The sequence below is a fragment of the Candidatus Nitrosocosmicus agrestis genome (assembly GCF_008389435.1).
Taxonomy (GTDB): Archaea; Thermoproteota; Nitrososphaeria; order Nitrososphaerales; family Nitrososphaeraceae; genus Nitrosocosmicus; species Nitrosocosmicus agrestis.
Genome location: NZ_VUYS01000007.1, coordinates 1 through 115,343, shown reverse-complemented (window position 1 = coordinate 115,343; position 115,343 = coordinate 1). Strand labels below are relative to the sequence as shown.

Below are 115,343 nucleotides of genomic sequence, written 5' to 3'. Positions count from 1 at the left end.
GTTCTGATTCTTCAGATGGTACACTAACATGTCAATGGACACAGACAAGTGGATTTGCTGTTTCTCTAAGCAATTCAACTTCGGTAAATCCAATATTCACTGCACCTAATATACACGTACAAAGTATTATAATCTCTTAACTAATTGTTACCAACGAATTATAAATAAGAAGCGAACCTGATAGTGTAACAATAACAGTTATTCCATCTAATCCTCTACCATCCCCGCCATCGTTTGAAGGAATATTAGGCTCAAGTAATTACATTAACTGCCAGGTACAAGAGAATTCCAGAAACAATATAGGGGGCCATACGGAAATGGTCAAATGTATTCCGATGATTATATATATTAAAGATAATCTACAGACCAAGATAGTAGTTTAGTATCTTGATAATCGTCATTATCGGAAACAAATTGTAAAGAGTAATTAATAATTGTTCTCAATCACTCTATCCGGAGAGCATAAAACAATTGACAAGTGTTAGTTGATATTTTGTTCAACGACAAAATATCCAAAACTTGATAAATCTCCAAAGTTAGTAAATAGCAGATGAATCGAAAGTGAAATTATACCTTATATTTTATTTACTCATACCATAGGAAGTTTGTTATTTAAAACCATATCATATAATCTTGGAATCATACTTAAAAGAATTTTTACCGTAATCTCTACTTTTGCCAACAATCTTTACTGTGGAGAGGATGAAACTTGTTTACATATCAAGCAGTCGTAAGGTGATACCAGAGTATAAAAAAATATAATTGTATTTTTGAATTGATTGGGATCAGGCATGATGGGCTTCAGGAAGTTATCAGACCTTTAATGTGGATTCTGAATCATATCTTGTTAATGGATTTTAACTTTGATTAATATCTTATCAGAAAAAAATTAGATTTTGAAGGTTAATGTCTGCACTGTATTAGGGTGAACTTGTATATTGTTCATAACTCTAAAGTTGCCATCCGGGAGGAAAGCAATTATTATATATTTTCCAGGTTTCAAATCTTCAAAAATATATTTTCCATCTGGTCCTAATGCGGTACTTACTGTCGTAAAGTGATCACTTTGAGCTGCTGCAACCATAATTGTTCCGAGAGTAGATTCACCAGCTGCTGCAACTATATATCCATTGATGGCTCCAGCACCGTTCTTATAAACTGGTAAGGGATCAAAAATAGATCCCAAACTAATATTGGGTAGTGAAATACTTCCTGTCACACAGGTTATCACTAACAATAAGGAAGATAGTGCTATCACTATGCCAATTGTTCTTCTATGTGAATTGTCATTGCTTAGAATAGATGATTGCCTTTGATATTCAAATCCATAGTCTTTGTGATTTATTGTAATTAATTGCATATTAATCACAATATCTAAGATTTAATATTACTTAAGGTTTTATGTTATGCAGAAAAAATACTTACAGTCCTTTTATTTTTTTAAAATAATTCTACGTTTTGACATTTTTATATTAAATTTTATATAAGAATTCTCACACCACGACAAAAATATTATCAAATGTATTCGTTCTATTATGATAATATTAGATACAATTTTTGTTTGTTTATTAATAAATTTGGTCATATGAGATTTGAATCCCTTTCTTGCATTCACATCATTATACTATGATAGATAAGACAACATTAGTCCTTCAATTTAACCGCCAGTTATAGGACCAAAGCCCAGTCATTAAAACACAATAAATCTTTCTATGTTATATCGCTAAACAATGCATTCACTCAATTTGTCAATTAAAATGGTGGAGAAGTAAATGAAAAAAGATAGAACGAAAAATCGATACTAAATCATAAAACATTCTCCCTAGGCACATGTAGAACGAACTTACTAACTCATGATATAACAGGCTCATAAAATCTTTATAAGACATAAAAAGAAGGTTGAGAACTATCTTTGTATAAGTACATTTCTTTCTTTTCTTTACTATGATTTAGAGAAAATTAATTTTGGAATATTCTCGCAAAATTAACTAGGATGATTTTATCTTAAAAGGTTATATAGAACAGCATTATACCCGTGATTATGTTTAAGTCAATGACAATAATTTGCATTTTATTAATTTCTTTTCTAAGTATGACAAATTTAACAAGTTCCATGGCTTTAGCAACAGATAATTCGACAAAAGTAGGAGATCAATCAAATTTGCTACAGTTGTTAGGAACCACCAACGAACCTCATGATAATACATCTGCAGCAAACGAAACGATCCTAAATAACAATGAGACGAATAATTTGATATCATCATCCTCGGTATATAGATATTTTCTACCTCTTGGGGACAATATAGCTCGTGGCTATTTTGGGCTTGGAGATTGGGAACAAAGTGTTGATATATCCAGTAGCTCGGATTTTCAGACTTGCATATGGGCTAGAAATGTTGAAGTATTTCATGGCGGTGTTCAAATAATAACACCTGCAAGTCAGTTTCAGGGCAGAGGATCAGAAGGACATCCGATGGATGGATTGGTTCTTGATGTCCCTGAGCAAACCGGTATGGACTTGGGATGTATTGGTGCTGATGCTGGAGAAACTCTTTCTATCTCAAATGCTTTTGGAGCCAGAGTTACAGTATTTGTAACAGTAATAACAGCACCAGGTGCAACCGTAAACATGGTCGGCGTGCCTTATCCGTAACACAACAGATCTCGTCTCACATACCTGACTTAAAATCCTGTATAATCAGCGGAAATTACTCCATACCGTACAGTCATGGAGTCGAAAAGAATATCATAATTCATGAAATAAACAAAGGTCTTTCTAGAATAATTACATATGACATCATATTCATTCTTACCAAATAAGGTGAAAGAATCTGATTTGACTATATATAATTATTTTACTTTTGTTAGTAACATACTATTATCTAATTTGCAATAATTATAAAGAGTAGTCAAAGTTATCCCCAATATCGAACTATATAACAAGGCCAGAGTTTTGTGAAACAATTTTGAGATGAATAATAGATACTAATTTTTCTTATCGATTAATAATAATGGAGGAGATGGAATGGGATTTGTTCACATATAAGGTAGTCATGGCTTCATCTTTTTAATCGATGACATAGCCATCAAAATATTCATTCAAATATAATAACCTCTCTAGTGATCTGGTTATCATACTAATATTGGGTTTATATTGTTACCTTTTTCTATTGCAATTTCATTTTCCTTTTCATTAAGATCTAAAATAAAATGCTAAAAGGTTATTCGTCAGAATATATAAGAATATTGATTGAATCCACAAGTTAAGCGCCGGAGGTGGGACTCGAAACCATACCGTATAATCGTGAATTCTCCGATATAAGTCAATTCATCCTTTTTAACTTCTTATTAATTGCAAGGTTGAGGTTTGAAATTGTTTTCTGTATCCTTGTGTATTGACAAGAATTTGCATATTATTCTTCTATTACTTAGTTAGACCAAATATACATAGAATACTTTCAATTAAGAGTGAAGATGTATTTCAATTATTTCTCCACTTGGAGTAGACAAACCAGTAAGCGATTCGGTTATAGAATTGAATATGCCAAATTTTGGACTATGAACCCATTAATTACTCAAACTCTTAGTTTCACAGCGTTAGAAATAAGATCAGATGGTGTTGAGAAATATACCCCAACAGGTTGCACTTATAGCATTTCAAAATCTAATATTAACAATATTGGATGTATGGAATCCATTATCAATCATGTTAAGGAAAAATCTATTGAATATGTGTCAAAATCCTAGTTCGTTGAATCCGTAGAAGTAATTGAAGACATTTCCACTGCTAAATACAATATTGATGGAAACAAAGAGGGATCATATACACTTTTTTCAAGATATAATAAAAATTGTAAAAAGATGGAGGTCGAGTTGCGATAAGTGAGATTGTCTATTCTGAAAATAATAACGATTACATGTTTCAATTCATCGAATTAAAAGAATTTTTCGATACTATTGAAGGCAAAGGAATTGGATCCCATATGTATTAATTAACCGGGTGGAAAGAAGTTGAGTTTGACGGCACTCCAATATCAAAGGTAAATGAAATAGTAGACTTCATATGGGGTTTAACAAGGGAGATCTAATACTATTCGTTTCTGGATCGGCAAAATTTACATCACCACATAAAAAATTTATAAATACCCTATAAGTCTATTAAGTATTGAAATATAAACACATTATTTTTCATTTGATTCCAATACTTAGTTTAACGTTATTAATTTCTGTTACAACTGTCATTTTTGTTAACGCCCAGCCAGTAATTCTTCTGGATGAATACGGCGAACCAGTACCCACCCGTCATAATAATGAGATTATTCCAAAAAAAGTGATGTACTTCAACGATACGCTATCGAATACTTACAACGGAACATTAATCGACGAATCTATAGAAGAATCATATGTTTCAAGACCCATCCCGGTAGTAGATACTAATTATTCTCTTCCAACCGATGAGATTGTTATCCCTAATGGCACCGTATTGGACAAGTCAAAAACTTTGTTAGCAAATGTGACCTCTTTTCTGGATTGTAAGGCCTGCTATAAAAAATTTGTTTTGATTAATGCTACTTTATTGAATAATTCTGATTCAAACTCTGCTAGTTTTCTAGAAGGTGTGACAAATACTAGTATGTACCAGAATACAACAATACCCATTGTTCTTACAAATGAAGGTTCTATTCCAATTGTAAATTCATCGGATGGCACTCCTGTTAATATGACAGAAATCCCCAATCCTTTAAAAGAAAATTCTTATGATATCAGTGCAGACAAAATAGAATTTTCTTCTCTAAATAGTACTTATAAATCACTAGTTGCTGAACCAAGCATTGCAAAAAAGAACAATACGTTGATTTTTATAAATAATTATTATTTAGCAAGATCCCTTGATAATGGTGACACTTGGTCATTGTTGGATATGCGAAATGATCCTGATATCGACATTTGTTGTGATAACCGCATTATCTATGACAAAGATCATGATATATTCGTCTGGTATGCTCAGGGCACTGAAAATGAAACGCAGAATAATAACGTAAATAGATTGGGAGTGTCAAAGGATGGGCTATATTGGATAATGTATTATTTTGATCAACAAGATATTTGGCCATCTAGGACCAGTTTTGTTTTTGATTTCCCTCATTTGGTAGCTGGTAATAAATACTTGTATCTTTTTACTTCTGTTGTACAGAAAAAAACTGACAATATCCACCAAATTGTAATTAGGATCCCTCTGGATCAGTTGAGTAAATGTGACCCCCGGTCTATTAATACAGTTGATTTGAAAGAATGTAAATTTTCTTACGATTATTATTTAAGTAAGAAAAAATTCAACTTTACCCCTATTTATAATGTGGATGACTCCCTTTACTGGGCTACTTTTTTGACAAATAATTTCATGAGAATTTATCAATGGGATGAAAATTCCACTTCTATTGGTGACATACAAATCTACAATAGAGCAATACCAACATTTTCTGTCCTTACCAAAAATAACACAGTCTGCGATCCTCAAAAGGAGGGATTTGAGACTAACTGGTGTCTCAGAACTGATAGCCGGATCCTTACTGGTTGGAAACACGACAATCAGTTGGGATTCTTTTGGAATGCTGATTCTAAAGAACGAAATGTCTATGGTGATAAATTTCAATTTCCTTATATCGATGGTGTAACCTTTAAAATTGAAAACGATACTTTGAAAAAAATTGGAAGACCATATATTTATAATAACGGTACGCCTTTTCTGTATCCGGCTGTAAGCGTTAACTCAAATGGTGAAATAGGCTTGTTAGCATATTACGGAGAAGATGTATTAAAGCCATCTATTATTTTTGGAACAAGCAAAAATATATCCACAAATATGCCATGGGACATTCAAGTTATAAAGAAAAGTACCGATATACCTCGAACTGATGTGGAAGATAAAGATATACTGGCTTGGGGAGATTTTATAACTTTGCAATCAGTTGGCGATTCATGGTACGGAACAGCAGTTGTGGTGGAGGGCGGAAATACAAGTGAGTTTGTTCAACCTTATTACATTCAGATAAAAAAATAGCTCATCATTCTATTTTAAAACGAAAGTTTTTAATATTTCTAATATATACCAAACATATGCAAAGCATTCAAAAAATATCAATTGTATTAGCATTTTCTTTTATCTTATCCTCTGGATTAGTAATGAATACGACTTATGGTACTACAGCATCAGCAAGTTCAAACTTTACTCAACCTAAGATATCGGAGATCGAGATACCTGGCTTATTAAATATGGAGTTCGATAAAAATACATCCTCAAACATTATGAATATTAGTTATACCTCAGATGGTGATGAAAAATATCTTTTGATAAATATAACTAAACTGACTACGAACGAACTTGATCCAGACAACAATTGTATTGAAGTAAATCAGAATGAAACAGGGGAAACCCTGTATAGTTGCTTTTCGTCAGAAGTACCAGGGACAAGTTCAGCGTTCTGTAATAGTTCAGATGAATGTGTTCAAGCAGGCGGACGTCCCAGATAACCATTTTTTTAAATTTTGCAATCTTTAAGAACCCATAAGGAAAGTTTAACTCCTTTAAGGATTGCTGTTGTATGCCTATTTGTATTAATTGCTATCGAATTAACTGATATCATTGTTGGAAATATTTCCGACTTCCAATACGATGAGACATATTCTTTCTTAACATTTTTTCTCTCATCCGAGACTGCAAATTTATTTTATGTCTCCCTTATCACACTTTTTCTCATATTTCAAAATCTGTTCCTTTACTATACTAAATTAAATAACAAAAAAGAAAACAAGACGAATCGACTGTTGTATGTTATCTCGGTAGGTTTTCAATATTTACTAATCGCTATAATCTTGACAGTTGTATTCAATATGATGGGTTATCATAGTTATCCATTTGTTTTACTAAAAATTGCTGTAGGAATTTCCTTTACCATGGCTAGTATAATATTTATTACTTTGGCTAATAAATTCCTAAATTGGTATAAAAATAGCCCAAACAAGATTTTGCTTATATTTTTAATTTCATTTCTGTTTTTATCTTTTACTAAGTTAAACTTTGAATTCGGAATCTTTTCGGTGACGTCTTATAGTGACGAGATTATTACAGCAAGCACAACCGTAGTGTTTCCAGATATGACCGAAAATTCTATCTTGACCTTTATTTTCCGAGATCTGTATTGGGCATTTGCAATGGTTTCTTATATCGGCCTATGGTTAGGCACAATTTTGCTTGTTAACAAGTATAGGGAAGTAATAGGATTAAGAAAATACTATACTATTATTATCATGTCCATAGTCTTATTCATCCCGACACCGTTTGGATATTATTTAAGTGTATCGGAAATTGGTAACTTAATTGATCCTGTTTTGTTTTTTAGTCTTACTTCAATCAACTCAACTATAGGTGCTGTATTATTCTTTGTTACTTTCTGGGTGTTTTCCAAAAGTGTTAATCACAAGGAACTGAGTAAATACTTATTAATAACTGGAATTGGGATGTTCTTATATTTTGTATCTGATCAAGCGACTATTGAACAACATGCCTATCCGCCATATGGTTTAATATCTATAACCATGTTAGGTTATTCTGCATTTCTGATCTATAAAGGATTACTATCTTCTGCAATACTACTTTCGAAGGATGATCAATTACGAAAATATGTTTATTCTCAATTGAATGAAAAATTCTTGTATAATATTTCGCTTGGAGAATTGTATGGCACAAAGGAAAGAATAGTTGCTGATAAAGTTCTGAGAAAAAATATTGATTTGATAACCCCAGCACTTTCTATAGAACATATGGATACAGAAAAAGTGACTAGTGATATAATTACAAGTATAATGGAAATCAAGGAAGAAATGGATTTGGAAAAAGGGTTTTTCTTATTACTACTTAATTGCATCAAGTGTCACAAAGCATACCAGATCGAAGTTACACAGGATGCAATAGTTGAATCAGATAAAAATGCTTTATTATATCCTAAATCGGAAGAATTTTCCTGCAATAAATGTGGAAATATAATCCCATTATGGAATACAAAGCAAAAAATTTTCTAATCTAAATATAGCAGGCACAACAATACTGTAAATTCCCCAATACGTTTAGAGAGCGAGATCCACATCTATGGAATTCGAATCCATACCGCATAATCGCGGATTCAAGTATAATAGATTTTTAACTTGGTTTTTTCTATCATCTATAATTAATATCAGGAAAGTTTCAATTTCATACTCGATAGTCGGAGACATCATTTAAATTGGAATTATTGATTATAGATTTTGGCTTTTCTATTTTAGTTTGCTCGCTAAAATGTTTGAGCCTGATGAAATTGTATCAAAAAAGTTGTTCAATCGTGACTAATAACAAATTCTCCACTCTGTTTATAAACCAATGCTTCAAATTACTATCTGCTCGCAATCCTGCCTTATCTTCAAAACACTAAATAATGTAAGATAAATTGACTCATTTGTTACTCCCATAGATATACTCAAACACACTTCGTTGAATATCTTCAGTCAGAATGCTTTTTATCTTATAAAATTTGACAAATTGCTGTTAAAGATTGCCATAATGATACTATTAAAGAACAATCAAAAATTTTGTATTTAAATTGACTCCTAATTAACTAACTTCAATACGATGATCAATTCAATGATAGGATAGGATTAAAATCTTTTAGGTTATACTGAGAATTAAATATGATATCTATTTCATTACATATGTTTTATAAATGATTTGAGTTCGCTATTAATTAGTTGAATATGAGATGAAAAGATATATTATTAATATGTCTTTGTTCCATTGATTAAGACCTTTCTATGAGAAAACAATTTAGTCGAACTGATCAGATTGGAGCATGTTGTCGATCTTTCTGTGGTAATAAAATTTTTTTACTGCTTAGTTAATTTTGTTTGTATTTATTTAGCCATATTTATGAAAGGTGGGTTTAGCAATGCTTTAGTAAAGCACTCCTTAATTAGGAAAGTCATAGCCTACTGCTAAAGAATTTGATTAAGTTACTAGTTGAATTTCATTTATCCTAAAGTTTTCAATATCTGCGTCATCAATACCCTTAAATTCAACACCGACTACAGGACCGCCCCACGTTAATATCTGGTCCGGTTTGCCATTACAGTGGTCACCTAGGGTGCCCCAATTTCCGTCATCAACTTTTTCATCCATTTTTATCCATATTCCATTTCGGTTGCTTCTATCAACGTAGTGTTCTATTTTTACAGTTTCCTTACCTTCTTGATTTTGATTATAAACTATCGTCTTTAACCCGATCCATTCACCTTTTATATTTCCAATATTGGTAGATTCAGATGTAACCTTATGCGGATGATATTGTTCTTTGCTTAGTTGCAAATTTCCGTCCACAGATAAGTTCGTATTGTATGAAGTACCTACACATTCATTTCCAGCCGTGTGTTTATCACCTCTTACATCGATTTCTACCTTTGGATTCATTCCTGTAATTTCATTTATCTTCATATACGCGGTAATTTCAATATTTTTCCAATCATTGATGTTAAATATATATCCACGTTTAGCAAATTCTGTTTGGTCTCTTTCTTGAACTTGTGAACGTTCGTTTGCATAATCATTCGTGTAGATATAGTAATGCATTCCACGCCTATCGTCCTTAGACGATGATGTAATTTTCCAACTTCCATCCGGGTTCTTTTTGAATTCCCCGTCATTCAAAACTGTTCTATTATCTTTGAAGTTATCGTTACTCATTTTCCAATTTTCGCCGTTAACTTTAATGGGATAAATATCAGATTTGAAGTCTGATTGAAGGTTATCCATAGACATAGCCGATACTTTGTTATATTCTGATGTAAGGTCGTAAGGACTATAGTCCAATAGTTGAAAATGACCGTTATTTTGAGGAGAGGACACAATATTAACCTGAATATCTTTTTTCACTATAAAAAATACTGAATTATATCCTAGAATTTTCCCATTTGAGTCCTTAATATAAAAACCAACAACAACCCTTGTATCTGTATTTACATCCGGCATAGTCCTTATCAGGAACAATTGGCTACTATCCTCAGCACCATTCGATTCTATTAATTCCTGCGGACCCATATAGAATTTCCATTCGTATTGATATTCGTCTTGATATGGGAGATAACTTTTGCTTCCATCAAATCTTAAAATATCTCCACTTTTTACAACTAACTCCTGGTTAGTCCAGTTATTTAGTTCCACTTTGTTAATTTCATTTACAATAGAGATTTTAGGACTAGGAGGCTCTGGTAAGTTTCTAATTTTTATTGTCTCAGTAGTTGAGTCCGAATTCTTGGCACTATCGGTTATTTTTAATTGAAATGTTGTGGTTTCATCTCTGTCAACATGTGGAGATTGAAAATCAACTTCTTCCCCGTATTTAATATGTTCATCGTCAGGGGGGACACCGCTTACATATCTCCACGTATACTCAACTATCCCTGATGTACTCTGACTGCCCATTCCATTTAAGTGAATAGATGAACCTTCATTGACCTGAGACCATTGTTTACCGATGAACGCCTTAAGCGTGATTGTGGGTGGATCGGGCCATATATCTTTAATGGTGTCAAGATTATTAATAAGTGCAAGCGTAAGTGGAATAATTATGGCTGTGGCTATTCCTAATGTGATACCATTCTGCTTTGAAATCTTTTTTCGTCTGTTATTGTGTGATTCTGCCAATGCTTTTCATATTAGTAAAATAACATATTGTATATATGCATATTGTTGTTTATTTACAAAATCTTGATTTAACTCAAACAAAGGTGTCAACCTCATTGAAGGAAATTGTAACAAAAGGCTAGGGAGTGGGATTCGAAACCATACCGTATAATCGCGAGTCCACACTTAAAAGATTTGCACTATAATCTCAGCGGAAATAATCTTTACTGTGGAGAGATAAGATTTGTTTACATGTCAGGTATAGGAAATTAAATAATACATGTTCAACCGCAACAGATATTATTTCTGTAGATATTTAAACGCAATTGTAATATATTGGTAATAAATAACAAAATCCTTATGAGTATGAATGAATTATAATATCCTATGGTACAAATTACTTCACAGATACATTCCATAGATGGATTGGATCATCCAATACCAACTGTAGGGATGGTGTCATATCTAATTGAAGAGAATCCAAGAGATTATACACTTATTGATACATGTTTTACTTGTAGCATTCCAGCGTTCGAATCTTATTTGTCAAAATCAGATATTGATATTAAGGATATTAATCGAATTGTTCTAACACATCTACATCCTGACCATGTGGAGGCCGCCAATGAAATAAGGAGAAAGACAGGTGCCAAAGTCTATTCACATTGGATAGACGCTATATACTTGTCACATGAGCTACAGTACAACGGTCCCCCAGATAAGGATGCCTTTGAACATGTTTTGAAGGTAATGGGGACTAACATTGAAAATATATCAAAAAAGTTTGGAAAAATAATTGTTGGACCAATTGTAATTGATAGGTTATTAAAAGACGGTGATACTATCGGACATACTTTGCAAGTTATTCATACTCCAGGACATACTCCGGGCCACATTTCCCTTTATGATAGAGAACATCGGATTGTCATAGGTGGAGATATTCTTTTTAATTCTATTTTAAATATTGTGGGACCATTTATTCCTCCACCTGCAGTAACAAAGGATTGGGAAACCTCCATTATATCGGCAAGGAGACTTTTAAATCTCAAGTTTGAAAAACTCTTGTTAGCGCATCAGTCAACTCCCATACTTGAGAATGCTCATCAGATGATAGAAAAAGCAGTGGCTGTAGCCATTGCACAAAAGAACTCGACAATAAAATAATGAATTGGTTCATACTGCTGTTACTGGTAGATATGATTTATTCCCCAAATATGCCTTTGATAGAATCAGTTGACAACAAAATAACTACTTGAATCTCAATCAGACAAAGTTTGGGACGAAACCATACCGTATAATCGTGGAGTCATCAAATAAAGATTTTCATCTAAACGAGACGATGAGGACTTTAGCCTGCTTCTTATTTACGGAACTTATATATTGATGGTTGATAAAGTTATGATTCAATTGTAGTCTATAGTGACGCTTCTCAATTGGCCCTGCACATACTAGCATGTCAATACCAGTAGTATCTCCTATATTCAATCATTTTTTGGCCACGAGAACTTATCTATTTGACTTCGTGGCTTTTTATCATAAATAACCGCACTATCTTTTTCCCACGGTATGTATTCCCATTTCCATAGTTTGTGATTCGTGTCATGAACAGACATTGCATGGTTTGCTGTATTGATGAAAATAATTGGATGCATATCTTCATTAAAGTAATATTTTATATCGTGTATGGGGGTCTTTCCACAATGGGGTTTATCTCCATGTATGTTGTCGTACTCAACAGTGAATTCACAGCTGAAAATTCCCTTGAATTGAAGACTAGTTGGCTTTTCTTTATCTACAAATATTTTAAAACTTTCAATATCGGTGACTCTTCCGTATCTGAAAAATCTAAATAATCTGTAGAGTATGTCTAACTTACCATGTTTTCGTAAATGTTCATTCTCAAATAGTAAAGTGACCTCATATTCATTTTCGCTAACTTTATGACAGTGTACTTCTCTTACAAAATTTTTCCAAGAATCGATTGCTGGCTGGTAAATCACAGGTATGATTCTATTATCGTTCGGTACGTTTTCTACCAGAAAAATATTCTTTTTAGTAGGTAATGCTGTCTTTTCTATCGATTTCATTATTGCTTTGTAAATTTTAAAAACTTCGCTATTTTCTATGGACTGGCCGTTTTCATTTAGCGACCACTGCCAAATATAATAATCCTTGCTCATTTTAATTACCCAGCGTTCTCTTAACTGACCATACTTCTTTTCCTTGTTCTCTATGGGCTCCCTGTATTTTTCCACTTGAGGATACTCTATATTATCGACAGTTACATCAAAGCCATACATGTATTTTATTTTGACCTCTTTTTTTCTAGACTCGCTATAAACCATCTTAGAGCTTCTTACTACTACTCTCAATTCCTTTTCTGATCTTTTTACCCATGTTATCCTGCAATTATCCCAGTCCCACATTTGAGAGTCTTCTGTCCAATGAAAAGATTTTTTCTGAGACAATTTTAATTCTGCATCATATATATTTTCAATATGTGAAAACCATATAATTGAGAATTCCGTTATTGGTAGGTTCATGATCAAATCCTCGATACTATAAATAGACAGAGTATGGTTTGTTCTGCATTTGATGACATCCTAATTCAGTTTGCATATCTCGGTTTGTTGGGCGATTATGTAGTCAACAATTGTTTTTGCATTAATCGGGTTGGCTTTCAGAAGGTCTTTAAGTATTTTATTATAATAAGGTCGGGAAAGAGTCTTTGTAATTGAATCTATTTTTCTTTCCAGATCAACTAGTGATTCTGTTGGATTCTCACATGATTGATTGGTGTTACCGGAAGGATTCAACAAATAAAATTTTGCTCTTTTAATATATAACAATATAGCCAGAACCCACGTTTGAAGCGCCGGAGGTGAGACTCATGCCTTGGCATAATAACAGAAAATCTACTTTACGATAGAATTTGTTAAACCAAAGAAACCGAATAAGATTCAATTTTTGGTTAATCAAAAAAATGGATTAGCAATGGTGAAGAATTATCTATACTCAGAAAAACCTTATATATTTTCAGATAATCCATCTAGCATTGTACTTTAAATCACACTTTTTCCCTTTTTTGATTACATTCGTAGTTGCCTTGGTGATTGTATGTCTTTTGACATTCTCTATGGGAGACGTGCAAAATGTTAATGCACTGTGCGCTACAGATTTGTCAGGCGTATGGCAAGGAAATGATGGTGGAACCTATTACATTCAACAAAATAAAGAGAAAAATTACCTTGGACAAGATATAGAGAAAATATGGTGGGCTGGAGGAAGTAGTTTTGAGAAAGGTCTAGGGTTTTCCAATGTTTTTGACGGCCAACGAACAGGCGATAACATTCAAGGAAGTTGGGCAGATGTACCCTTAGGAGTTAATAGAGCTAATGGGGACTTAACCTTACAATGTAATCAGGATGCGAACAACGATATTTTAACCAGAACATCTGCAACAGGCGGATTCGGTGGAAGTGAATGGCTAAAACCAAAAGACATATTGAAGAAGAGCTTTTCTTGGGGTAATTTGAATATGGGTGACTGTCATTTGACTGCAGCGTATCTGAACCTTTTTTCAAATGGTAGAGGAAATTGGCATGCAGATATAACTAGTGAGTCAGATGATGATTCATGGGTAGTTAGTAAAATAACAATAACTGATATCAATGGAAATCCAGTATTCACAATTCCTAAATTCTTCAGTCCCACCTTGACACAAGGACCATTACCATTTGCCTATGGATCTAAATTGGAAGAAGATAAAATTAGATGGTGGAATTACGAAAACATTCAATTTCCGTTTGAATCCTTTGATAAGATAGCTCATGTCTCATTAATTAGTAGTTGTTAGAAATCTAAATCTACTAATTACATTAAATTTGCAGTCATCGTCTAGTTTAATTACTAATATTTAAGGTAGAAACGGAACAAAAAGTCAAGTTCGATCTTGTTAAATAGAAAGTTTTTGACAATCAGTGTTAATCCAGTTATACAGATAAGCGAAATGATAATTGTTAACAACCACAAAAGCCTATATATTTGCAAGCTCAATGGTTCACATGAAAGATAGACTAAAGAATGACTTTATACTTATTAGTTTTTCAACCTTTGCTTTTATCATGTTCGCTATTAGTCTTTTGTACTCTTCTGGATATCATTATTCAAAAAGTGTATATGCTCTGAGTGAGAAGTATCAGATACCAAATTTCCAATTTGTTACTGGGCAAAATCCACCACAACAGTCTTCTTGTTTTGATGATCTTACAGGAAGATGGCAAGGAAACGATGGTGGGATTTATTACATAAGAGAAATAGGTGCTGAGATATGGTGGCTTGGGTCTAATACTTTTAAAGTTGGAGAAGGGTTCACCAACGTAATGCATGGATTTAAGAATGAGACCAAAAATCCTCAACCAATCTGGGGTCAATGGTCTGATGTTCCTATGGGACAAACCAAAGCATCTGGATATATTGGCCTAGTTGTAGATCCTACTGGCACTAAATTAACAAAGTACAATTCACTAGGTGATTTCTTTGGTGGATCAGAATGGACAAGAATCGATTTTGAAGATCCTCAGTGTATGGGAGTGCTTCCAGGCACTTCAACCGGTTCAGGTGGCGGCTTTATACAAATGTTTCCTATTCCGCATAAGTAACAGGAATTGGAGTGATACTAATCTCTTTGATGCTGTTTAGAGAGATCAATCAATCTCATACATCATCGGTAGTGTTGATATTGTCCTTAAGGTTCAACGATGTATTATTACTGAAGAGAAATAAAAAGGACAAACGACAAATATAGTTCTTAATAAAAATCTAAATTATATATTATCATCAAGGTAAGATTAGCGATGAGTTTACGGACGCAGGTCAAGTAGATCGGAGTGGTAAAGTGTTTTATGATGACTTCACAATATGTATGAAGTTATAAGGTATTAATGATTGTCATATATGCAATAATCAACAATCTATATTTCTCTTCTCCTCTTATTTATGATAGTTGTGAATATTGCGAAAAAGTGAAAATATTAATAAATAACCTTTGTGAGCGGTCTTCATGAGCAATGCTCCTGGTGAATCTGGTCCACCAAACCCAACTAATCCGACAATTCCGGGTCCAAAAATTGATGGAATAGAAATAACTCAAGGTATACAATACTACAAGTCTGATATGCATCTGACTGATCCTTCAGATCAAAAAAATGATAATTCTGTCATGCTAGTCGCTAGCAAACCGGCATGGGTAAGAGTGTATGTTAGTGATTTTTCTGGATCTGGGGGAATAACTGTTACAGGAGAGCTCATTGTAGAGAGAAACTCGCAAATTCCGCCAATCTGGAAAAGAGTTGATGATGTAATGGGACCATTACCATCGGAAACAATTTCTGTATCCTCAGTTTTTGACTATGCCACGGTGAGATCAGATATCTCTTCTACTCTAAATTTCATTATCCCACAAAGATACTTGTCATATAATCTTAGACTTAGAGCGAATATATGGCAGGTGGACGGGGGAAATAAAAATAATCCAGACGCCACATATTCTAGTCCACTTTTTTTTGTCATGCTTCGACAGACATTGCGACTAAGAGGAATAATGATTAGTTATTCTGGGATAGATCCTAATTCTGGTCCTCCTCCAACTACCATGAATCTGGATGCTCCAACTACTGAAGATTTGCAAACCACCGCCGCTTGGACATTGACAGCAAATCCCGTTCAATCTCAAGGTAGCTTCTCAAGTGCAGGAACGATGGACTGGAGTACTCCCTTAACTGGGATTGCGACCGCACCAGGGGGATGTTCAACCGAATGGATTAACCTAACTGCTGCTGTTGCTCAGGTAAAAACTAATGATGGAAATCGTACCGATGTGATTTATTTTGGTCTCTTACCAATCGGGACTCCAATTCAAAATGTCGGTGGTTGTGCATTAAATGGTGTTAGTATAGGACTTAATCGTGATCAAGTTACGATGGCTCATGAAATTGGGCATGCGGCTGGCCTTCAACATGCTCCATGTAATGTTCCTGGAGATACCAACTATCCTGCATACGAGCCTTATGATGTTAAAGATACCCCTAATGCTTCTCTAGGTGAGTATGGATTGGATATTAATAACGGTAATATTCATTTACCGAGCGCAAAAGACTACATGGGATATTGTTTCCCTCAAGAATGGATTTCGCTATATCATCAGAAGAAATTAACGGATAATAAAAACTTCGGTAGGGAACAACTCGAACTATCTGTATCTCCTATCCCGGGTTTGCCTGATCCATTTGTTTGGCCGGAGTATTTTCAAGATCCGTCTTCGGAAGAACCTAATCCTGGAGATATTAAAATAAAACCTCAAAACATAATCTCTATTATTGGAATCTACAATAAAAATGGTCAAATAGAAATACAAAGTATTATGCGAATCTTTACACTTCCAAAAATAACCGGGGCTGTGGAAACTAGTTTTGAAGCTAGATTGTTGGGCAGTAAAGAAGAGATCCTATCTAAAGGTCCATTAATGCGTTTAGAGACCTTTGGTCACGAATGTGATTGTGAAAAAGAAAAGAACTCGAAAAACAGTGAAGGACCATTCGCATTTCAAGTAATAATGCCAGATGTCGAATCAGGTAATTCACTGAACATAGTTGATACACTAACAGGCAATGATGGTGGACAAATTGTCAACGAAATATGGACTCGTTCAGCTACTAAAAGCCCTCCAAAAATCGGATCCTTTTCAGTTGAGGTCAGTAGGGATAAAGGACTTGCAAAGTGGGAAGGGGAATTTTCATCTCCATATGGCATAAAATTTTCATTGCAGTTTTCTAAGGATAAAGGTAGATCATGGAACAGTCTTGCTGTTGAATTAGAGAAGAACGAACATCAATTTAATATTAATGAGATACCCGTAGGAGATTTGGTTTTCCGACTTTTAGTGCACGACGGATTTTTGACAAGTTATAAAGATACTCAGACTGTCATCCCAAAGCATCCACCGATAATAAGCATTTTGAATCCTAACGATTCACAAAAATTGATTTCTGGAAGACCAATGAGATTATACGCCATTATAAACACTGCAACTACTCCTAACCTAAAGACAATTAATTTCCATATATGGCAAATAGATGGAAGGCAAGTCGGAGATGGAGGCGAAGGTCTCACTAATGATCCTCTTGAAACTTGGGTTGCTGCTCCTGGAACAGGTGATCATGAATGTACTTTGATAATTGGTTATGAAGATGGTAAATCGATAGTAACATCAAAATTTACAACAATTGATTACAATAGATAGTTACATTTACTGAGCGGTAGTCTAATATGTAAAGAGGAAGTTAGAACATTATAAGAATCGACTAAATTTATTTATGATTGTGATCGTATCATTATGAAGATCACCTAAATAATTTGACCAGACGAAGTTTGGGACTCGAAACCATACCGTATAATCGTGGTTTCAATCTTAAAAGATTTACACGATAATCCTGCCTCTGCAATAATCTTTGGTATGGAGGGGATGGGATTTGAACCCGTTTCTTGCATTTGCGGGTTTATACTTTGATCGATAAAGAGACTATTTGGCCTTCGATACCGAAAACTCCGGCAGGTATTTGAAATGCGGGCTCATTCTCTCGTTGAGAGTATTTACAACAACAAAAAATCTAGAACAACGACCATAATTCAGTAAGCCCATATTAACAGAATTTAAAGAAAATTTGAACGAATAATATATAGAAAAATATCTATTAGATAATGTTCAAAATTTGATGCTATTTGATATAGCCTTATAAATAAACATAATAATAGAAGTTAATCATGAGCAAAGCCTCACAGATCGCTGTTGTTACAGGAAGTTCCACTGGGATAGGATTTGAGACTTCTCTGGCATTAGCAAGGAACGGGTTTCACACTTACGCTACAATGCGAAACTTGGATAAATCCGGTAAGATAATGGAAATAGCCAGCAATGAAAATTTACCCTTGGACGTTTTACGTCTGGATGTTACTGATGATAAATCAATTAAAGAAGCTATTGGTCAAGTATATGATAAAAATAAGAGAATTGACGTATTGATAAATAACGCAGGCTATGCATTAGCCGGGCCGCTTGAGGAAACCTCAACTGAGGAAATCAAAACTCAATTTGAAACAAACTTTTTTGGAGCAATAAAAACTATGCAATCAGTTATACCAATAATGAGAAACCAAAAGAATGGAAAAATAGTAAATATAACGTCTATGGGTGGCAGGATAGCCATTCCCCTAGATCCCATTTATCATGGTACAAAATTTGCCCTAGAAGGACTTTCCGAATGCATACGTTATGAATTAGGTTTATTTAATATCAAGATAATACTTATAGAACCTGGTGCAGTAGGTTCAAACTTTTGGAACAATATCAAAATGGCAAATAAATCAGAAAACTCCATCTCACCTTATCGAAATGTTGTAGATACAGTTTCAGAAACGTTCTCTAAGATGTCAGAAAATGTTATTTCTCCTTCAGAAGTTGCTAATGTTATTGTTGAAGCGGTCACTACCGATACTCCTGAATTTAGATATGTGGTTGGAGAAGATGCAAAAATGATTATGGAAAAAAACAAAACCCTGCCTGATAGGGAATTTGAAAATTTTATCAAAGAACAGTTTAACTTAAAATATTGACGCAAAATATTGTTTCATACATCGGCATGAACAAGTTGCAAAAATAGATAGCAATGAAAATCAATTAAATATACGAATTTTGTAAGATAACTGAGAGATATTTTGAGTTTGGTGAAATTTATTTTTTCCTGTATGATGATATAATCTTGATCATATAATAATTTAGAATAATCAATATTTTATAAAATTTTCAGATTATATTTCATTTTAGTTCTAACAACTGGATTACTTCTTTATCATTATTTACCCATTGCCTTATCACAGTGCGTTGATAATCCAAGTTTAAATTTTGAATCATTAGTTGATGGTCTAAATCCTCCTACCAGTATGATATATATAAGTAGTAACAATATAAAGGTTTTAGGAAAAGATGATCTAATAAGGTTAGTTTCAAATGGCCAATTACAATCTTAACCTATTGTGGAAATTCCTGTAGATACCCAAAGTGATTGAAGTTTACTTGGTATTGCAATAGAGAAGAATATGAGCTTTGGTGGCGACTCTGATCCCGCTGATAACGGAAGAGATATTTTCTTTATTATGCGGAATCTGCAAGAGATGAAGGTGAAGGCGAATTAAAAAATAGAATATACAAATACACTTGGAATGGCCAGACATTGGAAAATCCAACTCTAATCTTAGATGCCCCAGCAAGGCCCGGTCCCACTCATGATGGTGGAAAATTGACAATTGGACCTGATAATTATCTTTATGAAGTTATAGAAGATCTGAATCATGATGGTATGCTACAAAACTTTTCTGATGGCCCCTCTCTTGATGATACAGGTGTGTTATTTAGAATAAATCCGCTTGATGGAACACCAGCACTTCATAATCTATTCTCGACCGATCTTACTGATCATCAAGCAAGTATTTCGCATATGGTATTAGAAATTCCTGTGGTATTACTTTCGATCCTTTCTCTAATGTTCTTTGGGATACATCAAATGGTACCGCTTAAAATGACGAAATCAATATGATAAGATGGATTTAATAGTGGTTGGCAAACAATAATGGATCCTATTTCATCTTCTGGTAATAATGAAGATGATTTAGTTAACTTTGAGGCTTCTCATTATGCTAATCCAATTCTAACATGGCTAGATTCACCGGCCCTCACTGACATAGAATTTCTCAACTCTACTAGTTTGGATGAATCCTATTACAATAATGTGTTTGTAGGCAATAACAATAACGGAAACTTATATTATTTTGAGATTAATCCTGAAAGAAATAGATTTCTACTTGACACAGTACCAGATTTAGTTGTAGACAAATCATCTCAAAAATCTCATCCTACTTTTTACTTTTGTCTTTGAATTTAGTTCACAAAAGATGAAGTTTGTTTGTATTAGGGATTTATACAACATGGTATTATTAGATATATGAGTGGAACTTCAAGTTTTGAATCTGATGAAGAATCTGAGCGTAAGGTTCGCAGTATTATTCTAGCACATTTATATATGCAGAAAAGAGAGAAACAAGATAAGGTATCATTTCAAGAAATAGAAGATATCGTATCGTCAATGGATCAATCGTATCTGAAACTAGATTTAGGTAAATTATGGAATAACTCTAATTTAGTAAAAATAACCGATAGCAATGAGTTTACAATTACCGATGAGGGAATGGCAGAAGAGGAAAAAAGAATTAAAGAGAATAGGATTATTGACTGAGTTTTATACCAGTTATTAAATAGTACCGACACGCTTTTTTCAATAACTCATATTAGATCCGATGAATTACTAATTTACACAACTTTTTTTACCTTAATACCATCCTAATTTATGAATTATAGTTTTTTCCTTCATACTGCTATAAATGGTAAATTTGATGCTTACCAAGCAAAAGATTATCTTCTATTTCTTCTTATTGCCTTCTAATTTTTTTATTATATGGCCATGTCTACTATCAAAATAAGTAGAATATATTACTCTATAGAAGAATCTGTATTTGAGAGACAATAGTTATCCCTTTGTCAACTAGTAATGGCGACAATTTAATATCGTCCTGTTTTCCGAATCTATGTTTCATCAATGTCCTCAATCGAGCAAGTAAATATAGTTGCACACAGTAAAGGCGGTCTAGATACAAAGTTGTATCTTTCAAATACGAGCAATCACGATGTCAAAAATTTTATAATGATAGGTACTCCTACTGGTGGAGGACCGTTGGCAGAAGATACATTAAATTTGAATCCATGGTTAAAATATTCTCCTCCAAACTCCTATTACTGTACACCTGCTCTGTTTGACTTAGAAACTACGTCAGATTTAGTTGGAATTATGTAAAACCCAAATACTGAACACTATACCATTTTTGGTAACTGGATACCGGCATTAGATTGCAGAAATTTGGGATACGAAAATACATCTTTTAACTATTTGAATAATGATGAAGATTTACCAAATGACGACATCGTACCTGCTTGGAGCTGCGAGAAGATAGATAAACATATCAACCTTAGAAAAACAAACCATTGTCATACCGATTTACTAGGTAATCTAGAATTTAACATGTCAAAAAGGATATTAGCACCGATGGTTGATATACTTATCTTAATTCTTTTTCATAACTTCAATAAGAATCATTTATTTACTTAGTTTACAGCACAAAACTGCACAGTAAGTTAGTCTACGATGACTTTTGAATGCATCGATAAAATATCATGATGATTTTGGAGTTCTCCATGTATGGTTACACTTTGTGCAGCGAAAGAACTGAGTACTTGGTTCATCTCCAGAATCTGTTTGTACTATCCACCAATAGGCTTTAATATTACCACACTCTGGACAGCCGTCGGTGTCCGTGATTGGATTAGGATTAGGTAGTTTATCAGATTCAGCAATACGGATATCGCGGTCAGACGCCCATGGTGAATCGTCTTGTGTTGATTCTTGATATTTTTGATAATTTTCGTTATCTTTTACATTTTCCTTTTCTTTTGTATTAATATCGGCTTCATTGTTAATAATTGAAGGGTCTTTGCCTGACAATATCATGTATTATTTTTATTATTCAAGATTGTTTTAATAGTTCATACACTTGCATTGAATGTTCAAGGCGTACAGCCTGGGATGAGATAAAAGCAAATAATCGTGATAGTCGATATTTATCTGACCTTGCAAAAGTATCTATGAATTTCTTCAGGAAGAAGGAAAACGGTTAATTGACATCAAGTTTACTGATAATAGTAAAATAGAGGTTGATAAGTATACAGACTTAATAATTTGTGGTATACTGTGTACACACGTAAAAAAACAATAAATTTGTAGATAACCGCCTTTATAATATAAATTATAATTTTGCCGATTTGAAGCTGAAACAACCGATACCATTCAATTTAATTTGCGCTAATAGTTTCTAAAATAGAGTTGCATCTCTTCCGTTGAGATGATCAAAAATTCTAAAAATGCTTTTATTGAATAAGGCTATATTTTCTTGCGAAATTATAGTTTTATTCCATAAAAGCAAAAATAATTGGTTAACATACTATTTAACTTCCGATCATAGTATCCAAGACCATCCTATTACTATATTTATTATACATCTATCTGCAATTCGGATTGAACTCAATCAGTTTGTCCATCATAAAAAATAGTAAAAAGTTATCAATTTACAGGTGGATAATCCTTGTCCTTGACATTCTGTTTTGAATGGGTATTTACAGACTGTGAAACTTTAGAATCAAATTTATCATTTCTTTTTATTTGTTCTTCTTTTAAATCAGTTATTTGGTTTTTACTATATCCAGAATAAGATTCTGCAATAGCATTGTGATTTCTTTGTCTAAGTTCTTCAGCAATATACTCTCTAAGTTTGCTAGAATAAACAAAGTTATCAATTGGTGGGTTTTCTTCAAGTTTCCTGGCGATTGATTCAGAAATATCTTTCGCCAACAAAAATGGAGTTCCAGCTCTGCTTAATCCTGTTAAAAGTTTTTCAGTGCTAAAGTTTTCTCGCCTTCCACTTTTCTTTTCAACGCTTAAATTGGACAGAAAAAAGTTTGACTGTTGAACCATATATTATCATGTTTATTTAAGTATAAAACCACAGTATAATCAAATTAGGACTCGAAATATATGGATAGATAAAAAGAACCACATCTTGGTTTTACTTTTTGAATTTCATCAATATAATTTTCCAATTATAAAGAGGATGATTAGGTTTATTCTATCAAATCCAGTGTCCCAAAATGATTTAATAGTTGCTTTAGAATTTGTAAAGGATATTAATCGACTAAAGAATATGAAGAAAAATCTGGAAGAGAAAATTGAAAACTTAAATAAAACAAGAAATCACTTGTTAAATAACAGACATAGGGTAAATCAAGTTAGTTACTAATTAGTAACATTGACTTTATAAAAATCTATAACCCCTAGACTTTAATTTTTATTTTGGTATTTGATGTAAATGATATTGAATACTTCCAAAGATGCGGTCAAAGAAATATGGAGCTTAGGTGACTATAGAAGTAGGGGTCAATTTTTTCCTCCTGTATCAGCGCGTTTAACAAAACTTGTAAGTTTGCAAACAGCTGATTCGGTATTAGATGTGGCATGTGGATATGGCAATACTGCTATAACCGCTCGGATGAGTGGAGCAAAAGTAACTGGTATCGATATTACTCCCAAGATGTTAGCATGGGCAAAAGACGATGAAAAGATATCTGGAGTGAGAGGAATAGACTGGAAGGAAGGTAACGCAGAAGACTTGCCATTTGAAGATGAATCTTTTGATGTTGTCTTATCAACCTTTGGTCACATTTTTGCGCCCAATCAAGAGATGGCAGGTAAGGAAATGGTGAGAGTTTTAAAGAAAGGGGGGCGCCTAGGTTTTACAAGTTGGCCTCCAGAATTGGCTGTTGGAAAACTCTCTGAAGTTGTGTCAAAGTATAATCCATTTCCGCCTTCAGAAGCGTTTTCTCCTTATAATTGGGGAATTCCTGATAAAATAAAACAACTCCTGCCAGGAATCAAAGAAATTTACTTTGAAAGAGATACTATCAATATTCCAATCCTAAGTCCGAATCACTATTGGCAAGATACCATTACTAAAGCAGGTTTTATGATTCAAGTTATTGAGGCTTTGAAAAATGAAAATGACGAAGACAATATAGAGTCATTTAGAGAAGACTATGTTAATACTTTGAATAAGTATATTTCAGATAATGAGTTGAGAATGGGATATCTTGTAACAATAGCAATGAAATAGCGTTTCTGTCTCCATAATCTAAGGCTCCATATTTTTGTTACCATTAATTTATTAATTGAAAGTAGGATGTAACTATGAAGACTACGATTTAACTATTATCAAATAAGGAAAAATTACAGGTATATAACGGATGTTAAACCTATTTTAACCTAAGTGGTGTAGAATCCTGATTTCATCCAACATAAGCGACTTGGAGGTGCACAATGGATAACAAAGAATCAGAGCAAACGCAAATTTTAATAGCCGAATCTAATAGTGAGTTACTTGTACTATTTAGAGAATATTTATCTTCCTTTGGTATTAAGGCAGAAACGGTCAGTAATGGACACGAAGCGATAGAGCAGTTTCTCAATAACAAAGAGAATGAGCATCCGTATGATGCTATAGTGCTTGATACTCATTTATCTTCCCCTTCTGGTCTCGAAGTTGCAAAAAAAATACGCTCAGAAAAGCCTAACCAAAAGTTAGTATTGGTAACAACAACACCAAAAGAAAACTTACCAAAAGGGTGCTTGGAAACTGCGAGAATAAGGGAAGGCGATATTCTTACTATGCCTTTTAAATTATCAAAGCTTGCGTCTGTATTAAAAAATTAATCTAAAGGTTACCTTACCTTTTGTATGGATGTTACCTTATTTACAAGATTTTAAACACCATTGGCATTGATAACTCTTGTGAAATCTTTGGAATCGCGTTTTACTATGATTCGATGTTTAAATTTACGAGTCATCTGTTAATTGCTGGGGGGTTTTATCAGGGTTTGAGGGAGACATGAGAATAGTTACCTTGAAAAATCCTTAAGTAATTAGAAAAATTTTCCTGGATAATTGTGAAACTATTATCTATGGAAAGTTAAGATTGCTTTTCCAATTTGGTATGAGTATCATTATATCCTTGTGCAATTAAATTCTTAATTGTCGTTTTTGAATAATCAAAAGCTTTGCCAAAAATATCGTCTTTAATTCTGGATTCAGAGTTTTCCCCATATACGATTCTCTGTATTTTGTTTATTGTAAACCTACCTTTAAGCAAATCCTTGATATCTCTTGACTTTCCATCTCTGCTGATGCTAACTAGTTTTTCATCTAATTTCTCCTGTAACTGGTCGTAAATGTCATCGTCTTTCATATCATTATCTTTGGATTTGACCATTTTCATTAATTCATTAATGATGTTAACATAATCAGAAACCATAGTTGTAACTTTTTCATCGTACTTAGTCTTATCATGAAACAGCACATCCTGGACTCTGTTATTGATAGCATCAGGGTCATACGGTGTTCCTTTTCCTTTTTGAGGATAAAGGTCGCCAATGTAAACATCAAGCGAGGGCACTTCGTAGGGCATATCCTTTACTTTGTACCAATAATCGCGATGATGCTGAAGTACTTCTCTTAAAGGTGTATTGCTTAGATAAAACCCATCCATGTATGGTCTTGATTGTGGTATGCCTAAGGGGATTTGGTCGCCGTCGACCTTACCTGTAGTAGCATTTAACGTAGGAAACTCAAGTCGTACATGAGAAGACATGGTTGTTAACAAGTGCTCTATACCAATGCCTTCTGGATATTTCACAGCATGCTTTTCAGCTTCATCGTCATCTCCATATACTGAGACCAATTGACCATTTCTTTTGGGGTAACTATCGAATGTGATAGTTGTGGCGTCTTGTACATCTACGGCGACAAGTAACAACCTTGGTTGAGGGTCTGTTGTTTTTATTCGATGAGCATCATAGTTCCAATATTTTTTAATGGTTCTGGTCAACGCAGTATTATCATATTTAACTAAAAAGTTAAACGGATTCATAAATCGAAAATCTGGTTGATAGATTGGACCTGAAAGGACATTAGGTATACCCATAGGTAAGTTAGTAAATTGTAGATACGAAAGATACTTTCTAAATGCTTCCGTAGAGCCAAACTGGCCTAATCTATCAAACCAAAAATAATGAAATGGTTGGACAAAAGGGTTGTTTCTGAAATTAGGAAAATAATTATCAAAGCCTTTTAATGAATTGGTCCAATAATTGTCAAATCCTTCTCTAAACATTTCTGACGATTTTAGAAAATTCTGAAAGTATGGAGCTTCGTAAAGGAATGTATCTGTTGCTGAGTCAGTCCAATAGTCTTCTAATACTTGGGCTGCTCCTATCCAAGGGTCAGCATCACCTCCCGGGTGAAGAATGTGATTAACTATCAAGGTGGCATTTATGGCGCCCGCAGATGTACCGGCGACTATATCGAATAATGGTCCATTATCATGTGAATCATATTGCCTGAGCTTTTTGCACAAAGCCTTGTAAATTCCTGCTTCATAGGCGCCCAATGCTCCCCCGCCTTGAAATACCAGTACACGGTGTGTTTTAGAATTGCTTATTATGTTATCTTTATCAGTCATAGTTGAAGTTGACACAATATTTCTATAGCAAGATAGTATTATAAGGTTTTGATAGAAAGTTACAATATTCTTCAATTTCAGATTTTGTAGATACCTAAAAGATTTATCTTTATAGTTTTTCCATTTGAGTTATAAGAAAATAATCCACAAGGCGTCTCACCTTCAAGGTTTCTAATCTCGACAAGGAAATATAAGGTAGAAGATTAAGTGCCTTTCTTAATATGATATATCGAGATTCTTGAATCCGAGATATCATTGCTTTTTTTTAAGTATACCGGGAAAACTCCAACCGTATCTTCGCAATACCTTTCACCTTTCTCGCCACCATGGACCTACGTAGGATAACGACTAAAGTGCCACATTTTAGATACCAAATCCGAAGCAAACGAGTCCATCTATTTACTCTTTAGTCAATGGTTTTTGAATCCTAATAGCTCTCAATTAATATCATTTTATTATATCTATTTCACAGATTTACCTTATGATGAGACTGTTCTGTTATACATCTTGTCAAACAACTTAAATAAATGCAAAGCAATTAAAAAAGCGGAAATGATATATGCTATTTTGTAGTTATTGTGGAAAATCAATAGCTGAAGATAATTACGAATATTGTCCCTATTGCGGTAATTTTTAATATATAACAATATGGAAAGAACCCCCATTTTAAGCGCCGGAGGTGGGACTCGAACCCACGAGTCCGGAAGGACATCAGCTATCTATCCTTAATTTTCCTCATTATTAGATCTCGAGGCTGACCCCTTTTAGGGCTGGATTTTGATTGCTTACCTAGCTTGGGTACCCCGGCCCATTCCCTTAATTTTACTCTGTCTGAGTTAGATTTTAAACTTGTGTTAATATTGTCAGTTATTTTCAACAAATATTTAAAACCCTGTAATGCAACCTATGGTATGAGTTTATTAAAAGCTCAAAGTCCTAAACTTGACACTATCAAAGAATTATCTATTTCTGATCTTGCTATTATGTCATTTGATTCTCAGCGATTAAGAAAAAGACTAGGCAATTATTTTAGGATTGATGCATTCACTACTCCTGATCCATTCTCTCCGGAAGATGATTATACATATTTTTTAGTAGTGGACAAATTAGATACAAAAAGAATACTCTCTTTTGTAGCTCTAAAAGATACTAGTGATATTGATGTATGGGATTTGCTTTTGGGTAATGACATGATGAAGTTGGATGTCTCTAAAGAAGAAGTTAAACCTCTAAAAGAAGAACTAATGCCTAAATATACAGACAATTTCTATCCCATTAGAAAAGAAAGTAACATAATTGGCTCTATTGCATTTACCTTTGAGATATGCGGGCTAAAGAACAGGATTCCTGAGGATAATTGATTTGTTTCTAATTGGTGATATTAATAGATAGTTTATTACCTATTACAAGCTTAATGAGAATGGCAATTCAAAATCGCCATTTTCTAAAATATTGATTTTCATATCTTTCAAAATTTCTTTAGATTTCTGAACCCCTTCCCTTTCTATAATCTTATTTGCTATTTCTTTGCGAAAGGAACTGGTCCACTCTTGACCTATTTTGAATTTACCTTCTATGTTTTCTACATCTATTCTTATTACAGTTAAATATATTATTGATTTGGATTCTGGCGTTAGTATTGAATATTTACCTTCTGGTTGATATTTTTGCATCATTTTATTCATCGCTAAGGCCTTCTCTTTATTGTCTGTAACAATAACTGCCTTTCCTTTTATCACTATACTAGTATACAAAGTATCTGCAAAGGACGCATCAGAAGGATGAAAATAATATGATGGTAAGAAGCATATTTCTTTGTCTACTTCAAAGCCTACTTTCTGGTTACGTACAAGATTTTCAATTTTTTCTCCTTTGTGGTGAGAGTGCATATAAATAGAATGTTTGTAAGTTTCACTGTTTGCATCGGTCATGAGATTTTTTTTTAATACTTCTTTCTCTATGCTTACATCGGCCTTCTTGTCTAATCCATTGTTTGTCTTTGATGCATAATCAGATCGACTACTAGTATCTAATCTAGATACAAAGTGAACGAAATTCATTGGAATTACTTGTGGATATCCATTTTCATCAATGGTAGCTAATCTTCCAACATGCACATCATTAAGAAAATTAACGATGCTTTCAATTCTTTTTATTCTAAACCTGGATGTTAATTGCATTTCATTGATTTCTTATTCTTTTATCATTATTTGAAAAAATTGCTTTTGCTCTACTCTTTATTACCTTTTACTTGACTGTTTTCCTTTTCCTCATCCTTTGTGGATGCACTTGTATCCATACCATCCATATTATTAGAATCAGAAGGTGAGATCTTTTCTTTTCTCGCTATAACAAGTAACATAAATCCAAATAGTCCCAGAATTATTGATAGTCCCAGTGCCCCGCCATAGGGTATAAAAAAATAATATGCAATCGAAAAACCAAAACAAATAATTGCTTGAATTGAATAAGTAATGGATTTTTTAAGTTCTATTTTCTTTGTAATAAAACCAGTTGCAAAAAATGCTATACTTGGATAGATTATTAACAGAATATACTGGTCTATGTCTATTCCATTATGGGACATATTCTATTTTAGATTTTGTACTACTTAAATAGCAAATCAAAAGTAGATAATTGAAAAGAATTAACGGTATGACTTTTGTTTTCGTCTTCTTGCTCCAGGTCCACCGTATTTTTTGGATTCTGTTTGTCTTGGATCACCTACAAGTAAATGCCTATCAAATTCAGTAATCTTTCTCCTAATTTCTTCTCTCATGTTCTTTGTAAATGGGTGATCCTTTGGTTCCTTTGCTCCCTTTGTTTCACCGGTTAATGCTCGTGAAATGGCTACTGCACTAGCAAATGCTTGGCCCATAAAACCACCGCCATTAACATGAACATTTACATCTACTCTGTCTCTTAGCTCGCCAATTAGATTTGTAGGAGTTAAAATTAGTTCCTTGGCAATTTCTGGTTGTATTACTTCTGCAGGAATGTTGTTTATTCTTATTTTACCATTTCCTTTCGCAATTGTAGCAACTGCTCTACAGGTTTTTCTCTGTCCTGGATATAGATCTATTTTATTCATTATTGAACAACTCCTTTCCAGCCAATTTGTTTTGCTACATCGCTCATAGATGTGTAAAACGATTCTGGTCTAGTGATTTTTGCATCGTCAAATGTTTGCATAGGTGAATTTTTTAACTCATCTGGAACACCCATATATACCCTTAATTTCTTAAAAGCCTGCATTCCACTAGACTTTCTCTTGGGCACCATACCTCTTACCATTTTGGTAATGATTGTATCCGGTCTGCGTGGATGGAAAGGGCCATGAATTGGGTTGACAATTGATCCAACCTCCAATCTTTTCTTATAGCTTTCTATAATTTCGTATTTATTTCCTGACACCATAACCTTATCAGCGTTTACCACCGATACCCTATTTCCTTGAAGTAATAACTTTGACACTTTTGAACATATTCTGCCTGAAATACAATTGGTTGCATCCACAACTATCAACTTGTTTTGTTGAGATGGTTTTTCCTCTTGATTCTTGTCTTTATTATTCTTGTTCTTATTCTTGTTTTCAGAAGCTACTTTTTTAACCAATTATTCTTACACCTTTTCCATCAGGATATTTGTTTATCAATGACTGTAGTGATATAACTTCGGCGCCAGCAGATTTTAATTTGCTTATTGCAGACTCCGAATATGAATAAGCAGCTACCGTTAACTTATGCCCTAATGCTCCGTTGCCCAAAACTTTGCCTGGAACTACAACCACATCTCCATTATTTGTGACTTTATCCAACCTTTGAATATCAATCAACCTTCTGTTTGAACGAGATTTAGAAAATTCTTTCTCCAATGCTTTCCAAATCTGGGCTTTATTATTTTTAAAAGCTTTACGGAAAATCCAGACCGTATTATCAATTAAAGTATCGTTTAACATTACTTGCTGTTCGACTTAAAAAAGTATAAAGTACCAAATAAATTTACCTAGAGGTTAGTGGGTATTTGAACAGCATTAATTGTTTCACCAAATTCTTTGATGCTTTTACTAAGCTGTTCAATTGCTGCTATTACTGTTTCTTCTGCGGTCAAAGCACCGTTAGTTTCGATAGTTAGAAAGATTTCGTTTTCATTTTCTCCATATTTTACAACAGAAATAGTAGTTGGCTGCCATTTCGCATGATCCCTTCCAAATCCCAGCCTCGCATATGCTTCGAACTTTATCTTTTGTCCAGGTGCCAAGACTATGATGGGAATATCTTGACTAACTGGTTTGACGAATTCATCCTCAGAAATTAGTTCAGAAGTTGTAATGGTTTTGGTTTTCTCGTTGGCTTCTGCATCCAGCTGCAGCAATACCCTGCAGTTAACGCATCCAAGAGTACTTTTGCAACTACATTCATTAGGCAAAGAGAATTTTTTCAAATCTGTTCTGAGTGGAATAAGACCCAATCTGTGTGCAACTGCCTCATCATGCATAACAGAAGAATTTTCCAAAATTACAACATCATCAATGGCAAAAGTAGGAACCTCACTGATGGATAATCGTCTAATTGCATTTACGTATTGACGAGGTACATTATTAAATTTAATGGTTATTCTTTCATCCTGTTTCTCAATAACCTTTAAATCTATAGAGATCAATTCAAATAACTTTATTCCCACGGATATTAAAAATGTAATGAATCCACAATAATGGAAATCGAAGATGCCTACATCAAATATTGATTGACCCTCTTTTGTATATTAATTATTGATATCTGAAAATACATTTTTGTCAAGACATAAAAGTTCACCCCATACTGGATGTTGATGTCATTATCAAATCGATTTCATAATGCCTGATTTAGACTGGCAAAATAACTTTATGAAATTGTAAATCATCGTATTCATTCCAAAACCATTCTATTTTCGCCTTTTAGAAAGTTTGGGACTCTATTGCCGTAGATTGCTATTGTTTTCATTCTGTGAACTTAATCTTTCAAATGTAATGTCATTGGCGTGTGGATTAATTAATCAAAAGTCAATGATCTTATGATCGTTTGCTGGTGAATAAAAAATTCAGTACCATTATTATACACGTTACCCAAACAATCATCAATATCTACTGCTCCCTCTTATGCACCGTTTTTAACCAAAACCATTAGTTTAGAGTTATTGATTAAAGCATTCTATTTCCTAATTTGTACAATTATTTTATACTTAAGACTTTATGATAACTGACATTTTCATTCAAAGCATTGTAATGCATTATGATAAAATTCAAAAAGATAATTATTCGGAGTCAAACTATCTTCTTTATGCATAAAAGGACAATATGAAACCTTTAATTGAAAAAGATCGTTAAAAACTATCACCAATAATACTATTACATTGATAATAAAATACTATTAGTATTGGTGTATTGATCAATAGGCACAGCCGGTAAACGAAATTGTTAAAAAATATTGCTCCATTTCTGGTATATTAGAATAAATAAATGTCTTCACCTATATCGAACTTGTCTGTTCTGTATGTTGGGCTATAGATAAATGTGCGGGAAGAATACATTCTCTATGTTTACGTCAAAGGAAATCATATTGCAATCTAGAATTCGATTTAAAGGTACCATCATAGTAGAAAAGTATCTTAAAATTGAAGAATGATCGTCAGAATATGACGGTGACTAAACATTAATGAAGGTTGGTAAAATCCTAAAATAGAGTCATAAATTCGATATATCCAAATAAAACTGTCTAATGGCTATTTACTTCATCGTTAAGGAAATCTATGTACTACGTACGAAAGTAATTAGTAGGAATTTTTATGTGGCCTAACATAAAAAGAAAGTGATTCATACCCAAATTAATAAATAATACCATTAGTTTGCTGTCATCTTTGTTTAAACCATTTATAAAGCTGAGTTAGTATAGATATATTAAGGGAAATTAATTAAATAAATGTGTCGCAAGTGACACAACTTTTTTGTTTTCTTTTTCATAACAGATAAAACAAATATTCACATTCATAACCGTTCTCACTATAACCTATTTGCAGGTTCTAATATGTTTATAGATCTGCTTTAATATTATTTAAAGCTTACCATTATCATTTACCCTCTATAACAAAGATGTTTATTTTGTATTTGGTTGATACAGAGAAAAAATATTACTCAATTTTATATTTGATTTTGTCTAATTACAACTTTCTTCTTGCCTAAAAAATAAAGTGCCTATCCACCTTTAGAATAATTTATTGTCCTTTCAAACACGCTCATCTCATTTTGTAAAGAGAAGGATACAAAGATCTAGATTTAATAATCTACACACCTTAGAATAATAACGATAATCTATATTTTTGGTCCAGACTGCTGCCTTTAATTCATGATGCTAATGCTAAATGGGAACATTCTATTATACGAATATTTCATTCCTGCTCCTTTGATAAAAGGATCCGGATCTTTTCCTTTGTGATTTTGTCTCAAAAGTGAAAACTAAAAGCAAAATGTATTAATAATAACCTTTGTCACACTCAAATCCAACCTATGCTAATATCGATTTCTGCTTGATATACCCTCAAAGGGAAATTTTTGAATCCATTCCCACCTGAAAAGTGGCTTATCTTGCCTATAAATACGATAATATCGAAAGTTCCTTAATAATCAGAGAAAAAACAAATTCAAATCATGGTCAATGTATGCTAATATGTTTTGTTTATTTTATCCCGCATCCCACAGGTAAAGACATCATATTTTACCATATTAATCACTCTGGTTAGTATTAACCACTATGTTATTAAATTAATATATCACAGCATTTCCTAATCTATATGGCTGATTCCAAAGTTACAATTGTAAAATTGGTTGTTGGAAATGACCGCTATGAAATCTTGGTTAAACCTGATCCGGCATTAGAATTCAAAATAGGTAAAAGAAATGATTTATCTTCTGTCTTAGTTTCAGACGAAGTTTATTCGGATGCCAATAAAGGTTCCAGAGCAAGTATTGAAAAACTAAATAAACACTTTAAAACTAAGGATAACAATGAAATTTTAAAACAAATTCTTCTTAAAGGCGAACTAAATCTTACCACCGATCAACGTCGTAAAATGGTGGATGACAAACGCAAACAAATAATTCAGTATATAAACAAGAACTTTATAGACCCGAAAACCAAACTGCCCCATCCAATTCAACGTATAGAGAATGCTCTTGAAGATGTGCGAGTAACAATTGATCCATTTAAAAAGCCTGAAGATCAAGTAAAATCAGTGGTAGATGCTCTCAGAAAAATTCTTCCGTTAAAATCAGAGATGTCACACATGGCGATACTTGTACCAAATTCCTATGCTTCAGCAAGTTATAGTTTCATAAAGAGTTCAGGAGCACTAAAGTCTGAAGAGTGGCTCTCTGACGGTTCACTAAAAGTCGAAATTGAATTAAACTCTGGCATGAAAGGAAGCTTTTTGGATCGAATAGGGTCCTTGACCAAAGGTACAGCACAAGTAAAGGAATAACTATCTGCTATACTACTTACAGAATATATTATAGAACAAATTCTAGATATTTAGAAATAAAAGTATGAAAACATTTCAGTTTACATGTGTTTTGTTTTTGGAGGTAGACAATCTCTAACATGCAAGAAATCAAGAGGAGGTATGTTATACCTGGCGATAAAATTATCGAAGGTAATTATAAACCTTTAATGAATGTTGTTAAAAGTGGTAATTATTTGATTTCAACAAGAGTTGGAATAGCTGAGGCAGGCAAAGATGGTGTTAAAGTAATACCTCTGTCAGGCGTTTACATTCCTCGTGTTAACGATTTGGTAATAGGTAAGGTTATTGATCGTTCATCTTTATCATGGGATGTTGACATAAACGCATGTTTCCTAGCACATCTGCCTGCTCAGGATGTATTTGGAAGAGATTTTTCTCCGGCAAAGGATGATATGGGAAGACAATTGGGCATTGGTGACTTAATTATTGCAAGAATTGTATCGTTTGATCGAACACGAGACCCAATGCTTACAGTGCAAGATAAAGACTTGGGGAAAATTCCATATGGTGAATTTATAAAAATATCTCCTACTCGCGTCCCTCGCCTGATAGGTAAACGAGGTTCTATGATTCAAACCATAGAACAAGCCACTCAAACAAGAGTAATAATAGGTCAAAATGGTATAGTAGTCGTTACTGGTAGAGATCCTGAAGGGCTGAGTTTGGCTGCAAAGGCGATTAGATTGGTAGAAGAGGAATCTCACACTACCAATCTTACGCAAAGAGTCAAGACTTTGCTAAATGTTCAAGATCCAGAAGATCAAGAACAGTCAGAAGCTGTCGAAGCATCATCTTCATCAGCATCTGGGGGCGGAATTCAAGAACCAGAACCCCCACAAGCAAGTGCTGAATCAACCCCACAAACAACATCTTCTCAACCACAACCAGAACCCCCACAAGCAAGTGCTGAATCAACCCCACAAACAACATCTTCTCAACCACAACCAGAACCCCCACAAGCAAGTGCTGAATCAACCCCACAAACAACATCTTCTCAACCACAACCAGAACCCCCACAAGCAAGTGCTGAATCCTCACAAACTACGTCAAACAGCGTCAAAACGAGTTCTAGTACCAAAGAAAAACACAAGATTGAAAATTCTGAGAAATCATCAAACAGTAATAGCAATGACGATCAAAAGGAAAAAAAACAAGAGTGATCAAGTAGGATGTGTATAGTTTGAAAGAATTAACATTATTGGATGAAAACGGAATAAGATCCGATGGTAGAGGAATCAATGATTTACGCTCTATCAAAATTACAGTCGGTGTGGTGAAAAATGCCGATGGGTCAGCCTTTATAGAATTCGGAAAGAATAAGATAATAGTAGCAGTATATGGACCACGAGAGGTTCATCCAAAACACATGGCACTGCCAGATAGATGTGTTCTAAGATGTAGATATCACATGTCTCCATTTTCTACCGATACAAGAAAAAATCCTGCCCCATCTCGAAGGGAAGTGGAAATATCAAAAGTAATGCGTGAATCATTAGAACCATCATTAATATTAAGTGACTATCCACGCGCGGTAATAGATGTATTTGTTGAAGTTCTACAAGCAGACGGAGGATCTAGGTGTGCTGGTATTAATGCTGCATCTGTAGCATTAGCAGACGCTGGAATTAACATGCGAGATTTGGTTTCTGCATGTGCAGCAGGAAGAATAGCCGATAATATAGTATTAGATGTCAATGACTTGGAAGATAAAGAAGGTGATGCAGATATGCCTGTTGCTTACATGCCAAATCTAGAACAAGTTACATTGCTTCAACTAGATGGCAAACTCACAACTACTCAATTCAATGAATGCTTAAACAAAGCCATAACAGGATGCAAAGCAGTATATGAAATACAAAAAGATGCATTAATGAAAAAATATTTTGGAAATGAAATGGAGTTGAAAGAAGAAGCATGAGTTCCTCAAAGCGTTCCACAATAATCGTAGAACAACTACGAAAACAACAAATGCTAGAAGCATTATCACGCGGAAAAAGATTGGATGGACGAGATTACGATTTATATAGAAACTTAGAAATTGAAGTTGGAATAATAGATAAAGCCTCAGGTTCTGCAAAGGTCAAGCTTGGAAACACAGAAGTTATAGCAGGTGTTAAAGTTGAAACAGGAGAACCATTTGAAGGATTAGAGAATAAAGGAGCACTAATCATGTCCGCAGAAGTTTTGCCAACTGCCTCTCCCCACGTTGAACCTGGACCTCCTGATGAAGATGCAATAGAATTGTCAAGAGTCGTTGATAGAGGAATACGAGAGTCTGAGATGCTTGATTTGGATAAATTAGCACTGATTCCTGGCAAGACAGTTTACACCGTTTTCGTTGACTGCAGCATTATAAATAGTGATGGCAATCTGCTTGATGCAACTTCATATGCGGTGGTGGCAGCTTTATTGACTAGTAAATTCCCCGTATATGAAATTCAGGAAGATAAAGTGGTGAATACTGGTAAAACAATGCCCCCTCCAATTACTACGATCCCCATTTCAATCACTGCTGTAAAAATAGGGGAATCCGTTCTAATTGATCCTACAACAGAAGAAGAAGCTTGTATGGATGCACGAATAACCATGACTACACAATCAGACGGAAGCATTGTAGCGGTACAAAAGGGATTTACTGGGCCATTCTCCATTAATCAGATAGTTGAGTTTTCTGAAATAGCAAGAATTAAAGGAGAGGAAATCCGCTCTAAAATAAAGGAGTTGAATAGCGGTTAAAAGAAGAAAGGGTTCAACAGCACTAAAAGGACTAGGTGTAAAGTTTGGTGCTACGGTACGAAAAAGATATGGTAAAGTCTATCGTACTTTAAAACAAAAAAGAAGATGTCCAAACTGTACTTCACTAAAATTCCGACGGGTGGCCATAGGAATTTGGCAGTGCAACAAATGTGAATACAAAGTTGCTGCAGGTGCCTACGATATAAATCTTGGAAAGCTACAGGGCTAAAATCCATATTTATTTTAAGTTTAATCAAAGTATTAATTCGGATTTTTTAAAAGAACATAGAGAAAGAGCTGAAAAACAACTAAATTCAGCATATATTGCTCTCCAAGGAGACATACAATCTACTCCCGATTTTGATACAAAGGTTACTACTTTAATAGAAGATAATGGCATTATTTTGAATGTTTCCGGTAACAATATATCTAAGTTTAGGGCTACCCTATTATCATTTTTGAGATTGGTTGATTTGTCGTTTTCTGTTATTCAAATTGATAATCAAAATGATTAACTAATCGTAATAATTTTTATCTTAGTGTATACCTAGTTATTCTGTATAAATAATGAGTGAACAAGAGCTACCTCCATGGCTAAAAGAGCAGCTAGCCAGATTACAACAGTTGCAACAAAATCTACAAGCAATAATGATGCAAAAGCAACAAGTAGAATTGGAGATATCTGAAACTGAAAGAGCATTGGAAGAATTAAAGAAAACCACCTCAGATGATGCTGTCTACAAACTTGCAGGCCCTTTGCTGGTTAAATCTGACAAAGACAATCTACTGAAGGAATTGGAGGAGAAAAAAGAATTGTCTAGTACCCGAACTGTTGTTTTGGGAAAACAAGAATCTAGAGTGAAAGAAAATCTCAAAGAGGTTGAGAACAAGATTAATCAAATGATGCACATGGCTCAGTCAGGTTCATCGCAATCTGGTAGTAATAAATTTAACCAACCCTCATAAACTTACTTCCCTTTTTCCTGTTAATATAAATAAATTATAATTAAATTTTCATAATGGTTTAATGGCTTTTTAACAAGTATTATGAAGATGCGAAACTAGCTTTTAGTTTTTGATTTATCAAAAATTTTTATAGTCCTGAAATATAAATATTCTATTCTCTTCTCTTGGCTCACGAACAGAAGCGATACTCCAACCCCAAGTAGTATTCCACCCAATATATCTAACGGATAATGACCGCCTACATATACACGTGAATAACAAACTAAACCTGCCTCAATTGTCAAGACAAATCCTATGAATAAATTAATAGTTGATCCTCTTAATAGTATTAAAGCAATTGTTGCTCCAGCTGAAACTATCAATGCATGACCGGAAGGAAAAGAATATCCATGACTTGCTGGCAGCAAAGAATCTGATTCAGGAATAACTGGTCTTAATCTTTGTATAATTTCCTTAGTCATGGTTCCAATAGGTATTAGAACAAGGATTGACAAGAATAAAATAATTGCTGTTTTTCTCCCTGTACTTTTACCAAATATGAATAAGAGTAGTATTACTAATGCCCAAAATATTTCTCGTCCGAATTGGGTGAGGTATACCATTATTTTGTCTAGAAATTGCAAATGAGCGTTATTAATAAAGATAAAGAGCATGTTATCATAATTCTCCAATACATTATTTCTCATCGTGGATAATGGCGACAGACACAAGGCCAAAATACAAAATACACACAAAACTATTGCTGAAAATATCAGATATTTACTAATCAATGATTCTTAAATTCAATGTTATTAAAGTTATAATAAGTTTGAGCTCCATTTTGTTCGAAGTCAATCATTTTACAATCCTGTGGATTTGGTGAGTTTAACAAACAATGCTTTGGTAAATGATGGATCGAATGAAAAAACATTTTATCTATTTTGCAAAAGCCTATTGAAAATAGAAAAGTCATTTATTATTCTTATTGTTGCTATATCTGCCTTCCATCACAATTTCAGCTAATTCTTTTCTATCATTAGGAAATTCCTTTTCTTGCAGATTGAGTGGTAAATTTTCTGGTGATCCTCTTATGCCGATTGCAATCATAGCCATTACATCAAAGTCAGATGGTATTTCCAAATCCTTCCTAGCTTTATCATAATCAAAGCCCTGCATACCATGCGCAACTATTCCTTTAATACTGGCTTCTAATGCTAAATTCTCCCAAGCAGCCCCGGTATCAAATTGGTGTGTTATTGAAGGCTTTTTGTTATATTCGAAATTTTTCCGTGATATAATTACAACTAATACTGCAGCATTCTTTGCCCATGCTCTATTTCCTTCTGTTAATAAATTAAAAAATATGTTCCAGTTAGGAGTATCTTTTTTGGCAAATAAAAATCTCCACGGTTGATTATTAAAAGAAGACGGGGCCCATCTAGCAGCTTCAAATAGACTCATCAAAGTTTCATCTGTTATGCTTTCACCGGTCATCGCTCGCGGCGACCATCTTTCAATAAATATAGAATTTATGTTGTATCGAGTTTTACGTTTATTTTCAATAGTATTGTCAATCACTAACAAATTTAACTAATATAATATTTAATATCATCAAATTATTATTAGTCTTATAAAGAATATTGTATATCTATAACCAATGACCGATATCATTGATGATGCAGCAAAGAAAATGAAAAACGCATCTCAGGATGCTGAAGCAGAGGCCCAAACAGCTAAAGATCATGCAGAAGGAAAGCCTAGTTCAGAGACTTTGAACAAGGCTAAAGTAAAGATAAGAGATGCATTAGACTAAAAATTAGTAGATCAATTAATTTTTTTATCATGTGTAGAGGATATACCTTTTTTGGTTTATGAGGTATTTTGGTACCCACGTACAAGCATTATTGTAGTCAGTATTCGTTCAAATATCAAATTATTTCAAATTATGATTGAATATCATCATGGGTATTTATTCAATTGAATACATAAAATCAAAATCAAGGATAAACAAACTCAATTGCAATAGAATCTCTATAATCTCTTATTTGTAACCGCTCTAATAATGTGTCCAAGCTCCTGTCACAATCTATTACTTTTTGATCTTTTATTGCTACATGCTTTCCAACATAATATCTCTTAAAATATTCATAATTTAAATAAAACCATTCAAGTCTTTCTTTAATCTTTTTTACATTTTCTAAATCCAAATCTTTGACAAATTCTAGATTCATCTCATGTCTAAAATTATACTATTCAATTATTACATAAAAACATACTAGTTCAATAGTCGAATAAACATGTTCTTTATAGGACTGTTAATTAATATGAAAAGAATTGCAATATTTTGTAAAATATCATTCCTTTTATAAATTTAACAAGTTACCTTGAATTGATATATCGATGTTCAACGATAATTAAGAATCGCATTTATTTTTATTAAATTAACCTTTATCATGTTAAAATCATGATATACTATCCACATACAGCGTTTATGTCCCAATTTACTATAGTATGAAGTTGTATATAATTTTGGAATATGGTGCAGTATTAGTACAATTTTATTGAAAAAAACCTTTATCCAAGCAAAGTCTGAATCTATAAATGGTTAAAAAAATGGTAATATAAGTATATGATACTGAGCTTTAATTAAAATGATGATGTCCAATATATAATATAATATAATATAATATAAATTAAGATAAGACCTCTTTTTACTATCATTTTGACTATTAGAATAGTTGTTGACGAAAGAGAGCGAAATAGTCGAGTTCCTGAATTACTAAAATCAATGGGAGTGTTTGTAGATTATAAACAATTATTGGTTGGCGATTACATTGTTTCCTCAGAAACAATCATAGAAAGAAAAACCATAAATGACTTGATCAGTTCAGTTTTCGATGGCAGATTATTTATTCAATGTTCTGATTTGATAAATCATTATGCCAAGCCCATAATTATTGTTGAAGGAAACTTGACGGATCTAGATACGAGGGAGGATTTTCAATCTGATTCTAAATTAATAGTTGATAAACTTCGTGTTGCATACGAAACCTTGATAAAGATCGCACTTGATTTTCGAATACCTGTTTTATATACTAATTCAATTTTTTATACCGCAGAATTATTAGTATTATTGACTTCAAATCAATTTCGAAGCAAGGATAGTGGTCCTTTATTGAAAAAGATTAAAAAGTCTAATCCATTCTTTCTTCAACAACTGTATGTCCTCACCTCATTACCTGGCGTTGGTACTAAAGTAGCTACAAGGCTGTTAGATAAATTTCAATCACCAAGAAACGTGCTAAATGCATCGATAGCCGAACTTGCCCGTATCCCTGGTATTGGAAATATACGAGCAGAAAAAATCCGAAAAATATTGGATTCACCCATTTCTACGGAGACAGCCGCCTTTACTCAAAAGAAACTTGTGATAGATAGTATCGATGAAGAACATGATGTCCATGGAAAAATTGCCGGTGATAACAATGACAATGACAATGACAATGACAATGACAATAATAACTCCAATGATTTACCTGGACCTCAGTAAGCAGCATATACTTATTTTATATTGTTTTCTAGTTTTTCCAGTATTGAGATTATTATATCATTTGTCTCTGGATTTCCAATGGTAATTCTCATCGCTCCTTGATATTTACCTATATTCTTAAAATCCTTTATTAGAATTTTTTTGGCTAACATATCATTTTTTATTTTGTCTATTTGATCAAAGGTTTGAAAGAAAAAAAAGTTGGCATCCGAATTAAATATTTTGATCTGATTCAATGCTTTCAGTCTTTCAAATATCTTTACTCTTTCTTTTTTTATGACCTCTATGCTCCTTTCTATTATTCTAATATTTTGTAGCGCTTCTATTGCTAGTTGCATCGAAAAACTACTGAGAGCATATGGCAATTGGATATGTTGATTAAATGCTTCTGTCAATTCTGCATTGGCAAGGATGTATCCAATCCGTGCACCTGCTAAACCAAAAGCTTTCGAAAATGTTCTTAAGATTATAACATTATTATATTTAGTAATAAGATCTGACAGATTGTATTCGGCAAATTCTACATAAGCTTCATCTATTATTATTAACTTGTCATCTAGTCTTTCAACTATTTTTATTATATCTTCAAATTTGAATTGATTTCCTGTGGGGTTATTTGGAGATGCTATATAAATTATATCATTTTCTTTTGCTCGAGCAATAAAAAACTCTACATCAAACGAATTATTTATAACTGAAAGATCAATCTGTTCTGTTGGTATTTTATAAAGATTGCATCGGTCTATAAAATATGAGAAGGTAGGATTTAATGTGATAACTTTTCTTCCTTTACCTATGGTGGATAATAATAAGTCCATTATCTGATCAGATCCACCTCCTATTCCTATGTTACTAGAACTAAGATTGGTATATTCTGCTAGTTTCTTATGCAATTTATCAAATTGTTCTAACGGATATTCTCTAAAGTCGCTTTCATGAAGAGATTTCAACGCAATAGTTTTTATGAATCTGCTTTCTAAAACTAAATTTTCATTCGAATCTAGTTTATGAAATTCATGGATTTTTTCTGGTCTTTTGTACGGTTTAAAAGATTTCATATGAGAAATCTCTCTATCCAGCCAATCTATCATTCTTTTATCCTTCCTTCTACCGCGTTATAATGATTGATTAGTCCCTCTGTTGAGGTTATTTCTTTCATTATAGGTGCAATTTTTTTGAGAGCGTTTTTGTTCATCTCGATCACGTTAACCAATTTGATAAAATCTAAAACAGATAACGCAGCTCTTGATTTGGCGAATCTATAAGTTGGTAATACATGATTAGAGCCAAGGCAGTAGTCACTTACTGCAGAGGGTGTGTATTTTCCTATTAATATTAAACCTGCATTATGAATTTTTTTGATCAGTTCCTTGTCCTCTTTGGCAAATATTTCTAAATGTTCTGGAGCAAATTCATTTATAAATTCTACTACTTGTTCATTATTTTGGCACAATGCTATAAATCCGTTATTTTCCATACTCTTTATTACAAGTTCTTCTCTTGGAATTTTTTTGATCTTAATTATTCTGTCAATTTCTCTTGATATATTATCAGCCACAGTCTTTGATTTCGTTACTACTCCACATAATGTGTCTTCACTGTGCTCTGACTGAGATATCAAATCTAGTGCGACATAAAAGGCATTTGATTTTTCATCAGCATAAACTAACAACTCGGTTGGCCCAGCTATCATATCTATAGAAACATCTTTTGAAACAATTGACTTTGCAACGGAGACATATACTCCACCTGGACCAACAATTTTGTCCACTTTTCTTATTGTTTGTGTTCCATAAGCTAAAGCTGCTATTCCATATGCACCACCAATTTTATAAAATTCGTCAACGCCACAAATATCACCGGCCACAAGAGTCAAAGGATCTATCTCACCATTTGTCATAGGAGGCGTAATCGCTACTATTTGGCCAACCCCTGCAACTTTTGCTGGTACTGTACACATGACAATAGTGCTTGGATATCGTGCTTTTCCACCTGGTATATAACATCCGACCCTATCAATGGGTAAGATGGTTTTTTTTATCTTAATTCCGTCTGAATCAATTTTTATGTTCTTGAGATTGTCTATAACAGCTTGTTCGCTTTTTTCTAGTTTTGACTTGATGTGTTTGATAATCTTTATTTGTTTTGCCGAAACCTTTTCATATGCTTCTTGTATCTCATCCATAGTAACGATAAATGATTTTAATTTTACGTGATCGTATTTTTCAATACATTTGAAAATTCCAGTATCCCCTTCAGCTCTTATAATGTCAACAATGTTAAGAACGTTTTTGGTTGGAATCGATAGATCCTTGTTCCAAGACCTATCTCTCAATTCATTAGCTTGTTCTCTTGGTTGCTTAATATCTATAAGATTAATCAATTTTTACTTCTTTTTCGTCTAAAGTTATCTTATCCATGGATAGTATTTGACTTGGTTCCAATATCACGAGCCCCTGAGCTATTTTTCTAATGGTTGGGACAAGTCTGATAAATTCCTCTTTATCTATTATTGTATTTACCCCAAACCAGCCCTTGGTACTTAAATTACTAACGGTTGGTCCCTTAAGGGAAGGGAGAATATTTAACAACTGTTCGAGATTTTTCTCCTCCACGTTAACGAAAATATGTAACTTTTTCCTGGCTTCAACCACACCTTTTAACAAAACAATCATATCAGTTATCTTCTCTTTTTTGACCGGATCTTTCAGAGCTTCCTTGTTAGCAATTAGGACCGCTGTGGACTCCATTACCTGATCAATTATTTTCAGATTGTTTTGAACTAATGTAGTTCCTGTCTCTGTAATATCAAAAACGGCGTCAACATCCTCTGGAGGTTTTGCCTCAGTTGCTCCAAATGATAAGAATATTTCTACTAGTTTATTGTCGCCTGTCCTTGACCATGGAGTTACTATTGTTGGTTCTAGATCGCCAAAATATTTCTTGTAACTATCCTTTGATTTAATGTACATAGAAGCTGACTTTAGGTATTCGGTGGAAAATCTCAGAGTTTTTTTCTTTTCAGCAAAATCTGATATCAGTTCATCCAAGTTATTAAATCCAAAGAATTCTGGAATGGCTATTACCTGTTTTACTCTACCATATTCTAAGTCTAATAGTACCTTAACATCTGCATTAGTTTCCTTTATCCAATCCTTGCCCGTTATTCCAACATCGTGAAATCCTTCCTGCACGTATGTGGGAATTTCTTGTGGTCTCAAGATTTTTACTTCTATTTCTGGATCCCCGATCTTTACCCTGTATATTCTGCCCCTACCGCTAACCTTTGTTTGCCATGCTCGTTCTATTATTTGAAAAGTGGCTTCTTCTATACTGCCTTTGGGCACCACAAATTTAACAATACCCATCTTAAATTCCTATATCGAGTGTATTATTGATTGTGTTGTTTATTTGTTTTTTTTGTAAGGATTGTTTTATTGCTCTATTTTTTTGTTCTGATTCATTGTCTCTAAGATTTCTTTAGCACGCGAGACTGATACGTTTCCTTCCTTGATCATCATCATCGAAATTTGTTCAATTTTTTCACCTGTAGCACCCGCCATAATTGCAATATTTTTCGAATGCAGTTTCATGTGTCCTTTTTGAATGCCTTCATTTGATAGCGCCCTTATTGCCGAAAAGTTCTGTGCCAATCCTGATGCAGCAATCAGCATTGCCAATTCTTTTGAATTGGTTATATCCATTATTTTTAAGCACGTTTTCACGATGGGATGGGTGTTTATTATTCCTCCCACCGTTCCAACTGCAATAGGAATTTCAATTTCTCCTACTAGGTCACCGTTGGAATCTGGATACCATTTGGTCAGTGATCTATATTGTCCATCTCTACATGCGTATGCATGGCAACCAGCCTCAATTGCTCTGAAATCCTGTCCTGCAGCAATGGCCACACTATCAACGCCGTTCATTATTCCTTTGTTATGAGTGACTGCCCTATATGTATCAGAATATGCCATAGCATACGAAAACAAAATCCTTTTTACGATTTCCTCACCCCCGATGGCGTCTTTTGGGAATGTTCCTTTGCATCTTGCCAGTCGACTGGTAGCATAATTTGATAAGATCTTTAATATGACTTTACCTCCAGTTATAGTTTCTATTTTTGGAGCTACCGCCTCGCACATGGTATTAACTACATTGGCCCCCATTGCGTCTTTTGTATCTACAAAAATTTCGACAATTATCATTTGCCCTAGCCTGTTTATGCTATCATCGTTTACGTACTTGGTTTTCACATCTATACATTTGGCAAATTTACTTTTGGTATTAGCTAAATCTATTATTTTATTTCTGGAATCTTCAATTAATTTCATAGCACTGTCGATATTTGGGGTATTGTGTAGATCTTCATGTATTAACTGAATTTGTCCTATCATGATAGATTCATCTACTGATGCAACAAACCCTCCGCTTGTTTTGGCTATCTTTGCTGCATTACTAGCAGCAGCTATCACTGAAGGCTCTTCTGTGGCCATTGGAACCAAATATTCCTTATTGTTAATAACAAAGTTATTAGCTATTCCAATAGGGATTGGAAAGATTCCAATCGCATTCTCTACCATACCATTAAGGATATCAAATTCTAAGGCACCGGTATTTCTAAAATAATCAATCTCCTTGTCTTGTAGATTTTTTTCTGTCTTTAGGTGATGAAGTCTTTCCTCATGAGTCATATCTCGGAATTTTTTCTTGGTGTTCATTTACATTTAATTCCTCATGATCTTTAGGATCCTGTCGGAACCTGTATTATCATAAAATCCTCTGTTATTTGTTATCACATATAGAGAACCATTTTTGTCCTCGGTAACGTCTTTTAACTTGCCGTAGCCAGTTAAAATGGCCGATTGGTCTTTTGTAATGAGATCAATACTTCTTAAATGTTCTCCTTTCATAGTTGCCACCAATAACCTTCCATAATAGTTTAGTTCAGTAGAATTGCTGATAACAATTCCTGAAGGATAGATAGACGGAGTAAAACAGAATTCCGCATTAACAAAAAGACTTTCCTCCAAGTTACCGCATTCTTCTATTGGCCAACCATAATTTTCTCCCGGTTCGATAATATTAATTTCATCGTTTCCAATTCGACCTGCTTCAGTAGAATACATTGTATTATTGTTAAAGTCCCATGCAATTCCCACGACGTTTCTATGTCCATATGAGTAAATGGCTGAATTTTCGAATGGATTGTCAGTGGGGATAGTGCCATTAGGATTCAACCGGAGTATTTTTCCAGCCAAACTTGATAAATTCTGAGCCAATTCGGAATTGGTTGTGTCACCTATGCTCACATACAGTTTTCCATCAGGACCAAACTTTATAGCTCCTCCATTATGGAGCTTTGAAGCCGGCATGTGATCTAATATTATTCGCACATCGTCTAAGCTATTGTTTTTTTCCTGCACACTAATTACTTTATTAAATATTTTACTATCATTGTTATCCTTGTAAGTATAGAAAAGGTACAATAAATGATTGTCAGCAAAATGAGGATCTGCAGTTAATCCTAGTAATCCCGCACCTTCTTCAAAATAGGTTTCGGGTAATTCGAATGTGTTTAGCAATGATCCGTTACTACTTAAAATCAAGGTCTTGCCTGTTTGTTCGGTTAATACAATTCTTTCATCAGGTAAAATTACTATCCCTGTAGGATATTCGAGACCCTCTGCCATGACCTTGACAGATGATTCTCTATCTTCCATATTGGGAGAAGGAAGCAATATTGTAGTTTCAGATCGATTGTTTAATATTGTTATAACACTAAGAATGACAACCGCGATTCCAATTAATACTACTGTATATTTTTTCATGTTATTTTATATATTTTGATTTTGTTCGCGTCATTATAATACGTTATTTTATCGAATTTCATTGACATCGTACAATCTTTAATAATAAACTCGCTAAACAAAGGTAAATTATATATAAAAGTAAAATTCCACTAAATTATTCAATTTACGTTCGACACAAGACTAGTTTTTGACGCTTTTGTGTAATCAATTTATAATATACATTACAGCGCAGATGAGGAGATTTGAACTCCTGCTCGCCATACGGCGAATCGGCTAACTTGTTATCAACCTTGATCAACTCAAGGCCGACGCATTATTGTGGTCCTAAACCTAATTTAGGATGACCACTCTGCCACATCTGCACCAAAATTACTTACTGATGCCCTCTATTATATTTTAACTACCCATAATGGTAGTAAATTCATAGAATTTTCTTATATTTCAAAAATAGTAGTTTGCATTTATTTATTTTCATCTTGTAATAAAATCAAATTAAACCTTAAATCTAAAAATAAATCCCAATTCAAATTTTCTTGATGATTATTTTGATATATTATTACTGATATTTATATCTGTAAAAGAAAGTAAATCAATAATGATCCCTATAAACAAGCCTTGGTTGGATGAGGATGCCAAACAAGAAGTTTTAAATGTACTTTCTGAAAATTCCTTGACATCGCCTGCCAAAAATGGTGGAAAGCGTGTCCAAGATTTTGAGAGTCTTTTAAAATCCTATCTTAATGTGAAACATGTTATCGCTGTAAATTCTGGAACTTCTGCAATTCATGCTGCATTGCTATCCATAGGAATTAAACCGGGCGATGAAGTAATACTTCCATCCTTTACCTTTGTAGCTACTGCAAATTCGGTGATTGCGACTGGAGCAAAACCAGTTTTTGCAGATGTAAACAAAAATGACTTTACAATAGACATTAATGATATAAAGAAAAAAGTAAATGAAAAAACAAAAGCGATTATTCCTGTCCATCTTTATGGTCATCCTTCCGACATGGATGAAATAATCGACATTGCAAGTTCTAGGTCTTTAAGTGTAATAGAAGACGCTTGTCAATCCCTTGGTTCTTTGTATAATCAAAAACAAACAGGTACAATTGGACATCTTGGATGTTTTAGTTTTTATGCAAGCAAAGTACTTACAACCGGCGAAGGAGGGGCTATAGTTACCAATAATGATGATTTACATGAACAATTACTTATGATAAGAAATCACGGTATGGTAAATGGTTACGATACCCGTGTATTTGGCTTAAATTTGAGGTTACCAGAACTTAGCGCTGCATTGGGAATATCCCAAATGAAAAAGTTAAACCAAATGTTGGGAATGCGAAAATCAAATGCAAAATTCTTATTCGATGGATTAAAGAAATTTGAACAAGATGGCTTACTTGCATTACCACAAGAAGCCGCTAACAAAAAATTCAATTGGTATCTGTTTACAATTGCATTTAAAGAAAACTCTCGGAGAGATTTGATAAAGAATGGCCTTGTCAAAGAAGGAATAGGAGCTACAATTTATTATGATCCACCTATTCATAAAACTCCATTCTATGAAAACAATGCAGCAGAATACGTGGCACCTAGCTTGCTCAGCAATACAGAATGGGCCTGGAGTCATGTGTTGTCCTTACCAGTTCATCCATTAATATCTGAGGATGACTTGTCTAGAATTCTCAAAGTATTTGAAAATATTTTGAAATAGATTCCTATTCTTCTTTTTTTGACTCTTTATCTAGAGAATTCGTTTGGCTATTATTATATAATTTTTATATGAGCAATTGAATCGGATTAATTATAAATGAAATTAAGCATAGAAAAAGATGAGCTCCTGTCGAGAAGATTCTATCTATATGTCTTTTATATATGCGCATTTATTATGGCTGTTATTACTTTTTATTCTTTGTATGTAAGTCTTAATGAATATTTGAATACGGGAAAAGTCATAATTGGCGAAGTACTGGTACATACAGAGTTTCCAGCCAAAGGATTAGCAAAGCTGGTAACCTACCTTATGATTGTGTCTGTGGTGGGCTGGTATTGTGTTACTAAATTAGGAACAGATACGGTAAAAAATGTTCCTAAAAGTGTGAGATCCATATTACAATTAATAGTACTTGCAATATTGATAATTTCTATTTATGAGTTCTTTTATAATTTTATTGTGTGGAATGCATTGATAACTGCTGATTTGATTAATGGTCAATTGCAATTAGACAATTTGTTCATGCCCTATCCGAACCCTGATACCCCATGGAATTTAGTATTCGCTACGAAAATGTCACTTGCTGCCCTAATCATCTCTGCGCATGGATTTTACATTATATCGAAAAGAATGTAATCCCTAAAATATACCAAGGCAGTTTGTGTATCATATTTCATGAATTGTCTACTTTATTCCTCAAATATCATTTTAATTGCATTACTTGTTGGTATCACCGTCGCTGTAATCTAGAGGGAAATAAGATTTTATTACAGAAAATCAAAAAACCCTATCATGGGCAACACGGATAAGAAAAATATTCAACTGACAGAGAAGGAATGGCAAGTGGTTCTTGATTCTTTAAGCAATACTATCTTTAATGAAGAAATAACTGAAGAGGCAAGAAAGAATGCTAAAGAATTGTTTATTAAAATAAATAAGAATGTCTAATACATATAATAATAGTCTATTCGATTAATACTTGTAGATACCTTTAAAAATACATGATTGGGTTGCTTTACATTTGATTTCAAAATGTATTTTCTTTTCCCCTTGTCATTTCAATTGATTTTAACAAAGACCTGTTATAACATCACTATATAAACGAATGATAATAATAAAACAAAGGAAAATTGTAATTAATGCAATTTCAAGGGCATAGTCTATGTTTATTTGGAGGATTGATTGATACTAATGCTTCATTCACGCTAAAGTAGGATACCTAAAACTAATGTGTAAGTAAAAATGTTCACAAATTTCATCGTTTGTTTGTTATAGAGCGCTTTGCTACACTTTCATATTTACACAGATGCTGATACAAATGATAAAGAGCAAAAGCATTATTTGCTCACCTTCAACTTTTGAGATTATTATTTTTCTCTTCATTCAGTTCTTTTTCGTGGTTTCTATATTGATGGAAACTTCCTCTTAACCTTTTAAAATACTATCGCGAATTTGTTTTACCAATTCTAATATGTTGTCCATGTCGCTGGCTTCTGGATTTAATTCTATATATTGATATAAATTTTTCAATGCCTCTTCATAGTTCTTGAACCTGTAAAGAATAATTCCTCTATCTCTAATCGCCTCTGGATTTGAATTATCTAGGGAAATAATCATTTCATTTATTTTCATTATCTTGTTTAGGTCATCTACTTCTGAATATCCGTTTTTAAAATTATTCAAGATTCTAATTATTATCTGTCTTGGCATTGCTTTTTTAAGCAAATCTTTGGATACAGAAATTTCTAAACTTGGATATGCATTTTTTAAGAGATCCTGTAGAATATAATCATCCATAATCCTGCCTTTGTTGAATGGATCGATAACTATAGATTCATTTGTATTTTCATCAAGTATATACTTGACGAGAAAGTGAGATGGAAAATTGACAGGATACAGTTTAAAATCTAGATAACTAGCTAGGTGAATGTATACTAGTGACAGTGTAATTGGAATCCCTGTTCTCTTTTCTAATACTATATTCAAGCAGTTGTTAACTGGATTATAATAGTCATTTATATTGGGCTTGAACTCTTGTTGATCAAAGAAGAATTCATTTAACTTTTCAATAATAAGAGTTGGCCTCATGGTTTTAGGAGATTTTATTTTTGCATTGAATTCCTTTCCCATTGTGTCTATCTGAGCTAAGTAGTTTGCTACATTGAGGTCTGGATAATCAATTATTCTAGCAGTGTGTAGCACATATTCATTAATCCTCTCTATACCGTCGTTATTATCTATCTTGCTAACTATATTATCATTCCAATCCTGAAGGTAATCATTTTTTATGTCATTATTATCCTCATAACCCAATACAAATCAAAACTAGTATCACACTTATAAGTAAAATGAAAAAAAAGATTTTATAGTACAGATTTTGCTAGATTTTCTATAATTCGTATCATGCATTTAGTAGTTTTTTCAAGTAGATCGATTCTAGCAAATTCATTTGGTGAGTGAATTTTTGAAAAAACATAGGTACCTCCTATTGAAATACACGGCGCCTTGAGTATTTCTATGAAGTCGTACATAGGGCCGGTGCCAGCGGATGAAATCGATATAATAGAATCTCCAAATACTTCATTTGCGGATTTCTGGATCACTTTAACATACTGATTACTTAATTCTGTTCTACCTGCTGCTTCACCGTGTATCTTTGTTACTTTAATGTCTTCAAACCCATTATCTTTTAAATGATTTTCTAGTCTTTTAAATTGAACAAGAGGATCCATATTTGGGACCAATCTAAAATCAATTTTTACCATCGCCTTTGACGGAGTTATTGTTTTCGCACCCTGTCCAGAATACCCTGAGTTTAATCCAGAAATATTGCAAGTTGGTTCACAGATTAATGCCTTCTTAACGCTTTTTCCTTTAAGATCGTTTATGAACCTGTTTATACCGTATTCCTTTTTGAAACTCTTTTCATCAAAGGGTTCACTTTCAACTACTGCATTTTCTTCGTCAGATAGCTCTTTAATCTCTTTGTACCAATCCTTTATCAGTATTCTTCCCCTTCTATCCATCAGGGTTGATAAAGCTTGAACAATTCTCCATGCCGGATTTTCTATTAGGACCGCCAAGCTCGAATGGACATCCCTTGAAGCGCCTTGAGCAGTCAGTTCCACATATAACAGACCTTTCATTCCGAGACTAATTATTGGCTTTTGTTCCTGATCTACATAACCAAATTCCCAGATAACAAGGTCAGTATTGAATTTTGAATTATATGCTTCGAGATACTTTGAAATGTTATTGCTTCCAATCTCTTCTTCTCCTTCTACAACAAACTTGATATTAGAAGGCACATCGCCATAATTCTTGATAAAATATTCGACAGCCTTTAATCTTGTTATAAGCTCTCCTTTGTCATCGGAAGCGCCTCTACCATATATCAAATTACCGTCAACCTTGCCTTCAAACGGATCATACTTCCACAAATCAATTGGTTCTTCTGGTTGGACGTCATAATGATTGTAAAATAATACTGTTTTCCCGTTGGGATTCGATTTAGATTTGACCTCTCCATATACTAATGGTGGAATTGATTTTTTTTTGTCGTCATTGTCCAAATAGATCAGTTCTGAGTTTATTCCTATTTCTTTCATCATTTGAACAATCTCTTTTGCACATTCTTCCAAATTTTGCTTTCTTGCAGAAACACTTGGTATTTTTATTAATTTCTGTAAATCTTTTATTAACCCAGGAGTGTCTATATCCATGGTCAAATTTTCTGAGGACATCAGGTATGTTGATAAATATTTCTTTAGTATAAAAACTAAATTTTTTAATATATTTATATCCATACTCTATTAAATTTTTTATTGAGCGATGAAAATTTAAAAAACATATTTCTTTCACCTTCTTCTATTGCTGTCATAGGAGCTTCAGAAAGACCTGGAGTTGGGAAAGCCATTTTCTCAAATATTTTAAACGGTTACAAGGGCAAAATATATCCAATCACTCCAACAAATCCAACAGTTTTTGACCTTAAAGCATACAAAAGTGTACTTGATGTTGAAGATAACATTGATCTTGCTGTGGTAGCCACACCCAATAGAACCGTTCCTGCTGTAATGGAGGAAATTGGAAAAAAGAATATTAAATCATGCATTATTGTTTCTGCAGGATTTAAGGAAGTTGATGAGAATGGGGCAAAATTAGAACAACAAATTCAAGATATTGGTAAAAAATATGGAACAAGGATCATTGGACCAAACTGTCTTGGTATTATGAGTTTGACCGATCAAAACTTGATGAATTTAACCTTTCTGAAAATAACTCCTAAACACGGTGAAATAGCATTAGTTTCACAGAGTGGAGCAATTTGCGCTGCGACGGTCGAAGACGCTATTGCCCAAGGAATTGGATTTTCAAAGGTAATCAGTATGGGTAACAAGGTCGATATGAATGAAACCGATATTCTCGAACTATTAGAAGATGATCCGTACACGAAGGTAATAGTGATGTATTTAGAGGATATACATGATGGACGCAAATTTATGATTACTTCAAAGAGAATTACACTTGAAAAGCGAAAACCAATAATCGTATTAAAATCCGGAAGGACGCCAGAAGGTGCCAAGGCTGCGATGTCTCATACTGGTGCATTGATGGGTGCTGATGAAGTCTATGATGCGGTCTTTAAGCAAGCCGGTGTGATTCGGGTTGATACAATGCAAGAGTTATTTGAATTGGCTACCGCCTTCTCTAAACAGCCACTGCCACTTGATAATAAGGGAGCAGTGATAGTTTCTAATGCGGGTGGCCCTGCTATTATTTCCACAGATTCATGTTCAAAATATGGAATAAAAATGGCTGATATTTCGCAATCTCGAGAAAATATATCAAAAGTTATTCCACCGCATGGCTCATCTCGAAATCCTGTTGATATTGTTGGTGATGCTGACTATAACCGGTTTGAGAAAGTGCTGAAAGAGGTCTTATCGAATCCTAATGTCGGATCTGTGGTAACTATGTGTACACCTTCTGCAACCTTGGACTATAACGATTTGGCAAGAACAATAATCCGTACTTCAAAGGATAGTGGAAAAACAATGTTAGCAGCCTTAATGGGGTTAGCCGAAGGTGTTGATAATAAGAGTATGTTATCTGAGGGCGGAGTACCACATTTTATGTATGCTGAGCCGGCGATAAGAACTTTGGATTCAATGTACAAATTTGGCAAGTGGTTAACCAATAAAGAAGAACCATTACCAACTTTTACCGCTGACAAAGAAAAGGTTAGAAATGTTTTGTCCACTGTTTATGATGAGGGAAGAACTAATCTCCTAGAGGATGAAGGTTATTCAGTACTACAAGCTTATGGATTTCCTGTACCTAAAAGCAAGCTGGTAAATAATGAGGATGATGCAGTTAAAGCCGCTACGGAAATAGGTTTTCCAGTAGTCATGAAAATTACTTCTAAAGATATTATACACAAGTCAGAATCTGGAGGTGTAAAGGTTGGTCTGAAAAACGCTGAAGATGTAAAAAATGCATACAATTCGATTCTATCAAATGTAAAGAACTATAACCCAAATGCAAAAATTGAGGGCGTGTTAGTTCAAGAGATGGTAACTAATTCCAAAGAGCTGATCCTTGGAGCAAAGCAAGACAAACTTTTTGGACCGCTTTTGATGTTCGGATTAGGTGGAATATATGTTGAGATTCTAAAAGATGTTAATTTCCGACTTGCTCCTATTTCACGATCTGAATCTCAAGAAATGGTGGAGTCGATCAAAACAATTTCGTTACTAAAGGGTGCTAGGGGTGAAAAACCAGCTGATATACCTTCAATTGTTGATTGTTTGCTTAGGTTATCGCAATTGATTGTTGATTTTCCGGAAATTGAAGAATTCGATATAAACCCACTATTGGTACTTGAAGAGGGGCGCGGCTCAAGAGTTGTGGATGTAAGAATTGGATTAAAGAAGAAATAACAACAATAATAGTATAAATTATTCCAATTTTTTACCACATTCTTCGCAAAATATTGATCCTAATTCATTTTTAAAGTTACAGTTTGGACAAACTTTACTTTCTGATTTTGAGTGATCGGCTTGATCATTGCTAATGCTATTAACATCACTTGAAGTAAAATCGTTCTTCTCATTACTGGAAGCATTCTTGTTTGATAATATGATTATGTCCCCTATTTTCGAAATGTTATTCCAAGCTATCTCTGAAATCGAATCAGCCGAGTCTTTTACCTTAAAACAAAATTCAACTTTACCATCTGATTTCATTCTCAGGCCTATTTCATTTACTTTGCCGAGTAGATGCGCATTCTGATCGTACGTAAGCATACCTACAATTTTCTCAATTTGAACATAACTAGAATCTGCATTCAAACTCAAATTCGTACTACTTTCAAATTTAAATTCTTTCGATGAATTTATATCATTGATATTTTCTTGTTCTTTTTTGCTATTATCTTCTTCCTCTTCTTCTGTCTCTCTGATCCTTAAATTTGAATTTGTCTCCTCTACTTGTCTGGTCTGATCTTTTGCAAAAACTTTTTTGCTATTATCGCTCTCTTGCTGCTTCACTTCTTCTACGTTTTTAGATTCGTTGAATTTTCTATACTGTGCTATAACGTAATTGCATGTTTTGCATTTGTATTCTCCCTTTTCTATTAAAATTATATTTTCACCCAAATCTTCATTAGGGTTTTCAAATTCTACATTTGGAGCTCCTTGATATTCTTTTTCACACTTGTTGCAATAATATTTCTTGAACCTGTCATTGCTTAATTTGCCTATTCCTGCCAAAAAGAGCTCGGGACCGCCCAAATTTGCCATCTTTTGTTCATCGTCACTTACCTCTGCTATCGCGTAACCTCCAGAACCCCTTAATTTTTTTTCTACAAGTGATTTTTCTTTACTCATAATAGTAGAGCCAATTAAACGGTGAAATTCAAACAATATATAGGTATCTTGTTGGACAAGGCGTATACGGATTGTTCCGATATGGATTTGATGGTTTTCGTTTTTAATATGTAAGAAAAAAATTATAAATGATTATAGTTAGTCAGGTCCAACTATCGGTAATGCTTTACCTGGAGGGAAAGTTATCATTTTTTCTTGATTCTCTTTGTCTATTTTTTCAAATTCAATGGTTATTTCAATTGGAGCATTGTATTTTGTACTTAGCTCCTCAGCAAGTTTTGCTATCGAATCTTTGTCTGCGAATTCTTTTGAACCTTGTAGGAATCCTCTTGTTTGTCTGAATAATATTTTTCCGCCGTATTTTGAGTTTAAGAAGTTGGCAATATCTTGGACTTGTTCATATGGTAAATCATTAAAATAAAAACAAATACCGTTTACGGGTTCTTTATCGTAAGGTGTACCATACCTGTACCAAAAAACACCAAAATGCCGGTGTTCTCCTTGTAAACACTTTATCTCCCAATGATTTGCGTTTTCAGCGGGATATGCACCATTTCTTAATTCATTCAAGTTAAGTCTCCAATACCTTACACGCATTACATGTATTGAATAATTTCACGTATTTTATATATGTAGACTATATTCAAAATGCTAAAGTTTTTCATTTTCAAATTGATGAATAATAAGTAGATTTTATGGATAAAGAATTGCTTATAAAAGGAATTTGAGATTTATTAATTAATCTGCCTATTCTCTCTATCTCTATCTCTATCTCTATCTCTATCCATCTTCCTCCCTTCCTTCCTTTTGCTTCTATTCCTCTTATTTAAAAAGTTAAATAATGGCAACTAACATCTAATTGTCTATAAAGAGAAATTTACAAACCGTTATTAATCCAAGAAAATTTCACTAATCTCCTTGGACAATAGATTAGATTTGTTAACCGAAATGGAGCGACATTTTGACAATAAAGATGAGGAGTATTTTAAGAATCTAATTAATCATAAAGATTACGTAATTAGGACCCGGGCTGTTTGCATACTTGCAGATATCTCAGGAGAAAAAGCAATAGATCCAATCGGACAGGTTTTATTAAATGATACTGATCAGTTAGTGAGACATGAAGCTGCTTTTTCATTAGGTCAATTAGGCTATACCAGTGGAATCGATGCTTTGTCAAAAGCGGTATTAAACGATCAAAGTTTTTTTGTGAGACATGAAGCTGCAGTCGCATTAGGTGTAATTGGCTCTGAAGAGGCTAGAAATACACTCGAGCAGGCGTTAAATGATGAAAGCGAAGAGGTAAGGGAGTCTGCCATGATTGCATTGGCAAACTTAGACTATATCGCACACGTTAAAAGAACAAACAAATTTACAACTTTGACCGGCGGATAGTTTAATTTTTTATGTTGTATTTATTTTTCCATCATTTTGATGTTATTGTCGTCTAAGAATCTTTTTGGTATCTTTTCCAAGAAATAGATCCGACAAATTAATATTAACAAAACAGAAACAAATTTGCATGGCTGATTCGACATCTAGTGAGGGATTAAAGCTTCTTCAAGATGAACTAATCGACGAATTCAATAAATGGAGGATGAAAAATCTTACGGTGAAACTAGATTTTGATAACTTGGATCTTTCAAACAAAAATCTTTCAAACGCATATCTAAATGGTGTATCTCTAGTTGACACTAATTTATCAAGATCTGTGCTAGTTAACACAAATCTGGTCCAGGCAAGCTTGACAAGAGCGAATCTTGATGAATCTGACCTTACTAATGCTTTAATAATGTATACGTCATTATCAGATTCTGTTTTAACAAATAGTACACTTATCGACACCAATTTTATGTGGTCTGACCTAAATAAAGCTGATTTGCGTGGAAGTACGTTAGGCAAGACAATATTCGTAGAAGCAAATTTAACTAACGCAAGAACTGATGAATTGGACAAAACTAAGGCCTATTTGAAGTTCTCAAAGTTGTCTGGAACTACATGGGAATAGACTGTTAATCTTTAAGTTTCTTTGTATAGTGTCATTTTACTCTGATCTATTGTATTAGAATGTTGTATGAATTAGAGATATTAATCCGCTAAACAAAATATTTTCTAGTTTGTGCGCTAGTAGTTTAATACATACTTTTAAAAATATGTTGTGTATTTCTGTATGTTATCGATTTTATGATGTAGACCACAAAAAATCGTAATGATACTATAAAGTATCTAAAATCATGTTGAGTAATATTTTGCGTCAGATCCTTTGATTTCAACTAAATATTTAGTATACAACTATTATTTTATATTACTATTAACATGAAATAAAGGAAAATTGATTATCAATCACAAATATTACTGATTGATATATATTTTTGTTTTCCAAAATTTATCACAATAAATCAAAATATTAGTAAAGTAATATAGAAAATGTGCTCCTTGTATATATCCTCAATAAAAATTTTACAGATAGATAATTAAGAAATATACCATAATTGGCATAAAGAAGTTTTCTAAATTTTCTTACTTCTGTTAGGGTGTTGTGATGATTATTTAATTTCACCTGCTATTTTTATATCATAAATAAATTCAACGACAAAGAGAAACAAGATATGTTTTTATGTATTGCATTTAATCTTCTTTCTAATGAAATTGCCATACAACTCGTTTACAATGACGCTTTCAACTTTTGCAATTTTTGCATTAATCGTTACGTCAATTAATCATTTTCAGAATTCTTATTCACAAAATGAAGAAGATTTAAATGCTCAGCAAGTACTATCAAGCAATAAAAATACTACTGAAGGTAACGATAAAGGTAAATTTACCGTAAATGATTCTGAAACAATCCTCTTGGCAGGTAAGACCTTGCCTTCAGACAGTTATCTATACTTGTATGATTCAACACCTTACAAAATATCAAATGCTCATATCTTGGCAAAAATTCCATGTAATGAGGAATATTCTACCTCCATTGTATTTTTGTTTGGACCGGATCGTGAGATTCCTATTACGGGGTTAGATTTAATTTCTGAACTCTCTGAAGCAGGAGAATTGTGTTTGTATGAGGGAAGTATGGTAACAAATGGGACTAACCGTATAACGGATATTGCAATATTCAATAACTCGCCGGATGATATTAGTTTTCCTGACTCCGCCTCATTGATAATAAAAATCAACGAAATAGCAACGCCTGATTACAAAAATACCAATTGAAAAAACTCAAACTTAGAGTAATGGTTTGATGGAATAAGCGAATATACAACTAAGAAGGTGTCAAAATCAAATGAGTATACAGTATATGCATTGTTGATTCACACCGATATATTTTTTAATTTCTTTTACTACATTTTCATACTTTGTATTGTTACTTGTTAGTAGGTATTAGTTACATAATCTCTAAATCAAACTTTATTCATGTCTCAATAACTTCCTTTAGCCAAATTCAAAAGATGGAAGAAACATACTAACTAGCTTAAAAATATAAAATTAGTAAAAAAGGATTATTGAAGCTCAATGGCGAGATTTGGGCAACAAATAATGATAACGGAATAGGAAGCACTTTTAGTTTAGTGTTCCTATAAACTATACTGGCAGGATTAAAGAATAGTTATAATGCATTTGAAATGTATCTTTTGAGAATAAAATTTTTGTCCTTGATTGTAATTATTCTGATAAAAAACCTTAAAATGATGGTTATGAACAATGTTGGATAGGAAAAAAATAATGATATTATAATTATCTAAGTATCTTTAAGGTAGAACTTACTTTATCTGTTGCCATTCCTAATACTAACCTTAGCATTACCTGCATTTCCAATTTTACCTATGACCAAGGGATTGAACTTGTGTTTGGACAATTCTTCAATCAAAGTGGGGACTAAATTTTCAGATACGATCAACATGTTAGTTTCAGGGGTAGAGGCACCTGTATTTGAAATCAAATGTTCCCTAGATAAAAACTTTGCAATAGAGTTATCAGCATAAGGGATTTGATCGATAAATACTTCTTTGTCTATTAGTTTCGCAAGTTCATAGAAAGATGAAATTCCTTTCTTTGAAATAGGATGTGTTACCAAAATATGAGATTGGGGATCAAATTCTTTCTCAAAGTCTGGTAAAAATTTAGATATACTTTTACCTAGTGATAGCTTTGGTTCTGTCAAATTCTTTATAGCCTGATCTTTTAATTCGATTATCTTGTTAGAATCAATTCCAAGGTTTTTTATTTTTTCCCTGATTGAATCGTCAAGGTTGCTAATTATATATAATCCCAAAAAGGTCAATATCCCCATTTTCTCAGTTACCAAGATTTGCATCCCTGGTTCAATCAAACCGTACTTATTTGGTATCTCTTTGTGTGTATTGCCTACAGCAGTAGAACCAAAAAACATACCACCAAATTTCAAAGAACTATAGTCTTCAAAAGTGTAATTATATTTTATTGTAAAGCTTTCAATGTTTTTTCTTATTTCATCTAACATTTGCTCGTTAGGAGCGTCATACACAGGATAAAGTTTGATGTCTTTGGTACATCCAAGCAAGTTTAAAAGGCTAATAGCCTCTGTAAAGGCTATTTCCAAATGAATAGGTGAAGTTATGGGCTGTGTAACGTCGGTAGCTTGAGTATTAGAATTAGTAACAATAGTATACCCTGTTTTGTTGCCTCTGTGTGTTAATATGTGATCAAACAATATAAACTGAGAATTTTCCTTACCATTTGTAGGAATTATAGAAACCTTGTCTACTTCTATTTTTGTATCAAAGGAGTTTGCTATCTTCTTTACCTGCTCGGTAAGGGCACCATCATCGTCATCATAAACTATATTTTTATGAAATTTTAAAATGGATACAGCCTTTTTTGTCTTTAGGTCTTCGTGTCGAAATTCCTCATCAAGTTTATAGACCCTTCTTATTATTTCTGCATCTTTTTTTTCTGGATAGTGGAAATAGCTATAGTAACTTGGTATTATAAATTTAAGATTACTTCTTTTTAATTCATTAGTTATGTTTTCAATTTCTTCAAATCTTAATTCGTTAAAGCAATCTGGTAACCATCTCAATGGATCAAAGCCCAAGTTACTGTATTCTGCAAATAATTTCCATTTTTCTTCTAGACTCAAACTCAGACCCAGATCTCACCACGAATTCTGTTTACTATGGTAGCCTCCCTAATAAACTAGTTGTCATTTTTTTGAAATCTTTGAAAATCGATAATAAACCTTGTTTTTTAAATATCTAAATCAGATTGGAAGATAATATTATATGAGTTAAATCTTCTATTATTGTTATGTCTAAAGCTGATAAAATTAACGAATTTATGTCTTCGTATACTGCCGATTCTGCCAAGTATGAGAGCCTCTCGGCAGAAGAAATTTTAGGTATGATGATAAAAAATTTCTCTCCAAAAATAGCTTTTGCATCTAGTTTCGGGGCGGAAGATGTAGTAATAATAGATATGATGCATAAAATCCAAGGCGATAATGCTCGCGTATTTACTCTCGACACTGGTAGACTTAACCCGGAGACATACGACGTTATGGATAAAATCAGAAGTAAATATTCTATCAGAATAGAAACTATGTTTCCTGATTCTACTGAAGTACAAAAAATGGTTACAGAAAGGGGTATTAATCTTATGTATAATAGCATTGAAGAAAGAAAATTGTGCTGCGAAATTCGTAAAGTCCACCCCTTAAGAAGGATGCTTGATGATTTGGATGCCTGGATTACAGGATTAAGAAGAGACCAAACTTTTACGCGTTCAAATGTAAAAAAAGTGGAACTTGATGCATCAAATAACAATATTATAAAGGTCAATCCCCTTGTTGAATGGAGCAATGATATGGTCTGGGAATATATTAAAAATAACAATATTCCTTACAACAGTTTACATGACAAAGGCTATCCTAGTATAGGCTGTGCCCCTTGTACACGTGCCATACAGCCTGGAGAGGATCTTCGAGCTGGTAGATGGTGGTGGGAAAATGATTTCCACAAGGAATGCGGCTTACACTGGAATAAATAAAATAACCTAACAAAAAAAAGAAAGAAATAGCCTTATCTATTTAGCTTTAAAATGATGCCTAGACCATATGGTGGCAATACCTTAACAAATAATTTTATTGAGAGATCCAAGATAGACAAGGATCTTTTTATATTAGATATTGATAAAGGACAAAAAAAAGAAATTGAAAATATTGCGTTTGGAATATTCAGTCCATTAAAGGGGTTTTTAAATGAACAAGATTTTACTAGTGTGGTAAAAAGAGGCAGACTTGCCAATGATTTGCCTTGGACAATTCCTATTGTGCTAGACGTAAATGTTGAACTAGCAAATAAAATTAAAGATTCAACACAGGTCGCTTTACGCACTGATGGTAAGATATTTGGATTAATGGACATTGGAGATACTTTTGCATTTGACAAAATCGAAAGTGCAAAGTCTGTATTTCAAACAGACGACCCTGCACACCCTGGCTTTCAAAAGTATGTGTCGATGAAAGATACACTCATCGAAGGTGAAGTCAAAGTGATAGTCAACGATAGTGATGGTAGTGGTAGTGGTAGTGGTAGTGATGATGACAAAGGGATTAGCAATAATGGTAGTATTGAAAACTATTCCTCTACCCTCAATAACTTTGATGAGGAATTTCGTATGACACCATCACAGTCGAGAAAAACTATCCAAGAGCAAGGTTGGAAAAGCATCGTGGCTTTTCAAACTAGAAATGTTCCTCACGTAGCTCATGAAATGTTACAAAAAGCTGCTCTGAATATCTATGACGGTCTGTTCATAAATCCATTGATAGGAAAAAAAAAGGCAGGAGATTTTAAAGACGACGTTATACTGAATTCTTATACTGTTTTGATCAAAAATTACTACCCAAAATCAAGAGTTATATTTTCTACTTTGCACACCGAGATGAGATATGCTGGTCCAAAGGAAGCGATTCATCATGCAATAATGCGTCAGAATTTTGGATGCTCTCATATCATTATCGGCAGAGACCATGCGGGTGTTGGTAACTATTACTCTCCTTTTGCTGCACACGAAATCTTTAAAGAGTATCCTGAACTTGAAATCCAGCCCTTATTTTTCCCAGCTTTTTACTTTTGTAAAAAGTGTCAAGGTTACTTTAACGAGCGAACTTGTCCGCATGATCAGGAATTCAGAGAGGAATTAAGCGGAACTAAAATGCGAAAGATGTTTTCAGTGGGGGAATTACCACCATCACATTTAATGCGACCTGAGATTTCACAAACTATTCTAACATATCCGCGGCCATTTGTAGAGTAAAAAATACAATCAGTCTAACAAATGTACTGATTCTACAAATATATAATCGATTTACGAAGTAAGGGATCATGCCAATGAATTTTGGAAGATTTTTTTCTTCCTCCTCCTCCAATTTGTCATATTGTTATTATCTTTTGATCGTTGTTTTGTCCATATCTTTGGTTAACATTGCTTTTCAAAATTATTCATTCTCTCAATCAACAACTAATGATACTGCTTTTACTACGGTCAAAACTAACAACTCTGAGAATTTTGTAATCCCTTTTAACGATACTAATAATGATAGACGTCATCCCATAGAATATGTTTTTGACGAACCAAAAACAAGTAATTGGATCATCTCTATTTTTAATAATCTAAGTTACTACAATAGTCCGGATTCAAAAACAATTATTAAAATTCAGGAAAGACCTCCAAGTCAGAAATTCGTTGAATTGATGCTATACGGGGACCAATCAAAGAGATTTATCGTATCAGTTAACACAAATGAAACTGGATATATGCGAATGTATGAAAACAATCAGGATGGTTGGTCTACTGATGGTCCGATAACTGTTTCTCATGCAAATGTCCAAGGACTGTCTGTAACCAATGGAAAAAGAATAGTCTTGGACAAATTAGGAATGAATGGCTTTGATGTTGGCTCCGTCAGCGTTTATGGGAAAGATGATTCTTCCATGCCTAACTCTACCTATGCTGGGTCATTGGAATTTCAAACACTTAGTGGGGATTATTCTAAATCATTCCTTTACTATATGCCCCTTGGAATGATAGTTGGAGTTGGTGGAATTTTATTATTTTTGATATATAAAAAGAAAAGAGATCCAGAATAATAACATCTATAATATATAAATATTTTTTAAATTTTTGCAAAAAACTAGTAAATAAAGAGCAAAATAAAACAAAATAAAACAATACAAAACAAGATGATGCTATTAATCAGGGTTCATCGAGGATAATGGGTCAAACGGATCTCATCCAGCATTTTCTATATTTGACTATGCCACACCAAAGCTCTATTTTTGTAGCCTTTTATCTTGCTTTGTGTTACTTGTTTTCTCATTATTTTGTAGGTTAAGATTGTTGCTATGGTTATAATCATAATTATAATTGTAGTATTTGCAAATTTTTCTTAAATTACAAAATTCGCATTTAGGTTTTATTGGCACACAAATATTTTGACCATATCTCACAAATGCAGAATTTAGCCTAATCCAATCCTTTTTGTCCACAAACTTGCTTAGCTCCCTTTCGGTCTCTGCAGGGATCTTTGTATCAACAAGGCCCAATCTATTACTAATTCTATGAACATGGGTATCAACGGGGATAGCTGATTTCTGAAAAGCATAAACTAGCACACAATTTGCAGTTTTTCTGCCTACCCCAGGCAATTTCAATAATTCTTCCTCGGTATCGGGTACCTTGCCTTGAAACTTGTTTTGGATTATATTTGAAACTTCTTTTACTCGAACAGCTTTGACGTTATAAAACCCTACTGATGATATTTCTTTTTTGATGTCATCTAACTCTGCATTAGATATATCTTTGGCTCCTTTGAACTTTTTAAATAATTTTACAAGGGCCTTTGATGTGTTTTCATCTCTCGTCCTAGATGAAAGAATTGTTCCTATCAAAATTTTGAATGGATCTCCATTCTCATTCTTATGTAGATCCTCTAAAGCGGTCAATCGCAAAAAATTGTTGGAACTTAAAGCAAGTTCCATTTTATCAATAATTGTTGATAGATTATCCATACTTTGTCCTTGACGACTTGCCGGTAAATCTATCTCCAACCATCTGGCTAACAGTCAGCTTTGACTGTATCCTTATTGTCTTTTCTTTACTCTTGCTCTTCCTGTCTTTCTTGGTGAAATGTTACCCACCTTAGCTCCAGGGGGAGTGTTTCTGCCAACTGAAGAGGGATGACCAATGTGTTGGTGTCTACCTCCACCGTGGGGGTGATATACTGCTGCTTGGGCTATTCCTCTTACAACTGGATATAACCTGCCCCGGGATTGCATAAACTTTGCCTTATTTCCTGCCTTAAGGAATGGCTTTTCTCCCTTACCTCCTCCAGCTATAATTCCAATCATTGCGCGGCACCTGGGATTCATGTCTAATATCATTCCTGAAGGTAACTTTACTTTAACACTATCAATTGCGTGTGAAAAAACTATTGCTGATGATCCAGCTGCTTTAATCATCTTTCCACCGTCACCAAAGTTCTTTTCTATGTTACAAACTAAAGTTCCATCTGGAATTGCACCAATTTCTAATATGTTTTTGGGCACAGGCTTTGCACCATTTCCCATCTCGATTTTACTTCCTACTACTGTACCTTCTGTAGCCGGAACATAAGAATAATTATTATCATCAAATTTAATTTTGGCAACAGGTGCATCTCTACCTCGTTCATGAATCAAATCCATTACGGTGCCATGGTGAATCTCGTTACTATCGAAATTAGGATATTTAGCGGGAGCTATTTTTCCTGTAATAATTGCTCTAAATTGTTTACCTCCTCTACCTCTTCTTCGTACTAATGTCCTCTTTCCCAATTAAATCTAAATATCGATCGATTAGTCCCGCTATTAAATTTATTCTTGGTTGTAGACTTGCCTTTTGTTTTTAATCTGTAAATATTAAGCTTGTAAAACAAAAATTAACATTAAAATATTCTAATTGCAAGATTTATTGATTTTAATTAAAAAGTCAATGAAAATAAGGTTATAAGTAGTTAATGACATTATAATATTGTTAATATGAGCCAAAACACCATATCACTTAAGGTGCTTGAAGCATACACACGAGATGTTGGTCGTGGTGTTGCCAGAATTGATTATGAGTCGATGGACGCTTTAAGCGCATCTACAGGTGATGTCGTGGAAATTAAGGGTAAACGTCGAACAGTTGCAAAATGCTTACCTCTTTATCCTTCAGATGAGGGTAAGGGCATTATTAGAGTTGATGGTTTAGTTAGAAATAATGCCGGTGTAGCGATTGGTGATACAGTAATTGTTAGAAAAATTAAAGCAGTTCCCGCAGAAAAGGTAATTGTAGCACCATTAGAAGCTATTCCACCAATAGATGAACGATATCTAGCAGATGCTCTTGAAAGTGTACCACTTATCAAAGGTGACAACGTTATGGTACCGTACTTTGGTGGTAGACTTACTTTTCAAGTTATAGGTGTTACACCTGGACCTGGTGTAGATGCTGTTTTAGTTACACAAAAAACCGTATTTCACATTGCTGAACGTGGAGAAACACTGCGTGGAGTACCACAAGTAACTTATGAAGACATTGGCGGACTAAAAGATGAAGCACAGAAAGTTAGAGAAATGATAGAGCTTCCTCTAAGACATCCTGAAATATTTGAAAAATTAGGTATAGAAGCTCCTAAAGGAGTGCTGCTTTATGGTCCACCAGGAACTGGTAAAACATTATTGGCAAAAGCAGTTGCCAATGAAAGTAATGCTCATTTTGTAAGTATCTCGGGCCCAGAAATTATGAGTAAATTCTACGGAGAATCAGAAGCAAGATTACGAGAAATATTTAAAGAAACAAAGGAAAAGGCTCCTTCTATAATGTTTATAGATGAAATTGATTCTATAACTCCAAAGCGTGAAGAAGTAACAGGCGAAGTTGAGAGAAGAGTAGTATCTCAATTATTATCTCTAATGGATGGTTTAGAAGCTAGAGGTAAAGTTATTGTTATTGCAGCCACAAATAGACCTAATGCCATAGACCCAGCATTAAGAAGACCTGGTAGATTCGACAGAGAAATAGAAATCAAGGTTCCAGACAAACGTGGCAGGTTAGAAATCCTTCAAATCCATACAAGAAACATGCCATTAGACTCCGATGTAAACCAGGAAAAAATAGCATCAGTAAGTCACGGATTTGTTGGTGCTGATTTAGAATATCTGTGTAAAGAGGCTGCTATGAAGTGTCTAAGAAGATTACTGCCTGAATTAAATCTTGAAGAGGAGAAAATCAACCCTGATGTATTAAACAAATTAGTTGTTACGATGAATGACTTTGAAAATGCTATAAAGGAAGTAATGCCTTCCGCAATGAGAGAAGTGTACCTTGAATCCCCCGATGTAGAGTGGATAGATATTGGTGGGTTAGACGAAGTAAAAAGAGAACTCCAAGAAGCAGTGGAGTGGCCATTAAGATATCCTGACTTGTATACCAAATTGGGTCACTCTAATCCAAAAGGAATCTTGATGCATGGTCCATCAGGTACAGGAAAAACAATGCTTGCCAAAGCAGTTGCTACAGAGTCTGAAGCCAACTTCATAAGCGTAAAGGGACCTGAGCTGCTTTCAAAATGGGTAGGTGAATCAGAGAGAGGAATTAGAGAAATTTTTAGGCGAGCAAGACAAGCAGCACCATGCGTTGTTTTCTTTGATGAAATTGATTCTATTGCTCCTATAAGAGGCTTAGGTGGAGATAGCATGGTCACCGAAAGAGTGGTCTCTCAACTTTTAACCGAATTAGACGGTATCCAGGAACTAAGCAGTGTAGTTATAATCGCTGCAACTAACCGCTCGGATATGATAGACCCTGCATTATTGAGACCAGGTCGGTTTGATAAGATTGTTTATGTCCCACTACCTGATAAAGCAACTCGAAAGAAAATATTAGAAATTCATGTGAACCAAAAGCCGATCTCTGAGGTAGTCGACTTTGACAGAATTGCAGAACTCACTGATGGCTTTAGTGGTGCTGATATGTCCGCAGTTGCAAATACTGCTATCTCATTAGTGCTACACGAGTACCTTCAAAAATACAGCAATCCTGAAGATGCAGCAAAACATGCCTCTGAGGCTCATGTTACTATGAAGCATTTTGAGGATGCTGTAAAGAAGATAAAGACCCAAAGAGATAATAAATCAGGAGAAAAGGTTACGGTACCTTACTATAGATAATTTTTCTATTTTCTTTTAATTTTTATTTTTCTTATTACTTGAAAAAAACTATATTCCTATAGTTTTTATTTGATTTTCTTGTCTGTTTTTATAAATTACATAATATAACTGAAGAAATGAAAATAATTTTTTGGGGCAATGTTTTTAAGTTTAGTCCCTTTGAATACATTTCACAAAAAGAATGGTTGAAAATGTGGTACAGATTATTCAAAACAAAGTAACGTTATCAAAGACAAACCGTTTTATTACAAACGAGGAAATTAATCAATTAGCTGATGAGTATGGGACGCCATTATATTTAGTAGACGAACAAACTTTACATGAAAAGGTTTTAGAATTAAGAGATGCTTACCAAAATTTTGATGGTCAAGTAAAAATAGTCTATTCAATTAAAGCCAATTTTAATCCATCCATCATAAAGACATTCATGAAGGATAAAATTACATTCGACCTGACAAGCCTTGGCGAGCTGTTCTTTATCCATAAATTAAAGGTTGATCCCGAAAATGTTATTTATACTAGTGTAACTGAAGAACTTGAGGAATACAAACAAGTCCTTTCATATGGAATCAAAAGAATCGTAGTTAGTTCTTACTTTGGGTTGATTAATTTATCACAGGCTGCAAACATTTTGGGCATTGTACCAAAAGTAATGGTTAGAATGAACCCTGAAGTGGGGGTAAAAGCAGAAGTTCGTGCTTCCTACAGGAATGGGAAATTTGGAGTCCCATTAAATGGTGGAAAGGTCGATTCGGCTTATTATCTCGTAAAATCAATTTATGACAATCCTATGCTGGAATTTGAAGGATTTCATTTTCACTTGGGCTCACAAATTACAAATTTTGTGTGCTACATTAATGCATTAGAGCGATTAAATTCCCTGCTAAACAAGCTAAAGAAAGAAATTCCCACTTTTTCATTGAAAACTTTGGATATCGGAGGTGGTACACCTGTATTTTATAATGAACCAGTTCCGTCTCCAAAGGAAATGGCCGCAATTTATTTAGATAAATTGAACAATTTGGTGTCTAACCATGGTGATTTTACACTAATGATAGAGAGTGGAAGGTTCCTCGTAGCAGAATCTTCCATAATGATCGCAAAAATAGTTAATACCAAAGAATATAACGATCATAAAATAGTAATCCTTGATACTGGATACCATTTATTATTGGATTGTGCCTTACTTAAACAAGAATATCCTCAAGAAGTGGCAACAAATACACATAATAACAGTCATCTTTATTCTTCAAATACTAACAAACAGTTCACGGGCAAGAATATTCACCTAGCCGGCCGTCTCTGTGATACATTGGATATTTTTCCGACATCAAAGATGTCTGATTTAACATTCGCGAATGTGGGTAACTATGTTTTGTTTTACAATGTAGGGGCCTATTCTCTTGTTTTTAACATGCCTTTCCATTGTCAAACCAAACCTCCAGTTTTAATGAAGACTTTTGACGGTGGAATGAAGTTAATAAGAAAAGGCACTTCATATGATGATTTGTTTGCTGAAGAAGGCGGATTAATTCCGTGATTTTATTTGTGTATGTGATTATACCTATCTACAAACAAAGATGGTGAGGTAATTTATTTTGACCACGAATTGCAGAGTTCATATTTTTATTAGCGGAAAAGTGCAGGGTGTATATTACCGTCAAAATACTGCACAAAAGGCGCAAGAATTAGATATAAAGGGATGGGTTAGAAATCTATCAGACGGTAGAGTAGAATCGGTAATGGAAGGAAATGAAGTTAACATTGGAAAGATACTGAATTGGTGTAAGCAAGGACCTGCAGATGCTAATGTAACTGGAGTACAAATATTTAACGAAGAATATGAATCTGAGTTTACCACTTTTGATATAGTCAAGACGGTCTAGTTACAACAATGTTCATACATTATTTTATATGACTGTGTTTATAATTAATAATTGACTCCATCTTTTTAACTGTGTATATATGTAATGACCATTTTTTAGTCTTACCTATTAGTTAAAATAATTTAAATCATCTCTTTGGTTGATTTTTTTTAAGACAACGACAGTGAATATCTATTTATTCATGACATTTGTATATTCACATCGTGTAGACCTGATTTAGTTAGTAATGATCCATAACTATGGTCTTACCAGAACATCGTTTTTAGCCAAATATTTTTTCACTTCTTTTAATTTTGCCTTGTTAAAATGAAATAGCGAAGCAGCTAGCGCGGCATCGACTTCAGTATTCTTGTATACTTGTAATATGTCGTCAATAGAGCCACAACCTCCCGAAGCAATTACAGGGATGTTTATCTTGTCACAAATTGAATTGATCAATTCTATATCATACCCGTTTTCTGTTCCATCTGCATCTATACTTGTTAAAAGAATTTCTCCTGCTCCTAGCGCTTCTACCTTCTGTGACCATTCAATTGCGTCTATACCTGTAGACTTTTTTCCACCGTAAATTTGAATTTCAAACCAATAGTTTTTTCCATCTTTTGAAAACATATATTTTCCATTTTTATTAAAAGTCCTTTTTACATCTAAAGCTACCACTATACATTGTTTTCCAAAAATACACATCAACTCCTCAATTAATTCGGGTTCTACAACTGCTGCTGTATTGATTGATACTCTGTCTGCACCACTTAATAATAAATCACGTGCATCTTCCAAGGTTTTGATCCCTCCGCCCACCGTAAACGGAATGTTGATTACACTTGCTACATTTTTTACAATATCCTTCATTGTTTTTCTGTGTTCCTCTGCTGCAGTAATATCTAAAAATACCAGTTCATCGGCTCCCTCGTCGCTGTATTGTTTGGCCAATGTTACGGGATCCCCTGCATCCTTTAATTCTTTAAAATTGATACCTTTTACAACTCTTCCCTTATTGACATCCAAGCAAGGTATGATTCGTTTCGCTACTGCCATATCAGATCAGTTCTTGGACGTGTTCGATTTTCAATTTCTTATCATACAATGCTTTTCCCAATATTGCTGCATAACAACTAACATTTCTAAGTTTCAAAACATCAATAATATTACTGATCCCACCACTAGATATTATTCTTATGTCCTTGAATGAATTATGTATTTTTACTAATGTTTCTATATCTGGACCCTCCAAGGTTCCATCTTTGTCAATGTTTGTCAAAAGGAATTCTTTGATACCTAATTCTTTATAAAATCGAATCGCATCAAACAGTCTTATACCTGAGAATTCTTTCCAGCCTGCTATCATTACATTTTCCTTATTATGATCAACAGAAAGAATAATTCGATTTAGTTTCTTTTTAGAAATTTTTTGTATTATTTCAGGTTGCTTGAAAGCAAATGTTCCTATGACTACTTTAATCGGCTTTTTAATGTCCAAAAACTTGTTAATGCTGTTTATTGTTCTGATTCCACCAGCAACCTGTATTGGAATATTTATAGAGTCAATAATTTTTGAGATTATTTCACTATTGCTTTTTCCTACATTTAATGCCGCATTTAAGTCTACCAGATGCAGCATATCAACTCCTTCAGACTCCCACCTTTTTGCTATCTCCAAAGGATTGTCCTCGTATATCGTCTTGTTCTCTAATTTACCATTTACCAGTCTTACAACTTGGCCATCAAACAAATCAATTGCTGCTATGCTCTTCATTTTGATCTTTTACAAATCTTTACAAAGTTTTGGATCATTTTTTCACCTACAGTACTTGATTTCTCTGGATGAAATTGTGTACAATAAATATTGTCAATTTCTATAGAGGCAGGGATATTTATTCCATAGTTTGATTCTGAAGTTATTATGTCACTATTTTTGGGTGCTGTATAATAAGAATGTACAAAATATACCCATGATTTGTCTGGTACACCCTCAAATAGTTTGCTTTCCTTATTAATAATTTCTAAACTATTCCATCCTATGTGGGGTATTTTTACCAATCTTTTTGGTAGTGATAATACTTGTCCTTTTATTATATCTAACCCTGCTAATTTGCCCTCTTCACTTTTCTCAAATAACATTTCCATTCCTAAACATATTCCTAATATAGGAATGTTACTTCTCAAGAATTTTGAAAAACCTGATTTACATTTATTTATTGAAATAATTGCTGGATCAAAATTTCCTACTCCAGGTAATACTATTCCGTCAGCATCCTCTGCTTCTTGATCAAAATCATTAATTATCGATACCTTAGCTCCATTTCTCTGCAAAGATGATTGAAGACTGTAAATATTTCCAGCCCCATAATCAAAAATACAAATTTTTACCATATCTTACATCATTCCTTTGGTAGTGGGCTCTTCCTTGCTAGTAGGATCTATTCTTATTGCATTTCTTAATGCAACTGCGGTTGCTTTTATCGCCGATTCAATTTTGTGATGGTCGTTTGAACCATATTCTACATTAATGTGCAAACAGCAGTTCAGATTGCTACCAAATGATTGAAAAAAATGAATAATGTCCTCCTGGGAGATATTCTCTATGTTTTCTCGTTCTAGCTTGATATCAATGTGATTATGCTGTCTTTTTATCAGGTCTACAGCTACACTTGACATAGATTCATCCATCGGAATGACCGCATTTCCAAATCGATTTATGTTTTCTCGCTTACCCAGTGCTTTATCGATAGCTTGTCCTAACACAATGCCAGTATCTTCTATCAGGTGATGCTTTATACCATCTTCACTTTTTGCATTTAATTCAAGATCAATTTTGCTGTGTTTTGAAAATGAAACTATTATGTGATCTAAAAAATCAATTCCCGTCGTCACATCCGAATTACCGTTTCCATCTAAATTGATTTTAGCCAAGATGCTGACCTCTTTAGTCTTTCTTTCAATTTCACACGTGCGCTGATGATCCTCTATAATCACTATGTGCTTTTAATTTTTTGTAATATTTAATATATTTGGTAAATCATTCACATTTTCTATGACAATATCTGCGTTTTTTGACTCAAACAGTTTCTTTCGGAGAAGTGATAGTCTATTTTTATTTTGTATCAGAAACGATTTATGAATATTCTTTGTATTGGCAGACGAAGAAGTAGTAGTGATGTTCATATCACTTCTGTTAATCTTTATTTGACTATTATTAATAATATCTGTAATTCCATCATTTCGCACAATTTTATCTTTTTTTATACTTTTATTGATCTCATCGCCTTCTCCGTATATTCCACAAAAGAATATCCTGTCCTTGTTTGTTTCCTCTCTGAAATTTTCAACCATTAATAAATCCGCCATTGAGTCTCCAACATATAATGCATTTTTCAAATTTAATTTATCAAAAACCCTGTGTAAAGAAAAGGTGTTCGGCTTGGAATGTTCTCTCTTTTCATCTTCTAAGAATACACACGCATCCTCATTAAAGTATTTTATAAGCTTTCCCAGTGTAAAATAAGAAGCTACTTTGCTTCGTCCGGAAATGAGACCCAAATTGCCGCTGAATGCCTGCGACAATAATCTTATTGTCTCTTCATTAATTATCACAATATCATTGTATATTAGAGGATTATCAAAGTAACGCATTGGCTCTTTCTTAAACTGTTCTTTAAAGAGCTTTGATCCATAAAAAATTTCGTTAAAACGACTTGAAATTAAGTCTTCAGTGCCATACGGATAATTTAATTTTTCTCTTATACTTTGTATGTCTGAGTCTCTTTCAAGTTCCTTCTCTAATGAATCCTTTCCTTTTTCATCTAGTTTTTTTATTATATCTTCAAACATTTCTATAGTCTTATTAGAGTCCATTTTTTTTATGAGAACACAGTATAGCAAAATTAGAATAATGGCATAAGTAGTATCAATATCATTATTGAATCCTCCCGTGTTCCGAAGTTTTGAAATCATAACCTCAAATGGATAATCAGTAGAATTGTTAATCTCAAATACCTCTTGAAGTATTATCTGTACTGTCTTTATAATGGCTCCATTATATGATTTCCTTACGTCAACCAAAACACCATCGATATCAAATATAATAGCTTCAAATTCCATGTCATTGGTCAACTTCATTATCAGTCTCAGGTTTTCAATATATCAATTGCAAATAATAATTATATGAATTCACATGTTATGAAATTGTAAGATAGGTCCGTTATTCCAAGCGCTGGTTATGGTATATTAATATAGTATAATCAATAATACAAGTTATATATTACAATCTTCTATAATATTGTGTGAAATATCGGAATAGGACCGAAATAATTTCTAACATTCTAAATGCTGCAAATGGGGGCATTTCAAAAACCAAAATAATGTACAAGGCTTTTCTTTCGTATGCCCAAATTAAAGAATATTTGCCTATTCTATTAGAGAATAATTTGCTTTCTTTAGGTCCTGACGGTAAATATAGAACCACAGAAAAAGGTATCCGATTCTTAAAGATGAATGAAGAAATTCAAGAATTAATCGAATCAAAATCATTCCAGGATGAAATACCATAATTCCGTTTAATTTTTTGTCAAAAAAGTGTAGATAATTCAACATTTTAAATAAGTATGTTTTCATAATGTCTCGATTTAATATATAAATAAAGCGAATATCTTTCAATGCTGTTTAGGCTTAGTTGCTCAGAGAATAATGGTAATGGTAGTAATAATACTTATATTGTATACAAACTTGACCGTCAGATCATGTTAAATGACCTCATCTTCTCTAAAAGAGGGTTTGACTATGCGAAAAAAGGGGGAAAAGAAAATCATACCGTTCTATTATATGCTAATTTCCATCATATATTGAAAATTAAACTGGTTATGGTATTCCTTGGTATAATGAGGTTAAATTTCTAAATCCACATACTGGTACTATTATAGGAGATTTAGGTAACATTTGAGAAAATCGATGTAAAGTTTTTAGTTCCAAATATTGTAAAGTTTATTCCTGCCTTAAACAATTTAAGAAAACCTTTAAAAGATATTACTGATAACACAACCCACGTGACAATGCTGCTGAATAAAAGAGTATTGACTCCTACTGTGATTATTTCTTATTCATAAGAGATTCATCGCAAGAGCGAAGCACTGTATTTAACTGGAAGATGAAAAATTCATAAATTCAGGACTTTGTCCTTAGATATACAATACAAAATTTTGATTATTTTTTTTAGAGGGTCATTGATATTGTGTTTAGCATTTCGAATTTTTTTTGAATTTAATCACCTCTTTCATCGTTGGATGGTTGGAAATATGTTAGTCAAGTAATGGAAATATAGATTATTAATACATATACTCAAAAAAACAGCAATGGTGTATCTAACTATATATTTTCTAACCTGATAGTTCTATAATTGACAGAAAGGGTTGAAACATGGATTTGAATAATACAAAAAAATCTGAAGAGTATAGTCAAAATTCTCAAAAATTATTAGAAAAATTTAAAGTCTGTGTGGGCGATGAGGTACGGATTATCACAAGTAAAGAAGGGTTTTCTGGAATTATTTTACCTCGATACGAAACTTTTAGTGACAAATACATTGTGTTAAAATTAAAGAGTGGTTATAATATAGGTATAGATATCAATCATATTGAAAAAATTGAGGCAATACAAATTAATTCATCAACTAACAAGTTGAGCCCAAATCCACAGATTCAAAATCTTTCTGATATGTCTAATTCTATCTCATATCAGGGGATATCTTTACAATCAACTTCTTCCAAGCAAAATCGATATATCTTTGACAGAATTGAATCCAAACCTCATTCTAAAACGTTACCTAGAATACTATTGATTAGCACAGGTGGTACAATAGCAAGTAAGATTGATTATAGAACTGGGGGAGTGACATCTCTATTGAGCGCATCAGAATTATATGGCGCCTTTCCAGAATTAGAAAACCATGGCTATATTTACCCAGAATTTTTATTGAATGAATATAGTGAAAATATAACTCCAGATCATTGGACAATTATAGCACAGCGTATTTCACAGGCAGTTACAAAAGAACATTTTGATGGTATTATTATTTCACACGGAACTGATACTTTGCATTATACTTCTTCAGCTCTAAGTTTTGCTCTTAAGAACATACCAATTCCCGTTATTTTAGTTGGCTCTCAGCGTTCTTCAGATAGGCCTTCATCTGATGCCTTTAGTAACTTAGTGGGTGCAATTCGCTTTATTAAAGACTCAAAATATTCTGGAATCTTTGTCTGCATGCACCATAATACTTCCGATGAAGTTATTGCGTGTCATTTGGGAACTAGAGTGCGAAAAAATCACACAAGTAAACGTGATGCATTCAAATCACTTGACTCACTTCCTTTTGCTTTAATTGATCAAAAGGGTGAAATAAAATATAATGATATTTTACACAAAGATCTCATAAAACGCAAGGAAACTTTAAAGAATTTTGCACCAAGAACAACTTTTGATGATAAAGTGTTTCTCCTTAAATTTTATCCCGGTCTTAATCCTTCATTTCTTGAGGCATTTTTGAACTTAGATTACAAGGTAATTATCCTAGAAGGTACCGGATTAGGACACATAAACAAAGCTTGCTTTCCCATAATATCAAAATTAATAAATTGTGGGATCTTTGTTTTTATGACATCCCAGTGTATTTTTGGAAGGGTACAAATGACTGTTTATGATACTGGGCGCGATCTATTGGGTTTAGGGGTGATACCGCTTTCTAACATGGGACCCGAAACAGCAGTTGTCAAAGCCATGTGGGCATTGCACAATAGCTCAGGTCCTTCGGATTTCATCAGGATAATGACAGTCGACTACGCATATGAAATGTCTACTGCTTTACCGTTAGTGTCGTTGAAGAGTGAGTGAGAGGAATAAACTATGAGTTTAGAACTAGATAACTTAAATGTAAAAGTGGGATTTGAAATACATCAACAATTAAAGACTTTGTCAAAATTGTTTTGTGACTGCAGCAGCAAAGGTTCAGATGATGAATATGATTTTCATTTCATCCGTGTTTTGAGACCCACAAGGAGTGAGCTGGGTGATTTTGATAGGGCAGCACTATTTGAACACGCAAAAATGAGTTCAATCAAATACTACTCAAAGATAGGGTATAGTTGTTTGGTAGAAGCTGATGAAGAGCCACCACACAACGTAAATAGGGATGGGCTAGAGACTGCATTGTTATTTTCCCTTGCTCTTCATTCTAATATCGTCGACGAAATACATGTGATGAGAAAACTGGTCATCGATGGATCTAACGTAAGTGGCTTTCAACGAACAATGTTGGTTTCAACCGGTGGATATTTGGAAGTGGAGAATTTTAAGAACGTGGGAGTCCAAGCTATTTGTTTAGAGGAAGATGCTGCCAAGTTAATCTCAACCAGTTCCAAACAAAAAGAATATGGTCTCGATCGCCTTGGAATTCCGCTAGTAGAAATAGCATTAGAACCCATCTCTGGTACACCAGATGAAATCGTAAATGTTGCGCTTACCCTCGGTCGATTACTTCGTAGTAGTAAGAAGGTAACAAGGGGAATTGGCAGTATAAGACAAGATGTGAATATCTCTGTCAATGGTGGCCAAGTCGTAGAAGTCAAAGGGGTGCAGCAATTGACTCATCTAGTAAAAGTGTTAGATTATGAGACAAAAAGACAGTATGGTATGATAAAGATTGCAGAAGAATTAAAAAAAAGGAATATTGATGATTCGCTTTTTGGCGACAAAATTGTTGATGTTACACATATTTTTTCAAAATCGCATTCAAATGTTATTAAAAAAATACTAAAAGAATCTGATCCTGTCATTCAATGTATCAGATTCAATAGACTAAGAGGATTAATTGGATATGAACCAGTTAAGGGTATTAGAATGGGAAAAGAATTAGGAGAATTTGTTAGGTTCTTTGGCTTTGGAGGTCTATTTCATTCAGATGAATTGCCTAATTATGGTATTACGGATGATGACATAAAAAGCATTGAGAAATTGCTTGACATATCTTCGAAGGATGATTCAGCTTTTATTCTAATTGGAGGTAATAAAAATAAAATAAATAATGTTATAGATCCACTAATTAATAGGATAATTCTGTTTAAGGAAGGTGTTCAAGCAGAAACGCGTTCAGTTACCAACGATGGTACTACTGTTTTTTCCAGACCAAGACCTGGTTCGTCTCGAATGTATCCTGAAACTGATATAATGCCTATTCCTATTGATGCTAAAATCATTAATAATTTGAAAGAGAAGACACCCATTGCTTGGAATGAGCTGATCAAAAGGATTATGCAAAAATATGGTTTAAATAAAAAACTATCAGAACAGATATTCGATTCTGACTATTACGACTTGTTTGAAATCATAGTTAATTCAAACTCTCAGACATCAGTCTCTTCCATATCGCCAACATTTATTGCTTCAAAATTGACCGAGGATATTGTAAGTCTATCTCGAAATAATCTTGATAAGAGTCTAATGACTAATGAAATGATAGTCGACATCTTTGAAAGACTCGAAAAAGGCTTGATTGCTAAAGAATCGGTGATTCTGATTTTTGAAAAGTTAATGAAAAACGAATCTAAATCTGTACAGGAAGCTATTGATTCTCTAAATCTAACTAAAATGAACGATTCCGAAATGTATTCTATATTGGACAAGGTGTTTGATGAAAATATTAAAACAATTAGAGAAAAAGGAGATAATTCTTTAGGAGTCCTTATGGGCAAAAGCATGGCTATTTTAAGAGGAAAGGTAGATGGTAGTAAGATTAGTGATTATTTAAAGAATAAATTAGAACAATTCCTTAAAGAAGGATCCTAGTTAACTTTGACTCGTACACCCAAATCAATTAAAAGCCATTATGTTGATTCATTTGCCGTAAATTTAGAAAATCTCAAATCTATCTTATTTTTCCACAATATTTCAAGTTCCGAATCAGACAAGGTGACGCAATTGATTTCTAAAACTTATAATCAAAAGATGGATTTTATTTTGGAACAATGTGGCGATGATTGGACCAAATTGGAGTCATTTTCTTCTCCTTTGATTATATTTGTTCAATGTATAGGTGAATTGCTAGATGTGAAGCCTTCAAGCATTTCTGCAGACTGTAGGTTTATTTTAAATTCATTCGTAAAAACAATAGAATCATGGATGATTTGGTAATTTTAGCTTTAAGACTAATTATAATTGCAGTATATTGAGAGTTTTACTATGAAATCAGAATAATTCTTGTAGCTTATTTGTAATATTTGTAATTATTGTAAATGAGTATATAAGTATGTACGCTATGTCTTTTTTTGTGTTAGGCTAAAAAAATATTAGTGAGCGTGCGGTGGTGGTGCACTACCTTTTGACAATTCTTCATTGAATGTTCCTGATGCCTTTTCATGGAATTCGAGTGCAGATTGGTCTACCTTAATTGCTTGAGGAGGACAAACAGATACACACGCCATACACCAGATACAATCATGTTCTCTGATTGGATCTGCTTTATCGGTATAATCTTTTCTTTCTTCTTTTTCTGAAGAACCAGTACCTTCGAAATCTACATTAATTGCTTCTTTAGCTGGCACATCATGCTCAGTTCTATACCATTGGAAGACTTGTACAGGACATGCTTCAATACATGCTCCATCTGCTACACATGAGTCCCAGTCGACTGCAACCATTGTTCCACTTACACCTAAAGGACCTATCTCTTCTCCTCTTGCCTCGAATGCTTCTTTGACTTCTGGGTTTTCTGCAGCTTCTTTTAGTGAACCTGGACCCCATCTATAATGGAAATGTTCACCGTCTGAGCTTTTTATCTTTCCAATTACTTGATGATTGTTTGGAAAATCTGGATCGATTGGCATATTTTTTTGCAGTGGTATTTGATCTTCTATAATATATAAATCATGTGTAGAAATTTTTGTTTAATTCCTCATGTATTTATATTTTCTACAAAATTAGGCTTGACTATCTACTAGTATATCTTCCAAAAATGTTATTTGTTTGAAATGGAAAAGGATTTGAATTTTTCTTTAGCCTTTAGTGCCTACTAATTGGATATATTGATAAGCTTCTGTATCATTATCGAAAGCAAAATGTACCTTTTGGAAGTTTTTCTTAAACTCCACTACTTCCTTCAAAACTTTAGATGGATCTTTTTTATCAATAACTACCTTTTTAATGAAGGTTGCTATTTCTTGCATTTCGTTTTCTTTCATTCCTAGTCGGGTTACTTCTGGAACTCCTATTCTAACTCCGCTTGGATGGAAGTAATTTCTACCTTCTTTTATATCGCCAGGCAATAACTGTCTGTTTAATATTATATTGCATTTTTCTAGATCCTTTTCAATATTTCCTCCATCACCGTAGTTAGACACATCTACAGCTAATTGATGGGATTCTGTGTATCCACGTTTTTCGCCCAATACTTTAAAGCCGTAATTTGCCAATGAATATGCCAACATCTTGGCATTCTTTATTACTTGTTTTGCATATTCCTCTGCAAATTCTAAGGCCTCTGCTAAAGCTATAGCTTTTCCAGCTACATGATGAAGATGATGACTGCTGGTATTTCCAGGAAATATGGCTTTTTTAATTGGTTCAGCGTATTTCTCGACAGAAACTATTATGCCTCCTTGGGGCCCCCACAATGTTTTGTGAGAACTCATGGTCATGGAATCAGCCCCTTCTCGTAGAGGATCTTGAAATTGTCCGCCTGCAATCAATCCAGCAACATGAGCCCCATCATAATTGATGTAGATATTCTTTTCATGAAGGTAATCCGATAATTCCTTTACAGGATGGGGAAACAGAAAAAGGCTTCCACCAAACATGGCTATTTTGGGGGGTCTTCCATTATTGATGAGAGTGTCTATTTTCTTTTTTGTTTCTTCAACGTCTATAGTCATGTTTTCTTTGGAAAAGGGAAAATGTTCAATAGTCAAACCATGTACCAATCCCGCAGTTCCAGAGTGCTCTTTCTTTCCATGAGAAATGTGTCCTCCAGTAGGAATTGAAGATGCTATCATTGTATCTCCAGGATTTGAGAAAGCTGAATAGATTGCTAAATTTGCCACCACTCCTGAAGTAGCTCTGCAATCTGCAAACTCTGCTTTAAATACTAATTTGGCCAAATCATTGCAAATATTCTCAACCTGATCAATATATGTACAACCTGCGTATACTCTTTCTCCCGGCCAGCCTTCTGCATATCTATTTCCAAAATCTGAAGCTACTGCCTCTCTTACTGCAGGACTAGGAATGTTTTCACTAGCTATGAGTGGAATGGAGCTATTAAACCAATTATGATGTTCTTTAATTAATTTTAAAATATTATCTTGAGCCTCTTTTCCTTTCAACATAGTTTTTTTTGTAATTATTACTTATATAAAATATCGTAATCTTGTCAAATGGTAAATTTTAGTGCTTATTATTAAGGTAATTATAACAATAATTTTATACTACATGTATTTTATCTACTCATGCAGAAGGTTAATCAGATGGAAGGATATTGTGTTAAATGCAAAGCAAAAAGAGAAATGAAAGATGAAAAACAGGTAACCATGAAGAATGGACGACCTGCAACTCAAGGAATATGTACTGTATGTAATACAAAGATGTTTAAGATAGGAGGAAGTAAAAAATAATAAAAAAAGTAAGTTATATAGTTCCTATCAATTTGACTTGTTTTTTTATACTCTTTATATTGTTTTAATTCGAGTGAAAATATCTCATAATTGTTCTCGATAAAATCTCAAGATCGTGAAATTGAAGCCACGGACTTTAATACTAATTCTGATAAAATTCCAAACAATAAGAGGTCTATTCATTATATTTTTATATATGAAATTTGATATTTTTTTTGCAGTAATGATGACAACCTTCTAGCTCTGAACTGTTTTATATTGATTAGTGGCTCATTATAGAATTAATGAGTGAGTCAGGGGATGGGTTCGAGCGACCTAATTGGGATGCCTATTTTATGATACAAGCTATCTTGGCTAAATTAAGATCAAATTGCTTAACCCGGCAAATTGGGGCAGTAATTGTAAAAAACAATAGGCAAATATCTACTGGCTATAATGGAACTCCTTCTGGATTTCTCAATTGTTATGAAGGGGGATGCAAACGATGTTCTGACCGTGTAAAGGGCTCCATAAAATCCGGGGAGGGATTAGAAAGATGCATTTGTGTTCATGCCGAGGCTAATGCTATTATGCAGTGTGTTATGTTTGGGAATGCTGGAAGTACAAGAAATGCTACTCTATATTCTACTCTCTCACCTTGCATAGAATGTAGCAAGATGGCGATTACTGTAGGAATAGATCGAGTTGTAATTTTATCAAAGTATTCAGAGGATGGAACACAGATTTTAGAAGAGGGTGGCATAAAAATTGTTGAGATGAATCAACACAAACTCGAATTTTGGACAAAGAAATTATTTGGACAAGTGTAGGGAATTTGTTTGGGTAATTTGACGTGTAATTTATCTCTGCCATAAGATCTGGATTATTAATAATGATGATAACAGCCGTTAATAATATAATACTGCAAATACGTTATCCTGATACATTGATTTTTGATATCTGCTATTTGATTTATATTATTTAAAAGAAAAGTAAAAACAAAAACAAAAACAAAAACAAAAAATAATTAAAACTAAAATTAAAAACTATTGATATTAAAGTGAACTAGAACAAAAACAAAAAAAAATTTAAGGAACTGATCTGCTGTAGAGTTTTCCTTCTAATGCTAGTTTGTACATTTCTGCTACGTATGGATTTCTGGCAGGCGTTTCCGCACCAAGCTCCACCAAACGTGCGTATACTCTAACTACATAGGCTAATGCACCCATGAAAGCTACGACTACACCCATGTTGAACATCCAGTGGTTAGGTACTGAGAATATTTCTTCTACAAACCAGAAGTGCCACATTTCGTTGATACCAATTGTGAACATGGTTGCCAAATAACCGATAATGGTTATCTTCAGACCTGTGTTCATTGAATTGTTTGGTCCTCTTAAAACTGGTACTCTTCTGTCGTACATTGCTACAAATCCCCAACCTAATGGTAATGCAATAAAGTGGCTGTATAACCACCAGTGAGCAGGTGTGAATGCACTGTCTCTGATTGCTGTTTGATGAAGTGATCCATCAACAAAGTTATCAACTTCTACTGATGCAGCAATAGATCCTAGCATGATGACCATTAAGTAGATCTTTTTCAGTCTTTGAATTTCTACTTCCTTTGGAATTAATGCTGGCATTTGTGCCATATATCTTCAATCTATCTTCATTGATCTACTATATAAGATATTTAATAAAGAAATTATAAACTATACGGTAGTTTTATATGTAATTAATATTATTACCTCTATTTTATTAAATAATTATTATAATATTATCGCCTATAGAAATTATTTGAAGTTAAACATCAGTGATAAACGTGTATGATTATAGAGTCCAAACGATAAATAGTTAGTGACCTGCAAATTTATAAACACATGGATAAACCATTCATCTTTTTTGACCTGGGACAGACGCTAATTGATGAATGGAACTATGTGTCCTATTTTGACAATCTTTTGTTTATGACGTTAAATGATTATGGTGCAAGAATAGATCACAGGAATTACATTGCTTTGCGTAATAATCTGATCCTAGAAAGAAAGTTTGGATCTTCAGGATTTATGGAGCTGGTGTCTTTAATGGCTAGATTAACTCTGCCAATTGGATATGACATCACAATTAATGAAAGATTGAAAGATGATTTATTAAAAAACAAGAGGAAGCTAGTCAACTTATTCAAAGATGTTCAGGAAATCATACCACAACTTTCTAAAGATTTTTCATTAGGTATTATAAGTAATAATTCATCCGGATCTGCGAATTTGTTAATACAGCATGGCTTGGACAAGTATTTTGAAATTGTCTGTTTATCAGAGAATATAGGCATCCGTAAACCAGATCATAAAATTTTTCAAAAGGCTTTAGTTGAATCTAAATCTAACATTAATGATTGTATAATGGTTGGCGATAGACTCGATATTGATATTTTACCAGCTAATGAACTTGGAATGATGACCATTCGTACTTTAGATTCCTTGTATAAGATTCAAACACCATTAAATGAAAATGAATATCCAAAGTTTACTATAGGTTCTGTAAATGAACTACCTCTTCTGTTATCAAGTTTTATTTAACTTGATTGTATCTCTGCAGTTATTTTTCTCCAATTTTCGTCGAGCTCCTCTGATTTAATATCTTTCTTGTCAAATAATGAGTGAATCGGCCTGTTTTTTCTAGACTGTGAAGCTGGAATAATATGAATATGAAAGTGTGGGATTTCTTGACCAGCATCCTTGCCATTGTGAATACTAATTAATGCCGAACTGGCTTCCATTGCCCTTTCTATTTTTTCTGTTAAAAAATGAAGATTACTAAAAATATCATTATTCTCTTGTGGGCTCAAATCCTGGATTTTAGATTTGTGGGATTTTGAAATCACCAAACAATGACCTTCTTTCAGAGGAAATGCGTCTAAGATTCCTATTGAATGCTCTGTTTCGTGTATTTTCCGAGACTTTATTGTTCCTTTTATTATTTCACAAAATACGCATTTATTATTACTCATTGTATTTTTTTCATATTTGCATAATAAATAACTATTACCACATTCGATAGCCAAGATTAATTAATTTGAAAAAAAAAAATTAAACATGCAAAAAACCTTGACCCATGAAGGACCATTAATTGCCATCATGATGAATGAAAATATTGCAAAATGCCTAAGCGATCCACATAGACTAAAAATTTTAGATTTTTTATACCACAAAAGTCTTTCAACTAGGGAGTTATTTGAATTATTGAAAAAAGCGAAATTCGATATCGCAATGACTACGTTAAGACATCATATATCAATGTTGAAGAAAAACGATCTTATAAGTATCAAGAGGACTAAACAAGTTAAAGGCACATTGGAAAAATACTACAAGTCTAATGTTAAAATACTTGCTTACGAAAATTATCCTTTTCTAACATTTGCAAAGGATAACAAGGAGCTTGTCAGATCACTTTATCCGAAATTTTATAAGATGTTAAAAAAACTCTTGTTAAATGAAAAGGAGCTTGTTTCTATTATTTTTTCAGACATCTATTCAAGATGTAAGATTTGTAAAAGTTATCATTATGCTGAATATCTTTTTTTGATGTTTGTGAATATGGTACTTGCAAAAATAGTACGAAAACTACTAAAATCGATTCTACCAGCTACGCATTAGCACATTTGCATTGTGAATGTCTATAATATATCACAACCGGGTAAATTTGAGAGAATGGACATACCTTACCTTCTTGAGATCTCCGTTTGCCTTTTTCAAAATTTATCCCGTAATACAAAATTAGTACCATGTATCGATCTCCTCTTCCGTTGAGCATTATTATAAATAACAAAAAGCAGTAATTCATCCATGGCGCCTTTTCTTCTCCTCAGGAATGTTAGCAAGAGTTTTCCTGTTCAAAATAATTTATCAAATCTCTTTTCCAAAGTCAAATCAAATAAAAAGGTTATAGATGATGTTTCTTTGGAAGTTAACAAAGGAGAAGTACTAGTATTAGCTGGCGAATCTGGTTCCGGAAAGACTACTTTGGCAAAACTAATCATGGGTGCATTGACACCTGACCACGGTGCCATATATTTTGAAGGGGAAGATATACAAATTTTGAAGAAGAGAAAAAATTATTACTCTTTGGTACAAATGATTCACCAAGATCCATATAGTTCTCTTAATCCGCATATGAAGATTAGAGATATTGTAATGGAACCTCTGAAAATACATGGGAAGGGTCTAAATAGAAGTGAAAAGGAGGAAAAAGTACGAACTGCATTAAGTAGAGTTAGACTTGAACCTGTGGATGAGATTTTGGACAAATATCCAACATTGCTTTCCGGTGGTCAAAGACAACGTGTTTCAATAGCTAGATCTATCGTGAAAGATCCAAAATTGATTATAGCAGATGAGCCAGTATCGATGCTAGATATTTCCGTTAGAGCTGAAATACTCTCGTTGATAAATGATTTGAGAAAATCACTAAATATCTCTATTATTTATATAACTCACGACCTTGCAACATCACGATTTATAGGTGATAGAATTGGTATAATGTATGCAGGAAATATAATAGAATACGGAGATATAGATGAAGTATTGCAAAATCCACTACATCCATATACCCTTATGTTACTAGATGCAGTTTCGTATAACCTTACTCAATCCAAATTTTATAAAGGCTATTTGGAACCCAATGTAACTAGTTTTCCATCGAGAGGATGCAAATTTTACAATAGATGTAAAGTATCTACTCAAGAATGCACTCAAGACATAAAACAATTTCATATAAACAAAAAACATTCTGTTTCTTGTTTTTACTATAAAAATGTCGCTTGATGTTAAATTGAATTAAAATGATATTTTCCTATGATTTAACCACAATATTTCCAAATCAAATTTCAAGCAATAAAATTTGTATTCATACTTTACTATCGTCTATTAAATGATTAAAAGTTACTGAGCCTCTAGCTTTACCTTACTTGGATGATTATACTTTACCACTTGAGATATTCCATTTCTTGGGTAGACCCCAAAAATGAGATCCGATTTTGCAACTGTAGAATCCTTGAGAGTGACCATTATTATTTGATTGTTCACAGATCTAAGTAAAAGTATTTTTGATAATCTGTCTGTATTTTGGGCATCAAGGTGAGCATCCACTTCGTCCATTAAATAGAATGGAGATGGTTTGAGTGATTGCAAAGCCAACAAAAACACTATCGCTGCCATGGTTTTTTCGCCTCCGGATAATGAAGTGGATTCTCTTGCAGGTTTGTTAGGAAATTGTACCATCAACAAAATTCCACCTGAAAAAATATTCTCTGGGTCTTCTAATTCCAACCATGCATTACCTCCGGTAATATCAGAAAATGTTTTTCTTATATCGTCATCCACTTTTCTAAATGCCTCTGTAAACTGATTTTCTTTTTCCTTTGCAATCTCTTCGATGAATTTAACTATCGAGTTTCTTTCTTCTTCAAGTTGATTTCTTTTATCTGACAGACCTCTATATCCATCTATGATTTCCTGATATGTTTCATCAGCTCTAAAGTTTACATTTTCTTTGATTTTTTCATATTCTTCCTTTAATCCGTGATAAAGTTCATCTACATTGAAACTTTCTAACAAAGATTTGTGGCCCAATCTTAAAAGCTCATTATTTAGATCTGAGGATTGATTCTCCAAGTCAACAATGTCTTTTCGTAGAAATCCCAAATCTTTGTCTAGCTGATTAGATTCTTTGTTGATTCTTTTTTCTTGTTCGGCAAGCCCTCTAGCCAATTTTTCATATTCTTGTATTTTTGTATAAATCAAACTGGTTGACTGAATCATTTCGTCTTCTTTTTGTCTTAAGATTTTCATCTCTTCTTCGATCTTTTGTCCTTCACTTACAGCCGTCTCGAGAACTCTTTTTTTTTCAGTTTTTTCCAGTTGGATATTCTCTATCTCACCGATCATTTTTTTTTGTAAACGTGTGGTGTTTTCTAAATTATTTTTCGCCATAGAATGCATTAATTTGAGTTGATTTAGCTTGTTGTTGTTATGATCAATCTCAATAGCAATTTTGTTTTTTTCTTCCTCTATTCTCTCTAATCCTTTCTGATCAATTCTTTCCTCTATTCTCTTTCTTTCTAAATCGATTTTGTCAATGCTATTTGTAATGATCTTTAATCTTCTTTCAAAATGTTTGAATTCAGAAAATGTTTTTTCAATATGATTACTGTGACTATTATTTATCCCAAATAGTTGGATCATATTTTTGCGATTTAAAGATAATGTACCTTCTGCTTCCTCTATTTTTCTCATGATATTAGACTTCTCCAAATTATATCTTTCTAGCTCCTTTTCTTTGGTTGACTTTGTACTGCCAAGATTATTTACTTCTTGATTTCGTTCTCTGATAAGTAACTTTAACTTATGAATATTACTCTTTAAATTTTCAATGGAATCTGACAGTAACAAATCTTTAGTGATATCCGCAATCTTTGATCCATAGTCAAACTGCATCAATGACAAATCCGGAAAAAATATTTCACCGGTAACAGATACAGCTTTTAGTCCTTTATTAGATAGCAAATATGCTGTCAATGGATTCTTTGCTAATACTATGTTTCCAAATAAAAATTCAGCCAAATTCGGTATTTTGCTACTTACAAAATCTGAAAGAATTCCAAGGATTGATGGGTTGTCTTCAATCATATTTATTTTATCACCAACTAGCAGTTCTTGTGGAATGATTTTAAGAAAATGTATATCTCGGTTTTTTGCAAATTCAGCGAGAATGATCATGCTTTTAATATCTTTTACCACAATCGCTTTCATCCATTCATTTCCGGATGCAATAATGGCCTTTTGATATTTTTCATTCCATGACAGCAAATTAAAAACATATCCTATAACTCCAAGTTCTTTAAAATCCTTGGATAAGGTTGCAATTGCGTAATCTTCTACCAAGCTATCCTTAGCAATTTTAATTTTCTCATCATATTTTATTATCACTTTTTCTGCATTTTCCAAGACATTCTTTGAAGCATTTGTCTCTCTTGATAGCTTTAGATGTCTCTTCTCTAAGTTTTCTTTTTCGATATTTAGATTGTTTAATTCGATATTCATGTCATTAATCTTTAAACGTGAAACATTTACTATTTCTTCGATTTGACTATTTTTTGTAAGTAGACTAAGTAATTGAATATCGTTTTCTCTTATTTTGGAAGAATAATTCTTTATATTCTCTTCTGCTCTGACAGTATTTATCTCAACTTTGCTCTTAATGGGTATCAATTTACCGATCCTTTTAGATAAGAAATTCTTGATATTGATTTCATCTGAATTCGATATTTTTATTTCGTTAATTTGTGAATTCTTTACATCAAGTTTCATGCGTAATTCATTCAGAATATCTTCTAGAGTATCAATTTCTGATTTTGAATTAATTATCTGTTCATCAAGTTCGTTTATTTTATTTTGTAGGATTTCTACTTCAGAGCGGTCTGTTCGTTCTTTTTGTACTAATTGGTTATAATGAAACTCTGTCTCTTTTATTATAGATCTATTTCTCTGATACTCAAAGTTTGTAACAGAGATTCTTTTTTCATGTTCTCCTTTCACTTTGGTCGAGGCATTTGCTTGAATCAGAAACTGTTCTTTTTCCCTGTTGATTTCTTCTATTTGGCTATTTATTTCTACCAATTTCCTTGATACCTCTGCATTTTTTTCATCTTTGATTCTTTGTTCCTCTTTGAGCTCAGCAATTTTCTTGGCTTTTCTATTGATGTTTTCGGACAGTCTGATAGCTTTTAGCCTATTAATTTCTGATTCTATTTGTGAGTATCTGAGTTGGTAGTTTCTTTCCTCTTCCAGTTCATCTATTCTATTTCTTACCTCACCCATCTTTGCTAAGGCTATTTCTAATCTTCTATCCGATTCTTCGAGTTGTTTATAGGCTTGGTCTTTTTTTTCATCAAAATATGACAGTCCTATAATATCTTCAATAATTTTTCTCCTGTCTTCCGAATTAAGCTCAGATATCCTTGTGATCATACCCTGCTGGACAATATTTAGCTTGTTTGGAGAAGCAACCACTATTTCCATTAACTCCAAAATATTACTTCTTGAAACTTTTTTTCTATTTAGGTAATATTGGCTTTCTCCTGTATTTCCTCCGGACATTTCCCTTGTTATAGTAACCAAATTGTCGTCTATCGGAATACCACGATCTTCATTATCAAAGGTTACACTGACTTTTACTGTTTTATTAGAGTTATTGCTCGATTCACTGTCATGAAACAGTGATTGAAATTTATCTACACGAAGTGCTTTAGGGCTGTTCTCTCCTAATGCAAATATTATGGCATCAAGGATATTGCTTTTGCCTGATCCATTTGGACCAGTGACTGCAATTAAACCTCTTTGAAAATTTAATGAAATATTCTTTGAACCAAATGATTTAAATCCAAAAACATCTAATTTTTTAATATAAACCAAAATTGTATTGTACTTAAATAGTCTCTTTAGTTATTATTTCTTTTTCTTTTAATTAAGCATTATTATCAAAACTGCCAAAATTATTACTATTAAAATTCCTGTTGTTGGTATTCTTATACAGGTTTTGAATTGTAATGATTTTAACAGGTCTACTATCAAATAATATCTCTGGATTATTTACTTTAGTCAAAATCATCTCGTTTGATTCAGTAATTTTGTAATCGTGTTCCGAAATTAAAGGAATTATCCTTTTAAGCTCTACATCATTTTCTATCACAATCTGAATTGTTCCTTCTTGACTCAATTTTGAGCTATACGCGGTTAGTAAGTTTCTTAATATATTTTCTCTGTTAATCATTTTTTTGGATTTGTCACAAAATAAAGTAATGATGAAATTATCCACGGCCTTATCTTTAATGAACGGTAGTATGTTTTCACTGTTACCTGGCAGAATTTCTAAATTGTCAATCTGGTGGCCCGCTAATTTTGACTGGGTGTTTATTATTTCATCTTTGTTTCTTACTATCGCTATATAATATTCATTCTTATTTTTTAGTGCATTAGTTATCAAAAAATCACAATTAATTGTCATGGCATCCATGTTTACCTTGTCATATTTTGTTTTTGCATTAAGAATCAAATTGTTTATCTTATTTGACGGATTTCCTTCGTGAAAGAATTGGTAAACGTTGTTCCATTTTTGTCTAAAAGCTTCAGGGAAATTCTTTCTTGTAATAATATCTTTAAACAATGATCCCTCTGAGAACAATGACAAGAATCGATCAGTTCTTGATACTGCCTCAACTATGGGAAAATCTAACTCCTCATATAATTTTACCACCCTGTTCCAAGCCAACAATGGATCTGAACTCAAATAAGTTACTGATAGATCAGCTAATGACAGGATCTCAGCAATTAAGTTGATCTTTTCTACAGAAATCTCTTCAACGTCAATTTCCTTTAATAATTGATTAAAATTGTTGTACGCATTTTCATTGTATGGATAGTCTGTTCTCCATATCAGCGCCTCAATTATTTTGCTCTCGGTCTTATTTGATTTCCCGTCTAACATTTCTGGATGTGTAGTAGCAAATTCCTTAGCAGGAACAAATGGTGATTCGTATTTTCTGAAGAACTTCCTTAATTCATCTGGACTTAGTTGAAAATACGCCTCATGAATTTTCCTTTTCTTAATTTCTGCCATTGTGCTTGCAACAGTAGGTACTCTTGAATATTTCAGATCATAATGCGAAGATGACCCCATTGCTGGATCATAATCATGCAATAATGCTGCAACTAGCATAATCTCATAGTCTTTATTTGTAATTGAATAGCCGTGTATTTCACTTGGTAGCATGTTCAAACTCATGTATGCTACTTCTAATGAATGATGTAAATTATGATATTCACTTGATCCTTCGCCTAATCCTAGTTTATCGTACTCTTTCTTTAGGAACTCCGTAATGGAGTATAATTTATCAAGTGATGTCTCTTTAATTCCAAGTGTTTTTGATTTAATTAGGATTGATTCGATTAAATAATCTAAAGGTAGCCTTGAAAGATTTTCATTAGTATATTGTATTTGTCGCTTTTTGGCACCTGGTAGGAATTCTTTTACCCTACCGTAAACTATTCTTATTGGTAAGCTTTTGTTTAAGTATGTATAAAGTGAAGTAAATATGCTTCCTGAATTCTTTAGTGCTGGCTTTTGATTGAAAATAATTTCATCAATTATTCTTGGTGTATTTTTGTTTACTTCAGATACTATGCTGGTAATGGTATTTATCTCTGATTGGGAGAAGATGTTGAATCTCTTGTACTCAGTATTCATTACCAGCCATTGTGGAATAACTATTTGAAATATCGACACATCTTCAGTTCTTGACCCGTTTTTATTTGTCATCTGATTACCATTGTCTGTCTTTTTTAGGATCGCAGTCACGTTGCCTTTTCCCATCTTAAATGGTAAATTGATGTCTTTTACAACTTCGAGTTTTACATTCTTATTTATTTTCTGCAATTCTAAGAAAAACTTCCAGTATTTACCTTTGTCAAGCCAGTGCGGAACTTCATTTTCTCTATCCCAAAAATCAACCAAGCTATGATAAACGTATCCGTCTTCCATTTGGTTTGTTTCAGGATTTAGTGTTTTGTAGTCATATTCTCCTATTAGCGGATCTAGTTTCCTACAAGAATTCCAAGTATTTCTGATCAATTTTGTGACAAATTCGAACTGCGAATGCGCCATAATGCCCCATATACATCCAAGTGCGCTAGTAATACTAAATAACAAATTGTTCCAATCTTCAAACCAATCAAATTTCTCATTTAAAACAAAATCAGATATTAGTGGAATAGCAAAAATCCCAGTAGAAATCATTGAAGCAAAAGATAAAGAGATAAAAAAGATACCGGCATAATCGTAATGCCTCAGGTTAAAAGTCCACTTCTTATACTTTGTAGAAGAACCTTTGGTGCTCAAGTCAATTTTCCACCCCAACCAAAAATTGGGCTCCATCTATTCTTTCGTGTATTGATATTTAAATAGATTTATTTTCTCATCTTTCTTATTAATGTTATTTTTAAAATGTTATTTATGATACCAAGAACTAGAGTGATTCTTTGTGTATTCTGTCAAAGTATGCCCTTTAGTAATGGTGTGATTTTATACCATTTACTTGTTTGGTTCCAAAATTTTTCATAGGACATTGACTTTCTGGCAAGATTAAATGACGTTAGGAATATGAAACCTATTGTACACTGATAACAATCTGATTCCGTAGTTGAAAATGGTTTATTGGATTTAAGATTTGTTAGGTATAACATTCATTGTTTTGGCTTTGGATACGATATTATCGATTATATTCTCTGAAGCTGAGAGCTGAGTCTGGGGATTAAAGATCATTTTTAACTCTTCTTCGTTGATGTTATCCATAATTCTTGGTTCAAGCGTTAATGCCTTAAAGAAATGTTCATTGCTTTCTAATGCCTTAAACGCTGTTGACTGAATAGTTCTATAAGCGTCAAATCTAGGTACACCTTTCAATATCAAACCCTGAAGTACAAATTCTGCAAATATCTGACCCTTTGTAAGCTCTATGTTTTTCATAACCCTGTCTGTGTTTACCTTGAGGCCAGAAATTATTCTTGTCATTGTTCCTATCATATCGTCTATTAGTATAGAGGCCATCGGAATTATGAAACGTTCATTGGCTGAATTTGTCAAATCTCTCTCATGCCATAGCGTAATATTTTCTAAAGAAACGTTCAGATTTGACCTAATAATCCTGGCCAAAGAGGAAACTCTCTCGCTTTTTATGGGATTTCTTTTAACCGGCACTGCGCTACTTCCAATTTGTCCTTTCTTAAATGATTCTTGGACTTCTCCGATTTCGCTACGCTGTAGGTTTCTAATCTCAACGGCTATTTTATCCAACGTTGAAGCAATTAGAGTAATGATAAACATCATTTCTGCATACCTTTCTCTTGATACCACTTGTGTTGCTGCCTCCGTAGGGTACAAGTCAAGGTCCTGTGAAACTAATTTTTGAACTTCTAACGCTTTCTCTCTCATTAAGGACCCAGTTCCAACAACTCCTAGGGTCTTGCACAGAAGAAATCTTTTTTCCCCTTCTTTTATCCTTGTAAGATGATCCAGAAACTCGTTTGACCAAATTGCAAATTTGAGTCCAAATGATGTTATGCTTGCATGCTGTCCATGTGTTCTGCCTACTGACGGTAAATCTTGGTATTCTTTCGCTTTAATTAGCAGCTCTTTTATTAATTGTATTATCTTTGATTCAATAATCTTAAATACATCTCGCATTTGCATGGATGTACTACTGTCAACCACATCGTTACTTGTTAAACCATAATGAATCCATGGTTTGGAGCTGTCTAAACATAGTTCGCTAATTGCCTCCACTATAGCTGCAATGTCGTGATCACTTGCGCTTTCTAACTCTTTGACTCTTTGTACAGTTATTTTCCCAGATGAAACAATATTCTTTATGTCTTTTGCAGCTTCAGCAGGGATTATATTGAGTTTGGCCTGTGCATCAGCTACTGATGCTTCAAAGGTTAACTCATAGAATAATTTACTTTCTTCCTCAAAAATGGCCTTCATTTCTTTGGTTCCATATCTTCCACTGTCTATAGGTAAAATGGGCATTAGTCTAAAATCAAATAAGGACAATCTAATTTATTATTTAGGATGATTAATATTTGACAAAACTCGAATATCTAACTTAAAGAGAATAATGTCTGGTTCATTAGTAACAAAAAATGGTAAACATGTAGTCAACAAGATCTCGGAAAACCAATTTCAAATTAATAAAGAATCTGAGTTGGGGATGAATGTTCCAGTCACTATATATGCAAATGATTTGTTGATAACAAAAATGGCTCTTGATAGAACGTTAGATCAAGCAGTCAATGTAACGACATTGCCCGGTGTCAGGAAACATATGGTAGTACTTCCTGATGGACATGAGGGATACGGTTTTCCAGTAGGTGGTGTTGCTGCTTCTGATCTAGAAGAAGGTATAATTAGTCCAGGGGGAGTTGGTTACGACATTAATTGTGGAGTTAGGCTGATTAGAACTAATTTGTTAGAATCTGATATCCGATCAAATCTCAAGAAATTGATAGATTCATTATTTTCTGCTATTCCTACTGGCGTCGGGAGTGAAGGTGCAATTAAACTTACAAGTTCCGAATTAGATGATCTGTTAATTGATGGAGCAAAATGGTCTGTCGAAAATGGTTATGGGATTGAAACCGACCTTGAATCATGTGAGGAGAATGGCCAAATGCATGGAGCAGATCCTGTTAATATTTCAACAAATGCAAGAAAGAGGGGTACTATGCAACTTGGAAGCCTTGGGTCAGGAAACCATTTCCTTGAGATCCAAAAAGTAGATAAGATCTTAGACAAAGAGGCTGCTAAAGCCATGGGTATTACACTTGAAGGGGAGATACAAATTTTGATCCACTGTGGATCGCGGGGATTTGGGCACCAAGTGTGTTCTGATTACCTAAGGTTATCTGAACAAGCCATGAAGAAATACGAGCTAAATGTAGTGGATAGAGAATTGGCCTGCGTACCTAATACTTCTGTAGAGGGCGAAAGTTACAGAAAATCAATGTTTTCTGCATTGAATTTTGCATGGGCAAATAGACAAATGCTAACTCATTGGACTAGGATGACATTTCAACGTGTTTTTAATCTTAGTGAGCAGGATTTAGAAATGAACTTGGTTTATGACGTATCTCATAATATTGCGAAAGTAGAACGCCATACAGTTGAAGGGGAAGGATCACGCGATTTAGTTGTGCATAGGAAGGGAGCCACACGGGCATTTCCAGCGGGTATGGAACAATTGCCCACAAAATATCGTTCAATAGGTCAACCTGTAATAATTCCAGGATCAATGGGTACGGCAAGCTGGATTCTTTTGGGCTCACCAAAATCAATGGATCTTAGCTTTGGGTCAACAGCACATGGTGCGGGTAGAACTATGTCAAGGTCTGAAGCAAAAAGAACCTATACATTGGATGGTGTAAGAAAAAAATTAGAGTCTCGTGGAATATATGTTAGATCTTTGACAAAGAATGGACTGGTTGAAGAAACCCCGGATGCCTATAAGGATGTGGATTTGGTTGCTGATGTTTCACATAATGTAGGCATTGCTACTAAAGTTGTTAGACTTGTTCCTTTGGGAGTGATTAAAGGTTAAATTGGACGCTGATAAGAATTCTGTCATGGATGATCCGGATCTTGAACGTATTAAAGCACGGAAGATGAAAAAGTTACAGGAACAGATGGCATTTAAAGAAAAAGAACGAGAAAGGAATAAAGAACGTGAAAAGGAAAATTTGGAACTCCAAGATAAACTAAATAAGCAAAAATCCGACGGAAATGACGCAGAACGAACATTTCTTTTGCGATATATGTATGATAGAGGTGATGAGGTTCTAAAACTAGCTGAAGAACAATATCCATTCCAAACTAGAATGATTATTAAGAGATTGAATGAATTAATACGATTCGGAGAGATATCCAGAATATCTGGTGGAGATATGTTGAGCGTCTATAGATCATTGGGACTAAACATCCGAGTAAACACTAATATTTCCATATCTGATCATGGTAAGACCATAAGCTTTTCTGAAAAGTTAAAGCAATCTACGGATACAGATCTTGATGAGCCATCTTAGGCAGGTAAAATCCCATATAGGATGTTACGTAATCGATTTCTTATAAATTACGTAACTTTTATTTTATATAAAACTAGTTATAGAGTATCAACATCTATCTCTATTTCTACCATAAGATCTGGATTATTAATAATGATGATAACAGCCGTTAATAATATAATACTGCAAATACGTTATCCTGATACATTGATTTTTGATATTTGCTATTTGATTTATATTATTTAAAAGAAAAGTAAAAACAAAAACAAAAACAAAAACAAAAAATAATTAAAACTAAAATTAAAAACTATTGATATTAAAGTGAACTAGAACAAAAACAAAAAAAAATTTAAGGAACTGATCTGCTGTAGAGTTTTCCTTCTAATGCTAGTTTGTACATTTCTGCTACGTATGGATTTCTGGCAGGCGTTTCCGCACCAAGCTCCACCAAACGTGCGTATACTCTAACTACATAGGCTAATGCACCCATGAAAGCTACGACTACACCCATGTTGAACATCCAGTGGTTAGGTACTGAGAATATTTCTTCTACAAACCAGAAGTGCCACATTTCGTTGATACCAATTGTGAACATGGTTGCCAAATAACCGATAATGGTTATCTTCAGACCTGTGTTCATTGAATTGTTTGGTCCTCTTAAAACTGGTACTCTTCTGTCGTACATTGCTACAAATCCCCAACCTAATGGTAATGCAATAAAGTGGCTGTATAACCACCAGTGAGCAGGTGTGAATGCACTGTCTCTGATTGCTGTTTGATGAAGTGATCCATCAACAAAGTTATCAACTTCTACTGATGCAGCAATAGATCCTAGCATGATGACCATTAAGTAGATCTTTTTCAGTCTTTGAATTTCTACTTCCTTTGGAATTAATGCTGGCATTTGTGCCATATATCTTCAATCTATCTTCATTGATCTACTATATAAGATATTTAATAAAGAAATTATAAACTATACGGTAGTTTTATATGTAATTAATATTATTACCTCTATTTTATTAAATAATTATTATAATATTATCGCCTATAGAAATTATTTGAAGTTAAACATCAGTGATAAACGTGTATGATTATCACTATATAATATCAAGAAATAATGGGTTCTACTCTTTGCACGGTTAGTGCATGGTTGTCCGTTAATGTGTCTGAGATAACTTCACTATCTGTTACCCGTATATCCAAGACCCTTTCTTTTATAGTTGAGTTGTTGTTTGATATTGTCGATTCTAGTTTAGTCTTTATAAGTGAGATCGGGTCGATTATTTTGTCCGGACTAATATGAAATACCGCTGTGAAATTGTTTCTGCCCATACCGTTGTCGCTAGGAAGGGAAAAGTCTGTCTTTAGATACAGAACTTCTTTGTTAAGGTCGTCCAGTGTATTTACGGTATGCAAAACGTCAACATTCACTAAATTTCCAATTTCTGCTGCACTTATCATCTCATTGCTGTTCTGATTATTAAGGAAATTATTTACTAGTATTCCGTTGTCTATACTTATCTCGATTTTCACAACACCTTCAGTAAACCTACCTGCAGAACTATTGTTGCTACTATTACTACTATTATTATTAAGTTGTGAAAAAGGCTGGATCTTTTCACAATTAACGTTTACTATTTTTTCTGAAGGCACAGTAAGGATGTGGTAATTGCTGTTGTACTGTTGGTCTACAGCAATTGCTTTCCAGATTACTGTTACAGGGAAGTCTTTTTTGTTAAATATTGTAATATCAGAGTCATATTTTCCTGGTCTCAGAGGACCACTGTCATCGTTTATGGCTCCGCAATTGAATCTTGCAAAATAGTTTGCTGTGACCGTGCCGGTCGTATCAGCAGCAGATGTTGTTGCTATTGCACTTGAATTAGACTGACCTGATGCATTTTGTAATGGCGAAATTCCACCTGCAAGTATGAGAAATTGAATAGTTAAAGTGATTGATACGACTAAAAGTAAATAACGATTCATTAACCAAGCAGTACATTTTGGTTGATATAATTTTTATTATAGTTGTGATAATAATTATATATATTAAATTACTTTTAATTTATAATATGAGATTTGTTTTTTCTTTGGTTTTCATTTTTATATTACTATCTAGCCCATTACTAACATTTTATCTCTCTTCAAAGAGTGCTTTTGGTGATGGACTATTTATGGAACAGCTGTCAGCTTCTTTGGGTGATCGAAAGGCTGATCTATTAATAAAAATGAATCCACCTATAGTAACCACAGAAACAATAAAAGATTTGGGCCAAAGACCAACAGTGGAATTTAAGCTATTTGATTCTAATACAAATCAAACGTTTAAGGAGGTTACCTATTTCATTACAATCAAAAAAGATGGTAAAACTTTGCTGTCTGACTGGTTCTTTAATCCAGACGGTGACTTGTATATAGAAATGCAGCCCAAAAATCAAAATCGAATATCTGTATATGGTGAATTAGATCCGATTCTTAATGCATACGCCAGTAGAGCAAATTCTCCTGTAGTGGCTTCTGGGCCAGTGTTTTATGAAGGTGGGCTGTATAATTTCATTGTTAGAATAGTGACTGTAGATTTCTCACGTACTATTATTCCCGATGACCAACAGCCTGAGTTTGATAGTTGGCTTAGTATTGGAGCATCAAAGACGGTCAATTTAGATATAGATGGTAAATCTACACTCACAAAAGTCACTTCATATTATGACGAGATAGGCAATATTACATATAACAAGAATACGAATTCGATTAATTTCACAATGCCATTTAATTACGATCTTAAAAGACTAAATGATCCAAAGAATACCGTGTTTGTTCATCAGGAAGTTGATGTTCCAAAACTCAGTATACTTTCAGCTGATGGAGCATATAAGGGATTTGCAAATGGTAAAGATGTAACCAATGTTTTGATGGTTGATGGAAACAATCAAACAAAAGACGTAGTGCACTTTATGATGACTAAACCAATAGTACTTCAAATTGCAAACGATTATTTAAAAAATAATGACAACAAGACTGATGGTATGATGACCTTTTCACTAATGCCATCCAAAAACGGCTCTATGGCAATGGGCGGGGGGACAGCCATGAATCATACCATGTCTATGATGCCACCTATGTAATTGGAGTGCGATATACCATATTTGATATTTAGAGTAATTGGCGAGTAAATAGGAAGTGCAGTAAGAAGTCCAGTCAAGTCAAATCAAGCCAAATTAAGTTGCTAGCAATAATATTATCTTGCTGATAACAACTCCTAAAATTTGGAGTAGCGGCTAATTGGTTGCCATACGAAATTGATCAAATTCTTTTATCTTATCTTATCTTATTTTGTCTATCATGACTTAGCAATTACATCGTAGAACAGTAGAATGAAATAATCATTTAATAAATCATATTTTTACAAATAACATTTTATATTATGGATTTATTTAAAAGCTAAATTTGTGTAATCGATATTCTGTCACATCTTTCTTATTTGTTTTAACTATTTTTGTAGCTACTATTGTGACTGCGATTACCTTATTGTCCCTTTTTTCATCATTTTCATATTTTGGAGTGGGGATTGTATCTACTTTTTTTAATAATTCTTTTCCTAAAATCTATGCACAAATCGGCGACGATTTATTATTACCGGGCAACCCACTATACTCACAAAATCCGAATAACCAACCATCCTCTAACGCTTTCTCCTCTTCTGCTATCAACAATTCTAATACCTTTTTTACAAAGGGGTTACTAGCAACCGTGCTAACACCAAGCCCAAGTTACTTAAAAAGTCACATGCCTGTTGAAATACAAAATTACCAACAAAAACTAGGCAATGCTGATGGAAACCAAACCATACAAACTGATTTGTTTTACTTGTATCCCAAACTTGTTTCGGGAGTTTGGTTTCTGAATGTATCTAGAGGATTAGTGACTGATTTTCACGCCAATTTCAAATTAATAACTATTAATGGAATCGATAAGCATTTTGTTGAACTATTGAATTTCCATGGTGTCAATAATTCTCTTGTCCGATTTAATCAATTCTCTAGCACACCTATCAATGGATTTGTTGATGTAAAGATTGATAATGAGATATTTATGAACAAGGTTCCAATTACTATTCAATTATTTAAGATTAATACTGTTAATTTGACTATCAGGGATGCACTGGTGGCCAACATATTTTATAATAATGAATTACTTGGAATTACTGATTCTTTTAAGAATTTCAAAAATGATGAATTATTGATACTAGAAGAAGATGACTAAACTTGATGTTAGTTCCTATTTGAGATATTACTGTACTACGCAATCATTTAATTATCTGTATAGCATGTTATAGTATATCATGGCAGAAAAAAAGCATAGTGAAAGGATAAAGGAAGAAGATGCTATCAATGCTCTTTCCAGCGAAAGCCCAGAAATCTCAACCAATGATGAACTAGAATCAAAACCTATTCCTACAATGATTGATGATTTGGATATTCAAGATATTCCAGGTATTGGACCTACCACTGCTAAAAAATTAAGGGATGCAGGTATACTGACAGTAATGGATCTTGCTGTTGCAAGTGCAGAAGAACTTTCAGTTGAAATTAATTCTTCAAAAGAGAGTGCAGCGGCATTTATCATTGCAGCCCAACAACTATTGAGGGATTCCAATTTGTTGGACAAGGAATTCGTTACTGCTGATATTGCTTTAGAAAAAAGAAAATCGATGTTAAGATGCACTACCGGATCAAAAGCATTAGATCGACTTTTACTTGGAGGTGTTGAAACTCAAGCAGTAACTGAATTCTATGGTGAATTTGGTTCAGGAAAATCTCAGATATGTCATACACTTTGTGTGATGGCTAGCCAGCCAGTTTCGGAAGGAGGATATGGAAGCGGTTCTATCTATATCGATACTGAGGGAACCTTCAGACCAGAAAGAATAGATCAAATTGCAGTGTCTAGAGGATTAGATCCAGCTAGTGTGTTAAAGAGCATTGCAGTTTGTAAAGTTTACAATAGCTCTCATCTTGAACTAATTGTAAAGGATCTCGGTAAATACATTAATGATTTCAAAGCACGACTAGTTATAATAGATAGTATTATATCATTACATAGAGCAGAATTTGCAGGAAGAGGTACCCTTGCCGATAGACAGCAAAGACTGAATGGAATGTTACACAAAATCATCCGACTCGCAGAAATTTACAACATTACTGTTGTAATAACAAATCAGGTACAGTCCTCACCCGATACCTTCTTTGGTGACCCAACTAAGGCCGCGGGAGGAAATGTTTTAGGTCATGCTTCAACTTACAGGATCTATCTCAGAAAGTCTGGTGAAAATAGAACTGCAAAGATGATCGATTCTCCTTATCATCCCTACTCAGATACTAAATTTACAGTAACTGAGAGGGGAGTAGATGATTTGGAAGAAGAGACAAGTTCAAAAAGAGGAAAGTAAAACGGCGAATGATTTGATATAGAGAAACCTTCTATCCCTACTTCTTTGTTTTTGTCATATAAGGCATATAATTCTAATCTCTTTCTTCCTCTTTATCGTTCTTCGATGGGTGGGATACCAAGATGATAAGAGGTACTAGTCTGTTGCCAGGCATAAAATTAAAAATATTTTTGTTTTGACATTGATCAAAATACCCTTTAAAATAAGAATAAGAATTATTTAATAAGTTGATTAGATGAAACGCAGTTTGGTACAAGTATGATAAATCCTTCATATCTTTTATTAATACCGAATATTTGTCTCTTAGTTTATTTAGATTAATTGTCTCCCATCTAACTGCCTCCTTAATTCCATCATATTTTTTTAAATCTTCTGCTAGTGCTTTCCATCCATTATTCTTTGAGGTTTCATTTGAATAAGCTTCAGTTCTTAATTTTTTATCTCGTTCATTTCGCAAAAAACTATTCTGGAATAAATGAACAAGTTCAACAATGTCATGCTCCGTGATTCCGTTTCGATAAAGTTGTGACATTGATGTTCCTATGAAAGGTTGATCTGAAAGGATATGCCTATTTAAAATTAACTGATTATTTGTTATCTCTAATTCTTTTTTCTTCTGAATAACTCTATTTTCGAATAGAAGCTTTTCATAATAGTTTTCTTCTACATCTCTAATAAATACTGAAATCGCTTCATGTGAATCTATTCCTCTACTTATTGCAATATCTGTTACAATTAGCCACAATTGTTTGAGTTCTTCTAAGCCAAACTTCATTATCTCTAGTTGAGTGAATGTCTCCCAATTCTTCCTACTTGCCTCTAAAAGTGCCTCATTATCGCTTTTCTTTTTCTGTAATCCTTCTATTTCTTCTTGTAGAGAGTTTACTGTCTTTCTATTTTGATCTATTACCCAATCAATTTCAGTAGCTATATTGTATTTTTCAAATATTGCCTTGAGATCATATCCTTTTTCCTTGAAACCATTCAGCACATTTGCAAACAATTCTAATTCGGTACTCAGATCTATATTACAATTCTCCTTCAGATACTTGTCTACAATAGAAAAAGTACTATACATGGAAAGGAAGTAGATTTTATCTTGCTTTAAATTTGATATTTCTTTATTTAGATTATCTAAAATAATCACATATGAATCGATTTCTTTAACTAATTCTCTTTTCTTCTTTCTGCAAACTTGTACCTCTTGTTTCATTTCTTCAATTAAAGAAGAAATTGTAGTTGCTAGAGGAATCGATTTCTTCAATTTTGAATAATCATTATCCTCTTCGAGTTGATTAGAGTTATTACTATTTTCTGTTCTGTGTTGATATTCATATAAAATTTTTATTAAATCTCGGAACCAAGATATTATCATGTTTGGCAGTAGTTGATGTTTTATACATACATCATAAAGTTCTTCAACAAAAGTGGTAAAATTATTTTGGTCAAAGTCGATATTTTCATTTTCTTCTGTTGAAAATCTATTCATAAGCTGGAACATTCTAAATCCCTCTGAACATTGTTTTAAAGTCAATTTTGTTTTTCTTAACATCCTCATGAACTGTCTTATTTCGTCAACATCAGGGATTTCATTTCTCTTCCTCCATCTGCCTATAATATTTGACACTGATCCTGTTGATACCCTCAACATCGTAGCTATTTCATCCCTAGCATAACCTAGCACATAATGTTCAATAATTTGGTCTGCTTGATCTTTGCTTAACATAAGATTGATGAGCAATATTGGATATTATAAATATCGTCATTTCCGTCAAATTTCATTTTTTTGTAGTAGGAATATGGCCGACTAATACGATTCGGTGAATAAGAATTATGGTTTTGGTTCCAATGCCGAGATGTTCGGTCCTAATAATTTTACTCTACTTGTAAGGATATATTCAACTACTGGGGTGAAAAAGGATTTTTTAAATTGAAATGATTAAAAAAATATTACAATATTACAAAAAATTTGAAAGTTGACTGACTTTCAGATGTAATAGCTAATCGAAACTAAAGTCGATTCCGCTATCTCTTATCGAGTCTTCAATACTATCCATTATGTCTCCTCCATTGTCATTATCGTTATCATTACTGTTGTCATCTTCGTTATCGTCATTTCTGCTGCTGTCATCATCATTACTGTTGTCATCTTCGTTATCGTCATTTCTGCTGCTGTCATCATCTTCCTCTTCGTCGTCAGTAGTAGTCACAGGTGTATCGTCATTGCCTAATTCAGTTGCAGATGTGACTCCGCCAACTGGAGTTGTTGTACTAGCTCCGCCAACATTGCAGCAGATTGGTCCGCTTCCAGTATTCTGATTGAACTGTTGGATTTGTGCAGCTGGTTGCAATACTCCTGAAGCTAAAGTAGTGTTTCCAGCAGTACCATTGCTGTTTGTTGAATTGGCTGATGAATTCAACATCATTTCATAATTAGATAATTGTGCTTGAGTAAAGTTGGTTGCAGTTACGTTAACAGAATAATAAGCTTGAGAGGACTGACCTCCAAGGTTTGCACAGTATATCTTAGATGTTATCTTGTTGTTTCCCTCATTAATGCTGGTGTAATTGCTTGAAAGTGTATGTTTCCATGAAGAATAGTCATTGGAGCCTCCCAATCCTGTTGGTTGAACATTCTGATATGGTTTCACATTATTTAATATGATAGTTACATCACAATCAGAAGTTGCATTATCTTTTGAAACTCCGTTAATAACTAATGATTTATTGGAGTTTAAGGGAACTAGATCACCTTTGTCAGGTGAAGTAATTTTTATACCGCCATCTAACTTTGTTGCGTTGGATGTTGCACTGATTGGGGAAGAAACAGTACCTACCGAATCAGTAGCATTTGTATTATTTTGCGCAAATACATGCAAGCCTGTATTGTAACCAATATTTGATAATAATAACAGTATTAAAAGTCCTGAAAAAATTACCCCAAGTCTTTTTATCATGAATGAAATGCATGATTATATATATATTAAAGTTTGACAAGATTTTTCTATATGATACATCCAGTTCAATAGTCAACGATCGGGATGATGATCATGGCAATTGATGAGAATATTTACGACCATAAACTTTAACAATTCCAAATGGCCATTATCATCGTGGTAGAAAATGCCGATAGCAATCAAAAGACTTTGCTAACTTTCTCCAATATAAAATATCTAGTGGAAGGTTTAGACGTATTGCTTCACACCAATCTGGATGGTGACAAGAGGGCAAAGGTGATCAAATTAAGAGATGACCTGACTGATTATATAAATAATTTCTTTAATGATTATTCTTAATGGACTGGCGCAATTAAATCATTGAATCTAAAAATTTACAACCTATATGGAAATGATAATGTAGGTTGAAAATTGTGATTACCGGCACACCCGGCGTTGGAAAGCACACCGTTGCTGAGTCTCTTTCAAATTTTTTGGACAACGCATCCGTCTTTGATATAAATAAGATTATTTTTTCAGAAAATTTATTGACTATATCCTCTCATGATGCGGAAGGTTTAGAGGTGGATACCGATAGAACCAGGGATCATTTTTCTTTGATTCTTTCTGAGGGGAAATCTCAAAATTCGATAATAGTGGGACATCTTGCACCGTATGTAATCGATTCTAAATTGGTTGACTTGGTAATTATTTTGAGAAGATCTCCTTACGAACTAAAAAAAATTTATGATGAGAGATCATATTCGCCCTCTAAGACCAAGGATAATATGAATGCCGAAATTTTAGGATTTATTTCATATGATTCGTCAAAAACATTCGAATTTTCAAAACTTTCAGAATTAATAAACTCCATTAATATTTTGCCTTCATTATCTGCACAAAAAATTATCACCATGATTTCAAATGAAAAATTAAGGTCATTTGGTGAAGTAGACTGGCTATCATTAGTTCAAAATGATCCAGACATGTTGGAATACTTAGTTAAATCTCACCTAAACTGATTTCATATATATATACCTTAAGATATTTATCCTCTTGGATTATGGCTGCTTTAATTTCAAGAAAATTTGCTGAAGAAAGCGTACAATTTTTAGGAAAAAAAGTTTCTATTGAAACTTCGGACAATAAAACTTATTCTGGCGTTCTAACCGGCCTCAATGAAAAATTTGATTTAATTTTAGATAATGTGGATTCTCCACAAATTCAAAAATTGATGATTAACGGTTTATTTGTAAAAGAGGTAAAACTTTTGGAAAGACCATTTAATTTAAAGGCTCTCGCTGAAAGATTATCCCGAGTATTTCCAGGTCTGGTTAAGATCCGGGAGGATGTTGGGGCTATTATTGTAATGGATAAGATCAAGGTTACCGAGTCTGGAATCGAAGAAGGTTCAGGGTTATCAGCCACTCGTGTCAAAGCCATTTACGATGAATTCCTTAGGGAGTCAAAGAATTAATCTTGGTATTTGAGGTGAAATGTACCGATTTAGCGGCCCGAATTGGAAAATTATCTACTCCTCATGGCTCATTTGAGACTCCCGCTTTTGTACCGGTTATTCATCCGGTAAAGCAACAAATCACTCCTAATTTTTTGAAGTCCCTTGGTTTTCAATGTATCATCACTAACGCATATATCACATTCAAGCACTATGGGGATGAAGCAAGAAAACGAGGAATTCATGATATCGTCAATTTTGATGGTCCTATTATGACAGATTCTGGTGGATATCAAGTACTTGAATATGGTAAAGTTAATGTTACACCTTCCACTATGGCTCAGTTTGAACTTGATATAGGAAGTGATGTACCCGTACCCTTGGACAAACCAACTGGTTACGGTTTATCATTTGATATTGCAAAATCTTATGTGAATGAAACTAATTCAAATGTTGATGAAACAATAGCAGTAATAAGAAATAATAAATCTAAAAATGCGGGGGATTACAACACTAATACTCCCGATATAATTTCAAAAGACGATCCGTTATCCTCAAAAGGTGAGTTATGGACTGGAACTATTCAAGGCGCTGAGCATTTTGATTTGGTCAGACAATCTGCCTCATTTTTGGATAAAAGAGGGTTTTCATTTTTTGCTATTGGTAGTCCAGTAGAGTTGATGGAATCTTATGAGTTTTCTATTTTATCTCGACTCATAGAGACAACTAAATTGACTATATCCAACAAGCCTATACATTTGTTCGGTGCGGGTCATCCTCTTACAATACCTTTGGCAGTTGCTTTGGGTTGTGATACTTTTGATTCTGCGTCCTACATACTGTATGCTAAAGCCAATAGATACATGAGCTCTGCTGGAACGCTAAGGTTAGAAGATCTTACCTATTTACCATGTTGCTGTCCTGTCTGTTCCTATTACACAGTTAAGGAATTAAACGAAGAAGATGATATAACACGAACCATAAATATTGCTAAACACAATTTGTATGTTCTAAAACAGGAAATGTCTGCAGTTAAACAAGCTATTTATGATGGCCGATTATGGGAATATGTGCTTCAAAAAGCACGATCTCATCCAAAACTAATGGACGCCATCCATGCTATAAAGAACTTTGAATATATACAACAGGGTACTCCGTTATTCAAGCAGAAAGCCATATACCTATTTGAACCAATCGACCAATTTCGACCAGAACTTAAGAACTTTCGAAAAATGCTGATTAATAACTATAGTTTTCCGGCGAAAAGGAATTCTCTATTATTATATCCAGACCATGCGGTAAGGCCTTTTTATTCATCATCAATTCTCAAAAGACTTTATGAAGAATTTCCTGATACTTCTATTTGTCTTTACAACCCTTTTTTTGGCCTAATTCCTGTAGAAATTTCTGATATATACCCGGCATCACATAATGTATTTGTAAAAAATTTTGATGAATATAGATCCACTGATTACACAGAGTTCTTAAATTTGCTAAATTCATTTTTGAAAAATCATACATTTAAATCGATTTACATTGTATCAAACAAATTTATGAATGGCCTAATTCCTCATTTGAGAACCCCTGAATCAACAGAAGTAAAAATCGAAGACTTTGAAAGCTTTAAAGTAAAATTAAGGTAAAATTGGATTTCTAGAACTTTGCGCCCACACTATCCTTTATTTCTTTAGATAGTTCTTTATATCCGTCTTTATCGATTATTACGGCATTTATGCTATCTCCAGTGCCTGCATTTCTTCGTATTGCTGCTGCAATTGCTTGGATTGCCACTTTATATGCCTCGTTTACGCTCATACCTTCTCTAAACTCTGATTCGAGATATCCATAAGCTACGGGTGATCCACTACCTGTGGAAATAAAACTTTCTGTAGTTATGGAACCAAACAAGTCTATGTTGTAGATTTGTCCCTTTTGTTGACGATAATCAAATCCTCCCATGATGATTTGTACATAATATGGAAAATATCTTTGATTAAACAAAATATTAGAACATAGTCTTGCAGCAGAGCTTACTGGTATTGGCTCTCTTTTAGATAATCTGTAAATATTAGAATTATATCTCATTGTATCGACGAGATTCTGGGCATCTGCAACACCACCGGCTATGGTCATGCCTAAGTGATTGTCAACCTTTTGTATTTTCATAACATGCCTGTCTGCAATAAATAACCCTGCACTTGCTCTTGTATCAGCAGCTAATACAACACCGTCACTACATGTCAGAGCACAAGTAGTCGTTCCCTTTTTAATTTGATCTAAAATGTATTGAGGATATCGCTCATCTTTAACGTGCATTTAGATCTGGTGATGAAAGACTACATTTAAGCATTGTTAATTCTTCTTAGGTATTGATTACAAAATAATATTATATCACTTTTGTTATAATATATGTTATATTTGCCACAAACACTGTATGACAAGATTTGGGATAATCATGTAGTATACTCTGATGAAAGTAGTAATCTTTCGCTATTATATATCGATAGGCATTATGTACATGAGGTTACTTCACCTCAAGCCTTTGACGGTCTTAGGATCAATAACAGACGAGTTAGAAAACCAGATCTTACCTTTGCTACTGTGGATCATAACGTTCCTACTACTGATAGATCCTTGCCAATTATCGATCAAACCTCATCACTTCAAATCAAGACTTTAGAAAATAATTGTAAAGAGTTTGGAATTCCTTTGTTTGATATTCATAACAAATATCAGGGAATAGTACATGTAATCGGTCCAGAATTAGGATTAACACTTCCTGGAAGTACGATAGTCTGTGGAGATAGCCATACCTCAACACATGGTGCGTTCGGATCCTTGGCATTTGGTATAGGCACCAGTGAAGTTGAACACGTGCTGGCGACCCAATGTTTGTGGATGAAAAAATCCAAAAATTTTGAAATCGTATTAAACGGCGGACTAAATAATAAAAATGGCATTTCATCTAAGGATGTTATTTTAAACATTATTAGAAAAATAGGTACATCTGGTGGATCTGGATCAGTAATTGAGTACAAGGGAGATTATGTTTCATCTTTGTCAATGGAAAAACGCATGACCATATGTAATATGTCAATCGAAGGAGGAGCTAGGGCTGGACTTGTAGGACCTGATGATACCACTTTTGAATACTTGAGAGAAAAAATATACGCTCCCAAAGGAGAACTGTTTGAACAATTGATTAGTGACTGGAAGAATTTGAGGTCCGACAATGGTGCCAAATACGATCGGACCTTTTCTATAGACATAGATCATCTTGCTCCTCAAGTTACATGGGGCACTAATCCCGCCATGACTATTGATGTGGATTCTGTGATTCCATCACCCGATGATTTTTCTAAAGGAAATGATGAAGAAAGAAAATCTGCTGTCAAAGCTTTAGAGTACATGGATTTAAAGCCTGGAGTCCCGATAACAGATATTTCTATTGATAGAGTGTTTATAGGTTCTTGTACCAACGCAAGACTAGAGGATTTGATAGAGGCTTCTCAGGTGGTGAAGGGTAAAAAAGTTTCATCACACGTTAAGGCAATGGTTGTCCCTGGATCACAACAAGTAAAGATGACCGCTGAAAAACTTGGATTGGACAAAATATTTACTGAAGCGGGTTTTGAATGGCGAGAACCTGGATGCAGTATGTGTTTAGGTATGAACCCTGATATTCTACAAGCAGGTGAAAGGTGTGCAAGTACTTCTAATAGAAACTTTGAGGGAAGACAAGGAGCCGGTGGACGTACTCATCTAGTCAGTCCATTGATGGCTGCAGCTGCAGCTATTGCCGGAAAATTCGTCGATGTTAGGGAGTGGGTTTAGATTCAAATAACTATTTTCAATTTGTTAAACAGAGGTACTTGAATTATTATGGAACCATTTAAGAATCTGAAAAGCAAGGTAGTTCCTCTGGATATTGCCAATATTGATACTGATCAAATAATTCCTAAACAGTTTTTGAAACTTTTGGGAAAGACCGGATATGGCGAGTATTTGTTTTTTAATTGGCGATATGATAAAGAAGGGATTCCGACCAAAGATTTTGCATTAAACGTACCCGAATACCAAGGAAGGCAGATACTTTTGACTCGTGAAAATTTTGGTATCGGTAGCTCCCGAGAACATGCTGTTTGGGCTCTTAAGGATTATGGATTCAAAGTAGTATTGGGTGTATCGTTTGCAGATATTTTTTATAATAATTGCTTCAAAAACGGAGTTTTGGTTATTAAGATGGATAAAGAAATAATCGAAGATTTTTTCTCTACCAAAACAAATTATGTGTTTGATATTGATTTGTCACAACAACAAATAACAATAAATTCTCAAATATATCGATTTGAAATCGATCCTACTTTAAAGAGTTCATTAGAAAATGGGACGGATGAAATATCGAGGACTTTGCAACTTGAGGATTACATTAAAGACTACGAGAAGCAGGATATAAATAGAATTCTTACCGTAAAGCCAAACACTTTATTATAAACATTAAGGGAAAATATTCTTAAAGAAAATTTAATTACTTTTGTAAAGGTAAAATCTAATTAGATTTGCTATTGTAACAATTGAAGAGTTTCTTATAAGAAATAAAATACTGTCTGTAAGATATGAAGATACTTACACTAAAATCGTCTCTCTTAATGATCTTGTCGATTATTGTTATTGGAAATTTGACAGTTGTCCAATCCGCCTTTGCAAATAATTACCTGCTAGATTCGATACACAGTACAGCTACTGATCAAATCGGCAATATTGAAAAATCATCTGCATCCCAATTTACAAATGTCAACATACTGGATTTGTCTTCATCTTCGCCATCATACAGTAAAGCGGAAATGACGGATGTTTTAACGGCTAGCTTTACTAATATCATAGATACCCAAATTTACACTGGTTTGGTGAATACTGAAAATTAGCTCTTTGTATACCAAAAGACCTTTTCCTGCTAGTTTGAGAAATGAATGCTTTTTAACACCTGGTCAAAAATCAAAGAGTACTTGCTATATTCCTTCTGTTCTGCTAGCAAAGAAAATATATAGATAGTTTTGCCCTCTGTTAGAAAAACTTGTTTGGTTTTAAAAAGTAATCCAGAGTCTTTAAATTCATATACTATGCTATCGCCGAGGTTCCTTAGATTGTCTATTTTTGTTTTTGAAATATTATTAAATTTAAACATGGTGTATTGGCTTTGGAGTTTTTCTATGATATCTTGGGTATTTAGAGTTTCATTGGACCCTATGTTATCAGTAAACGATTTGATACTAAGAACAATATTTTCCTGAAACAAATCATTGGGGTTTTCCTTGGGAGAAATTAAAACAACCGTATTGGTAGTCAGTCCTGATTCATTCTTCTCGTCTTCTGTAATCTGCCAGTCAGGAGGAACATTGGTATTAAGCTTCCAGTCAACACCATTGTCCGTCGTATAGTTAGTCCAGCTTAATTGCTGAGCTAATGCTTCTTTATTGCCAAGTAAAAATGATGAGAATTCTGTCTTATCTACTTCAGAATTGGATTCGAAAGTGAAATTTATGAATATTATAGAAAGAGAAAAAGTCAAAGCAAGAATAACTACATTGATTTTTTTTACAGGCATAATAAGATGTACAAGTTAATTATAATTAGTACTTTTTTACATTTCTACCAATTATTTTTCACGTATTTTTAATCAATAAGTTCATATGATAATCTACTACTGTTCTTAATTATTTGGGAATTTTCAGGTATGACTTGTACAAAAGCCCTAACGTAGGTATCTTTGCAAAGTCCAATGATAAATTTGTACTTTTACCTTTCGGATATGCTGAGACAAAATTAAAGAAAATTACAGAAATTATGGAAACTGAACCCATTTATGTTTCGATCGCAGGAAATCGAATTATTGGTCCGATGGTAGTATTAAATAACAATGGGATGATACTTCCATCGACTGCGTCTGAAGATGAATTGATTTACCTTAAACGCTTGACAGGATTGAATGTAGCTAAACTCGATTCTAAGTATACAGCTGTTGGCAACCTTATTTCTACTAATGACAAAGGGGCAATAATATCTCCTCTTTTTAAGGGTGAATTTGACAAATATATAGGCGACATTTTGGGAGTTGAGGTTCATACTATGTCAGTTGCTGAATTTAATCAAACTGGTTCGACAGTGGTTTCTACAAATACTGGTGCAGCCGTGCATCCTAAAGCAACAGAACAAGAAGTGGACGTAATTTCATCAGTTCTAAAGGTTGAGGCAGAACCATTGACCATCAATGGCGGTATTCCATACTTATCTTCTGGTATGATTTGGAATTCAAGATCCTTGATAGTTGGAACATTAACCACTGGACCTGAGTTAATTATGTTAAGCAGGGCCTTTAGGATGTAGTCAAGAATTATTGAAAGAGACATTTAACAATCCTGTCCCTTTTTGTTGACAGATATGTATTATTTAGATATTTGAAGTCAAATATTTTTATTTATTACAATTGATTTATGTTACTAAAATTAAAGTTATATTGCTTTGGTTTTCTAATGCACGTTGAGAGTGAAGAGGTAACTACTCACCATTGCAATTTTCTTACACATTGAATTTTTTTATCGTTTTGAGGATATTCTTTGAAGCCTTTTTAATACCTTTTAACTCTTTTAATACTTGTTTCTCGAAATAGGATAATTGCTCTTTTTCCTTGTTTTCTTTTTTTGTATTAGTTATTTTGTCTAAATCTACAGATGTAATACTAGTGCTTTTGTCGTTTGTAGAATCTAATGAATTTTTATTGTCTTTCTTAACTTTGGTGTGACCTGTTGAAGGTGCTGCAATTACTGCAGGCTTTTTTGAGTTCTTTGTAGAATCTAATGAATTTTTATTGTCTTTCTTAACTTTGGATGTAGAATTTCGTCTAGTACTTGTACTATTACTATTACTATTCTCTATCATGATATTTTCATGATACAATTATAATAAAAATCTTGATTAAAATTTGATAGTTAATCTATTTGTTATTAGTTTGAGTAATAATATTGTTTTTTCAGCTTAACCAAAATAAGATGGTCGATACATTTTGTGGAAAAGTTGCAGAACAAAGCCCAAAAAAATATTTGAAATAATGATGAATAATTTAAAAAGAACAAAAAATTGACTAAATAAAGATATCCGGAGACAAGTGGACAGTTTCTTCAGCAAAAATCCCTCTAGTCTTTGGATATATAATTTCTGAAAGTTGGGGGTTGACAAAGGTCAATTTCAACTAAATTTGTTATAAATATTAGGTCCATATATGTAGATTATATGCATTAAGATTATTAGGAATCGTAACTAGAAAGTATCAACATATATGGATCCAAATTGCTTGATGAACTCTGAGATAGACAAGTTATAAATTAAAAAAAATGACTACGAATGGATCTACTCAAATTATGAAAATATTCAAAGATATTACAAGAATCAATTTATTGTGGTAAAAGATTCCGAACACATAGATAGTGACAGTAATCTAAAGCGAATGCTATAACGAATTAAGTCAGTCAACTTTACTGATTTAGTAACTATTAAATATATTCCTCCTTGAAATGAGCCATTCATATGCATTTAATCAATATTAGACGTCCGTCGATTCTTATAACCTAAATACAGACTTGAACTGTATATTCAAAAGATTCAAGAAAAAATTTAAAGTAAAATTGTTACTTTCTAACAATCTGTGATTCTTAATTTTGTGTGTTATTTGGGTAGTAGTTATCGTTGTAAACAACCTGATCTGAGGGAATTTTTATCTCTTTAACATTAACTCTTAAATAACTCAAATCAATTTCATATTTACGGTTACAATTAATATTGTAAACGGATGAATATTGAAATTTTCCTGTCTTTTCAAATTGAATCTCATGACCGTGAATATCTATAAAGATCTCTGTTAGAATATCAGAGACTCTCAAACTTGATCCATTAAATATTTTTTTCATTTGTCTCTTATCTTCTATATCACATCATAACTATTATCTGAATTGAATATAGATCATATAGATATTGTGACTGTTAAGTTCATCCACTCTATTTCTTTATATAGGAAAGTCAATGGAGCAAATAAAATTGAAAAGCTAAAAAACTAAGGTAAACTTTTTAAGATGTTTTTGATAATTAGTTCATGCATGTAAACAGGGAGCAAAATAGTAACAAAGTTTTACTAATTCTTAGACATGCAAAATCAAGCTGGAAAAACAAAAAGTTGAATGATCTTGATAGACCTCTTAATAAGCGAGGCAGAAACGAAGCTGTCAAGATGGGTGAATATTTAAAGAGTATGGATTTAATGCCTGATATGATTATTACATCTTTTGCTCTTCGTGCTATAGAAACTGCTACACTCCTATGTAGACAAAGCGGCTACGATGGGATAGTTGAAGTAAATTTTTCTTTGCATGAGGGAGATACCACTTCTTATATTCAAGCTATTACTACTTCCCATGAAGATAAAAATAAACTTTTGATAGTTGGACACAACCCAACCTTAGAACAGTTGTTAAGTCTTTTAACAAATAAAACTGTGAGCCTCCCTACCTGCACACTTGTACAAATTAAGCTTAATGTAGCAAGTTGGAATAAAGTGATCCATCATTCTGGATCAAAACCTGAAATAGTCAATATTTGGCGACCAAAAAAATTGAAAAAGAATAACGATTAGTTTTTGCCGTATCTTTTCAATTCGATATCTTCTATCGATACTGGTAAGTGCAAATTTGCAAATAATTGGCTCTGTTTAGTTAACGCGTTTTAACTCCTTGTTATGATAATCGACGACAAAGAGATTTAACCAGTTGCTTACATGCTTTAACTTACAATTCTTCATTCTACACGGAAAGTAGTCATCAAAGCATTCGGTTCTATC

At 33.5% G+C, this 115,343-nt stretch carries 110 protein-coding genes, 2 tRNA genes and 2 pseudogenes; 64 read left to right on the top strand and 50 right to left on the bottom strand.

Going from position 1 to position 115,343, the window contains the following annotated elements; translation table 11 throughout:
* Nucleotides 1–889 precede the first annotated feature (889 nt).
* Nucleotides 890–1,360 carry a carboxypeptidase-like regulatory domain-containing protein gene (locus F1Z66_RS06315; protein WP_149862758.1) on the bottom strand — a complete coding sequence of 157 codons (471 nt, stop codon included), beginning with the start codon at nucleotides 1,358–1,360 and terminating at the stop codon, nucleotides 890–892.
* A 732-nt stretch (nucleotides 1,361–2,092) separates the two neighbouring features.
* Here F1Z66_RS06315 and F1Z66_RS06310 point away from each other — a divergent pair.
* From F1Z66_RS06310 to F1Z66_RS06290, 5 genes are all read left to right on the top strand, one after another.
* A complete protein-coding gene (locus F1Z66_RS06310; RefSeq protein ID WP_149862757.1) occupies nucleotides 2,093–2,653 on the top strand; it encodes a hypothetical protein in 561 nt (186 codons plus the stop codon).
* A gap of 905 nt (nucleotides 2,654–3,558) precedes the next feature.
* Nucleotides 3,559–3,747 carry a hypothetical protein gene (locus F1Z66_RS06305; protein WP_195907492.1) on the top strand — a complete coding sequence of 63 codons (189 nt, stop codon included), beginning with the start codon at nucleotides 3,559–3,561 and terminating at the stop codon, nucleotides 3,745–3,747.
* A 418-nt stretch (nucleotides 3,748–4,165) separates the two neighbouring features.
* Nucleotides 4,166–6,061 (top strand): hypothetical protein, encoded by a 1,896-nt coding sequence (locus tag F1Z66_RS06300; RefSeq protein WP_149862755.1) that lies wholly within the window; start codon nucleotides 4,166–4,168, stop codon nucleotides 6,059–6,061.
* Nucleotides 6,062–6,183: 122 nt separating this feature from the next.
* Nucleotides 6,184–6,531, top strand: coding sequence for a hypothetical protein (locus F1Z66_RS06295; RefSeq protein ID WP_159357522.1), 348 nt, complete (start codon nucleotides 6,184–6,186; stop codon nucleotides 6,529–6,531).
* A gap of 567 nt (nucleotides 6,532–7,098) precedes the next feature.
* Nucleotides 7,099–8,079: a hypothetical protein gene (locus tag F1Z66_RS06290; protein WP_149862753.1), complete on the top strand. Its 981-nt coding sequence runs from the start codon at nucleotides 7,099–7,101 to the stop codon at nucleotides 8,077–8,079.
* Nucleotides 8,080–9,034: 955 nt separating this feature from the next.
* On the opposite strand, the gene F1Z66_RS06285 is transcribed toward F1Z66_RS06290, so the two are convergent.
* Nucleotides 9,035–10,726: a PKD domain-containing protein gene (locus tag F1Z66_RS06285; protein ID WP_149862752.1), complete on the bottom strand. Its 1,692-nt coding sequence runs from the start codon at nucleotides 10,724–10,726 to the stop codon at nucleotides 9,035–9,037.
* A gap of 366 nt (nucleotides 10,727–11,092) precedes the next feature.
* Here F1Z66_RS06285 and F1Z66_RS06280 point away from each other — a divergent pair, with 366 nt between their 5' ends.
* On the top strand, nucleotides 11,093–11,869 hold the full coding sequence (locus F1Z66_RS06280) for an MBL fold metallo-hydrolase (RefSeq protein WP_149862751.1): 777 nt from the start codon (nucleotides 11,093–11,095) through the stop codon (nucleotides 11,867–11,869).
* 317 nt (nucleotides 11,870–12,186) lie between these two features.
* Here the strand turns inward: F1Z66_RS06280 and F1Z66_RS06275 are convergent, their stop codons facing one another.
* Entirely contained in the window at nucleotides 12,187–13,248 is a 1,062-nt protein-coding gene (locus tag F1Z66_RS06275; protein ID WP_149862750.1) for a hypothetical protein, read from the bottom strand.
* Between the two features lie 60 nt (nucleotides 13,249–13,308).
* The gene (locus F1Z66_RS06270; protein ID WP_159357520.1) at nucleotides 13,309–13,554 is read right to left on the bottom strand and encodes a hypothetical protein; all 246 of its coding nucleotides are present in this window, start codon (nucleotides 13,552–13,554) and stop codon (nucleotides 13,309–13,311) included.
* Nucleotides 13,555–13,841: 287 nt separating this feature from the next.
* Between F1Z66_RS06270 and F1Z66_RS06265 the strand changes: the two genes are divergently transcribed.
* The 9 genes and pseudogenes from F1Z66_RS06265 (at nucleotide 13,842) to F1Z66_RS06225 (ending at nucleotide 21,978) form a co-directional block, all read left to right on the top strand.
* Nucleotides 13,842–14,561, top strand: a complete 720-nt coding sequence (locus tag F1Z66_RS06265) for a DUF6294 family protein (protein WP_149862748.1) — start codon at nucleotides 13,842–13,844, stop codon at nucleotides 14,559–14,561.
* 160 nt (nucleotides 14,562–14,721) lie between these two features.
* Entirely contained in the window at nucleotides 14,722–15,366 is a 645-nt protein-coding gene (locus F1Z66_RS06260; RefSeq protein WP_159357519.1) for a hypothetical protein, read from the top strand.
* A 401-nt stretch (nucleotides 15,367–15,767) separates the two neighbouring features.
* Nucleotides 15,768–18,005: a hypothetical protein gene (locus tag F1Z66_RS06255; protein ID WP_149862746.1), complete on the top strand. Its 2,238-nt coding sequence runs from the start codon at nucleotides 15,768–15,770 to the stop codon at nucleotides 18,003–18,005.
* A gap of 521 nt (nucleotides 18,006–18,526) precedes the next feature.
* Nucleotides 18,527–19,375 carry an SDR family oxidoreductase gene (locus F1Z66_RS06250; protein WP_149862745.1) on the top strand — a complete coding sequence of 283 codons (849 nt, stop codon included), beginning with the start codon at nucleotides 18,527–18,529 and terminating at the stop codon, nucleotides 19,373–19,375.
* A 542-nt stretch (nucleotides 19,376–19,917) separates the two neighbouring features.
* Nucleotides 19,918–20,355, top strand: a pseudogene (locus F1Z66_RS06245) (hypothetical protein); the annotation flags it as partial.
* A 33-nt stretch (nucleotides 20,356–20,388) separates the two neighbouring features.
* Complete coding sequence (locus F1Z66_RS06240) at nucleotides 20,389–20,694, top strand: hypothetical protein (RefSeq protein WP_149862743.1); 306 nt, start codon at nucleotides 20,389–20,391, stop codon at nucleotides 20,692–20,694.
* Between the two features lie 66 nt (nucleotides 20,695–20,760).
* Entirely contained in the window at nucleotides 20,761–21,051 is a 291-nt protein-coding gene (locus F1Z66_RS06235) for a hypothetical protein (protein ID WP_149862742.1), read from the top strand.
* A 360-nt stretch (nucleotides 21,052–21,411) separates the two neighbouring features.
* A complete protein-coding gene (locus F1Z66_RS06230) occupies nucleotides 21,412–21,666 on the top strand; it encodes an esterase/lipase family protein (RefSeq protein WP_149862741.1) in 255 nt (84 codons plus the stop codon).
* A gap of 63 nt (nucleotides 21,667–21,729) precedes the next feature.
* A complete protein-coding gene (locus F1Z66_RS06225) occupies nucleotides 21,730–21,978 on the top strand; it encodes a hypothetical protein (RefSeq protein ID WP_149862740.1) in 249 nt (82 codons plus the stop codon).
* A gap of 63 nt (nucleotides 21,979–22,041) precedes the next feature.
* Here F1Z66_RS06225 and F1Z66_RS06220 read toward each other — a convergent pair whose 3' ends face one another.
* The gene (locus tag F1Z66_RS06220; RefSeq protein WP_149862739.1) at nucleotides 22,042–22,377 is read right to left on the bottom strand and encodes an RPA12/RPB9/RPC11 RNA polymerase family protein; all 336 of its coding nucleotides are present in this window, start codon (nucleotides 22,375–22,377) and stop codon (nucleotides 22,042–22,044) included.
* A gap of 609 nt (nucleotides 22,378–22,986) precedes the next feature.
* A complete protein-coding gene (locus tag F1Z66_RS06215; RefSeq protein WP_149862738.1) occupies nucleotides 22,987–23,397 on the bottom strand; it encodes an ATP cone domain-containing protein in 411 nt (136 codons plus the stop codon).
* Nucleotides 23,398–23,794: 397 nt separating this feature from the next.
* Here F1Z66_RS06215 and F1Z66_RS06210 point away from each other — a divergent pair, with 397 nt between their 5' ends.
* Nucleotides 23,795–24,589: a class I SAM-dependent methyltransferase gene (locus F1Z66_RS06210; protein WP_159357518.1), complete on the top strand. Its 795-nt coding sequence runs from the start codon at nucleotides 23,795–23,797 to the stop codon at nucleotides 24,587–24,589.
* A 203-nt stretch (nucleotides 24,590–24,792) separates the two neighbouring features.
* Entirely contained in the window at nucleotides 24,793–25,185 is a 393-nt protein-coding gene (locus tag F1Z66_RS06205) for a response regulator (protein ID WP_149862736.1), read from the top strand.
* A gap of 256 nt (nucleotides 25,186–25,441) precedes the next feature.
* On the opposite strand, the gene F1Z66_RS06200 is transcribed toward F1Z66_RS06205, so the two are convergent.
* Nucleotides 25,442–27,004: a patatin-like phospholipase family protein gene (locus F1Z66_RS06200; RefSeq protein WP_159357517.1), complete on the bottom strand. Its 1,563-nt coding sequence runs from the start codon at nucleotides 27,002–27,004 to the stop codon at nucleotides 25,442–25,444.
* 544 nt (nucleotides 27,005–27,548) lie between these two features.
* On the opposite strand from F1Z66_RS06200, the gene F1Z66_RS16405 reads away from it, so the two are divergent.
* Entirely contained in the window at nucleotides 27,549–27,626 is a 78-nt protein-coding gene (locus tag F1Z66_RS16405; protein ID WP_149862777.1) for a zinc-ribbon domain-containing protein, read from the top strand.
* Nucleotides 27,627–27,660: 34 nt separating this feature from the next.
* Here F1Z66_RS16405 and F1Z66_RS06190 read toward each other — a convergent pair.
* A tRNA-Ser gene (locus F1Z66_RS06190) sits at nucleotides 27,661–27,797 on the bottom strand.
* A 103-nt stretch (nucleotides 27,798–27,900) separates the two neighbouring features.
* Between F1Z66_RS06190 and F1Z66_RS06185 the strand changes: the two genes are divergently transcribed.
* On the top strand, nucleotides 27,901–28,350 hold the full coding sequence (locus tag F1Z66_RS06185; protein ID WP_149862734.1) for a hypothetical protein: 450 nt from the start codon (nucleotides 27,901–27,903) through the stop codon (nucleotides 28,348–28,350).
* Nucleotides 28,351–28,392: 42 nt separating this feature from the next.
* Here the strand turns inward: F1Z66_RS06185 and F1Z66_RS06180 are convergent, their stop codons facing one another.
* The 6 genes from F1Z66_RS06180 to F1Z66_RS06155 are packed head-to-tail and all read right to left on the bottom strand — an operon-like array spanning nucleotide 28,393 to nucleotide 31,651.
* Complete coding sequence (locus F1Z66_RS06180) at nucleotides 28,393–29,169, bottom strand: pyridoxamine 5'-phosphate oxidase family protein (RefSeq protein WP_149862733.1); 777 nt, start codon at nucleotides 29,167–29,169, stop codon at nucleotides 28,393–28,395.
* A 50-nt stretch (nucleotides 29,170–29,219) separates the two neighbouring features.
* Nucleotides 29,220–29,576 (bottom strand): hypothetical protein, encoded by a 357-nt coding sequence (locus F1Z66_RS06175; protein WP_149862732.1) that lies wholly within the window; start codon nucleotides 29,574–29,576, stop codon nucleotides 29,220–29,222.
* Nucleotides 29,577–29,636: 60 nt separating this feature from the next.
* Nucleotides 29,637–30,080, bottom strand: coding sequence for a 30S ribosomal protein S9 (rpsI, locus tag F1Z66_RS06170; RefSeq protein ID WP_149862731.1), 444 nt, complete (start codon nucleotides 30,078–30,080; stop codon nucleotides 29,637–29,639).
* Entirely contained in the window at nucleotides 30,080–30,604 is a 525-nt protein-coding gene (locus F1Z66_RS06165) for a 50S ribosomal protein L13 (protein WP_149862730.1), read from the bottom strand. Before F1Z66_RS06165 ends, rpsI begins: the two co-directional genes overlap by 1 nt.
* Nucleotides 30,597–30,947: a 50S ribosomal protein L18e gene (locus F1Z66_RS06160; protein WP_149862729.1), complete on the bottom strand. Its 351-nt coding sequence runs from the start codon at nucleotides 30,945–30,947 to the stop codon at nucleotides 30,597–30,599. Before F1Z66_RS06160 ends, F1Z66_RS06165 begins: the two co-directional genes overlap by 8 nt.
* 47 nt (nucleotides 30,948–30,994) lie before the next feature.
* Complete coding sequence (locus F1Z66_RS06155; protein ID WP_201448596.1) at nucleotides 30,995–31,651, bottom strand: DNA-directed RNA polymerase subunit D; 657 nt, start codon at nucleotides 31,649–31,651, stop codon at nucleotides 30,995–30,997.
* A 2,163-nt stretch (nucleotides 31,652–33,814) separates the two neighbouring features.
* On the opposite strand from F1Z66_RS06155, the gene F1Z66_RS06150 reads away from it, so the two are divergent.
* From F1Z66_RS06150 to F1Z66_RS06120, 7 genes and pseudogenes are all read left to right on the top strand, one after another.
* Nucleotides 33,815–34,501, top strand: coding sequence for a ribosome assembly factor SBDS (locus tag F1Z66_RS06150; protein WP_149862728.1), 687 nt, complete (start codon nucleotides 33,815–33,817; stop codon nucleotides 34,499–34,501).
* A 119-nt stretch (nucleotides 34,502–34,620) separates the two neighbouring features.
* Nucleotides 34,621–35,286: pseudogene (gene rrp4 / locus F1Z66_RS16400) on the top strand (exosome complex RNA-binding protein Rrp4); the annotation flags it as partial.
* A gap of 437 nt (nucleotides 35,287–35,723) precedes the next feature.
* Nucleotides 35,724–36,461 carry an exosome complex exonuclease Rrp41 gene (gene rrp41, locus F1Z66_RS06140; RefSeq protein WP_201448595.1) on the top strand — a complete coding sequence of 246 codons (738 nt, stop codon included), beginning with the start codon at nucleotides 35,724–35,726 and terminating at the stop codon, nucleotides 36,459–36,461.
* Nucleotides 36,458–37,279: an exosome complex protein Rrp42 gene (gene rrp42 / locus F1Z66_RS06135; RefSeq protein WP_149862726.1), complete on the top strand. Its 822-nt coding sequence runs from the start codon at nucleotides 36,458–36,460 to the stop codon at nucleotides 37,277–37,279. The genes rrp41 and rrp42 overlap by 4 nt, the downstream gene beginning before the upstream one ends.
* The gene (locus F1Z66_RS06130) at nucleotides 37,269–37,508 is read left to right on the top strand and encodes a transposase (RefSeq protein WP_149862775.1); all 240 of its coding nucleotides are present in this window, start codon (nucleotides 37,269–37,271) and stop codon (nucleotides 37,506–37,508) included. Before rrp42 ends, F1Z66_RS06130 begins: the two co-directional genes overlap by 11 nt.
* Entirely contained in the window at nucleotides 37,489–37,794 is a 306-nt protein-coding gene (locus F1Z66_RS06125) for a KEOPS complex subunit Pcc1 (RefSeq protein ID WP_149862725.1), read from the top strand. The genes F1Z66_RS06130 and F1Z66_RS06125 overlap by 20 nt, the downstream gene beginning before the upstream one ends.
* Nucleotides 37,795–37,846: 52 nt before the next feature.
* Nucleotides 37,847–38,245 (top strand): prefoldin subunit beta, encoded by a 399-nt coding sequence (locus tag F1Z66_RS06120; RefSeq protein WP_149862724.1) that lies wholly within the window; start codon nucleotides 37,847–37,849, stop codon nucleotides 38,243–38,245.
* Nucleotides 38,246–38,340: 95 nt separating this feature from the next.
* On the opposite strand, the gene F1Z66_RS06115 is transcribed toward F1Z66_RS06120, so the two are convergent.
* Together F1Z66_RS06115 and F1Z66_RS06110 are read right to left on the bottom strand one after the other, a co-directional pair.
* The gene (locus F1Z66_RS06115; protein WP_149862723.1) at nucleotides 38,341–39,015 is read right to left on the bottom strand and encodes a phosphatase PAP2 family protein; all 675 of its coding nucleotides are present in this window, start codon (nucleotides 39,013–39,015) and stop codon (nucleotides 38,341–38,343) included.
* 178 nt (nucleotides 39,016–39,193) lie between these two features.
* Nucleotides 39,194–39,802: a nitroreductase family protein gene (locus F1Z66_RS06110; RefSeq protein ID WP_201448594.1), complete on the bottom strand. Its 609-nt coding sequence runs from the start codon at nucleotides 39,800–39,802 to the stop codon at nucleotides 39,194–39,196.
* A gap of 79 nt (nucleotides 39,803–39,881) precedes the next feature.
* On the opposite strand from F1Z66_RS06110, the gene F1Z66_RS15305 reads away from it, so the two are divergent.
* A complete protein-coding gene (locus F1Z66_RS15305; RefSeq protein ID WP_154670494.1) occupies nucleotides 39,882–40,037 on the top strand; it encodes a hypothetical protein in 156 nt (51 codons plus the stop codon).
* A 184-nt stretch (nucleotides 40,038–40,221) separates the two neighbouring features.
* Here the strand turns inward: F1Z66_RS15305 and F1Z66_RS06105 are convergent, their stop codons facing one another.
* Nucleotides 40,222–40,455, bottom strand: a complete 234-nt coding sequence (locus F1Z66_RS06105; protein ID WP_149862722.1) for a DUF5678 domain-containing protein — start codon at nucleotides 40,453–40,455, stop codon at nucleotides 40,222–40,224.
* 491 nt (nucleotides 40,456–40,946) lie between these two features.
* On the opposite strand from F1Z66_RS06105, the gene F1Z66_RS06100 reads away from it, so the two are divergent.
* Nucleotides 40,947–41,774 (top strand): ERCC4 domain-containing protein, encoded by an 828-nt coding sequence (locus F1Z66_RS06100; RefSeq protein ID WP_230207474.1) that lies wholly within the window; start codon nucleotides 40,947–40,949, stop codon nucleotides 41,772–41,774.
* Nucleotides 41,775–41,785: 11 nt separating this feature from the next.
* On the opposite strand, the gene F1Z66_RS06095 is transcribed toward F1Z66_RS06100, so the two are convergent.
* The 6 genes from F1Z66_RS06095 to F1Z66_RS06070 form a co-directional block, all read right to left on the bottom strand.
* Complete coding sequence (locus tag F1Z66_RS06095) at nucleotides 41,786–42,832, bottom strand: pyridoxal phosphate-dependent aminotransferase (protein WP_159357516.1); 1,047 nt, start codon at nucleotides 42,830–42,832, stop codon at nucleotides 41,786–41,788.
* 29 nt (nucleotides 42,833–42,861) lie between these two features.
* Nucleotides 42,862–44,157, bottom strand: a complete 1,296-nt coding sequence (gene hisD, locus F1Z66_RS06090) for a histidinol dehydrogenase (RefSeq protein WP_149862719.1) — start codon at nucleotides 44,155–44,157, stop codon at nucleotides 42,862–42,864.
* A complete protein-coding gene (gene hisG, locus F1Z66_RS06085; RefSeq protein ID WP_149862718.1) occupies nucleotides 44,150–45,142 on the bottom strand; it encodes an ATP phosphoribosyltransferase in 993 nt (330 codons plus the stop codon). The genes hisD and hisG overlap by 8 nt, the downstream gene beginning before the upstream one ends.
* Nucleotides 45,143–45,208: 66 nt before the next feature.
* Nucleotides 45,209–46,495 (bottom strand): hydroxymethylglutaryl-CoA reductase, degradative, encoded by a 1,287-nt coding sequence (locus F1Z66_RS06080; protein ID WP_149862717.1) that lies wholly within the window; start codon nucleotides 46,493–46,495, stop codon nucleotides 45,209–45,211.
* Nucleotides 46,496–46,501: 6 nt separating this feature from the next.
* The gene (locus tag F1Z66_RS06075; protein WP_149862716.1) at nucleotides 46,502–47,605 is read right to left on the bottom strand and encodes a PQQ-dependent sugar dehydrogenase; all 1,104 of its coding nucleotides are present in this window, start codon (nucleotides 47,603–47,605) and stop codon (nucleotides 46,502–46,504) included.
* Nucleotides 47,606–47,814: 209 nt separating this feature from the next.
* Nucleotides 47,815–47,949, bottom strand: a tRNA-Ser gene (locus F1Z66_RS06070).
* Between the two features lie 233 nt (nucleotides 47,950–48,182).
* Between F1Z66_RS06070 and F1Z66_RS06065 the strand changes: the two genes are divergently transcribed.
* The 3 genes from F1Z66_RS06065 (at nucleotide 48,183) to F1Z66_RS15300 (ending at nucleotide 50,255) form a co-directional block, all read left to right on the top strand.
* Complete coding sequence (locus tag F1Z66_RS06065; RefSeq protein ID WP_149862715.1) at nucleotides 48,183–49,307, top strand: DegT/DnrJ/EryC1/StrS family aminotransferase; 1,125 nt, start codon at nucleotides 48,183–48,185, stop codon at nucleotides 49,305–49,307.
* A gap of 96 nt (nucleotides 49,308–49,403) precedes the next feature.
* On the top strand, nucleotides 49,404–49,943 hold the full coding sequence (locus F1Z66_RS06060; RefSeq protein ID WP_149862714.1) for a hypothetical protein: 540 nt from the start codon (nucleotides 49,404–49,406) through the stop codon (nucleotides 49,941–49,943).
* 156 nt (nucleotides 49,944–50,099) lie between these two features.
* The gene (locus tag F1Z66_RS15300; protein WP_154670493.1) at nucleotides 50,100–50,255 is read left to right on the top strand and encodes a hypothetical protein; all 156 of its coding nucleotides are present in this window, start codon (nucleotides 50,100–50,102) and stop codon (nucleotides 50,253–50,255) included.
* 477 nt (nucleotides 50,256–50,732) lie between these two features.
* Here the strand turns inward: F1Z66_RS15300 and F1Z66_RS06055 are convergent, their stop codons facing one another.
* Both F1Z66_RS06055 and F1Z66_RS06050 read right to left on the bottom strand, forming a co-directional pair.
* Complete coding sequence (locus F1Z66_RS06055) at nucleotides 50,733–51,620, bottom strand: SirB1 family protein (RefSeq protein ID WP_149862713.1); 888 nt, start codon at nucleotides 51,618–51,620, stop codon at nucleotides 50,733–50,735.
* A gap of 50 nt (nucleotides 51,621–51,670) precedes the next feature.
* Nucleotides 51,671–53,050, bottom strand: a complete 1,380-nt coding sequence (locus tag F1Z66_RS06050; protein ID WP_149862712.1) for a M20/M25/M40 family metallo-hydrolase — start codon at nucleotides 53,048–53,050, stop codon at nucleotides 51,671–51,673.
* 81 nt (nucleotides 53,051–53,131) lie between these two features.
* Here F1Z66_RS06050 and F1Z66_RS06045 point away from each other — a divergent pair, with 81 nt between their 5' ends.
* Nucleotides 53,132–55,249: an acetate--CoA ligase family protein gene (locus F1Z66_RS06045; RefSeq protein WP_149862711.1), complete on the top strand. Its 2,118-nt coding sequence runs from the start codon at nucleotides 53,132–53,134 to the stop codon at nucleotides 55,247–55,249.
* An 18-nt stretch (nucleotides 55,250–55,267) separates the two neighbouring features.
* Here the strand turns inward: F1Z66_RS06045 and F1Z66_RS06040 are convergent, their stop codons facing one another.
* Both F1Z66_RS06040 and F1Z66_RS06035 read right to left on the bottom strand, forming a co-directional pair.
* Entirely contained in the window at nucleotides 55,268–56,197 is a 930-nt protein-coding gene (locus tag F1Z66_RS06040) for a hypothetical protein (protein ID WP_149862710.1), read from the bottom strand.
* A 138-nt stretch (nucleotides 56,198–56,335) separates the two neighbouring features.
* Entirely contained in the window at nucleotides 56,336–56,767 is a 432-nt protein-coding gene (locus F1Z66_RS06035; RefSeq protein WP_149862709.1) for a hypothetical protein, read from the bottom strand.
* 348 nt (nucleotides 56,768–57,115) lie between these two features.
* Here F1Z66_RS06035 and F1Z66_RS06030 point away from each other — a divergent pair, with 348 nt between their 5' ends.
* From F1Z66_RS06030 to F1Z66_RS06020, 3 genes are all read left to right on the top strand, one after another.
* The gene (locus F1Z66_RS06030; RefSeq protein ID WP_230207473.1) at nucleotides 57,116–57,592 is read left to right on the top strand and encodes a HEAT repeat domain-containing protein; all 477 of its coding nucleotides are present in this window, start codon (nucleotides 57,116–57,118) and stop codon (nucleotides 57,590–57,592) included.
* 127 nt (nucleotides 57,593–57,719) lie between these two features.
* Nucleotides 57,720–58,205, top strand: coding sequence for a pentapeptide repeat-containing protein (locus F1Z66_RS06025; protein ID WP_149862708.1), 486 nt, complete (start codon nucleotides 57,720–57,722; stop codon nucleotides 58,203–58,205).
* 635 nt (nucleotides 58,206–58,840) lie between these two features.
* Nucleotides 58,841–59,410 (top strand): hypothetical protein, encoded by a 570-nt coding sequence (locus F1Z66_RS06020; RefSeq protein WP_149862707.1) that lies wholly within the window; start codon nucleotides 58,841–58,843, stop codon nucleotides 59,408–59,410.
* A 553-nt stretch (nucleotides 59,411–59,963) separates the two neighbouring features.
* On the opposite strand, the gene F1Z66_RS06015 is transcribed toward F1Z66_RS06020, so the two are convergent.
* Nucleotides 59,964–61,316, bottom strand: a complete 1,353-nt coding sequence (locus F1Z66_RS06015; RefSeq protein WP_149862706.1) for a hypothetical protein — start codon at nucleotides 61,314–61,316, stop codon at nucleotides 59,964–59,966.
* A 197-nt stretch (nucleotides 61,317–61,513) separates the two neighbouring features.
* Between F1Z66_RS06015 and F1Z66_RS06010 the strand changes: the two genes are divergently transcribed.
* The 3 genes from F1Z66_RS06010 (at nucleotide 61,514) to F1Z66_RS06000 (ending at nucleotide 64,326) form a co-directional block, all read left to right on the top strand.
* Nucleotides 61,514–62,221, top strand: a complete 708-nt coding sequence (locus F1Z66_RS06010) for a phosphoadenylyl-sulfate reductase (RefSeq protein WP_201448599.1) — start codon at nucleotides 61,514–61,516, stop codon at nucleotides 62,219–62,221.
* A gap of 51 nt (nucleotides 62,222–62,272) precedes the next feature.
* A complete protein-coding gene (locus F1Z66_RS06005; protein ID WP_149862704.1) occupies nucleotides 62,273–63,493 on the top strand; it encodes a sulfate adenylyltransferase in 1,221 nt (406 codons plus the stop codon).
* A 68-nt stretch (nucleotides 63,494–63,561) separates the two neighbouring features.
* A complete protein-coding gene (locus tag F1Z66_RS06000) occupies nucleotides 63,562–64,326 on the top strand; it encodes a hypothetical protein (RefSeq protein WP_149862703.1) in 765 nt (254 codons plus the stop codon).
* Between the two features lie 183 nt (nucleotides 64,327–64,509).
* Here the strand turns inward: F1Z66_RS06000 and F1Z66_RS05995 are convergent, their stop codons facing one another.
* Complete coding sequence (locus F1Z66_RS05995; RefSeq protein ID WP_201448598.1) at nucleotides 64,510–65,247, bottom strand: endonuclease III domain-containing protein; 738 nt, start codon at nucleotides 65,245–65,247, stop codon at nucleotides 64,510–64,512.
* Nucleotides 65,248–65,319: 72 nt separating this feature from the next.
* The gene (locus F1Z66_RS05990; RefSeq protein WP_149862702.1) at nucleotides 65,320–66,051 is read right to left on the bottom strand and encodes a 50S ribosomal protein L2; all 732 of its coding nucleotides are present in this window, start codon (nucleotides 66,049–66,051) and stop codon (nucleotides 65,320–65,322) included.
* Nucleotides 66,052–66,255: 204 nt separating this feature from the next.
* On the opposite strand from F1Z66_RS05990, the gene F1Z66_RS05985 reads away from it, so the two are divergent.
* The 3 genes from F1Z66_RS05985 (at nucleotide 66,256) to F1Z66_RS05975 (ending at nucleotide 70,316) form a co-directional block, all read left to right on the top strand.
* A complete protein-coding gene (locus tag F1Z66_RS05985; RefSeq protein ID WP_149862701.1) occupies nucleotides 66,256–68,430 on the top strand; it encodes a CDC48 family AAA ATPase in 2,175 nt (724 codons plus the stop codon).
* A 193-nt stretch (nucleotides 68,431–68,623) separates the two neighbouring features.
* Complete coding sequence (locus F1Z66_RS05980) at nucleotides 68,624–69,970, top strand: diaminopimelate decarboxylase family protein (RefSeq protein ID WP_195907491.1); 1,347 nt, start codon at nucleotides 68,624–68,626, stop codon at nucleotides 69,968–69,970.
* Nucleotides 69,971–70,028: 58 nt separating this feature from the next.
* Nucleotides 70,029–70,316, top strand: coding sequence for an acylphosphatase (locus F1Z66_RS05975; RefSeq protein ID WP_149862699.1), 288 nt, complete (start codon nucleotides 70,029–70,031; stop codon nucleotides 70,314–70,316).
* 237 nt (nucleotides 70,317–70,553) lie between these two features.
* Here the strand turns inward: F1Z66_RS05975 and hisF are convergent, their stop codons facing one another.
* From hisF to F1Z66_RS05950, 5 genes are read right to left on the bottom strand one after another with little or no spacing between them, the layout of a single operon-like run.
* Nucleotides 70,554–71,354, bottom strand: a complete 801-nt coding sequence (hisF, locus tag F1Z66_RS05970; protein ID WP_149862698.1) for an imidazole glycerol phosphate synthase subunit HisF — start codon at nucleotides 71,352–71,354, stop codon at nucleotides 70,554–70,556.
* Between the two features lies 1 nt (nucleotide 71,355).
* Nucleotides 71,356–72,072, bottom strand: coding sequence for a 1-(5-phosphoribosyl)-5-[(5-phosphoribosylamino)methylideneamino]imidazole-4-carboxamide isomerase (gene hisA / locus F1Z66_RS05965; protein ID WP_149862697.1), 717 nt, complete (start codon nucleotides 72,070–72,072; stop codon nucleotides 71,356–71,358).
* Entirely contained in the window at nucleotides 72,069–72,689 is a 621-nt protein-coding gene (gene hisH, locus F1Z66_RS05960; RefSeq protein WP_149862696.1) for an imidazole glycerol phosphate synthase subunit HisH, read from the bottom strand. The genes hisA and hisH overlap by 4 nt, the downstream gene beginning before the upstream one ends.
* Nucleotides 72,690–72,692: 3 nt before the next feature.
* On the bottom strand, nucleotides 72,693–73,292 hold the full coding sequence (locus F1Z66_RS05955) for an imidazoleglycerol-phosphate dehydratase (protein ID WP_230207472.1): 600 nt from the start codon (nucleotides 73,290–73,292) through the stop codon (nucleotides 72,693–72,695).
* Between the two features lie 9 nt (nucleotides 73,293–73,301).
* On the bottom strand, nucleotides 73,302–74,417 hold the full coding sequence (locus tag F1Z66_RS05950) for an HAD-IA family hydrolase (protein ID WP_159357622.1): 1,116 nt from the start codon (nucleotides 74,415–74,417) through the stop codon (nucleotides 73,302–73,304).
* Nucleotides 74,418–74,599: 182 nt separating this feature from the next.
* Between F1Z66_RS05950 and F1Z66_RS05945 the strand changes: the two genes are divergently transcribed.
* The 4 genes from F1Z66_RS05945 to F1Z66_RS05930 all read left to right on the top strand — a co-directional run bounded on the left by F1Z66_RS05945 (nucleotide 74,600) and on the right by F1Z66_RS05930 (nucleotide 79,496).
* On the top strand, nucleotides 74,600–74,866 hold the full coding sequence (locus tag F1Z66_RS05945) for a winged helix-turn-helix domain-containing protein (RefSeq protein ID WP_149862694.1): 267 nt from the start codon (nucleotides 74,600–74,602) through the stop codon (nucleotides 74,864–74,866).
* Between the two features lie 868 nt (nucleotides 74,867–75,734).
* The gene (gene gatD / locus F1Z66_RS05940) at nucleotides 75,735–77,201 is read left to right on the top strand and encodes a Glu-tRNA(Gln) amidotransferase subunit GatD (RefSeq protein WP_230207471.1); all 1,467 of its coding nucleotides are present in this window, start codon (nucleotides 75,735–75,737) and stop codon (nucleotides 77,199–77,201) included.
* Nucleotides 77,202–77,213: 12 nt separating this feature from the next.
* Nucleotides 77,214–79,151, top strand: a complete 1,938-nt coding sequence (gene gatE / locus F1Z66_RS05935) for a Glu-tRNA(Gln) amidotransferase subunit GatE (protein WP_149862692.1) — start codon at nucleotides 77,214–77,216, stop codon at nucleotides 79,149–79,151.
* Nucleotides 79,152–79,157: 6 nt separating this feature from the next.
* Nucleotides 79,158–79,496 carry a hypothetical protein gene (locus F1Z66_RS05930; RefSeq protein ID WP_149862691.1) on the top strand — a complete coding sequence of 113 codons (339 nt, stop codon included), beginning with the start codon at nucleotides 79,158–79,160 and terminating at the stop codon, nucleotides 79,494–79,496.
* A gap of 155 nt (nucleotides 79,497–79,651) precedes the next feature.
* Here the strand turns inward: F1Z66_RS05930 and F1Z66_RS05925 are convergent, their stop codons facing one another.
* Nucleotides 79,652–80,188 (bottom strand): 4Fe-4S dicluster domain-containing protein, encoded by a 537-nt coding sequence (locus F1Z66_RS05925; RefSeq protein ID WP_149862690.1) that lies wholly within the window; start codon nucleotides 80,186–80,188, stop codon nucleotides 79,652–79,654.
* A 168-nt stretch (nucleotides 80,189–80,356) separates the two neighbouring features.
* Entirely contained in the window at nucleotides 80,357–81,685 is a 1,329-nt protein-coding gene (gene glyA, locus F1Z66_RS05920) for a serine hydroxymethyltransferase (protein WP_149862689.1), read from the bottom strand.
* Nucleotides 81,686–81,823: 138 nt separating this feature from the next.
* On the opposite strand from glyA, the gene F1Z66_RS15810 reads away from it, so the two are divergent.
* Nucleotides 81,824–81,970 carry a DUF5679 domain-containing protein gene (locus F1Z66_RS15810; protein WP_195907490.1) on the top strand — a complete coding sequence of 49 codons (147 nt, stop codon included), beginning with the start codon at nucleotides 81,824–81,826 and terminating at the stop codon, nucleotides 81,968–81,970.
* A gap of 284 nt (nucleotides 81,971–82,254) precedes the next feature.
* Nucleotides 82,255–82,779, top strand: coding sequence for a deoxycytidylate deaminase (locus F1Z66_RS05915; protein WP_149862688.1), 525 nt, complete (start codon nucleotides 82,255–82,257; stop codon nucleotides 82,777–82,779).
* Between the two features lie 258 nt (nucleotides 82,780–83,037).
* On the opposite strand, the gene F1Z66_RS05910 is transcribed toward F1Z66_RS05915, so the two are convergent.
* On the bottom strand, nucleotides 83,038–83,601 hold the full coding sequence (locus F1Z66_RS05910) for a methane monooxygenase/ammonia monooxygenase subunit C (RefSeq protein WP_144732171.1): 564 nt from the start codon (nucleotides 83,599–83,601) through the stop codon (nucleotides 83,038–83,040).
* A 228-nt stretch (nucleotides 83,602–83,829) separates the two neighbouring features.
* Between F1Z66_RS05910 and F1Z66_RS05905 the strand changes: the two genes are divergently transcribed.
* Nucleotides 83,830–84,528, top strand: coding sequence for an HAD family hydrolase (locus tag F1Z66_RS05905; protein ID WP_149862687.1), 699 nt, complete (start codon nucleotides 83,830–83,832; stop codon nucleotides 84,526–84,528).
* On the opposite strand, the gene F1Z66_RS05900 is transcribed toward F1Z66_RS05905, so the two are convergent.
* Complete coding sequence (locus F1Z66_RS05900; RefSeq protein WP_149862686.1) at nucleotides 84,525–84,959, bottom strand: HIT family protein; 435 nt, start codon at nucleotides 84,957–84,959, stop codon at nucleotides 84,525–84,527. The two genes, F1Z66_RS05905 and F1Z66_RS05900, sit on opposite strands and share 4 nt — an antisense overlap.
* Before the next feature lie 85 nt (nucleotides 84,960–85,044).
* On the opposite strand from F1Z66_RS05900, the gene F1Z66_RS05895 reads away from it, so the two are divergent.
* Nucleotides 85,045–85,605: an ArsR/SmtB family transcription factor gene (locus F1Z66_RS05895; RefSeq protein WP_149862685.1), complete on the top strand. Its 561-nt coding sequence runs from the start codon at nucleotides 85,045–85,047 to the stop codon at nucleotides 85,603–85,605.
* Between the two features lie 189 nt (nucleotides 85,606–85,794).
* Nucleotides 85,795–86,772, top strand: coding sequence for an ABC transporter ATP-binding protein (locus F1Z66_RS05890; protein ID WP_149862684.1), 978 nt, complete (start codon nucleotides 85,795–85,797; stop codon nucleotides 86,770–86,772).
* Between the two features lie 117 nt (nucleotides 86,773–86,889).
* On the opposite strand, the gene F1Z66_RS05885 is transcribed toward F1Z66_RS05890, so the two are convergent.
* The 3 genes from F1Z66_RS05885 to purB form a co-directional block, all read right to left on the bottom strand.
* Nucleotides 86,890–90,420 (bottom strand): chromosome segregation SMC family protein, encoded by a 3,531-nt coding sequence (locus F1Z66_RS05885; protein WP_159357623.1) that lies wholly within the window; start codon nucleotides 90,418–90,420, stop codon nucleotides 86,890–86,892.
* 52 nt (nucleotides 90,421–90,472) lie between these two features.
* Nucleotides 90,473–92,902, bottom strand: a complete 2,430-nt coding sequence (locus tag F1Z66_RS05880) for an HD domain-containing protein (RefSeq protein ID WP_149862682.1) — start codon at nucleotides 92,900–92,902, stop codon at nucleotides 90,473–90,475.
* 321 nt (nucleotides 92,903–93,223) lie between these two features.
* Nucleotides 93,224–94,591 (bottom strand): adenylosuccinate lyase, encoded by a 1,368-nt coding sequence (gene purB, locus F1Z66_RS05875; RefSeq protein ID WP_149862681.1) that lies wholly within the window; start codon nucleotides 94,589–94,591, stop codon nucleotides 93,224–93,226.
* Nucleotides 94,592–94,679: 88 nt separating this feature from the next.
* On the opposite strand from purB, the gene F1Z66_RS05870 reads away from it, so the two are divergent.
* Complete coding sequence (locus tag F1Z66_RS05870) at nucleotides 94,680–96,158, top strand: RtcB family protein (RefSeq protein ID WP_195907489.1); 1,479 nt, start codon at nucleotides 94,680–94,682, stop codon at nucleotides 96,156–96,158.
* A gap of 1 nt (nucleotide 96,159) precedes the next feature.
* On the top strand, nucleotides 96,160–96,639 hold the full coding sequence (locus F1Z66_RS05865) for a hypothetical protein (RefSeq protein ID WP_149862680.1): 480 nt from the start codon (nucleotides 96,160–96,162) through the stop codon (nucleotides 96,637–96,639).
* Between the two features lie 328 nt (nucleotides 96,640–96,967).
* Here F1Z66_RS05865 and F1Z66_RS05860 read toward each other — a convergent pair whose 3' ends face one another.
* Both F1Z66_RS05860 and F1Z66_RS05855 read right to left on the bottom strand, forming a co-directional pair.
* Nucleotides 96,968–97,531, bottom strand: coding sequence for a methane monooxygenase/ammonia monooxygenase subunit C (locus tag F1Z66_RS05860; protein ID WP_144732171.1), 564 nt, complete (start codon nucleotides 97,529–97,531; stop codon nucleotides 96,968–96,970).
* A 194-nt stretch (nucleotides 97,532–97,725) separates the two neighbouring features.
* The gene (locus tag F1Z66_RS05855) at nucleotides 97,726–98,604 is read right to left on the bottom strand and encodes a hypothetical protein (RefSeq protein WP_149862679.1); all 879 of its coding nucleotides are present in this window, start codon (nucleotides 98,602–98,604) and stop codon (nucleotides 97,726–97,728) included.
* 188 nt (nucleotides 98,605–98,792) lie between these two features.
* Between F1Z66_RS05855 and F1Z66_RS05850 the strand changes: the two genes are divergently transcribed.
* The 3 genes from F1Z66_RS05850 (at nucleotide 98,793) to radA (ending at nucleotide 102,067) form a co-directional block, all read left to right on the top strand.
* Nucleotides 98,793–99,743, top strand: coding sequence for a hypothetical protein (locus tag F1Z66_RS05850; RefSeq protein WP_149862678.1), 951 nt, complete (start codon nucleotides 98,793–98,795; stop codon nucleotides 99,741–99,743).
* A gap of 385 nt (nucleotides 99,744–100,128) precedes the next feature.
* Nucleotides 100,129–100,881, top strand: a complete 753-nt coding sequence (locus tag F1Z66_RS05845) for a hypothetical protein (RefSeq protein ID WP_149862677.1) — start codon at nucleotides 100,129–100,131, stop codon at nucleotides 100,879–100,881.
* Nucleotides 100,882–100,960: 79 nt separating this feature from the next.
* Complete coding sequence (gene radA, locus F1Z66_RS05840; protein WP_195907488.1) at nucleotides 100,961–102,067, top strand: DNA repair and recombination protein RadA; 1,107 nt, start codon at nucleotides 100,961–100,963, stop codon at nucleotides 102,065–102,067.
* 73 nt (nucleotides 102,068–102,140) lie between these two features.
* Here the strand turns inward: radA and F1Z66_RS05835 are convergent, their stop codons facing one another.
* Complete coding sequence (locus F1Z66_RS05835) at nucleotides 102,141–103,793, bottom strand: hypothetical protein (protein ID WP_149862676.1); 1,653 nt, start codon at nucleotides 103,791–103,793, stop codon at nucleotides 102,141–102,143.
* Nucleotides 103,794–104,067: 274 nt separating this feature from the next.
* Entirely contained in the window at nucleotides 104,068–105,024 is a 957-nt protein-coding gene (locus F1Z66_RS05830; protein WP_149862675.1) for a hypothetical protein, read from the bottom strand.
* Nucleotides 105,025–105,180: 156 nt separating this feature from the next.
* On the opposite strand from F1Z66_RS05830, the gene F1Z66_RS05825 reads away from it, so the two are divergent.
* From F1Z66_RS05825 to F1Z66_RS05810, 4 genes are all read left to right on the top strand, one after another.
* Entirely contained in the window at nucleotides 105,181–105,363 is a 183-nt protein-coding gene (locus tag F1Z66_RS05825) for a hypothetical protein (RefSeq protein ID WP_149862674.1), read from the top strand.
* Between the two features lie 74 nt (nucleotides 105,364–105,437).
* Nucleotides 105,438–106,025 carry an adenylate kinase family protein gene (locus F1Z66_RS05820; protein WP_159357624.1) on the top strand — a complete coding sequence of 196 codons (588 nt, stop codon included), beginning with the start codon at nucleotides 105,438–105,440 and terminating at the stop codon, nucleotides 106,023–106,025.
* Nucleotides 106,026–106,066: 41 nt separating this feature from the next.
* Complete coding sequence (locus F1Z66_RS05815; protein WP_149862672.1) at nucleotides 106,067–106,480, top strand: Lsm family RNA-binding protein; 414 nt, start codon at nucleotides 106,067–106,069, stop codon at nucleotides 106,478–106,480.
* 14 nt (nucleotides 106,481–106,494) lie between these two features.
* The gene (locus tag F1Z66_RS05810) at nucleotides 106,495–108,102 is read left to right on the top strand and encodes a tRNA-ribosyltransferase family protein (RefSeq protein ID WP_201448636.1); all 1,608 of its coding nucleotides are present in this window, start codon (nucleotides 106,495–106,497) and stop codon (nucleotides 108,100–108,102) included.
* A gap of 10 nt (nucleotides 108,103–108,112) precedes the next feature.
* Here the strand turns inward: F1Z66_RS05810 and F1Z66_RS05805 are convergent, their stop codons facing one another.
* Complete coding sequence (locus tag F1Z66_RS05805; protein ID WP_149862670.1) at nucleotides 108,113–108,775, bottom strand: proteasome subunit beta; 663 nt, start codon at nucleotides 108,773–108,775, stop codon at nucleotides 108,113–108,115.
* 102 nt (nucleotides 108,776–108,877) lie between these two features.
* On the opposite strand from F1Z66_RS05805, the gene leuC reads away from it, so the two are divergent.
* From leuC to F1Z66_RS05790, 3 genes are all read left to right on the top strand, one after another.
* Nucleotides 108,878–110,293 carry a 3-isopropylmalate dehydratase large subunit gene (gene leuC / locus F1Z66_RS05800; protein ID WP_149862669.1) on the top strand — a complete coding sequence of 472 codons (1,416 nt, stop codon included), beginning with the start codon at nucleotides 108,878–108,880 and terminating at the stop codon, nucleotides 110,291–110,293.
* Between the two features lie 48 nt (nucleotides 110,294–110,341).
* Nucleotides 110,342–110,953: a 3-isopropylmalate dehydratase small subunit gene (leuD, locus tag F1Z66_RS05795; protein WP_149862668.1), complete on the top strand. Its 612-nt coding sequence runs from the start codon at nucleotides 110,342–110,344 to the stop codon at nucleotides 110,951–110,953.
* A 122-nt stretch (nucleotides 110,954–111,075) separates the two neighbouring features.
* Nucleotides 111,076–111,384: a hypothetical protein gene (locus F1Z66_RS05790; protein ID WP_149862667.1), complete on the top strand. Its 309-nt coding sequence runs from the start codon at nucleotides 111,076–111,078 to the stop codon at nucleotides 111,382–111,384.
* Between the two features lie 29 nt (nucleotides 111,385–111,413).
* Here the strand turns inward: F1Z66_RS05790 and F1Z66_RS05785 are convergent, their stop codons facing one another.
* The gene (locus F1Z66_RS05785; RefSeq protein WP_149862666.1) at nucleotides 111,414–112,064 is read right to left on the bottom strand and encodes a hypothetical protein; all 651 of its coding nucleotides are present in this window, start codon (nucleotides 112,062–112,064) and stop codon (nucleotides 111,414–111,416) included.
* Between the two features lie 134 nt (nucleotides 112,065–112,198).
* Between F1Z66_RS05785 and F1Z66_RS05780 the strand changes: the two genes are divergently transcribed.
* Nucleotides 112,199–112,843, top strand: a complete 645-nt coding sequence (locus F1Z66_RS05780) for a translation initiation factor IF-6 (RefSeq protein WP_159357625.1) — start codon at nucleotides 112,199–112,201, stop codon at nucleotides 112,841–112,843.
* A 192-nt stretch (nucleotides 112,844–113,035) separates the two neighbouring features.
* On the opposite strand, the gene F1Z66_RS05775 is transcribed toward F1Z66_RS05780, so the two are convergent.
* Both F1Z66_RS05775 and F1Z66_RS05770 read right to left on the bottom strand, forming a co-directional pair.
* Nucleotides 113,036–113,395 (bottom strand): hypothetical protein, encoded by a 360-nt coding sequence (locus F1Z66_RS05775; RefSeq protein ID WP_149862664.1) that lies wholly within the window; start codon nucleotides 113,393–113,395, stop codon nucleotides 113,036–113,038.
* Between the two features lie 770 nt (nucleotides 113,396–114,165).
* Entirely contained in the window at nucleotides 114,166–114,420 is a 255-nt protein-coding gene (locus F1Z66_RS05770) for a hypothetical protein (RefSeq protein WP_149862663.1), read from the bottom strand.
* 182 nt (nucleotides 114,421–114,602) lie between these two features.
* Here F1Z66_RS05770 and F1Z66_RS05765 point away from each other — a divergent pair, with 182 nt between their 5' ends.
* On the top strand, nucleotides 114,603–115,139 hold the full coding sequence (locus tag F1Z66_RS05765; RefSeq protein ID WP_149862662.1) for a SixA phosphatase family protein: 537 nt from the start codon (nucleotides 114,603–114,605) through the stop codon (nucleotides 115,137–115,139).
* Nucleotides 115,140–115,343: the final 204 nt, after the last annotated feature.

Coding starts and splice junctions, on each gene's coding strand:
- F1Z66_RS15305 (WP_154670494.1), top strand. CDS start 39,882: ATGACCGATATCATTGATGATGCAGCAAAGAAAATGAAAAACGCATCT.
- F1Z66_RS06050 (WP_149862712.1), bottom strand. CDS start 53,050: ATGTCCTCAGAAAATTTGACCATGGATATAGACACTCCTGGGTTAATA.
- rpsI (WP_149862731.1), bottom strand. CDS start 30,080: ATGAATAAAATAGATCTATATCCAGGACAGAGAAAAACCTGTAGAGCA.
- F1Z66_RS06185 (WP_149862734.1), top strand. CDS start 27,901: ATGAGTTTATTAAAAGCTCAAAGTCCTAAACTTGACACTATCAAAGAA.
- F1Z66_RS05890 (WP_149862684.1), top strand. CDS start 85,795: ATGGCGCCTTTTCTTCTCCTCAGGAATGTTAGCAAGAGTTTTCCTGTT.
- F1Z66_RS15810 (WP_195907490.1), top strand. CDS start 81,824: ATGGAAGGATATTGTGTTAAATGCAAAGCAAAAAGAGAAATGAAAGAT.
- F1Z66_RS05855 (WP_149862679.1), bottom strand. CDS start 98,604: ATGAATCGTTATTTACTTTTAGTCGTATCAATCACTTTAACTATTCAA.
- F1Z66_RS05805 (WP_149862670.1), bottom strand. CDS start 108,775: ATGCACGTTAAAGATGAGCGATATCCTCAATACATTTTAGATCAAATT.
- F1Z66_RS06040 (WP_149862710.1), bottom strand. CDS start 56,197: ATGAGTAAAGAAAAATCACTTGTAGAAAAAAAATTAAGGGGTTCTGGA.
- gatE (WP_149862692.1), top strand. CDS start 77,214: ATGAGTTTAGAACTAGATAACTTAAATGTAAAAGTGGGATTTGAAATA.
- F1Z66_RS05995 (WP_201448598.1), bottom strand. CDS start 65,247: ATGGATAATCTATCAACAATTATTGATAAAATGGAACTTGCTTTAAGT.
- F1Z66_RS05860 (WP_144732171.1), bottom strand. CDS start 97,531: ATGGCACAAATGCCAGCATTAATTCCAAAGGAAGTAGAAATTCAAAGA.
- F1Z66_RS06240 (WP_149862743.1), top strand. CDS start 20,389: ATGGATCCTATTTCATCTTCTGGTAATAATGAAGATGATTTAGTTAAC.
- hisH (WP_149862696.1), bottom strand. CDS start 72,689: ATGGTAAAAATTTGTATTTTTGATTATGGGGCTGGAAATATTTACAGT.
- glyA (WP_149862689.1), bottom strand. CDS start 81,685: ATGTTGAAAGGAAAAGAGGCTCAAGATAATATTTTAAAATTAATTAAA.
- F1Z66_RS05950 (WP_159357622.1), bottom strand. CDS start 74,417: ATGGAATTTGAAGCTATTATATTTGATATCGATGGTGTTTTGGTTGAC.
- F1Z66_RS06000 (WP_149862703.1), top strand. CDS start 63,562: ATGCCAATGAATTTTGGAAGATTTTTTTCTTCCTCCTCCTCCAATTTG.
- F1Z66_RS06080 (WP_149862717.1), bottom strand. CDS start 46,495: ATGAACACCAAGAAAAAATTCCGAGATATGACTCATGAGGAAAGACTT.
- purB (WP_149862681.1), bottom strand. CDS start 94,591: ATGCCCATTTTACCTATAGACAGTGGAAGATATGGAACCAAAGAAATG.
- F1Z66_RS06205 (WP_149862736.1), top strand. CDS start 24,793: ATGGATAACAAAGAATCAGAGCAAACGCAAATTTTAATAGCCGAATCT.
- F1Z66_RS06255 (WP_149862746.1), top strand. CDS start 15,768: ATGAGCAATGCTCCTGGTGAATCTGGTCCACCAAACCCAACTAATCCG.
- F1Z66_RS06235 (WP_149862742.1), top strand. CDS start 20,761: ATGAGTGGAACTTCAAGTTTTGAATCTGATGAAGAATCTGAGCGTAAG.
- F1Z66_RS06265 (WP_149862748.1), top strand. CDS start 13,842: ATGGGAGACGTGCAAAATGTTAATGCACTGTGCGCTACAGATTTGTCA.
- F1Z66_RS06230 (WP_149862741.1), top strand. CDS start 21,412: ATGTCCTCAATCGAGCAAGTAAATATAGTTGCACACAGTAAAGGCGGT.
- F1Z66_RS06280 (WP_149862751.1), top strand. CDS start 11,093: ATGGTACAAATTACTTCACAGATACATTCCATAGATGGATTGGATCAT.
- F1Z66_RS05765 (WP_149862662.1), top strand. CDS start 114,603: ATGCATGTAAACAGGGAGCAAAATAGTAACAAAGTTTTACTAATTCTT.
- F1Z66_RS06215 (WP_149862738.1), bottom strand. CDS start 23,397: ATGGTTCAACAGTCAAACTTTTTTCTGTCCAATTTAAGCGTTGAAAAG.
- F1Z66_RS16405 (WP_149862777.1), top strand. CDS start 27,549: ATGCTATTTTGTAGTTATTGTGGAAAATCAATAGCTGAAGATAATTAC.
- hisA (WP_149862697.1), bottom strand. CDS start 72,072: ATGAAGAGCATAGCAGCAATTGATTTGTTTGATGGCCAAGTTGTAAGA.
- F1Z66_RS06250 (WP_149862745.1), top strand. CDS start 18,527: ATGAGCAAAGCCTCACAGATCGCTGTTGTTACAGGAAGTTCCACTGGG.
- F1Z66_RS06180 (WP_149862733.1), bottom strand. CDS start 29,169: ATGCAATTAACATCCAGGTTTAGAATAAAAAGAATTGAAAGCATCGTT.
- F1Z66_RS05915 (WP_149862688.1), top strand. CDS start 82,255: ATGAGTGAGTCAGGGGATGGGTTCGAGCGACCTAATTGGGATGCCTAT.
- F1Z66_RS05815 (WP_149862672.1), top strand. CDS start 106,067: ATGGCTGCTTTAATTTCAAGAAAATTTGCTGAAGAAAGCGTACAATTT.
- F1Z66_RS06220 (WP_149862739.1), bottom strand. CDS start 22,377: ATGATATTGTCAGGCAAAGACCCTTCAATTATTAACAATGAAGCCGAT.
- F1Z66_RS06160 (WP_149862729.1), bottom strand. CDS start 30,947: ATGTTAAACGATACTTTAATTGATAATACGGTCTGGATTTTCCGTAAA.
- F1Z66_RS05985 (WP_149862701.1), top strand. CDS start 66,256: ATGAGCCAAAACACCATATCACTTAAGGTGCTTGAAGCATACACACGA.
- F1Z66_RS06005 (WP_149862704.1), top strand. CDS start 62,273: ATGATGCCTAGACCATATGGTGGCAATACCTTAACAAATAATTTTATT.
- F1Z66_RS06105 (WP_149862722.1), bottom strand. CDS start 40,455: ATGAATCTAGAATTTGTCAAAGATTTGGATTTAGAAAATGTAAAAAAG.
- F1Z66_RS05790 (WP_149862667.1), top strand. CDS start 111,076: ATGAAGATACTTACACTAAAATCGTCTCTCTTAATGATCTTGTCGATT.
- F1Z66_RS05900 (WP_149862686.1), bottom strand. CDS start 84,959: ATGAGTAATAATAAATGCGTATTTTGTGAAATAATAAAAGGAACAATA.
- F1Z66_RS06295 (WP_159357522.1), top strand. CDS start 6,184: ATGAATACGACTTATGGTACTACAGCATCAGCAAGTTCAAACTTTACT.
- rrp42 (WP_149862726.1), top strand. CDS start 36,458: ATGAGTTCCTCAAAGCGTTCCACAATAATCGTAGAACAACTACGAAAA.
- F1Z66_RS06120 (WP_149862724.1), top strand. CDS start 37,847: ATGAGTGAACAAGAGCTACCTCCATGGCTAAAAGAGCAGCTAGCCAGA.
- F1Z66_RS06315 (WP_149862758.1), bottom strand. CDS start 1,360: ATGCAATTAATTACAATAAATCACAAAGACTATGGATTTGAATATCAA.
- F1Z66_RS06025 (WP_149862708.1), top strand. CDS start 57,720: ATGGCTGATTCGACATCTAGTGAGGGATTAAAGCTTCTTCAAGATGAA.
- F1Z66_RS05775 (WP_149862664.1), bottom strand. CDS start 113,395: ATGATAGAGAATAGTAATAGTAATAGTACAAGTACTAGACGAAATTCT.
- F1Z66_RS06305 (WP_195907492.1), top strand. CDS start 3,559: ATGAACCCATTAATTACTCAAACTCTTAGTTTCACAGCGTTAGAAATA.
- F1Z66_RS15300 (WP_154670493.1), top strand. CDS start 50,100: ATGGGCAACACGGATAAGAAAAATATTCAACTGACAGAGAAGGAATGG.
- F1Z66_RS06060 (WP_149862714.1), top strand. CDS start 49,404: ATGAAATTAAGCATAGAAAAAGATGAGCTCCTGTCGAGAAGATTCTAT.
- F1Z66_RS05835 (WP_149862676.1), bottom strand. CDS start 103,793: ATGTTAAGCAAAGATCAAGCAGACCAAATTATTGAACATTATGTGCTA.
- F1Z66_RS06020 (WP_149862707.1), top strand. CDS start 58,841: ATGAAATTGCCATACAACTCGTTTACAATGACGCTTTCAACTTTTGCA.
- F1Z66_RS06065 (WP_149862715.1), top strand. CDS start 48,183: ATGATCCCTATAAACAAGCCTTGGTTGGATGAGGATGCCAAACAAGAA.
- F1Z66_RS06010 (WP_201448599.1), top strand. CDS start 61,514: ATGTCTTCGTATACTGCCGATTCTGCCAAGTATGAGAGCCTCTCGGCA.
- F1Z66_RS05905 (WP_149862687.1), top strand. CDS start 83,830: ATGGATAAACCATTCATCTTTTTTGACCTGGGACAGACGCTAATTGAT.
- radA (WP_195907488.1), top strand. CDS start 100,961: ATGGCAGAAAAAAAGCATAGTGAAAGGATAAAGGAAGAAGATGCTATC.
- F1Z66_RS05850 (WP_149862678.1), top strand. CDS start 98,793: ATGGAACAGCTGTCAGCTTCTTTGGGTGATCGAAAGGCTGATCTATTA.
- F1Z66_RS05785 (WP_149862666.1), bottom strand. CDS start 112,064: ATGCCTGTAAAAAAAATCAATGTAGTTATTCTTGCTTTGACTTTTTCT.
- F1Z66_RS05870 (WP_195907489.1), top strand. CDS start 94,680: ATGTCTGGTTCATTAGTAACAAAAAATGGTAAACATGTAGTCAACAAG.
- F1Z66_RS06075 (WP_149862716.1), bottom strand. CDS start 47,605: ATGAAAAAATATACAGTAGTATTAATTGGAATCGCGGTTGTCATTCTT.
- F1Z66_RS05830 (WP_149862675.1), bottom strand. CDS start 105,024: ATGATAAAAAGACTTGGGGTAATTTTTTCAGGACTTTTAATACTGTTA.
- F1Z66_RS05925 (WP_149862690.1), bottom strand. CDS start 80,188: ATGCCAATCGATCCAGATTTTCCAAACAATCATCAAGTAATTGGAAAG.
- F1Z66_RS06150 (WP_149862728.1), top strand. CDS start 33,815: ATGGCTGATTCCAAAGTTACAATTGTAAAATTGGTTGTTGGAAATGAC.
- F1Z66_RS06275 (WP_149862750.1), bottom strand. CDS start 13,248: ATGAACCTACCAATAACGGAATTCTCAATTATATGGTTTTCACATATT.
- F1Z66_RS06175 (WP_149862732.1), bottom strand. CDS start 29,576: ATGTCCCATAATGGAATAGACATAGACCAGTATATTCTGTTAATAATC.
- leuD (WP_149862668.1), top strand. CDS start 110,342: ATGGAACCATTTAAGAATCTGAAAAGCAAGGTAGTTCCTCTGGATATT.
- hisF (WP_149862698.1), bottom strand. CDS start 71,354: ATGGCAGTAGCGAAACGAATCATACCTTGCTTGGATGTCAATAAGGGA.
- F1Z66_RS05910 (WP_144732171.1), bottom strand. CDS start 83,601: ATGGCACAAATGCCAGCATTAATTCCAAAGGAAGTAGAAATTCAAAGA.
- F1Z66_RS05770 (WP_149862663.1), bottom strand. CDS start 114,420: ATGAAAAAAATATTTAATGGATCAAGTTTGAGAGTCTCTGATATTCTA.
- F1Z66_RS06310 (WP_149862757.1), top strand. CDS start 2,093: ATGACAAATTTAACAAGTTCCATGGCTTTAGCAACAGATAATTCGACA.
- F1Z66_RS05895 (WP_149862685.1), top strand. CDS start 85,045: ATGCAAAAAACCTTGACCCATGAAGGACCATTAATTGCCATCATGATG.
- hisG (WP_149862718.1), bottom strand. CDS start 45,142: ATGGGTATTGTTAAATTTGTGGTGCCCAAAGGCAGTATAGAAGAAGCC.
- F1Z66_RS06095 (WP_159357516.1), bottom strand. CDS start 42,832: ATGAAATCTTTTAAACCGTACAAAAGACCAGAAAAAATCCATGAATTT.